Source organism: Brevundimonas sp. UYEF29, from assembly GCF_040546195.1.
Classification (GTDB): Bacteria; Pseudomonadota; Alphaproteobacteria; order Caulobacterales; family Caulobacteraceae; genus Brevundimonas; species Brevundimonas huaxiensis.
The window spans coordinates 279,898-392,414 of record NZ_JBEPNH010000003.1 but is presented as its reverse complement, the minus strand read 5'-3'; the positions used below and the strand labels follow the sequence as shown (position 1 = coordinate 392,414).

The window sequence follows — 112,517 nt, the reverse complement described above, 5'->3', positions numbered from 1 at the left end:
GCGGGCGGTGGCGCGCCCTCGAACCCGGGGCGAAGTTTTCGCTCCAGCCCCTGGCCCGGATCGACGAGGAGACCGAGCGGGCCTGGGCCTCGGAATGGATCGCCGAGACCGTCCGCCTGGCCGGTCTGGAGCCCGTACCCCGGATTCGCGAGGAGATCTGGGCGGCGCTGGGCGCGCTCGCCGATGCGCCCGTCAGCCAGCGCACCCTCACCCTGTTCTGCGCCCTGGTCCAGGACCGCGCCGTGGCGGCGGCCCTGGAGCCCCTGACGCTCAAGGGGCCTCACGGCGCCCTGCTGGACGGGGAGGGCGAAGCCCCCGCGCCCGGACGGTTCGACACCTTCGAGTTGGAGAGCCTGATGGCGACGCCGTCCGCGGTGGCTCCGGTCCTCTCGGCCCTCTTTCACCATCTGGAGAGGAGCTTCGACGGGCGGCCGACCCTGCTGATCCTCGACGAGGCCTGGCTCTTCCTCGGCGAGACCGCCTTCGCCGCCAAGATTCGTGAGTGGCTCAAGACTTTGCGCAAGAAACGGGTGGCGGTGATCTTCGCGACCCAGAGCCTGGACGATGTCGCGGCCTCGCCGATCGCCTCCACCCTCATCGAGAGCTGTCCGACCCAGGTCTTCCTGCCCAACCCGCGCGCGCTCGAGCCGTCATCCGCCCGGCTCTACGAGGGGTTCGGGCTCAACCGGCGGCAGCTGGAGCTGATCGCCTTCGCCACCCCCAAGAGGGCCTACTACTGGCGCCAGCCTCGCGGCCGCCGGCTATTTGATCTTCGTCTGACCGGCGTCGCCCTGGCCCTTTGCGGCTCCGGCGCGCCGGAAGACCAGACCCTCATCGACGACATCCTCGCGCGCTCCGGAGAGGCCGGATTCGCGCGCCAGTTCCTCACAGCCAAGGGAGTCCATCATGTCGACGCCGTCCTCGACGCCTTCGCCCCGCCGCTCGCGGCCGAGTAGTTCTCTTCGCGTCCTCGCCTCCGGGCTGGTCGCGGCCAGTTTCCTGGGCGCCGCGCCGGCCCCGGCCCCGGCCCAGCAGGTGGTGTTCGATCCCCGCAATCACATCGAGAACGCGCTGCAGGCGGCGCGTCAGCTGGAGAGCCTGGCCAATGAGGCCCGGACCCTGGCGGCATCCCCCTACAGCCACCTGACCCGGAACAGCCAGAGCCTGCGCGACATGGCGGAATTGGCCCGGACCGCCCGAGGGCTCGCGACCTCAGTCGAAGGCCTGGAACAGCAGTTCGCGGAGCTCTACCCGGACGACCTGTCCGGCGCCGACCTGGCCCGCCTGGTGGCGCAGGGCGAAGCGCGCACAGCCGCTGCCCGGCGAACGGCCGAGGATGTGGCTCGCACCGCGGCCGAACTCGAACGGCTCGGTCAGGGGCGCAACGGCCGGCTCACAGGCGCCCTGTCGGCGAGCGAGGCCGCCGTTGGGCAGACGGCGGCGATCCAGTCGTCGAACCAGATGCTGGCCGTCCTGGCCGAGGACCTCGCCGCGCTCCGGACCGTCATGCTGGCCCAATCCCGCTTGCTGGCCGAGACGACCGCCCGGGAGGCCGCCGACCGGGCCGCCGGAGACGAGGCCCGTCGCCGCCGCTGGTCCGCGCCGGTGACCACGCCGACCGCCCCGGTCTTCGATCCGCTGTCGCACGCACGGGACTGAGGAGCCCTCGAATGTCGGTCGGAACGGAAACCCCAAACGAGCTGATGGTGGTGTTCTCCAACACCATCTCGGCCGGGTTCGACGCCCTGCAGGGTTCGGTCAACGGCGTCTTCGGCCTGCTGATCGCCCTGGTCGTGGCCCTGACGGGCATCCAGTGGGCGATGTCGCCCAACCGGGAGGTGCTGGCGTCTGGGTTCGGCAAGGTCCTTCTGATCGGCGCCTTCGCCTGGCTGATCAACGACTGGCAGCGACTGTCGGAGACGATCTACGCCGGCTTCATCGAGCTCGGCCTCACCGCGGGCGGCGGCTCGCTCAGCCGTGCTGACTTCCTCAACCCCGGAGCCATCCTCGCACAGGGCTGGGAGATCGTGAAAGCGCTCGGCGAGACGCCCGCGCCCGTCGACAATCCGCTCGACGTCGTCGGCAACATGACCGACGCCCTGATCCTGGGCCTGGCCATGATCGGCATCATGCTGGCCTTCGCCGTGCTGGCCCTGCAGATCGTCGTCACCCTGCTGGAGTTCAAGATCGTCACCCTGGGCGGCTTCGTGCTCCTGCCCTTCGGCATCTGGAACAAGTCCGCCTTCCTGGCCGAACGGCCCCTCGGCTACGTCGTCTCCTCGGGTCTGAAGGTCCTGGCCCTGGCCATCGTGGTCTCGGGCGCGCGGACGATCTTCGATCAGCTACAGCCTTCGGCCAACCCCGACATCTACGAGGCCCTGAGCATCCTCGTGGCCGCCATCCTCCTGGCCATGCTGGCGCTGTTCATCCCCAACCTCGCCTCGGCCCTCGTGACCGGCGGCCCCGCGCTTGGAGCCGGCGCTGCCCTGGCCGGGACCCTGGCGGTCAGCGGCGCAGGCGCCCTGGCGGCCGGGGCCGTGGCCGGCGCCGGAGCCGCAGTCTCCGGCGGGGCGGCGCGGATGGCTGGGCCTGCGCGGGCGGCGGCGGGGGCGGGTTCCGGTCGGTCGCCGACGTCGCCGTCGGGACCCTGGTCGCCAGGTTCGGGCCCATCCGGTTCCGGGCCTTCCGGATCGGGGTCGCCGCGTCCGTCTAACGACAATCCCGCCCCCTCGGGCCCGCGCTCCGGCGGGCGAGGCCCTGGCGTCGCCGAGCCGGCGCGAGCCTGGGAGGGCGAGGTCGCATCGGCCGAGCCAGACCCTGCTGTCACCCAGGCTTCCATGTCGGGGGCGGGCGGGTCGGCCGCTGGACCCGATGGCGCGTCGTCCGGCCGGCCCTCGGCGACGATCGGACGCGAGGCCGAGGCCGCGCGCCGCGCCTTCCATCGCGCCGCGTCCGGATCCGCCCAGGCCGCACCGCGTCCGCCGGGGCGGGCTGCCGCTCTGCAGGCTTTCTTCGTCGCCAATGCCGGACGGGGCTTGCTCCCCGCCGGCGAGACCAGCGGCGTCCTGTCTCCCAACCTCCGGACAGAGGACCAGTGACCATGCATCCCTTCTTCCGCCCTCGACGCGTCCAGCCGTCCGCCCCCGAAGCGACGCCCTACCAGCGCGCGGGCCAGGTCTGGGACGACCGCATGGGTCTGTCGCTCGCCCATGCCCGCAACTGGCGGCGGATCGCGCTGGCCAACCTTGTCCTCGCCGGCTTTCTCGGCGCGGGCTGGTGGGTCCAGGCCGACCGGGCCGTGGTCAAGCCGTTCGTGGTGGAGGTCTCCGACTGGGGCGAGACCCAGAGGATCACGGCCATCGGCGGCCGCTACGATCCGACCGAGGCCCAGATCGGCCATGCCCTCGCGCGCTGGATTCGCGACGTCCGCTCCAAGTCCATCGATCCGATCGTGATCCGGCAGAACTGGCTGGCAGCCTACGATTTGCTGACGCCCCGGGCGGCGAGTTTCCTCAACGCCTGGGCCCAGTCGCATGACCCGTTCGCCGATGTCGGGCGCGAGGCGGTCAACGTCGAGATCCTCAATGTCGTGCGCCGCACCGAGCGGACCTACGACCTGCAATGGCGCGAGACCCGGTTCGTCAACGGCCAGCAGGCCGGGGTCGAGCGATGGCGCGCTCTGATCACGACCGGGCGCCAGGCGCCGCGGACCGAGGCTGAACTGATGAAAAACCCCCTTGGCATCAAAATCGAGGACATCTCATGGACCCCCGACGCCTCCTGATCCTGACCATCGCCGGGCTCGGCCTGACCGGCTGCGCCGTGCTTCGCGACCCGGCCCCGGCCCTCGGTCCCGCCATCGTCCTGTCGCCGTATCCCGTACCTCCGGCGGAGGCGCCCCACTCTCTGGAGACTGCGGCTTCCGCTGTGAGCGAGGGAGCTTTCGAGGAGACGCGCGCCGTGGATGGGGCGGAAGCCGAGCCGGCGAACAGCGGTCCTGTTCCTTATGAGACGGTCGCCGCGATCTCCTCCTCAGCGCCTGCTGCGCGTGCGGAAACCGCAACGCCGGCCGCTTCCGGACGACGCGCCATCGCGGCCGCCAACGTGGAGGCTCGGACGGCGTCGCAGTCCGACGCCTTTGTCGGCGGGGTGCAGGTGTTCGGCTGGTCCCCGGGTCGGGTCTATGAGGTCTGGACCGCGCCCCTGCGCGTCACCACCCTGACGCTCGGCGCCGGGGAGACCCTGGTCTCGAAAGCGGCGGGAGACACCGTTCGCTGGCAGATCGGCGAGACCACCTCGGGCGAGGGCGCAGGCCGGCGCATCCATGTTCTGCTCAAGCCGCTGCAACGCGGGCTGGAGACCAACCTGGTCCTCACCACCAACCGGCGTGTCTACCTGCTGGACCTGCGAAGCGGCGCGGCGGACGGGTTCAATGCGGCGATCGCCTGGGACGTCGGGGCGATGGACGAACCGGCGTCGCCCTTGGTCGAGGATGGTGTGGACCTACGCGTTCCCGACCCGGTCGCGACCCCGGAGGGCCCGCTCGACGCCCGCTACCGGATCGAGCCCCAGGGACGGCGAGCGCGGTGGACGCCGGTCTCGGTGTTCAACGACGGTCTGCGCACCTTCATCGCCTTTGATCCCGATCTGCACATCGATGAGGCGCCGGCCCTGTTCGTGATCGCGCCGGACGGCGAGGCGCAGATGGTCAACTACCGCCAGGCCGGGGGCCTCTTCATTGTCGACCGCGTGTTCGACCGCGCCGAGCTGAGACTTGGCGACCGGCGGCCCCAGGTCGTGCGCATCCGCCGTCTTCAGGGAGCCGCCCGATGACCCTTCCTCCTGACCCTCGCCCTGAGTCCGACACGGCCGAGGCCGATCAACCGGCCGCCAAGACGCCGCCGCCGGGCCTGTCGATGCGGGCGCCGCGTCCGCCAGCGACCCGCCTGCGAAAGTCCGTCGTCCAGGCGATCATGATCGGCGGGGCTGTGCTGGTCTCCGGCTCGCTGGCCTGGGCTTTCGTGATCCAGCCCGAACTGCGCGACAGCGCCCGCGCGCGGGCGGCGGAGGCCCGGGAGGACGAGGCGCGCGGCGTGGTGCGGCCGGCCGAGGCCGTGACCGAACAGCCGGCGACCTATGATCGTCTGCCCGAGCCGCGCACCGCCGCCGAGCCGGAGGCGGAACCGGGAGCGGTTGCGTCGTCCCGGACCGAGCCTGTGCGATCCTATGGCGGCGGGTCTGCGCCACGATCCGCGCCGCGAGACCAGGGGCCGGGACCGCAGGAACTGGCGGCGCGATCGGGGCTGTTCTTTGAAACGGCGCAAGGCTCGGCGACGCCGGGGGAGCGAGCGCCGGCTGGCGGGTCCCCCCGGGCCGGTGGCGCCGACGCCGCCGGCATCGGCGCCACCTACAACGGCCATGTGCTGACCGCGCCCCTCTCGCCCTACGAGTTGAAGGCGGGCGCCATCATCCCCGCCGTGCTTCTGACCGGCGTGGACACCTCGCGGGCGGGACCCGTCGTGGCGACGGTGTCCCAAAACGTCTTCGACTCGGTGAGCGGCCGCCACCTGGTTCTGCCCCAGGGAACGCGGCTGATCGGCCGGCATGAGGGTGAGAGCGCCTATGGCGACCGCCGCGCCTTCCTGGCCTGGGACCGATTGATCCTGCCCAACGGCAAGAGCCTGGTCCTGACGGAGGAGCCCGGGGTGGACGCCCAGGGCGCCGTCGGCGTGCGGGGATCGGTCGATCGTCGGCTGTTGCCGCTTTTTGTCGGGACCCTGTTCGCCGGCGCCATCACGACCCTTGGCCAGATTGCGCGGGACGGCGATGACCGCAGCTCCGGCGGCCTGCTCGGCGACGCCGGCGACGCGGCCGCCATCGAGGGGTCGCAGGTCGGCGGGCGATTGGTCGATCGCGAGCTCCAGGTCCGACCTTCGATCCGGCTCCGGCCCGGCGCCTCCGTTCGGGTGATGATCACCCGGGACCTGATCCTGGAGCCCTACCAGCCATGACTTCGCCCCTGGACAATGGAAATCGCTGGGCGGCCCTTGGAGTCACCGTCTTCGTTCTTGGCTGCGTCGCCGCGGTCGCAGACCGGACCCCGGCCCTGGCGCTCGTCAACGAAAGCCCGAGCCTGCCCAAGGGGCTCTATCTCCGTGAGATCGGCGCCGCACCCGGTCGCGGCGCCACCGTCGCCCTGCCGCAGCCGCCGGAGGCCCAGCGCTATCTCGGCGCCCTCGGGATGCCGGTCGACGTCCTGCTGATCAAGCGGGTGGCGGCGGTCGGGGGGGACCTCGTCTGCCGGGGCGAGGCCGGGGTGACGGCCGCCGGTCGGACCGCGCCAGTCCTGGAGCGCGACGGCCGTGGCGAGCCGCTGCCGCAGTGGCGAGGGTGCCGGCGGCTCGGCCCGGGCGAGCTGTTCGTCCTGGGAGACACGCCGGGCAGTTTCGACAGCCGGTATTTTGGACCCGTTGCCCTTGGCGATGTCGACGGGGTGTTCCGGGAGACCCTGACATGGTGAAGATCTGTTTGGTGGCGGCGACGGCTTTGCTCTGGCCTGCGGCGTCCCAGGCCCAGTCGATCGACTGGCGTGAGGCGGGCGGCGACCTGTTCGGACGGCCGGCGGCGGTCGAAACGGTCGAGGTCGCCGACGCCGCGGGCTTCGCGGCTCGGCTTCCGCCCCTGTCTCAGCCGTTCATGGAGGCGATCGACCGGGCGGCGGATCGGCACGGGTTCGACCCCAAGCTCCTCCACGCGCTGGTGATCACGGAGTCTGCCTATCGCGCCGACGCATGCTCGTCCGCGGGCGCCTGCGGCCTGACCCAGTTGATGCCAGGGACCGCAGCCGAATTGGGGGTAAACGATCGATTCGACGTGGAGCAGAACCTCTCCGGCGGAGCCGACTATCTGGCCCGTCAGCTGATGCGCTTCGGGGACGTCCGCCTGGCGCTCGCGGCGTACAATTCCGGGCCCGGTCGCGTCGCCCGGCTCGGCCGCATCCCCGAGATCGCCGCGACCCGCGCCTATGTCGTCAGCGTTGTAGAATGCTACCTGGCGCTCTCCGCCGGACGCGGGGCTCGGAACTCCCGGGAGTGTCGGCCGCCGGAGGGCGGGCTGTGATCGCCGGGATGCAAGCCGGGCACACGGAACCGGAGGCCGGCGATGACGACCTGCTGACACGCAAGGAAGCCTCAGCCTTCCTCGTCCAGTTCGGCATTCGCATGAAGCCCGAGACGCTCGCCCGATTGTGGTCGACGGGGGGCAATGGTCCGCCCTGCCGGCACGTTCGGCACAAGCCCTACTATCCGAGGGGCGTGCTCAGGACCTGGGCCCTGGCCCAGGTCAGCGACCTGCGCGCATCAGCCCCGCCCGCAGCACGGGGGCGTCGCCATGGCTGATCCGCAATCACAGCCGGTGTCTGATCGCAGCATGCTGACGGTGGCGGACTTGCTGGTGGATCCGGCGGTCAGCTTCGCCCTGAAGGAGGTGCTGCGCGCCTGGGAGATGCGCGACCCGGTCGACGCGGCGCTGGACGCCCGGATCCTCGCCGATCTTCTCGAGCGCCGGGCGGACGAGGCTGTGTCATGGGCGTCGTGACCGACGGGCGTCCGGGCGGCGCTGACGATCGCCTGCTCGCATGGCCGGCTGTTCACGCCGTGACTGGCCTCAGCCGCACCACCGCCTGGCGAATGCAGAAGGCGGGGGATTTTCCACTGCCGGTCCTGGTGTCGCGGGGCCGGGTGGGATGGTGGGAGAGCGAATTGGCCGCATGGAAGCTGGCGCGGGCCCCGCGTCGTCCGGCCGAGCCCCGGCTGTTCGAGGCTTCAGCCGACCCGGAACGGCAAGGCGGCAGCCGCCCCGTCGCCCCCGCGAGTAAGGCTCCTGCGACGACGACCCCTGCCGGTGAGCCGGTGCAGGAGAGCGCGGCATCCGTCGGACGCCGGGGCTCCAAGACCTCGCCTGGCCAGATCGCCTTCGACTTCGGAAGCTAGGAAATCGGCTCTTTGGACGGAAGGCGTCGGAAGCGCACGCGATCTGCGCCGACGATCAGAAAGGCGTCGAAGCCGGCGTCGCCCCAGGCCCTGCGCTGGACGTGGGTCGTATCCGGGTCGGTAACGTTGGCCCACCACTGGGGCCGCGCCGCGCTCTTGGGCAGCATATAGCCGATCTTGCGCTCCATCTCGGCGAAGGTGAGTTCGAACTCGTCGAGTTTCTGTTTGCGTAGGTAGTCGCGGAGAGGATCGTATTTGGCCATCCCTGACAGTCTATCCGGCGGGCGCTGGCCTTGAAAGGCGCGGTTGTGCTCGACGCCGCCGGACTGGCGACGCGTCTGCGATCGGCGTCCTGCTCGGCTTCGTGGCGCCGCCGGTCCCGTCGTCGCCCCAGTTGCGGACGGCAGCGACCGCCGATTTTTCGGACCGCGATCCGCCCAGGTCCTGCGCCGACGGCCACGCCGCGGCGGCTAGAACCGGGACGGAAGGCGGCGCAGACCCCATGTGCGATCCTTTCGCGGGAGCGTTCCAGGAGCGGACCGCAGACGGGCCTGCGAAACGAGGACGCGGACTAGGGCGCCGGCTTCACTGTCGTCAACCTTGGCGCTCGAGTCGCGCCTGGACGCTCCGCTCGGCGACATCGCCGGGCAGGACATAGCCGTTGAACAGGGCGAGCAGCGGAGCGACGAGCTTGGCCGCGAACGGGGCGACGGCATTCGACGCCGTCTCCAGAGGAAGCGTCGTGAAGCTCTCCACCGCGTCGTCACGTGCGCGGTTCTCACCGAAGATCATAGGCGATCCGGTGAAGGATATGAGGTTCCGGCCCTGCACTCCGGTCCACCGGCACCGTACACCCAAGGTTGTCGTGCTGGGGTCCCACCCGAGGGCCGTCATATAGATCAGAGCGGCGGCCAGGCTTTCTCCCACGCCTTGGATCGTCAGGCGCGGCTCCATGGTTGCCTGGGTCTTCGCCTTGCGCTGTCGAGCGCTCGCGTCCGTGTCGAGCAGACGGTTCTGGTAGAAGACGCCAGCTGGCTCGAATCGCATGAAGTCAAGAATGTCGAACCAGCTGTCCACGATGACACGGCATTCCAGGCCGCCGTCCTCGAAGACCGGACGCTGATCGAGGGTGCCATCGTACCACAAGGCCATGCCGCCGAAGTTCGGGTCGCTGCCTGCGAGTGCGCGTCTGTCGGTCTGATCGGCCGGTCTGGCCGTCTGGGGAGGATCGGCGACGACCGCGATCTCGAACCGACCCCAGTCAAGTCCGGCGGCAGGGACCGGCTCCTGCGCCATAGCCTTTTCGTAGCGCTTCCGGCCGCGGGCCATGGCCTTGACGGTGATTTCAGCCAGGTCGTCTGCCCGGGGCGCGGACGGAAGTAGCGCCGTCAGGGCTCCCAGGTCCGAGGAGGCGAGATGCCGCCTGATGAAGCCCGCGATGTCGGCTTCGCGGTTGTCGAAGCAGATTTGCATCAGGACCGGCCAGTCCGCAGCGCAGGCCGGGGCGGTGCTGACGACGCCGCTGCCGTGAAGGGTGCGGACGTAGACGGTGTCCTTGGGAGCAGTGCCAATGGCTTTCTTTAGAACGGCGGGCGTTCTGACCCCGGTCGGAATGATAAGGACTGGGTGGTCGATCTCGCCGTTGCGGACGAACCGGACCTCGACCGGAATGGCGGGGGTGAGATGTCGGGAAACAAGGCCCTGGATCACGTCGTCGTTGAACAGGCTGCGCGGATCACTGGGCGGGCTGTCAGCCGGCTGGCGGGTCTTGTCGTCAATCCCGATCACTAGGTAGCCGCCGCCGTGATTGTAGAGGGCGGCGACGGCGCAGATGATTTTCTGCTTTCCTGCCTCAGCCGTCGGGTCGATCCAGCGCTTAAGTTCCAGCGACAGCGATTCCGTCGGTTCCGCTATCAGCCGGGACAGGTCATCGATTCGCGTCGGGGTCATCTCGACAATCCTGAGCGGAGTGTGGTGGCAGTCCGACCATCACGCGAGGTCGTTCGGCTGGTCTCCAATCGCCGGGTCAATCGCGTCGCCTTCTTCGATTCCGGCACCGGCGCGAACCCGGATCCGGTCCGCCACGAATGCATAGGCGTCGGTGAAGCTCACGCCGTCGTGCCGCAACTGAACCGGCCCGAGCGCGATCTGAGCGCGGATCGCGTCTCTGAGCGCCGGTGTGACGACGAACTGGGTCGGCTCAATCCAGCCGAAAATTTCCGGCACGACTACAGAGTCGCCCCGAAGCTCTATCGTCTCATTGCGCTTCACGCCGATGAAGCAGTCATGCTTGTAGGGGAGGCCCTCGGCGAGACTATCGAAACTGAGGATTTTAAAGTCATCTCGCTCCTCCGCCGCGATGATGGCCCGGCGAAGGTCGTTGTCGCCATATTCTCCGCGCCGGCCGTGGACGAGAACAAACTTCGGACGGACCGGATTTCGTCGCATGACGAGGGGCAGATGGAGGGGAGCGACGGTTGTCGCCATGAAGGCGGCCACGTTTTCCGGCGATGATAACCAGGCGCGCCAGCGGTTGATCTGCTGCAGTCCGGCCTGGAAATCCGGATGCAGGGCGTTGGAGTTGTCGCGGAAGAACCGGCTTCCCGGCTTTTCGATTTCGACGAAGACGATGTTCCAGTCGTCCGAACTCTTCGACATGTAGAAGAAATCGCACGCGTACTCGGCTCGAACCGGAGTTTGCGCAGCACAGTTCCGAAATGGAGCCCGTGGTTCTGAATGAACTCTCGGGGGATCAATCGGGTGTGGCGCTCCAGAAAGGCTTGATAGACCTGCTCGCGTTCTTGAGCGTCGAGGAGCGCGAGATACTCCTCCTTCAGCCCCGGTTGTGGAACACTGGTTTGGCTATCGGTCATGACGGCGGCATAGCGGCTGTGTCTCGTCGCCGCCATAGGCAAGGTTGCGACCGGTCCTTCAGGCTTGGGCGTCCCGCTCAAGGGCGGCCGCCAGTGCCGCCTCGTAGTCCCCGATCTCGTAGCGGTCGAAGCTGTCTTCCTGGTCGAACAGGTCTGCGAGCCGCATCCTGTAGAACCTGTCCCCGCGCCCATGGTCCCCACGGAGAAGGGCCGCAATGAACCATGACCGGAAGGATTGCGCCTCGCCCGCTTCTTCGGGAAGCGCGCGCAGGGTGCGGAGTGCAACGCGGTGCAGCAGGCCGGCAACCTCCGGGTCTATTCGGGTCGAGGTGACAACGAGCTGCAACACTTCGACCAGCGCAAGGGCGGCAGTGGGGGGAATCTCGCCGGGCTCGAACTTCGTCGGGAGGCTGCGCGTCCGGGAGTCGGCAGGGAGGTGATCGAAGAGGGCCACCCATCCCGAAAGGAAGTTGACGATTTCATAGAGGAGTCGCGCACCGCGGGTCGGAAACTCCCTATCTCGATCCACGTCGTCAGAGTCGTAACCGGCCTCTAGACTACGGGCGAAAAGCGGGAGGTAGAGGAGCCACATGTGGTAGCCCACGTCCTGACGCGCCGCCGAGGTCACCATCAGGTCGAAGAAGAATAGCCCCATCCACGTCGGATCCTGCATCTTCTCGCCGTCGAAGTCAGAGCCGGGTTCGTTCAGCCAGGCAGGATAGTCGGGGCGTTCGTCTCCCTTCAGCAGGCGGTTCACATAGTCCCCCACGGGCTTCCAGACCGAAAGCCGTTCCGCCACGCGCGCGTCCGAGAAGAAGAAATACAGGAGCCGGTTTCTCGCCTCCAGCCGGTAGCCAATCAGACCGTCCGAGGCGTCGTTGGTGGAGAGTTCGTGGTAGAGAGCGCTAGACGGGTCGGCGATCATCCGCGTCAGGACCCGCGAGGTGAACTCGGTGTCGCCGAACACCGGCTCCACGACCAGACAGGCGGCGAAGTGCGGACGCCGCTCAACGACATGGTCGAGCACCCGGGGCGACGTCAGCAGGAGTCGCATCAGATCCTCGGCGGACTGTTCTGCGCGCCGGTCGGCGGGAACGAGGGCCGCCAGGGCCCGGACGGGCGTCGCGGCCCACCGGGGCCAGGTCTCGCCCAGGAACCGGCGTCGACCGTGCCGACCTGGCCGACGTACGAAGGCCTCGAACGACCCCGGCCTGGGCGGACCGAACTGCTCAAGCCAGCGGCGAAGACGCTGACGGCGGGTCGCGCGGCGGCTCGCTCGGGCGACAAGCGCGATGTTGGGCTCGAGCAGCTTGAAGGCGTCGCCGTACTGCTCGTCGTCGATCAAGGCTGTGGCGAGGCGGACGAAGGCCGGCAGCGTCCCAAGCGAAGGCCGGGTCCTCTGATGGATGATCACGGACGCGACGAGCCAGGCGAACGCCAGGAGGAAGGCGAACTTTCGGGCCGGCCCCGGGTCATCGCCGCCCAGAACCAAGGGGCCGCACAGGCCTTCGAGGCCGGGTAGGCAGGCTGGCGGGCGCCAGTCGAACAGCTCGAAGCCGAGGATCAGGCCGCAGGCCGGAAGAGCGAGCAAGACCTGGGCGCGCCACGACAGGGTCGCCCGCATGCGCTGCACCGGAGAAAGTACGGCGTAGACGGCCGCGAGCAGCGCAAGGACGGTAAGGAAACCGTCGAGCGTCACGAGGCTGCGCCCTCTGCGGCGCGGCGGCGGCCTCGGAAGCTTTCGCTCTGCTGAAGCGAGGCGGCGCGCCGGTCTCCCGCATCGACGAGAACATCGAGGATTCGCAACAGCTTGTCCTGGGTCTCAGGCGCAGGCGCTTCGTCCCTGTCGATGATGAACTGGATCAGGGAGCCGATACGAGGGTGCAGACCGGCCGCACTCAACGGGTTGCGCGGGGACTCGCGAGCGAACGCCTCGGTCAACTGGTCGGCGAACAGATCGATCGGGTAGGTGGTGCGGGCCGCTTCGACGAACCGCAGCCAGATTGCGACGAAGCCGGGAAGCTCAGCCAGGCCGTCGAACAAAGTCGTCGATACTGGCAGGACCATGGGCAGGTCGCGCCAGTCGCCATTGGCGAACCTGCGGCTGGCTGGCGCGTCAGTGACCCCGATGCACAGCAGATCCTGGATCAGGAGGTGGGCCTCGTCCGGCAGATCCCCGCGTCGGGTCTTCGTCAAACCGGCCAGCCGCGTCGCGACCGCGGACATGATCTCGATGGCGCGGGGGTCTAGGGTCTTGGCGTCGCAGACCCGGTTCCCTACGACGACGCTGACGAACGGCATCATCAACGCGCAGAAGGGCGCGTCGTTGAGGGCCGCCGCCGGCGCGACGATGTCGCCGACCGGGTCGATGTCGGGATCGCCGGCCGCGACGCGGGCCATCCAGTTCATGACGTCGAATCGCCACCGGTGCAGTCGCGAGGCATCCCGATCGCCGCGGGACAGGGTCCGTAGCTTCGCGACCGTCCAGGCGAGCAGATTCAGGGCCACGGGGCGAAGGATCGCCGCGCCCTCCGGCGTCCGGCCCAGGATCAACAGCGGCGGCAGGTGCGCCGACAGGAAGCCGGTGTCGAGCATCGTCTCCGAGGTAAGGGCTTCCTCGCCCTCGTCTCCCCAATCTTCATCTTCGGCGTCCTCAGACGCCAGCGGGATCGGAAGAACGGGGAGGGTCGGCTCCGCGTCCTCGAAGGCTACGGCGAACGCGTGCACGGTCGCGGCCTGGAGCGCCTGCTGACGGACGGCTCGCGCACCGTCGCGGTCGCCCCAATAGCGACGAGAAAGATCGGAGCGGATGGAGAGGGAGAGCGCCAGGCAGAGGGCGGCTTTGGCGAGCGCGGGATGGTGGTCGCCAAGGGCGTAAATCTCGCCGGCAGCGCTCGCCGATGCCTCGATCAGGGGATGGGTGACCAGGCCCAGCAAGTCGCGCAGGGCAGCCGGTTGATCCAGGTCCCTGCGGATCATCCCCGCCAGCGCGGCGGGCACATAGTTCAGCGGATGGAAAGAGAGGGTCGTCTCGGGAACTGTCATGCCGTCGTTTGGAAGCGGCGTGGCCGCCGCCCGGAACGTCACATCGGCGGCCCAGGCAAGAACCTCCGCCGCCTCGAAAGCGTCATCGGCCAGGACGGCGGCGGCGACGCCGGCCACCCCCGCGCGGCGGATCTCCTCCAGCGAGCCCGTTTCCCAACGGACCTCGAACAGGTCAGGGGCGTCCAGGGCGCGCGCCTCAGAGATGGCCTCGTCCAGCGTCATGTCCGGGCCGGCGGGGCGGACGCCCATGCGATCGGCCGCCCAGGTCTCAAGCCGCATCCACCGGAACATGGATCCCCGGGCCGCCTCCTGCTCAATGACGGTCTCGTCTTCGATGGGCGGCGGCTCGAACGCAATCTCGATCCCGTCCTCCGCCTCGCGCATCCTGTAGTGTGCGGGATCGCCCATCCTCGCCCAGATTTCCGCAGTGCGACGGCGATCGTCCATGAGGGCGTCGTCCTGGCGTTCCTCTTCCAGATCGAGTCCACCCTCCGCCGAGAAGGTGCTTGCGGCGGCGAGGAAGGGCCGGCGCAGGGTGTCATCGGACGACAGGGCGAACAGGATCGCGATCTGCCGGATGTCGGTCTTGCGGCAGGGTCGCTGGTTTGCCCGCTGGAGGGCTATCGCGGCTGGCGTCCCCGGCCGGGAACCCAGGATGTTGAACGAGCTGTCATGGTCGATCTTCACGAGCCGCCGCACATCCCAGTTCCAGAGCCGCTGGCTGCTGATCAGGGGCAGGGTCGTGGCCGAGGCCCGGTTCGTCGTGACCGCCAGCGCAGCCGCGATTCCGAGGAAGGCGTTATGGCGCGTCCCCTTAAGGACGTCGGACAGGATCTCGTCGACGTCGCGCCCGCCTTCCTGCTCCCGGAACGCCCAGTCCTCGAGGGCCATCAGCGCGGCCTCGAGCATCGGCGGCGCGAAGGCAGCCCGGAAGGCGACGTATTCTCGCTCGCCGCCCCAGAAGGTCTCCAAGCCCCAGGGGAACGCGAGAACGAGGGGGACGGGCGTGCCCCCGTCCTCGGGATCCAGGTCATGCAGTTCGAGCCAGGACGAAACGGCGTGATCGGCGATCGACTTGACCAGGCGGAGCGCCTCGCCCGGGGCATGTCTGAAGAGAGCATTGAAGGGCTCGGTCTGGGGCGAGGGCGGGTAGAACAGGTCTGCCCGCCGATCGAGCGACAGCTTGTCCCAGTCGTGGTGATCGACCATCCCGCCGAGGAACGAGGGCATCAGCAGGCTCCTCTCGCGCGAACCCGCCGGATGCTTCAAGGCTTCGTCCCGGCGCTGGCGGTCGCTTTCCAGCTCCAGTCGCAGTTTCTCCTTGGGCAGGGTCTCCAGCATTTCCGCGAGGAAGGCGTCGACGAGCAGGGCTGGCGCGGCCTTTGCCACCCAGGCGGCCGATTCCATGACGGACCGCCAGACATGGCGGCCGCCCCGGCGCGAGCCATCCAGCGCTCGGAGATAGCGGATCGTGGGATCGGGATAAGCCAGCGCGGCCCTGAAGATCTGGGTCCGGAGCCGATCGGCGAACTGGTCCTGCGCGTTGTGATCCATGCCGCCGAACCGTCCCGGCAAGGTGCGCGGCTCTGTCGGATTCTGGTGGGCCTCCAGCGCAAGGAGCCAATGCTCCTCAAGCGCCACAAGGCCTTCGGTGGTCGTGTTTGGAATCCTGGTAAGGGCTGACTGCCAGATCTCCGCGAGGGTAAGGACGGTTGGCCAGAGGGACACCGGAACCTGGCCCTGTTGCGCCAGCAGCCAGTCGAGCAACCGTCTCCACGCCCGATAGTCTGCGGGCTCGGCCATCATGTCGGCCAGGCGGATCCGGTCGGTCGAGGACAGGGCGTCGTAGGGCGGCAGTCCGTCGAGCCCCTTGCCGGGGCGGGTCCTCACCGCCTGGAACCACGTCAGCAGTTGTCGCAATCGGCTGGAATCGCCCAGAACGAAAAATGCTGCGGTGAAGGTCGAGGCTCTCTCCTCGAAGCGCGGCGATGACAGCGGCGCCATCATCCATGAGCGGCGCCATTGCGATCGGCTATGCGCGGCTTCCAGCCGATCGAGCTGGGCGGCCCAAGCCCGGTCGGCGTCGAAGCGGAGCTGCGAGAGCAGTTCGACCGGTCGTCCGAGCGCGGGTGGCTCGCCCGCCTCGACGACCGCCTGGAGCCAGTCGGCGCCCGCGCTGACGAGGCGATGGGTGAACGCCCATTCGAAGAAGATGTCGTGCCGGAAGGAGACGGTGTGGCCTGGCTCGGCATCCTTGAGAATATCGTCCGCCTTCAGGCTTTCGATGGCGTCATGGTCAAGCCCCCGGACCGGGGCGTCGCGACCGAGATTCGCGGCGCTGGCCGAGGCCAGGGCCAGCAGGACCTCCTGGCGGCGCGCGCGGACGGCGCCCTCCGCATCATAGCCGCCTCCACGCCACCAGGCAGACAGCAGTTCGGCTTCGCTGGACGGGATCGGGTCTCCGCCGTCCCCGATGGCAGTGGCCAGCACGTCCAGGAAGAAGGGCCGTCGCGAAATCTCCTGCACGGCGGGGGCGCCGAAGAGGAGCGGGGCAAGGCCCGGCCTGACCTCCGACAGATCGGTCGCTTCCTGATCGGTCAGGGGCGTCACCTCGACGCGGCTTGTTGCCAGAGCCCCGAGGGCGGTCGCCCATCGGCCGACGTCGCTCCAGGCGCCATCGCGCAGGGTCACCAGCACCCGCCAGGTCCTGAGCGTCGGCTCCGTCAAGACGGCGTCGAGCACCTCCTGGACGATCTGCCGATCTTCGCGACGCACGCGGTCGATGGCGTCGATCACCAGAACGCAGTCGCCTGCCGCGGCGATCTCCCGGAGGATCGGTCTGGGATCGACGCCCGTGAGACCCAGGGCCCGCGCATACGCCGGCCACCCTCCGGGGCTGAGACGGTCGGCCCGCAGGGCGAGGACTGAGCCGCGGTCCGCCGCCATTGTCGCGTAGCGCGCGAGCAGGGCGGACTTGCCCGAGCCCGGGGCGCCGACGATCTGGACCACGCGATCGGCTTGCAAACGGCGATTGATCTCGTCGACGAGATCGTCGCGATCGAGGGTGACGCCGTCGACCGTCCGGCGAATGGTCGAGAGGGCGAGCCGGGCTTCCGCGCGGACATGGTCGAGCTCTGCCGCCCAGAACCGGCCGGGCGTGAATCGGTCCCCGCGGCCGACCCTTTCGACGAGGTTGCTCCGGACGAAGCTTCCGGCCTCACCCGCGGCCTCGCGCGCGATCACCCGCAGCCCGGTCCAGACGTCGCCGCCGTCGCCGACGGCATCGGTTCTCAGGACGCCCCGAATGCGGTCCAGCACTAGGTCCGCGTCGGCCGCGCCCTCGCCCAGGAGTTCGAATCTCATGACCACGAGGTGTCGGAAGACCTGGAACACCTCCTCGTCCCCCGCAGGGGCGCCCGACGCCCTGGCGAGGGCGGATCGGATCGCGGCGACCAGCGCCCGCTTGGTCTCGGCGGCGAAACCGGGTTTGGCGACCCGGACGTGGAAATCGCGCGCGGTCGCGCTGTCCCGCGCCCAGTCGCAGAGCGTGCGGATGTGGCGGTAGGCGCCCAGATCGACCTCGTCTGTCGCGATCCCGACCCGGTCGCGTCCGTGGCGAAAGCTCGCCTTCGCGATCGTTTCAAGGATACGCGCCACGACGTCCTGAAAGACGGCGTTGGACTCCCGGTCGGCGAAGATGAAGCTTCGCTTGACCTGAATGCTCAGGGTCGAGCCCTCGCCCCCGTCCTCGCTCTCGACGATGACGTCGTCGAGCGGCTCGCCCAAGGCGCCACGCTGGACACGAACCTCCTTGACCGTAGCGGCTCCAGTTCCACGCGCGGTGTGCTCCCCGAGAAGGGAAGCGAGATAGTAGGCGACGACGGTGTCTTCGAAGGTGAAGCCGGCGCCGCCGGTGAGTTCAGGACTGGCAGGCATGGGGGGCGAGACTCAGATGAAGGCTCGACAAGCTAGGGCTGTGCGGTGCCCGGAGCCATAACCGCTGCGAGGGTTGCGCGGCGATTTCAGTGGGCAATCGCCGGTCTTTGTCGAGACCCTGGTCCTGGAAGCTTGCCACAGTCTGAAACGGCGGGGACGCGCATCGCCGTCAACATGCAAACGACCCTCCGGCCGTCTTGATTCGCCGGAGATGCGAGCCCTTCGGCGAGAGCCCCCGAAACCGGCTGAAATCCCCGGCAGCCCAGTGAAAACGACTAGGCTGAGAAGTTTTTCACGTAACGCGGTTTGCTACCCATGTGCTACCCGGAAAGCAAAAGGGGTTAGCAGTTTCCTGCTAACCCCTTGAAAAATTGGTGGAGCTTAGCGGAGTCGAACCGCTGACCTCTTGCATGCCATGCAAGCGCTCTACCAGCTGAGCTAAAGCCCCGGACCTGTCGGTCTGGATCGCCCGGTTCATCTTGCGATGGCCCCCGGCGAGGCGGCGGAAACTAGGTCAGGCTTTTTCTGCGATCAAGCCCGTTTCGAGATTTATTTTCACCGCGTTCCCAAGGGTGAAAATACGCAGGTTTTTCAAACCGGAAGGATTGAAAGGCCTGCTGTCCCGCCGCGTCTCCCTAACGGGAAATGCGGCGGGTGCAACAAGTTTCTGAGCCTATCCACAGGCCTCGATTAGGTCGGGCCTCAAGTCGCGCGAAGCGCGATAGGCCCAAAAAAGATCAGTCGTCGTCGCGCGACGGCTTGGCGATCTCGTCGTCGATCGAGTCGTCGTCTTCGTCTTCGATGAACGGCACGGAGTCGTCATCGTCGTCAGCCAGCAGATCGTCGTCGCCGTCGGTCGAGCCCATGCCGGCTTCTTCCGAGGCGTCGGCCGGGGAGTCTTCGTCCTCGTCGTCCGGCGTCAGGATCGGCTCGTGGCCTTCCTCGTCGATTTCCGGCGTCTTGACGTCGTCTTCCTCATCCTCGTCGCCGTCGACCTTCTTGTCCGTGACCTGATCGTCCGTGTCCTCATCGTCGGACGGATAACCGGGACGGGCGCGGCGGCTGCGCAGCTTCATCGCCTCTTCGGGATCGAAGTCGGTTCCGCATTTGGGGCAGTGCGCGGGGCGACGGTTCAGGTCGTAAAACTTCGCCTGGCAGTTGGGGCAGACCTGTTTGGCGCCCAGTTCGGGATTGGCCACGTTTGGATGCTTTCAACGGGTTGAATTCGGGGCGGTCCCTTGCCACCCCTTTGACCCGCTGTCAAAAGCTGTCTTTCGCGCCGCCCGCGCGGCCCTTCGCACAATACAGCCTGAAGCGGGTGATCATGCCGTCCCAACTGACTTCGCGCCGCACATCCGCCCTGACCGGAAAGGTCCGCGCGCCGGGCGACAAGTCGATGTCGCACCGGTCGATGATCCTGGGTGGAATGGCGTCCGGCGTGACCGAGGTCGAGGGTCTCCTTGAGGGCGACGACGTCCTGGCCACCGCCCGCGCGGTCGAGGCCTTCGGCGCCAAGGTCGAGCGGCTCGGTGATGGGACATGGCGGATCGAGGGGGCGGGCGGCTTTAAGACGCCTTTGTCGGTGATCGACTGCGGCAACGCCGGAACCGGGGTGCGCCTGCTGATGGGGGCGGCGGCGGGCTATCCGCTGACGGCGAGCTTCGACGGCGACGGCTCGCTGAGAAAGCGGCCGATGAAGCGGGTCACGGGACCGCTGGCCGACATGGGCGCGGCGTTCGATTGGAAGGCGGCAGAGGATCGGCTTCCGGTGGCCCTGACCGGCGGCGCGCTGAAGGCCATCGACTATGTGCAGACGGTGGCCTCGGCCCAGGTGAAGTCGGCCATCCTGCTGGCGGGGCTGAACGCCGAGGGCGTCACCTCGGTGGTCGAGCCGGAAAAGAGCCGGGACCACACCGAGCGGATGCTGCGGGCCTTCGGCGCCGAGGTGGACGTCGAGGAGAGGGGCGAGGGCTGGAAGGTGACGTTGAAGGGCGGTCAGGCCTTGACCGGGACGGTCGTCGCCGTGCCGGGCGATCCGTCCTCGGCGGCGTTTCCCCTGGCGGCGGGGCTGATCGTTCCGGGATCTGAGGTCACGGTCGAGGGGGTGATGCTGAACCCGCTTCGCACCGGCCTGTTCGACACTTGGATCGAGATGGGCGCCGACCTGACCATCACCAACCGGCGTGAGGCCGGGGGCGAAGAGGTCGGCGACATCACCGCCCGCCATTCGTCCTTGAAGGGCGTGGTCGTGCCTGAGGATCGGGCCGCCTCGATGATCGACGAATATCCGATCCTGGCGGCGACGGCGGCCTTTGCGAACGGCGTCACCGTCATGCGCGGCGTGGGCGAGATGCGGGTCAAGGAAAGCGACCGGATCTCGCTGATGGTCGAGGGGCTGCGCGCCTGCGGCGTTCAGGTCGAGGAGGAGCCGGAAGGCTTCATCGTCACCGGCGCCGGCCAGGGCAGGTCGGTGCGCGGCGGCGGCCTGGTCCACACCGCCCACGACCACCGCATCGCCATGAGCCATCTGGTCCTGGGCCTGACCGCCGAACAGCCGGTCTCGGTCGACGAGCCCGGCATGATCGCAACCAGCTTCCCCGGCTTCGTCGAGATGATCAACGGGCTGGGCGGGCGGATCGCGTGAAGTCCGCGCGCGACGTCCTCGGTCGAGGCATCGCGGTCCTCGGTCTTCTGACCTGTCTGGGCGGAGCTGGCTGGACGGCTTGGATCGTCTGGCAAGGGGTGACGACAGGCCGGGTCTCGGGCAAGCATGGCGCCGTGCATCTGAGGGCCGAGGGCGACGCCTTCTTCTATTCGACTGTGGCGCTGAACGGCGTCGCCTGTCTGGTGTGGCTGGGTCTGGCGGCCTCAGCGGTCGTGGTGCTGGCGCGTTGGAAGGCATGGTCGTGAACCGGCCGGGGCCGTCGGGCTGGATCAAGCCGATCCTGACGCTGGCGATCGCGATTCTGATCGGCTGGTTCTGCGTGATCGGCGCCCGAGAGATCGTCCAAAGCCTGGATGCCGGGGTGCTGAACAACCGAAAGGAACCGGACGTGCTGTTGGCCGACCGACCCCTGCTGTTCTGGAGCGTCTTCGGCTTCTATGTGGCGTCGGTCGTGACGGGTGTGGGGCTTGCAGTTTTGCTGGCTGGCCTTGCAATTCGTGACTTGGTCGGACGCCGGGACTGAGGGCTTCGGCTGGATTGGTCGGGCGATCCTCGCTATCAGGTTCCGCCTCCCGTGCGTTTGGGATCGAGATTGAAATGCGCCACGCGCTGCGGAGACCTGCTTGACCCTGATCATCGCCGTCGACGGACCGGCCGCCTCTGGCAAGGGGACCATCGCCGCGCGCCTGGCCCACACCTATGGCCTGCCGCATCTGGATACGGGGCTGCTGTATCGGGCCGTGGGCGCAAAGGTGCTGGCGGACGGCGGATCTCTGGATGACGAGGCTGCGGCCACGCAGGCGGCGCGAGGGCTGGATGCGGCGGGCCTGTCGGACGATCCGCGCCTGACGACGGGCGAGGCGGGCGAGGCCGCCAGCCGTGTCGCCAGCTTCGCCGGCGTGCGGGCGGCTCTGCTGGAACTGCAGCAGGCGTTCGCGGCCCAGGCGGGCGGCGCGGTTCTCGACGGACGCGACATCGGCACGGTGATTGCGCCGAACGCTCAGGCCAAATTGTTTGTCACCGCGACGCCCGAAGTGCGGGCCACGCGCCGCTGGAAGCAGCTGACGGCGCGCGGATCGGACATCGCCTTCGACGCCATGCTGGCCGACATTCAGCGCCGCGACGAGCGCGACGCCGGGCGCGGGGCGGCCCCGATGGTCCAGGCCGACGACGCGGTCTTGCTGGATACGACCGATCTGGGTATAGAGGCCGCCTTCGATGCGGCCCGCCGTATCGTCGAGGCGGCGCGCGCGAAACACGGTCTCTGACCTATCTCGCAAATCCAACGCTCCCACCCTCGGCCTCCGCGGGCGTTTTGATCGTTCTGAACGGTCTCGCATCCCGACGACCTGATTCCATCTTTTCCCATCGCCCCGCGCGCCGCCTTTCGCTGCGTCAGGGGTCCACCTCGCGCGAGATCGTCCCTCGGTCACGCGCCACAGCCCCACTGGAAACACCAGAGCTTCATGTCTGATACTCTCAACCCCACGCGCGACGACTTCTCGGCGCTGCTCGACGAACAACTGTCGGGTCGCGACTTCGGCGAAGGCCAGGTCGTCCACGGCCGCGTCGTCGGCATCGAAAAAGACATCGTCATCATCGACGTTGGTCTGAAGACCGAAGGCCGCATCGCCATGCGCGAATTCGGCCAAGGCGACGACGGCGCCCTGCCCAAGGTCGGCGACAACGTCGAGGTTTATCTGGAGCGCGTCGAGAACGCCTTGGGCGAAGCCGTCATCAGCCGCGACAAGGCCCGTCGCGAAGAAGCCTGGACCCGTCTGGAAGTCGTGTTCGCCGAAGGCCAGCCGGTCAACGGCGCCATCGTCGGTCGCGTCAAAGGCGGCTTCACCGTCGATCTGGGTGGCGCCTCGGCCTTCCTGCCCGGTTCGCAAGTCGACATCCGCCCGGTCCGCGACGTCGGCCCGCTGATGGGCAAGGAACAACCCTTCGCCATCCTGAAGATGGACCGTCCGCGCGGCAACATCGTCGTGTCGCGTCGCGCCATCCTGGAAGAAGCCCGCGCCGAACAACGCACGGAACTGGTCGGTCAGCTGGCCGAGGGTGAAGTCCGCGAAGGCGTCGTCAAGAACATCACCGACTACGGCGCGTTCGTCGACCTGGGCGGCATCGACGGCCTGCTGCACGTCACCGACATGTCGTGGAAGCGCGTTTCGCACCCGTCGCAGGTTCTGGCCGTCGGCGACACCGTCAAGGTCCAGATCGTCAAGATCAACCCGGACACCCAGCGTATCTCGCTGGGCATGAAGCAACTGCAGTCGGACCCCTGGGACGGCGTGGAAGCCAAGTATCCGGTCGGCGCCAAGTACACGGGCCGCATCACCAATATCACCGACTACGGCGCCTTCGTGGAGCTGGAAGCCGGTGTCGAGGGCCTGGTGCACGTCTCGGAAATGTCCTGGACCAAGAAGAACGTCCACCCCGGCAAGATCGTCTCGACCTCGCAGGAAGTCGACGTCGTGGTTCTGGATGTCGACGCCTCCAAGCGCCGCATCTCGCTGGGCCTGAAGCAGGCTCAGGACAATCCGTGGGACGCCTTCGTCGCCAACAACCCGATCGGTTCGACCGTCGAGGGCGAAGTCAAGAACGCCACCGAGTTCGGCCTGTTCATCGGCCTGGACAACGACATCGACGGCATGGTGCACCTGTCCGACCTCGACTGGTCGGTGTCGGGTGAAGAAGCCATCCAGCGCTACCGCAAGGGCGAGATGGTCAAGGCCAAGGTCCTGGACGTCGACGTCGAGAAGGAACGCGTCTCGCTGGGCATCAAGCAGCTGGGCGGCGATCCGATCGGCGAGGGCGACACCTATCGTCGCGGCCAGCAGATCACCGTCACCGTGACGGCGATCGAGTCGGGCGGCATCGAGGTCAAGTTCGGTGAAGACGACGCGCCGGTCACGGCCTTCGTTCGCAAGTCGGACCTGTCGCGCGACCGCAACGAGCAACGTCCGGAACGCTTCGCCGTCGGCGACCGCGTCGACGCCATGATCACCGCCGTGGACAAGGCCTCGCGCCGCGTTTCGGTGTCGATCAAGGCGCTGGAAATGAAGGACGAGCAGGAAGCCATCGAACAGTTCGGATCATCCGATTCGGGCGCTTCGCTGGGCGACATCCTGGGCGCCGCGCTGAAGAACGCCGGCACCAAGGACTAAGCGCTCATTCAAAGAGCGTCAGGCGCTTCGCTCAAGCAGCGGAGCGCTGCGCGTTCTGCGATAGCGACGAAGAATGAGGGCGGCGGGAGCAATCCCGTCGCCCTTTTCTCTGTCTGGCACAATGCTGTGTGCACTTCCGGACATATTTCTTGCGAATGGCGCGCATCATTGTCGGATAAGGGCTTTTTACAAAGCCTGTCGAAGGTTAGGGTGCGGCTCTGGATCGACGGCAGGCGAGACGGCTTGTCTAAACGAGCTGGCGGGGGCGCAGATGATCAAGTCCGAACTGATCGAGAAGCTTGCAGCGGAAAACACCCACTTGACTCACGCCGAGGTGGAACGGCTGGTCAATGTGATCCTCAACACCATGACCTCGGCCCTGTCCGAAGGCGGCAGGGTCGAGCTGCGCGGTTTCGGCGCCCTGTCGGTGCGGTCGCGCCCGGCGCGTGCGGGCCGCAATCCGCGTACCGGCGAAACCGTCGAAGTGCCTGCCAAGGCCGTCCCCTTTTTCAAGAGCGGCAAGGAACTGCGCGAGCGGCTGAACGCCTCGGGCGACGCCTGATCTCACTTTCTCTAGGAAATCTCATGAGCCTGCTGTCGGAGTTTCGCGAGTTCGCGGTCAAGGGCAACGTCGTGGACCTGGCCGTCGGCGTGATCATCGGCGCGGCCTTCAACGGCATCGTCAAAAGCCTGGTCGATCAGGTGGTGATGCCGCCCATCGGCCTGCTGACCGGCGGCATCGATTTCTCGGAACTGGAATGGGTGCTCAGGGCCGAAAACCCGGCGACGGAAGCGATCGAGAAGGTGTCGATCCAGTATGGCGCCTTCCTGAACACTGTGATCCAGTTCCTGATCGTCGCCTGGGTCGTCTTCCTTGTGGTCAAGGGCATCAACGCCCTGCGTCGTCAGGAAGCCGCCAAGCCCGATCCGGCGCCGGCTGCGCCGACGGCGACCGAAGCCCTGCTGGCTGAGATCCGCGACGAGCTGAAGGCCCGCCCGAGGGTCTGATCAGGCCTTGGATGCGCGCCCGCCCAAGGTCGGGCGCGTGATCGCGGCGGCGGCCAAGGTTTTGGGCATCGGCGGCGTGCGCGAACAGATGCCGTAGTCGCCGTCGAAAGGGGTCGGCGCCCAGGCGGCCGCCAGCGCGGGGTCGTCGATGATGGCGTGGCAATGTCCCCAGCCGCCCTCGCGCCGCGCCGTCTTCGCCAGATCGCCCAACAGCGCCAGCAGGCGCGGCGTCACCATCTGCAGCCGCACCTTGGCGGCGCCCAGCGCGCGGGCGTTGTCGATCAGCGTTTGGGTCAGAAGCGGTATCGCTTCGGGCGCCGTCTCCAGCGCAATCAGATCGAGAATGTCCAGATAGGGCGGCTCGATCAGGCTGGTCTTGGTCATCTGCGCCATCGCCATCCCGACGATGCGGTTGTCGCTTACGCAGGCCAGCATGACCGGCGGCAGGGTCAGGTCGGGGTCCGCCAACCGCCAGCGCAGGATTTCCGGACTGCGGTCCGCCAGCAGACGCTCTTCTTGCGACAGCCGGTGCCAGAAGTCCGCATAGGGTGAGGCGTCCGACAAATCGCGCAGCACCGTCACCCCAGCCGGCAGCACCATCGGCGTCTGGCGAAACACGCGCCCGTTCATCAGCCGTTCGCCCAGACGCGCGGCGGTCTCGGCGGAGGTGCGGCCCAGCAGAAGGCGCAGACCCCGACCCTGGCCGCAGGCCAGACGGTCGGTGATCCAAGACAGCTTCAGCCCGTGCGTGTCGGCCGGCCAAGGCTTCATGTCGAACAGGCCATACAGCGGCGCCGAGCGCGCATTGGCGTTGAAGGTGTAGCGGGCGAACAGGCCTCGCTGTTTCAGAAACGTGCGGATTAGCGGCCGGCTGGCGCCCTTCTGGCTGGGCGGCACGATGATCGAAAAACCGGTGGCGCCGAAGTGGTCCTGGGCGCCTTGGCGAAATCGCTGGATGAAGTTGCCCAGCATGGCGACGGCGTTGTCATCCGCGTCGGCCACGACCCATCCCGCGGGCGCGCCCAGCGCCAACCGCGCCGGATTGGCCTCCAGCCAGCGCCATCCGGCCGGCGACCGCTCGGGCCAGCCGACCTGACGATGCAGCCGGTTCAGCGCCTCATGGTCGAGAGCGGCAATCGGTCTGACAGACATCTGGCGCGCCTTCCCATTATGAAACCGTGTGCGTTTCTGACGAACGCACCAGCAGGATATGCGCCACCAGGCATTACCCAGGGTTGTTTTTCGCCTTTCTCGCGCGTCGTCCGACTGCCCCCGCGACAGCCTTAACACTTGTTCGGATTCGCCCGCTGTGCTGGGTATGCGCCTTTCGCGCGCCCGATAAGCGGCGCGGCAGTTGGGAGTGAGCCGTTGAGGACGGATTTGGGGAAGGCGCGACTTACACGACGCGTGAAGACGATTAGGGGGACGCGCGCATGAACATCGTCGTCGCCCTTGGACTGATCATCACCTTCGCCACGGGCGTGCCGGTGCTGATGCAGATCCTCAAGAACCACCCGCGCGGACTGATCATCCTGTTCTTCGCCGAGATGTGGGAGCGTTTCTCCTACTACGGCATGCGCGGCATCCTAATCTTCTTCCTGACGCAACACTTCCTGTTCGACGACGCCATGGCGGGGTCGACCTACGGCTCCTACACCTCGCTGGTCTATCTGCTGCCCCTGCTGGGCGGCATCATGGCCGACCGCTTCATCGGTACGCGTAAGGCCGTCGCCTTCGGCGCCCTGCTGCTGGTCGCCGGTCACGGCATGATGGCCTTCGAAGGTCGTCCCGCGACCGAAACCCTGACCTATGCCGGTCAGACCTATCAGATCGACGCCGAAGGCCGCGGCGCGGCGCGTGAAGTGTCGATCGTCGTCAATGGCCAGAAATACGCCTTCGAGGCAGCCGAGAACGGCCTGGCGATCGAGGGCCTGCCCGCCGCGTCGCCGCTGCCGGCCGTGCTGCCGACCGGCGAATACAAGATCGACGCGACCCGCGACATGGCGGGCGTGAACGTCTTCTATTTGGCGGTGTCCTTCATCATCATGGGCGTCGGCTTCCTGAAGCCCAACATCTCGACCATCGTCGGACAGCTCTATCCGCAGGGCGATCCGCGGCGGGATTCCGGCTTCACGCTCTACTACTACGGCATCAATCTCGGCGCCTTCTGGGCGGCGGTGCTGTGCGGCCTTTTGGGTCAGACCGTCGGCTGGTGGGCAGGCTTTGGTCTGGCCGGCGTCGGCATGGCGCTGGGCTGGATCGTGTTCGTGCTGGGCAAACCCCTGCTGCAAGGCAAGGGCGAGCCTCCGGCCGAAGCCAATCTGAGCAAGCCGATGCTGGGTCCCATCAACCGCGAGTGGTCGATCTACCTGCTCAGCATCCTGGGCGTCGGCGTCGTCTGGTTCATGGTTCAGCGCAACGCCCTGGTGGGTTGGGTCTTGGGCGCCGCCACCGTCGCGTCGCTGCTGTTCATCCTCTACGTCATCGTCAAGGTTTGCGAGAACAAGGCGCAGCGTGAGCGGATGATGCTGGCCCTGGTGCTGATCTTCGGCTCGGTCGTCTTCTTCACCCTGTTCGAACAGGCCGGCACCTCGCTGAACCTGTTCGCCGACCGCAACGTCGATCTCAGCATCACCCCGCAGGCGTTCCAGCTGCTGGGCGTCACCGTCGGCACCCCGGCCCAGATCGCCGCCGCCGGTCTCAGCACATCGGGTCCTTGGATCGACGCCACCATCACGGCGGCCCAGACCCAGTCGTTCAATGCGGGCTTCATCCTGATCTTCGCACCGATCATGGCCGCGCTCTGGTCCTTCCTGGGCAAGCGCAACCTGGACCCCAACCCCACGCTGAAGTTCGGCCTCGGCCTGCTTCAGGTCGGACTGGGCTTCATGATCGTGGTGTGGGGCGCCGGCATGGCCAACTCGGCCTTCCAGATGCCGCTGCTGCTGCTGGGTCTGCTCTATCTGTTCCACACGACCGGCGAGCTCTTCCTGTCGCCGGTGGGCCTGTCGGAAATCACCAAACTGTCCGTCGCCAAGGTGGTCAGCTTCATGATGGCCGTCTGGTTCCTGGCCAGCTCCATCGCCCAATATGTCGGCGGCTGGATCGCCGGCCTGGCGGGCACGGAAACGGTGGGTGGCCAGGTGTTGAACCCGGCCCTTGCGCTGCAGACCTCGCTTGAAGTGTTCAAGCTGCTGGGCCTGTGGGGCATGGGCATCGGCGTGGCCTTCATCGTCGTCAGCCACTTCATCAAGGGCTGGTCGCACGGCGCCAACGACGGTGATGATCACCCTGGTCCTGTGCTGAACGATCGCGGTCAGGAAGACGGCAACGTCGCCCGTCCTGCGGCCTCGACGCCCAGCCACTGATCGACGCCTGATCAAGGAAAAGCCCCGGCGGAGCGATCCGCCGGGGCTTTTTGCTGCGTGAAGCGCGACCTTAGAAGGTCTTGCGGACCCGCAGGGAGACGAAGGTGCGCGGGTCGATGGAGCGCTCCTCGACGAAGGCGACGGTGCGCGGATTGCGCGTGGCGTAAACCGTGCGCTGCTGGGTGAAGTCGTCCCACAGGTTCAACTGGGCGCGCAGCGACAGGGTCGGGCTGGGCTTGTATTCGACAAAGGCCTCCAGATAGTCCGCGCCGCGCCAGGCGAAGGTCTGGTCGGGGTCATAGGTCGCCTGGCCCAGACGCGGCAGCCAGTTGATCCCCCACTGGGTCTTCCACGAGGGGATGTCCTGCTGGAAGCCGACATTGGCCTGGCTGGGACGCACACCCGAGATGCGGCGGTCCCCGCCTGTGGTCGGGTCGGTGACGCTGGTCTTGTTCCAGTCGTTTTGGAAGGTGAAGCGGGCGCCCGAAATCCCGACCTTGTCCAGCGGCACCACCACGTTCAGCGACAGCTGATCCAGCGTTCCGTCGCCGATGTTGCCGGTCGCCGACAGGCCGCCGGGCAAGGGCAGGCGGTCGATCACATCGATGATGCGGTCGTGGCGATAGCCGATCGAGACAACGCCCTCGCCCCAAAAGCGGCGCTCATAGGACAGCTCGGAAATCCAGCGCTGTTCCGGCTCCAGATCGACGTTGCCGCCGAACACCGTGCCGTCGCTCAGTTCAGCCGAGGCGGCGAAGTCGCCGAAGTCCAGCTGACCCAGCTCCCGTTCGAAGCGGAATCGCAGCTGGTTGTTCGCCATCGGCGTCCAGGTCGCCAGCAGGCGCGGCTTGGCGAAGAAGAAGCTCTTTTCCTGGTCCGCATCGCCCGACTGGCTGATGGTGGAGGCTTCCAGCCGCACGCCGCCTTCCAGCGTCAGTTTCGGATTGATCCGCCAGGTCGCCTTGCTGAAGGCTTCACCGCGCGTCTCCTCGACCTTGACCGAGGCGCTGGGCAGGGGCACGCCGACGCCGCCGATGCTGAAGGCCTGGTTCACGTCCAGCATATTATAGGCGATCTCGGCGCCGGCCTCGATCGTCAGGGCAGGCGAGCGTTCGTGACGCACCAGGGCGCGCAGGATGGATTCCGACGAGTCGCCGTTGGATTTGAACTGCTGCTCCGGCGCCGCCGTCCCGTTGAGTGTCTCGTTGCTGCCCGACACGCTGTCGAAGCTTGAGAACTCGTGGATCAGACGCGTCTCCAGGGTCCAGCGCGGGTTCAGGGTGCGGGTCCAGGTCAGGCCCAGTTCGCCGGAATCGCCGTCTTCGGCATAGTCGCTGCGCCGCAGGGAGGTGGGCGACGAAAGCTCGGTCCAGTTCTGATAGTCGTTCAGACCATAGCGGGCGGTGCCTTCCAGCTTTCCGCCGAACACCGGGCCGGTGTAGTTGCCGCGAATGCTCTGACCGCCGCCCCAGCCGTCGTTTTCAAAACGCTCGTCGCGGATGACGTCGCCGGCGGCATTGCGACGGATCGACCGGCCGACGCCGTTGGAATCGCTGGATCCCATGCCGTCCGACAGGGTCACGCCCCAGCTGCGATCGCCCTTGGTCTGCGTGAACTGATAGGAGCCGCCATAGATGTCATGGCCGCCTTCGAACAGCATGGCGTTCCAGGTCAGGATCGACTGGCGGCTGTCGGTCGTCTTCAGGATGACGTTCACGACGACGGAATAGCCCTGCATGTCGATGCCCGGCGCGCCGCCCCGGATCAGTTCGATACGCTCGACCTGATTGGCCAGGGTCCGGCCCAGGACGTTCGAACCGGAGTCGTTCTTTGAGGCGGGGCGGTTGTTGTTGATCAGCACATTGCCGACCGCCCCTTCAAAGCCGCGCGCGCCAGATCCGTTGTCGATGGAGAAGCCGGGGACGCGGTTGACCATGTCGAGCGCCGTATTGGGGCGCTGGGCGGCGAAGAAGTCCGGCGTGAAGACCAGCACGCCGCGCTGGCTGGCGTCGGTCAGGGGCGCCTGGCTGGTCGGGCCGGTCGGCACGGGGGCCTCGGCGACTTGGGGCTTGTCGCCGGCGAAAGCGGCGCTGGCGGTGAAAAGCAGGGCGGTGCTGGCCAGCAGCAGGGTCTTTGTCATTGGTCTTCCCCTCGGGTGTTGGCGAGAGGTGTGCCGATCCGGCGCGTTCATCTCCAGTTACAAGGCCGCAAGGTGGATTAAATCGACGACATCATTACAGCGATTTCATTACACCAGCGACAGTAATGAAGTTTACAGCGATGTAATGATCAGACGCTCTTCTTCTCTATTGCTTCTACTTGCCGCGATGGCGCTGACGACCGCGCCTGCCGTCGCGCAGGATGCGCCTTCGGACGCCGTAGAGGATATCGTCGTCACCGCCCGCCGGATCGAGGCGCCGATGTGGGAGGTGCGGCGCGGCGACAGCGTCCTGATCCTGGTCGGGTCGATCGACGGTTTGCCAAGAAAGATGGAGTGGCGCACCGACGCGCTCATCTCTGCGGTTGATCGTGCGGACCGCGTTCTGTTTCCGGTCGAGGGGCGGGCGTCGCTGGCCGATGTGGGCCGGCTGATCTGGCGGTTTCGGACGCTGACCCGTTTGCCGAACGGGCGCACCAGCGCCGACTATCTGTCCCCGGACCTTGAGGCCCGGGTCGAACGCCTGACAGGCGAAGGCCCGACCCGCGACAGCATGCTGATCCTGTCGGGCGATCTGATGGAACTGGGCGGCTACAGCAGCGGAGGGCGTCCGGTGTCCGGCCTGGTCCGTCAGGCGACGCGCGCCAATCGCACGCCCGCTGAGCCCGTGGGCATCTTCAGGGGGGACGAACTGATCGAAAAGGTTCTGACGACGCCGCCGGAACGCTATCTCGACTGCATCGACGCCGCGGCGACAGCGGCGGAAGCCGGGGTCGAGGCGGGCGCGCAACGTGCGGAGAACTGGCGTCTTCGCCGGATCCCGGCGGTGTTGGACTCGCCCCTGGAAAAAGCGGCGACGGCCTGTTCCTACTGGTCGGTGATGGCCCAGGCGGACGATCTGCGTCGGATATGGAACACGGCGGCGGACAAGGCGCTGGCAGAGGACGGCGTCACCGTCGCCATCGCGCCTTTGCGGCTATTGGCCGAGCTGAACGGCGTATTGGATCGGCTGGAGGCGGAGGGGCTGGAACCGATCGGTCCCGAATGGCGCCCCTCCGCCTCCGCGCAATCGGCGCGGTAGAGCTTACTTGCGTTCCGGAACGGCGTCGCGGGCGGCTTCGCCGATGTTGTCGGCGGCGTTGCCGACGCTCTCGGCGGCGCCGGCGATGGCGTTGTCCTTCACCGCGTCGCTGCGGTTCATGTTCATCAGGAAGTAGCCGATCACCAGAACGGCCAGCAGGCCGACGATCAGGGCGACAATGGCGCCCATGCCGCTGCCGCGACGCTCGACGACGGTGGTGGGCGCCGCGCTGGTTTCAGTGATGCGTTCAACCCGGCCGTCGGGATGTTGGACTTCGCGTTCGGTAGGCATGGTGTTTCCTCTCCAGTGTGGCGGGGAAACACCCTTTGCAGCGATACGGTTCCGCTCGCTCAGACGGCGGTGCCGCCGACCGTCAGGCCGCCGATCTTGAGGCTAGGCTGGCCGATGCCGACGGGCACGCCCTGTCCGGCCTTGCCGCAGACGCCGACGCCCGGATCGAAGGCGAAGTCGTCGCCGACCATCTGGATCTTGGTCAGGGCCGTGGCCCCGTCGCCGATCAGGGTCGCGCCGCGCACCGGGGCCGTGATCACCCCGTCCTCGATCAGATAGGCCTCGTTGCACTGGAACACGAACTTGCCGTTGGTGATGTCCACCTGACCGCCCGAGAAGTTGGCGGCGTAGAGGCCGCGCTTCGTATTGGCGATCATGTCGGCCTTGGAATCCCGGCCGCCCTCCATGAAGGTGTTGGTCATGCGCGGCATGGGCATGTGGGCGAAGGACTGGCGCCGGCCATTGCCGGTCGCGGCGACGCCCAGCTGACGCGCCGACAGCCGGTCGTGCATCAACCCGACCATGATTCCGTCCTCGATCAGGACCGTGCGCGAGGTGGGCGTGCCCTCGTCATCGACCGACAGCGAACCGCGCCGTCCGGCGATCGAGCCGTCATCGACCACGGTGACGCCGGGGGCGGCGACGCGCTGGCCCATCATTCCGTTGAAGACCGACGAGCCCTTGCGGTGGAAGTCGCCCTCGAAGCCGTGGCCGATGGCCTCGTGCAGCAGCACGCCGGGCCACCCGGCGCCCAGGACCACGTCCATCTCGCCCGCCGGGCAATCGACGGCGTCCAGATTGACAAGGGCCTGACGCAAGGCCTCGTCGACCTGGGCCTGCCAGCGTTCGGGCGCGACCCAGGCCTCGAACCCTGCCCGGCCGCCGGCGCCGGACGAAGCGCTCTCGCGACGGCCGTTCTGTTCGACGGTGACCGAGACGTTCAGCCGGACGAGGGGACGGACATCGCGCACGGCCCGTTCGTCGGCGCGCAGGATTTCGATGGCCCGACGTTCGCCGATCAGAGAGGCGGACACCTGAACCACACGCGGATCACGGGCACGCGCCCAGGCGTCGATCTCGGCCAGCAAGGCGATCTTGTCGGAGAAGACGGGCGAGGCGAGGGGATCGACCTCGCCATACAGTTTCTGATTGGTGGCGCGGGGGCCTTCGGCGACCCGGGCCTCATGCCCCTGTTTGGCCAAGGCCGCGCTGTCGGCGGCGCGACGCAGGGCGGCGGTCGAGATCTCGTTGGCGTGGGCATAGCCGGCCGTCTCGCCCGCCACGACCCGCAGGCCGAAGCCCTCGGTGGCGTCATAGGCGGCGGACTTCAGCCGGCCGTCGTCGAACACCAGGCTCTCGCTCTCGGACCGCTCCAGGAACAGTTCGCCGTCGTCGGCGCCGGCCAAGGCCGTCTTCAGGATCGACAGGGCTTCATCGGTGTCGACGCCGGCGGCGTCGAGGATGGGCGGCGGGGAGGCGTGAACGGTCATGGCCTGTAGGTAGGGGCTGAAGGCCGTTTCGTCACCTGCCCCGGCGCGCGAAACCGCCGATCAGTCCAGCGGCTGAGGCCGCGTCACCACCGGACCGTCGGGATCGCTGCTCGACGGGCGTGCCGCGGTCGGGGCGGGCGTCGGGGCCGTCGGCACGATCACCAGCGGCTCGGTCGTGACCGTCGGCGCCGGCGTGGACGGCGCCGGGGTGGTGGTCGTGGGCGCACGCGTCGTCGGTTGCGGGGCGGCGGCGGGCGTCTGGGCCGGGGTGTGCGTGCGGGGGGCGGCCGTCGTTGAACGCGGCGTCGTCGTTGCCGGCGTGGAAGCGGCAGGCGCGGGGGGCGTCGTTGTGGTCGTCGAGGCGGGAGCGGGCTGTTCGGTCGCGACGACAGGGGCGGCGTCGGCAGGAATCGTATCGGCCGGCGGGGCGGTCAGAGGCGCATCAGCGGCGACGGCGGGCGTGGGTGTCGCCGGGGTCGAGGCGGGACGCATCGCGAACCACAGGCCCCCTCCGGCGATCAGCAGGGCGACCGCCCCGACCCCGACATAGAGCGGCAGGCGCGAGGCCTTGGCGGGGGCACGGGCGAAGCTGGGCGTGATCGGCGCAGCGGCAGGCGCGATGGCGGGTCTGGTCGCGACCGCTGGGGCGGCGGCGACGGGTTCGGCCGCGACAGATTTCGGCGCGGGGGCCGGCGTCGTCTCGAGCGCGGGCAGGGGGCGCACGGTCAGATCGGGTTGAACGGCCGGCGCCGGCTGCGGCCTGGGCTGCGGCGGCGTCGGAGCCTGGGGTTGGGGCTGGGCTTGGGCCGGGCGCGCCGTCGGGATCAGCGAACCGCCCAGAATGCTCGCCCCCTGCGGACGGGGCGCGGGACGCGGCGCCGGATTGGCGGGCGTCGTCTGACCCTTGGCCGGCGCGACGCCGGAGGCCAGGCTCTGGGTGTGGATTGAGGCCTGCTGCTGTTGCGCCGTGGGCTTGCGCGGCGGCGGATTGGGAATGCGGTCCAGCGGATTGGGCGCGACCGGCACCGGTCCGACGTGGAAGGTCGTCGCGGGCATACGCCCCCAGGTCACCGGCTTGCGGGCGAAGGGCTGGGGCGGGGTCTTCTGGTCGTCGGACATGGTCTTCTCAATCGCTGGCGATCTGGCCCGTTTCGTGACGGATCAGTTCTTGAGCCGGTAGCCGGTCTTGAACATCCACATGACGATGCCCAGGCAGACGGCGAAGAAGGTCAGGGTGGCGGCGACGCTGACGCCGATGGCCACATCGCCTTGACCATAGAAGGCCCAGCGGAAGCCCGAGATCAGATAGACCACCGGGTTGAACAGGGTCACCGTGCGCCAGCCGTCCGGCAGCATGTCGATGGAGTAGAAGGCGCCGCCCAGGAAGGTCAGGGGCGTCACGACAAGCATCGGGATCATCTGAAGCTGCTCGAACCCATTGGCCCAGACGCCGATGATGAAGCCGAACAGGCTGAAGGTCACCGAGATCAGGATCAGGAAGGCCATCATCCAGATCGGATGCAGGATCTGCAACGGCACGAAGAAGGCCGCCGTCGCCAGAATGATCAGCCCCAGCACCGCCGACTTGGTCGCCGCCGCGCCGACATAGGCCAGCACGATCTCCAGCGACGACACCGGCGCCGACAGGATCTCGTAGATGGTCCCCGTGAACTTGGGGAAGTAAATGCCGAACGAGGCGTTGAAGATCGACTGTGTGAACAGGCTGAGCATGATCAGTCCCGGCACGATGAAGGCGCCGTAGGCTACGCCGTCCACCTGTTGCATCCGGCTGCCGATCGCGCCGCCAAAGACGACGAAATAAAGCGCCGTGGTGATGACCGGCGTGACCACGCTCTGCCACAGGGTGCGCAGCGCACGCGCCATCTCGAAGCGATAGATGGCCCAGACGCCGTATCCGTTGAAGGTCATGCCGCGGCTCCGTTCTGGTGGACCAGGCTGACGAAGATGTCTTCCAGCGAGCTCTGGCGGGTGTTCAAGTCCTTGAAGCCGATGTTCAGCGCCTCAAGCCGGCGGATCAGCGACGGCACGCCCGTGTCGTCGGCGTTGGCGTCGAAACTGTATTCCAACTCGCCCCCCTCGTTCTTCAGCGTCAGGTCCCAGTCGGACAGGTCGGCGGGCAGGGCGGCCAACGGCTCGATCAGGTTCAGCGTCAGGGTCTTCTTGCCCAGCTTCTTCATCAGGGCCGACTTCTCCTCGACCAGGATCAGCTCGCCCTTCAGGATCACGCCCACCCTGTCGGCCATCTCCTCGGCCTCCTCGATGTAGTGGGTGGTCAGGATGATGGTGACGCCGCGCTCGCGCAGCTTCCTGACCATGGCCCACATGTCGCGGCGCAGCTCGACATCGACCCCGGCGGTCGGCTCGTCCAGGAACAGGATGTCCGGCTCGTGGCTCAGGGCCTTGGCGATCATCACCCGCCGCTTCATCCCGCCCGACAGCGTCATGATCTTGGCGTCGCGCTTGTCCCACAGCGACAGGTCCTTCAGCACGCCCTCGACGAAGGCGGGGTTCGGCGCCTTGCCGAACAGGCCCCGACTGAAGGTGACGGTGGCCAGCACGGTCTCGAAGGCGTCGGTGGTCAGCTCCTGCGGCACCAGACCGATCTTGGTGCGGGCGGCGCGGAAATCGGACTGGATGTCATGGCCGTCGGCGACCACCGTCCCGGTCGTGGGGGTGACGATGCCGCAGACGATGGAGATCAACGTGGTCTTGCCCGCGCCGTTCGGGCCCAGCAGGGCGAAAATCTCGCCCTTGTCGATCGTCAGGTCGATGCGCTTCAGCGCCTGATGCCCCGACTTGTAGGTCTTGGTCAGGCCGTCGATCTCGATTACGGGCATGGGCTTTCCTTTCCGGCGCGCGCGGCGGCGCGGGCCGGGTGTGGCGGCAATATGGCGTGGCTGACGCCTGACTCAAGTGGCGGCGCCGCTCAAGAGACGCCAAGTCGTTGTTAACCCGATTGTCGCACGGTGCTGGCTTGAGTTGAGTTTTGGCAGGAGCTTTCGTGCCGTCCCTGTCCGCCGCCCACAACGCCGCTCTGACGGCGATCGTCGAGGCCTGCCCCGACGCATCGCTGGGGATGCTGGGCGCGGCTGTGGCGGCGCTGAAGGGCGACAAGGCGCTCGAACTGTCGAACATCGTGGCCGCAGAGGCGCGCGATCGCGCCCGTCGCGGCACGGCCTTCGCGCCCCTGCTGCCGCTGTTTCAGCCGCGCGCCGACGGCGTGCCGGCCCTGGTCTTTCCGCCTCGGGTCCTGAAACGGGTCTGGCGCGAGGCGGTGCAAGGCGAGGAAGACTTCCTGCCGCTGCTGGACGGGGCCGTCGCCGTGGACGGCGAATGGACCCTGGCCGCCGATCGGCTGTGCGCCAAGGCGGCCGCCGTGCTGCGCGACCGGCCGCGCGACGTCTGGCCCGAGTTTCAGCGCCCCGCCGACGACCAGCCCCCATCCACCCCGGTCGAACTGGCCGGCTGCTTCGACCTGACGCCTCTGGCCCGCAGCGCCCTGCCGCGCCTGCCCGTCTGGCTGGAACGCCCCGACGACAACCAACTGGCGGGACTGAGGCTGCTGATCCAGGACTGTCTGGCGATGTCGCCCGACGGCGGGCGACGCATGATCGACATCCTGTTCGCCCATGTGGCGGACGCCGAGCGGATGCTGCGGGTCGTGACGCGGACCAGCCGCCTCGCCGACCGTGAAATCACCCTCAGCCATTCCGAGATGGGCGTCTTCGTCGAGCGGCTGCTCACCTCCGTTCAGGCGCGGGTGCAGAAGATCGCCGGCGTGGTCCGTTCGTCGCTGGGCGAGACCGCGATGCTGGGCGTGGTGGACGACGTCAACTGGTGCGCGGGCGTGCTGGCCGAGATGGACCTCAGCCTGCAGGTGCGGCCCGATTCCAGCTGGGGCAAGGCGGCGCGGATGGCGCGGGTCCAGGTGTCGGGCCAGCTTTCCGGCCTGATGAAGTCCGCCTCCAGCGCCGTCCACGCCGCCTTGCCGATGAAGCGTCAGGTCATCACCGGCCGCATGACGCGGATGTCGCCGTGGCTGGAGGCGCCGGCCGAGGGCGAACCGATCGAGGCGGCGGCGGCCCTGCTGGCGGCGGTGGCGGCCCTGCGCGGTGCGGCCGTCACCTTCGGCTGCGAAGCCAATCGCTCGGGATTGAGGGCCGACCTGACGGACTATCTCTCCACCTGGTCCGACGAGGCGCTGAACAGTCTGTCGGACGGCGAGGCCGAAAATCCCGACCATGTGTTGCGCCTGATCGGGGTCGCGGCGCGGTTCCTGACCGTGATCGAGGCGCTGGAGGCGGCGCGCGCGGTCCGGCGACGCGCGGCCTCGGCGGAAATGGCGCGGCTGGGCTGAAACGACGCCTCGCCCGACGTTCGCGGATGGGTTAGACGGCGAGGATGATCGTCTTCTGGATAATGACGGGACTGGCGGCGGCTCTGGCCGCCCTGCTGGTGCTGACCGGCGCGCGACGCGGCGCCGATCCGGCGGCCGGCGCCGAAACCCAGGCCGGCTCGCGCGAGATCGAGGAGCTGGATCGGCTGAAGGCGCGCGGCCTGCTGGACGAGGCGGCCTATGCGGGCGCACGCGCCGAGGCGGGGCGGCGCCTTCTCGCCGTTTCGGCGACCACGACCCCGGCAGCCGGCGCTCGCGATCGGTTCTGGGTGCTGGGCGGGATCGGCGTGACCGTCGCGGCCGCCCTGGGCCTCTATGTTTTCACCGGCTCGCCCGGCTTGCCGGATCAGGTCTATGAGCGACGCGTCGACGATTGGGCGGCCAATCTGGATCGGCTGGAGCCGGCGCAACTGGCGGCGGTGACCGCCCGGGTCGTTCAGGAACGGCCCAAGGACCGGCAGGCGCTGGCCATGCTGGGCGCGGCCCGCTTCGCCGCCGGCGATCCGCTGGGCGCCGCCTCCGCCTTTCGCCGCCTGATCGCCCTGGACCCCCGTGACGCCCAGGCCTGGGCGCGGCTGGGCGAGAGCCTTGTCGTCGCCAACGACAACCAGATCGGCGGCGACGCCGAGGCCGCCTTCCGCGAGGCCTTGAAACTGGACCCCGACCAACTCGGCGCGCGCTTCTTCCTAGGCGAGGCCGCGCTGCGGCGGGGCGACGCCGCCGGGGCGCGCACCCTGTGGACGCCCCTGATCGCCGCGCTCGACCCGGCCGATCCGCGCCGTCTGGATCTGGAACGCCGACTGCCTAAGGGCGGCGCGCAATGACGCGTTGGTCCTGCGCGACGACGGCGGTATATGCCGCGCGTCCGTCCCTGAAATCCGGAATGTCCGTCGCATGAGCTGGCTGCCCAAATCGCCTAAGGCGCGTCGCCGCCTGTGGGTCGTCGCCGCCGTGGCGCCGATCCTGGCGCTGGCGGTCGGCCTGTCGTTATGGGCGATGCAGGACAGCGTGACCTTCTTCTATTCGCCGTCCGAGGCCACCGCCGACAAGGCGCCGGAGGGCCGCAACATCCGCCTGGGCGGTCTGGTCGAGGCCGGCAGCGTGCAAAAGACCGGCGACGGCGTGGTCGCCTTCGTCGTCACCGACAACGCCGCCACGACCCGCGTCGTCTATCACGGCGACCTGCCCGACCTGTTCCGCGAAGGGCAGGGGATTGTGGCGCAAGGGGCCTTCGGCGCCGACCGCACCTTCCACGCCAGCCAGGTCCTGGCCAAGCACGACGAGAACTATATGCCCCGCGAGGTCGCCGACCGTCTGAAGGAAAAGGGCGAGTGGCGGCCTGAGACGGCGCCGGCCGCGACCAAGTCCGTTCCCCTATGATCGCCGAGCTTGGGGCCTTCGCCCTGGCGCTGGCGCTGGCGCTGTCGATCCTGCAGACGGGGCTTTCGGCGGGCGGACGCGCGCGTCGCAGCCCGGTCCTGGCCGGGGCCGCCCAGGGCGCGGCATTGGCGGCGGCGGCGGCGGTCGCGCTCAGTTTCGCAGCCCTGATCTACGCCTTCGTCGTCTCCGACTTTTCGGTCTCCAACGTCGCGGCCAACAGCCACACCGACAAGCCGATGCTCTATAAGGTCGCCGGCGCCTGGGGCAGCCACGAGGGCTCGCTTCTGCTGTGGTGTCTGGTGCTGACCGTCTTCGGCGGGGCGCTGGCGCGGGCGCGCGGCCTGCCTTTCGGGCTGAAGGCCTCGGCCGTGGCCGTGCAGGGCGCGCTGGGGTCGCTGTTCCTCGCTTTCGCCGTCTTAACCTCCAGCCCCTTCACCCGCCTGGACCCCGCGCCGTTCCAGGGCGCGTCGCTGAACCCGCTGTTGCAGGATCCGGCGTTGGCCGTGCATCCGCCGCTGCTCTACGCCGGCTATGTCGGGTTCTCGGTCTGCTTCTCCCTGGCCGTCGCGGCCTTGATCGAGGGGCGGGCGCAGACCGCCTTCTGGCCGGCCTGGGGGCGCTGGGTCCGACCCTGGGCGCTGGCCAGCTGGGCCTTCCTGACCGTCGGCATCACCCTGGGCTCCTTCTGGGCCTATTATGAACTGGGCTGGGGCGGCTGGTGGTTCTGGGACCCGGTCGAGAACGCCTCGTTCATGCCCTGGCTTGCGGGCGCGGCCCTGTTGCACAGCGCGGTCGTGACCGAGAGGCGCGGCGCGCTGGCGGGCTGGACCGTGTTTCTGGCCCTGCTGGCCTTCACCTTCTCGATGCTGGGCGCCCTTCTGGTGCGGTCGGGCGTGCTGACATCCGTCCACGCCTTCGCCGTCGATCCCCAGCGCGGGCTGATGCTGCTGGCCATTCTCGGCGTCACGGCCGGCGCCGCCTTCGCCCTGTTCGCCTGGCGCGCGCCGCAGCTGAAAGGCGGGGGCCTGTTCGCGCCGGTCAGCCGCGAGGGGGCGCTGGTCCTGAACAATCTGTTCCTGACGGCGGCGGCCGCGACCGTCTTGCTGGGCACCCTCTATCCGCTGATTTTGGAAGCGGCGTCCGGCGCGACCATCTCGGTCGGCCCGCCCTATTTCGCCGCCACCTTTACCCCGCTGATGATGGTCGCCTTCCTGATCCTGCCAGCCGGCCCGCTGCTGGCCTGGAAGCGGGGCGATCTGCCCGGCGCGATGCAGCGTCTGGCCGTCGTGGCGGGTCTGGCGATCCTCGGCGCCCTGGCGGCCTACGCCCTGTGGGAGCCCAGGAAGGCCTTCGCCGCCGCCTGCATCGGCCTGGGTCTGTGGCTGATCCTGGGATCGCTGTCGGAAGTCGCCGAACGCGCCCGCCTGTTCCGCGCCTCGATGGCCGAGACGCTGCGCCGACTGAAAGGGCTGCCGCTGGGCGCCTGGGGCATGACCCTGGCGCATCTGGGTCTGGGCGTCTTCATTCTTGGGGCGGTAGTCGAGACGGGTTTCAAAGCCGAGGCCGCCCGCGCCGTCTCGCTGGGTCAGAGCGTGTCCGCCGGCCCCTGGACGGTGACCCTGGACGACGTGCGCGTCGTCGAGGGGCCGAACTATCTGGCCGAGCAGGGCCGACTGACCGTGCGCGCCACGAACGATCAGGGCCGCGCCAGCACCGTGACGGCCGAGCGCCGCTTCTTCCCTGCCGGCGGTCAGACCACGACCGAGGTCGGGCTCGATTTCCGGGGACTGGACGACGTCTATGTCGTGATCGGCGAACGGGCGGGCAGTCCCGAACAGCCGGCCTGGGTCGTGCGTCTTTACTGGAATCCCTGGGCGCGACTGATCTTTCTGGGGCCGATGATCATGGCGCTGGGCGGGGTGCTGTCGCTGCTGGATCGTCGTCTCAGGCTCGGGATCGGCGCACGCCGGCGCAAGACCGCATGAGGCGCCTGGCGATTCTGTTGGCCGCGCCGCTCATGGCGCTGATGCTGACGGCGGCCGAGCCGCCCGCCGCACCGGACCGTCCTCTGGCCGATGCGACTCAGGAAGCCCGCGCCCAGGCCCTGTTCAAGGATGTGCGCTGCGTCGTCTGCCAGCACGAGGCCATCGCCGACAGCCCAGCGGGCGTCGCCGGCGACATGCGCCGCCTGATCCGCGAGGAGATCGCCGCCGGCGCGTCGGATCAGGCCGTGCGCGACGATCTGGTGCGGCGGTTCGGCGACTATGTGCTGTTCACGCCGCCGGTCCGAGTGGGGACCTGGTTGCTGTGGTTCGGCCCGTTCGCCCTTTTGCTGCTGGCCGTCGCCGTTTTGGCCCTGCGCGCACGCCGTCGTCCGCTCGAGGCCGTTCCCCTAACGCCCGAAGAGGAACGCCGGCTGGACGAAGTTCTACGAAACGAGAAGCTTCGCCGCGATCCTGACGCAACCTCGCCTCACGACGGGCGCTAGTCGAGATCAACGATCGGCGGTCGGGATTGGCGCAAAGCCGGTTCGGCCTATATCAATCGCGAAACCGGCGCCCGTCTGGCGCTGGACAAGAGGATCGCAAGGACCACGATGCTGAAGCGCAAGGAGTTCATTCTCGGGGCCGCGGCCGGCCTGACCCTGGCGGCGGCGGCGACCGCCGGCGGCGTCATCACCTGGCCCGGCGCGCACGCGGAACCGCAGGCGGTGAACCGGATCACCCCGGTCCCGGCCAACGGCGACGCCTTCACGCCCCCGCCGGGCGCGCCGAGCAGCTTTGCGACCATCTTCGACCAGGTCTCGCCCGCCGTCGTTCAGATCGACGTGACGGTCAAGGTGGACCAGCCCCAGGGCGGCGCCTTCCAGATCCCCGGCCTGCCGTTCCAGTTCGTGCCGCCCCAAGGCCGCGGCGGTCAGGGCGATAGCGAGCCGCAGACGACCCAGGGCGCCGGTTCGGGCTTCTTCATCTCGCAGGATGGCTTCATCGTCACCAACAACCACGTCGTCGCCGACGCGACCGAGATCAAGGTCAAGATGTCGGACGGTCGCGAGTTGCCGGCCCGCCTGATCGGCCGCGATCCCGGCACCGACCTGGCGGTGATCAAGGTCGAGGGCAACGACTTCAAATACGTCAGCTTCGAGGAAACGGCCGAGCCGCGCGTGGGCGACTGGGTCATCGCCATCGGCAACCCCTTCGGCCTGGGCGGCACCGCCACGGCGGGCATCGTCTCGGCCAAGGCCCGCGACATCGATCCGTCGGGCTACAACGACTACATCCAGATCGACGCCGCCATCAACCGGGGCAACTCGGGCGGCCCGACCTTCGACATCCACGGCCGCGTCATCGGCGTGAACTCGGCCATCTATTCGCCCACGGGCGGCTCGGTCGGCATCGGCTTCGCCATTCCGGCGGACACCGCCAAGACGATCACCGAACGCCTGATGCGCGGTCAGTCGATCGAGCGCGGCTATGTGGGCTTGGGTCTGCGCACCCTCAGCCCCGACGGTTGGGAAGCCCTGGGTCAGCCCAAGGACTTCAAGGGCGCTCTGATCGAAAGCGTGACCGAGGACGGCCCCGCCTCGCGCGCCGGCGTCCAGATCGGCGACCTTCTGGTCGGCGTGAACGGCCAGGCGGTGGCCAACAGCCAGGAAGCCACCCGTCGGGTCGGCGCTGCTAAGCCGGGCGACACCATTCGCTTGGAAGTGATCCGCGACGGTCGTCGCCAGACCCTGAACGTGCGCTCGGGCACCCGTCCTTCGGAAGAGGAACTCGCCGCATCGGAAGAGGGCGGCAGCGCCATTCCGGGACAGAGCCAGCCTGGACAGGGCGACACGATCGAAGGGCTCGCCGTCACCACGATCACGCCGGCCGCGCGTTCGCGGTTCAGCCTGCCGGCCAGCGTCAACGGCGTCGTGATCACCAACGTCGAACAGGGTTCGGCTGCGGCGCGCCTCGGCTTCCAGCCGGGCTTCGTCATCACGCGCGCCAATGATCGCAACATCACGTCCGCCGCCGATCTGCGCGCGGCGGTGGCGGCGGCCAAACAGGCGGGTCGCCCCAGCATCCTGCTGTTCGTGCGCACGCCTCAGGGCACCAGCCCGGTGCCGCTGAAGTTCGCCACCGGCGAATGATCGGCATTCTGACCAAGCCTTAACTCGTCAATCGCCGCCGATGCGCTACCATCGGCGGCGATTTTGATTCCGGGAGGGGTTTCGATGCGGATTCTGGTGGTCGAGGATGACGCCGAGGCGGCGACCGCCATGGTGCGGGGCCTGTCCGAAGCCGGACATGAGGTCACCCACGCCGTGGACGGCGCCTTTGGCCTGCTGGAGTCGCAAAAGGGCGGCTACGACGTCTATGTCGTGGACCGGATGATGCCGCGCCTGGACGGCGTCGGCATGGTCGAGACGGTGCGAAAGGGCGGCGATCAGACGCCGGTTCTGTTCCTGTCGGCCTTGGGCGAGGTCGAGGATCGGGTCACGGGCCTGAAGGCCGGCGCCGACGACTATCTGGTCAAGCCCTACGCCTTCGCCGAACTGATCGCGCGGGTCGAGGCCCTGGCGCGTCGTCGTGAGACCGGCGGGGTGCAAACCGTGCTTAAGGTCGGCGACCTGGAAATGAACCTGATCGGCCGCACCGTGCATCGCGGCACGACCGAGATCGATCTTCAGCCGCGCGAGTTCCAGCTGCTGGAGTTCCTGATGCGCCACGCCGGCCAGTCGGTGACCCGCACCATGCTGCTGGAAAAGGTCTGGGAATACCATTTCGACCCCCAGACCAACGTCATCGACGTCCACATCAGCCGCCTGCGCTCCAAGATCGACAAGGGCTTCGACCGCGCCATGCTGCAGACCGTGCGCGGGGCCGGGTATCGGTTGGAGGCGTGAGTTGAGATCCTCCCCCGCAATGCGGGGGAGGGGGACCGCCGGCACGGCGGTGGAGGGGGCGACCCCGGACACCGGCGCTGAAGCCGCCCCCTCCACCACTTCGTGGTCCCCCTCCCCCGTGAACGGGGGAGGATTTTAGGGTGCGCCTTCCCTCCCTCCTTCGCCGCACGCCTTTCCGGCTGACGCTGCTGTTCCTGGCGCTGTTCGTGGCGGCGGCGGGGGCGATCCTGGCCTATGTCTATTTCGCCTCGGCGTCGGAAGCTCAAGGCCGGGCCAGGGCGGATGTGGAGATCGAGCTGGGCGCCCTGACGGCGATCCACCGCACGCGCGGCATCGACGCCCTGAACCAGGCCCTGGTCGAACGCTCCATCCGGGGCGGGCCGTATCTGTATCTGCTGACTGACAAGGCCGGAAAGACGATCACCGGCAATATCACCGAATCCCCGATCGACATCGACCTCAGCCTGCCGGCCGGTGCCAGCGACTGGGAGACCTTCCGCCTGACCGACACGGACGCCCAGGGTAAGGTCCAGCGGCGTCGCTCCATCGGGGTGATCACCACCCTGGCCGGCGGCGAACATTTGTTCGTCGGTCAGGACATCGGCGACATCGAGGCCTATCTGGCGCGCCTGACCCAGGCCCTGTGGGGCGCCATGGCCCTGGTCATGCTGCTGGGCCTGGCGGGCGGTCTCTACATCAGTCGGCGGGTCGAAAGCGCCATGGCCGGGCTGAACCGGGTCGTGCAGTCGGTGCAGGACGGCGACCTGAAGGTCCGTGCGCCCGTGCGCCACACCGGCGACGAACTGGACGAGCTGGGCCAGGGGCTGAACACCATGCTTGATCGGCTGGAGGCGTCCATGGCCTCGATCCGCCACGCCGGCGACGCCATCGCCCACGACCTGCGCTCGCCCCTGACGCGGATGCGGGCCAAGCTCGAGGTGGCCCTGATCGACGCCGAAGCCGGCAAGATCGACGGGGTCGACGCCTTGGGCATCGCCCTTGACGAGGCCGACCATCTGCTGAAGACGTTCAACACCGTCCTGGCCATCGCGCGGCTGCAGGCCGGCGGGGCGCCCGATCCCAAGGTCATGGACGCCGCCGACCTCGCCGCCGACATGGCCGAGCTTTACGAACCGGCGGCCGAGGACAAGGACATCGACTTCTCGTCCGAGGTCGAGAAGGGGCTGATGATCGAGGGTAACCAGCCCTTCCTGGCCCAGGCCCTGGCCAACCTCATCGACAACGCCATCAAATACACCCCCGCCGGCGGTGCGGTGAAGCTGCGCGCGCGCCGCCGCTCGTCGGGCGAGATCGAGTATTCCGTCACCGACACCGGACCGGGCGTGCCCGAGGAGGACCGCGAGCGGGTGGTCCAGCGGTTCGTGCGCCTGGACAACAGCCGCACCGAACCCGGCTCGGGCCTGGGGCTGTCGTTGGTCACCGCCGTCGCCGAGGCCCACGGCGGACGGGTCGTGCTGGACGAAGGCCCCGGCGCCTACGGCGACTTTGGACCGGGGTTGCGGGTGGCGTTGGTGCTGCCGCCGGCGTCAGTTTTGCAATAGATTCCGCTCATCCCCGCGAAGGCGGGGACCCAGTTCTTTAGGCAGTCAGGCTTGTGGCGTGTGTCAGGATCGTGGTCCAACGCTTTGCCAAGCGAAAGCACTGGGTCCACGCCTTCGCGGGGATGAGCGGATGATTTAATGGTCGATACTGCAACCTCCGCACCGATCCGGTTGGGCCAGAAGATCAAGCCCGCAGGACCTGTTGCCAACACGGCCGCCGCCGACCGCCTGCACGAAACCCTGATCCAAGCCGCCGACGCCGACGGCTGGCGCGAGACGCTAGACGCCGCCTGGCCCGCCCTGGCCCCCGTCGCCGGCGCCTCGCCCTATCTCGCCGGTCTGATGCGGCGTCGCCCCGCCCATCTGCGAAGCCTGCTGGACGCCGATCCGGTCGAGGCGCTGGAGCGGATCATTCGCGACACGGACACGCTGGACGCCGAGCCGGACGCGGTGCGCGCCCCGCTGCGGGTGCTGAAGGCCGACCTGCACCTGCTGACCGCCCTGGCCGATCTGGGCGGGGTTTGGGATCTGGACCAGGTCACCGAAGCCCTGTCCCGGTTCGCCGACGCCTCTTGCCGCGCCGCCCTGCGCGCCGTCGCCGCCGAACAGAGGGCGCGCGGCCGACTGATCTCGCCGCCCGGCGATCCGCGCGGCCCCATCCCCGGCCTGTTCGGCCTGGCGATGGGCAAGCACGGCGCCAACGAACTGAACTATTCGTCCGACATCGACATCTCCCTCTTCTTCGAGCCGCGCCTGATGGGCCTGGCCCTGCGCGAGGGGGAGGAGATGCAGGACTTCGCCAATCGCGTCGGCAAGGGGATCGCCACCCTGCTGACCGAGCGGACGGGCGACGGCTATGTCTTCCGCGTCGATCTACGGCTGCGGCCCGATCCGTCCTCGACCCCGCCGGTCGTCGCCGGGCCGATGGCTCTGGCCTACTATGAGAGCGTCGGCCAGAACTGGGAGCGGGCGGCCTTCATCAAGGCGCGTCCGGTGCTCGGCGACATGCGCGCGGCGGGCCGGTTCCTGAAGGCCATGATCCCCTTCATCTGGCGGCGCAGCCTGGACTACGCGGCCGTACTCGACATCCAGTCGATCAAGAAACAGATCCACGTCCACAAGACGGGCGCGGGACTGCAGGCCGCCGGGGCCAATCTGAAGCTGGGACGCGGCGGCATCCGCGAGATCGAATTCTACGCCCAGACCCAGCAACTGATCCTGGGCGGCCGCGATCCGGCTTTGCGCAAGCCCCGCACGCTGGAGGCGTTGAAGGCCCTGGCCGACGCGCGCCACGTGCCCCAGGCGGTCTGCGAGGAACTGTCGGCCGCCTATGTCGAGCTGCGCGGGCTGGAGCACCGCGTGCAGATGCTCGACGACGAGCAGACCCACCGCCTGCCCGAGGACGCCGAGCGCCGCGTCGCCGTCGCCGCCCTGGCCGGTTCGAACGATCTGGCCGCCTTCGACGCCAAGGTCGAGGCCCTCCTGGCGCGGGTCAACGCCCGGTATGGCGAACTGTTCGAGGGCGGCGAAGATCTGGATTCCAGCTACGGCAGCCTGGTCTTCACCGGGGTCGAGAATGATCCCGAGACGCTGGAATCCCTGCGCCGCATGGGCTTTTCCGAGGCGCCGTCGGTCGCCGACACGATCCGCAGCTGGCACCACGGACGCATCCCCGCGACACGCACGGCGCGGGGGCGCGAACTGTTCACCCGCCTGGCGCCGCGCCTGCTGGAGGCCCTGGCCCGGTCCGGTGCGCCGGACGAGGCGTTCCGGCGTTTCGCGGTCTTCTTCTCCGGCCTGGCGGCGGGCGTGCAGGTCCAGGCCCTGTTCCTGAACCAGCCCAAACTGTTCGAGATGGTGCTGGGCGTCATGGCCTTCGCGCCGCGTCTCGCCCGGACGCTCGGCCGGCAACCGGCGGCGCTGGATGGCGTGCTGGACGCCCGCTTCCTGGTCGATCTGTCCGAAGAGACCGGTCTGACCGAACAGATGCTGCGTGAGGCCGGCGAGACCGAGGATTTCGAAGGGGCCATGAACGCCGTGCGCCGCCTGCATCGCGAGCAGATGTTCCGCATCGGCATCCACGCCCTGACCGGCCGGGCGGGGGCCGAGGCGGCGGGCCGCGCCTATGCCGCCCTGGCCGACGCCGCCATGCGCACCCTGTCGCCCGCCGCCCTGGCCGAGACCGAACGGCTGGGCGGCGCCTTCCCCGGCGCGGTCGCGGTGGTCGCCTTGGGCAAGGCCGGCTCGCGCGAGATGACGGCCGGATCGGACCTGGATCTGATGACCCTGTACGAGGCGCCGCCCGAGGCGACCTCCGAGATCAAGGGCTGGACCGCCGACGTCTTCTACGCCCGCTTCACGCAGCGGCTGATCGCGGCCCTGTCGGCGCATACGGCGGAAGGCGGCCTCTATGAGGTGGACATGCGCCTGCGCCCCACCGGCTCCAAGGGGCCGGTGTCGGTGCGGCTGAAGGCGTTCGACGCCTATTACGAAAAGGAGGCGGAGACGTGGGAGTTCATGGTCCTGACCCGCGCCCGCGTGGTCTGGGCCAGCGATCCCAAGTTCGGCGCTCAGGTTTCGGCGGCTATCGAGGCCGCCCTGCGTCGCCCGCGTCCCGGCGTCGATGTCGCCGCCGATGTCCGAAAGATGCGCGCCCTGATGGATCGCGAGCGTCGCCCGCACGGCTTCTGGGACTTGAAGCTGTCGCCGGGCGGGCAGGTGGACGCCGAGTTCGCCGCCCAGTTCCGCCAGCTTCAGGCCGCCGCCATCGGCGAGCCCTTGATCCTGTCGACGCTTGAGGCCCTGCACGACGACCCGGTCCTGGCCGAGGCCTGGCGTGTGCAGCAGCGGCTGGCCCACCTTCTGGCCGCCGCCTTCGAGGGGCGGGTCGATCCGGAGGGCGAACCCGGCGTCTTCCAGCTGCGCCTGGCCGAGGCCGCCGGCGCGCCGGACTTCGACACGCTGAAGACCGAGCTGACCGACCTGCGCGCGCGGGCGCGAAAGGCCTTCGAGCGTGCGGTTCCAGCAGGCCGCGACGGAGAATCTGCAACGCCGCGTTCAATCTCCTGACAGGGCAATGTCAAAGGGCGCCAAACGCGCCCGTGGAGATGATCGAGATGAGAAACACCTTTCTGACCGGCCTGGGCGTCATCGCTCTGGCCGCCGCCGCCGGCGCCGCGACCGCACAGGTTCCGCCGGCTCCCGCCCAGGGCGCTCCCGCGCCGCATCATGCGCGCGCGGATCCGAACCGCCAGATCACCCGCGCCGAGTTCGTCGATGCGCGCATCGCGCGTCTGACGGCGCTTGACACGAACCGCGACGGCGTTGTCAGCCCCGAAGAGCGCGCCGCCGCCATGCAGGCCCGTCGCGCCGAACGCGCGGGCGACCGCTTCGCCAAGCTGGATGCGAACGGCGACGGCTCCATCAGCCGGGCCGAGTTCGACGCCGGCCATGCCGCACGCCCGGATCGCGGTCCGCGCGCGGAGCGTGCCGGTCATCGTGAGGGTCGTCGCGGCGGGGCGCATCGCGCCATGCGCGGACAAGGACGCGAACGCGGGCCGGTGGTGATCGCCGAAGCCTCCGCCAAGCTGGGCGAGCGGTTCGACAAGATGGACGCTGATCGCAACGGCGTGATCTCCGCCGACGAGCGCCGGGCGGCCATGTCTGCTCAGCGTGAGCAACGGCAGGAACGCCGCGCGGCCCGCCAGGCGCAGCGTCCGGTACAACAACCCGCTTCCCCCGTCCCGGCTTCGGAGTAAGACGGTGTCGGGGTCGGCCGTCGTGAACGCACCGGTCCGTTTCGTCAGCAGCGGAAGAGGCAGGTTTGGTCGCGATCGTCGACCCCGACGAGGATCTGGTGCGACGCGTGGGTCAGGGCGACCCGGCGGCGGCGCAGACGCTCGTCTCGCGCAAGTTGCCGCGCATCCTGTCGCTGGCCCAGCGCATGCTGGGCGACGCCGTCGAGGCCGAGGACGTGGCCCAGGAGACGATGCTCAAGGCCTGGCGTCAGGCGCCCAAATGGACGCCCGGCAAGGCCCGGTTCGACACCTGGCTGCACCGGGTCGCGCTGAACCTCTGTTACGATCGGCTGAGGCGTCGGCGCGAAATCCCGACCGACACGCCGCCGGATCGTCCCGACGAAGGCCCGGCGCCGGATCGCGGTCTGTTGGCGGCCGAGACGGGCGTGCGGGTCACGGCGGCCCTGAAACGGCTGCCGGACCGACAGCGCGAGGCCATCGTCCTGTGCCATTATCAGGAGCTGTCGAATATCGAGGCGGCGGCCCTGATGGAGATCAGCGTCGAGGCGCTGGAGAGTTTGTTGTCGCGCGGTCGTCGCGCATTGCGTCTGGCCCTTTCGGACATCGGTCCGGGGTCGATTAAAGGAGACGGACGATGAAGGCGGAACGGTTGCACGAACTGGCGGACGCTTACGGCGCCGACCTGCGTCGGTGGCCCGCGTCCGAGCGCGCCTTCGCCGAAAGCCTGATCGCCGCCGATCCGTCGCTGAAGGCGGTGCTGGATCAGGCGGCCGCGCTGGACGCTCTGCTCGACGCCGCGCCCAACCCTGTCCCGTCCGCCGGCCTGACGGCGCGCATTCTTGCGGCTGGACCCCGGGCGAAAAGCCGTCTGGGCAAGGCGATCTGGTATCTGGGCGCCGGTTGGGCCGCCGCGGCCTGTGCGGGCGTGGTCGCCGGCGTCGGCCTGACCACCCATCTGACCGCCGACGCGCGCGCCGATGCGGTGCTTTATCAATCCTCGCTGACGGGCGTGGATGACACGGAATTGCTGGGATGACGTCCAAAAGCCTGAAGATCGCCCTGGCCGTCTCGGTGGCCCTGAACCTGTTCGCCGTGGCGGGCGGGGTCACCTATGTCGTCAATCGCGACCGGATCGAACGCCGGATCGAGGATCAACGTCGTCCGGGCCGCGAGGGACCGCTGGCCGAGGTGCTGGCTGATCTGGACCCGGCCGTGCGTCAGCGCGTGCGCACCGCGCTGCGAGAATCGGCCCTGGCGGCGCGTCCTGATTTCGAGGCGGCCCGCGCCGCCCGGCGCGAGGCCATCGACGTCGCCGGTCAGCCGACCCTGGACGCGACCCGCGTCGAAAGCCTGCTGGAACAGTCCAGGGCCGCCGAGATGCGGGGCCGCACGCGCCTGGAAAACGGCGCGGTCGCCGTGCTGGCGACGCTGACCCCCGAGGAGCGCAAGGCCCTGGCCCCGATCCTTCAGCGTAAGGGCAATGCTCGTCGCGCCGCAGCCCACGGGGCGGATCACCGTCAGCCGGACGACCGCGCGCCCCGCTGACGGCGCTTGGGCGCTCAGCCCTTTCTGGACGCGCGGAAGGCGGCGACGGCGTCCACCGCCGCGCGCACCGACGCCTCGATGGCGGCCCAGTCGCCCGACTTGACGGCGTCATCGGTCACCAGCTTGGAGCCCATGCCCGCCGCGACGATGCCCGCGCCGAACCATTTGGCGATCGACGCCTCGTCCGGATCGACGCCGCCGGTGGGCATGATCTTGACCCAGGGCATCGGTCCCTTGACCGCCTTGACGAAGTCCGGTCCGCCGACCGACGAGCCGGGGAACAGTTTGACGATGTCGCAGCCCAGTTCGTGCGCCTCGCCGATGTCGGTCACCGACCCGCAGCCGGGGAAATAGGCGACCATGCGACGGTTGCAGACCTTGGCCACGTCGGGGATCAGGCACGGGCTGACCACGAACCGCGCGCCCCGGTTCAGATAAAGCGAGGCCGTGCCCGCATCGACGACCGAACCGATGCCCAGCACCACGTTGGGGTCGGTCTTGATCAGTTCGCGATTGATCTCGCCGAACAGGTCGCAGGCGAAGTCGCCGCGATTGGTGAACTCGACCACCGGCGCCCCGCCGCGCGCGCAGGCGCGGATGACGTTCAGGCTGACCTCGGCGTCGGGATGATAGAAGACCGGGCACACGCCCTGGGTCTGAAGCGCCTGAAGCACGCTGACGCGATCATGGGCCATGGACGGGTTCCTCTGCGATAGGTTCGCGTCCGACCTCCGCTGTCGCGGACGCAAGGTCAAGTCAAACCGCGTTAGCAACGGCCATCGGGTTGAAGCTCGCGTGTCCGCGCCTATCTGTCAGACCGGGTGATCCGGGGGATTTCATATGACTTAGACGAATTAGACTCTATTTTTCGCCGCCGGGTCTGATTGACGCTCAGCGTCGATGGGCCAGGTCGGCCAGCCGCCTGACCAAGGCGCTCTCGGCATCGAAAAGCGGATCCAGAACCGTGAAATGGTTCAGGCCTGGCATAGCCTCGAACCGTGTCTTCGCCCCGGCGTCGCCCCAGCGTGCGGCCATGGCGCGGCTCTGATGCACGAAGGCCTCGCTTTCCGCACCGCCGACAACGCAGTCCAGAACCGCTCCGGCGGGCGCCGGCCAGTGGATCGGCGACAGGGCCTCAGCCTCGGCCGTGCTCAGGTCCAGGGCGACGTTGAGCGAGGTGGGGATCAGCGGCTCCAGATCGAACACGCCTGAGATGGCGACCGCCGCCGAGGCCCGCCCGTCCGCCAGCAGGCAGACCGCCATATGCCCGCCCGCCGAATGGCCGCTGACGACGGGCGCGGCGCCGGTGCGGTAGCGGATCAGGTCGACCGCCGCCCGCATCTGATCGACGATCCGGCTCAGCCGCACGCTGGGCGCCAGGTCATAGGTCGGGATGGCGACGCTGACGCCGTGGGCCAGCAGGGGTGGCGCGACGAAGCTGAACCAGCTCGCATCCAGCGCCTGCCAGTATCCGCCGTGCAGGAAGACCACGACCGGCGCGCCGTCTCCGGCGTCGAACCAGTCGATCCGCTCGCGCTCGCCTGGGCCGTATTTCAGGACCTGGGGCGGGTGAGCGGCGCGGGCGGTCTCCGATCCCGCCTTCCAGCGCGCCATCACGGCGGGATGGTCGGGGACCAGGGCGCGGTTGTTGTATTGCGCCTCCAGCACGGCGTCTGTGTCTTGCGGCTTACCCGTCACGTCTTCGTCCGCTAGAAGCGCCCTCGAACCAGAGGACTGATCCGCCATGATGACCGCCATCTTCGTCTTCATCAAATGCGAGCTGGGCTACGCCAACGACGTGGCGGCCGATATCGTGGACAATGTCGAGAACGTCTCGGAGGTCTATTCCACCTCGGGTCAGCACGACCTGCTGGCCAAGTTCAACCTGCCGCGCGACGCCGACATCGGAACCTTTGTGACGAAACAGGTCCAGACCCGCCCGCACGTGCGCGACACCTTCACCGTCATCACCTTCTCGCCCTTCCTGCCCTCGAAGGTCTAGGGCGCGGCCTTTCGCTTGACCTTGTCCTTGCGGTCCTCGGCCTCGTCGTCGTCGCCGACCTTTTCCTCGACCGTGGCCGACAGGCGCTGGAAGACGCCCAGGCCCACAAGCACCAGCACCGAGGCGACCACAAGGGCGGTGGGATAGAGCAGCTGCGCCACATCCTCGCGCGCCGTCTTGAACACGACAACCAGCCCTTCGAGGAATAGGGCGATGACGATGGTCGACAGGAACTTGGTCAGGCTGCGCCGGGCCTCGGCGGCGCTGCGCTTCTCGTTGCCGCGTCGCACCTCGTCCTCGAAGATGTATTTGGCCACGTCGAAGACGGCGATGGCGACGATGACATAGCCCAGCACGTCCAGAACCGCGTCGGCGCCGGACTTGTCGGGCGAGCCGATGCCCGCCAGCGCCTCCTTCACCCCGAAACCGATCAGGGCCATGGCCGCCAGCAACAGCAGCAGGCTAGCGAAGGCGAATACCGCCCGGGTCAGATAGGTCATCGAAATCCCTCCGCGAGGCCACAGCAACGCGCCAACCGCCAAGCTGTTGCCTGATGGGCAAAGGGTGACGCTGGCGCCGGGGACGGCTAAACGAGGGGCATAGGGAGACACGACATGACGCGATCCAACGCGCCCGCCTACATGACTGGTTTCGGCAATCATTTCGCGACCGAGGCCGCGCCCGGCGCCCTGCCGGTGGGTCGCAACTCGCCGCAGAAGACGCCGATGGGCCTGTATGCCGAACAGCTGTCCGGCACGGCCTTCACCGCCCCGCGCGCCGAGAACCGGCGCAGTTGGCTGTATCGCCTGCGTCCGTCGGCCCAGCATGGGCCTTACACCCCCTTCGATCAGGGGCGGGTCCGCTCCGGTCCGTTCGACGAGACGCCGCCCAATCCCAACCGGATGCGCTGGGACCCGCTGCCGATGCCGCAGGGTGCGACCGACTGGGTCGAGGGGCTGACGACCTATGGCGGCAACGGCGAACCGGACGGCGGGGCCGGGGCGGGTATTCACCTGTATGTCGCCAACCGATCGATGACCGACCGGGTCTTCTATGACGCCGACGGCGAACTGCTGATCGTGCCTCAAGAAGGCGACCATCGCTTCGTCACCGAGTTCGGCGTGATCGAGGCCCAGCCGGGCCACATCGTCCTGATCCCGCGCGGCGTGCGGTTCCGCGTCGAGGTCGAGGGGGACGTGCGCGGCTATGTCTGCGAGAACTACGGCAGCCCGTTCCGCCTGCCGGATCTTGGCCCCATCGGGTCGAACGGCCTGGCCAATCCACGCGACTTCGAGACCGCGATCGCGGCCTTTGAAGATGTGGATCGCCCGACCGAGTGCGTCCAGAAATACGGCGGGCGTCTGTGGGCCACGACCTTCGATCACAGCCCGTTGGACGTCGTCGCCTGGCACGGCAATCTGGCGCCCTGCCGCTATGACACGGCGCGCTTCAACACGATCAACACCGTCAGCTACGACCACCCTGATCCGTCGATCTTCACCGTCCTGACCAGCCCGTCCGAGACGCCCGGCACGGCCAATATCGACTTCGTCATCTTCCCGCCGCGCTGGATGGTGGCCGAGGACACCTTCCGCCCGCCGTGGTTCCACCGCAACGTGATGAGCGAGTTCATGGGTCTGGTGACCGGCGCCTATGACGCCAAGGCGGGCGGATTCGCGCCAGGCGGCGCATCGCTGCACAACCGCATGAGCGGCCACGGCCCCGATCAAGCCAGCTATGACGGCGCGATCAAGGCCGAACTCAAACCCCACAAGATCGAAAACACCCTGGCCTTCATGTTCGAGACGCGCATGCCGATCCGCGTCACGAAATGGGCGTCGGAATCACCGCAGATGCAGCTCGACTACGACGACGTCTGGTCAGGCTTCACCAAAGGACAGATGTCATGATCCGCATTTCCCTCATCGCCGCCGTCGCCCTGCTGGCCGCCGCCTGCTCGCCCCAGACCACGGGAGCGGCGTCGGATGCGCCGATGCAGAGCGCCGACGCCGCGTCCTGCGCCACGCGCGGCGGCACGATGAAACAGGTCGGGCGGATGCAATCCTGGCAGTGCGTCATCAGCTATGCCGACGCCGGCAAGCGCTGCACCGACGGCGATCAGTGCCAGGGCGACTGCCGCATCGAGGGCAACAGCGGCGTGGCGCCGGGGACGGCGGCGACCGGCGTCTGCCAGGCGACCAGCGACCGTTTCGGCTGCAATACGACGGTCGAGGACGGCAAGGCCGGCCCGACCCTGTGCATCGACTGAGGTCGCGGGCACGAAAAAGCCCCCGTCGCGAACGACGGGGGCTGATCCATCCGTAAACGGATTCAGTCGGTCGCCAGACCTTAGTGGGTCGAAGGCGTGTTGGCCGTCGTAGCGCCGCCATCAGCGTTGCCGGCTTGCTGCTCGACCATGTCGGCCTTGCGGTCGGCGTTCTTCTCGACCTGATCGGCCTGAGCGTTCAGGGCGTCGGCCTGAGCGGCGGTCGGAGCGGTCGCGGCTTGCGATTCCAGCTGGTCGGCGCGGGCTTCGCCCGTCGCTTCGATGGCGTCGGCTTGCTTTTCAGCGGCCTTGTCGGCGGCGCTTTCACCGCAGGCGGCGACGCCGGCCAGCATGAAGACCGAAGCGGCGGCGATGGCGAACTTTTTCATTTGAGTTTCCTCTCCTAGGTGGAAACTCTCAAACGCTACGGTGACGGTTCGGTTCACGCCTCCGTGAGATTTTCGTGATCGTCCGTCGCGTCAGCCCTCCGACTGGGCGAAGGCGACCCTCGCGGCGCCCAGAAGCGCGGCGTGTTTGTGCATGATCACCTTGGTCGGGATGTCCTCCATATATTCCTTGAACCGGCCCTTGCGTTCGAAGCGCTGGCGGAAGGGACTGGCCTTGATGAAGGGCAAGATGCGCGGAACAATGCCGCCGGCGATATAGACGCCGCCGCGCGCGCCGGTGGTCAGGGCGATGTCGCCGGCGACCGCACCCAGGATGGCGCAGAAGCGGGCCAGGGTCGCGCCGCACGGGCTGTTCGGATCGGCCAGGGCCGTTGCGGTGATCTGAGCCGGATCGTCGATGTGGGTCTCGCGCCCGTCGATCTCGGCCAAGGCACGGTGCATGTTCAGCAGCCCCGGCCCGCAGATCAGACGCTCGATCGACACCCGGTCATAGCGGCGACGCAGGATGCGCAGGATTTCGTCCTCGACCGGATCGCCGGGGGGGAAGCAGGCGTGCCCGCCCTCGGACGGCATGGCCATTTCCTTGCCGGCTGCATCGCGCACCAGGGCCGAGACCCCGAAACCGGTGCCGGGGCCAAGCACCGCGACGGTGCAGTGCGGATCGCCGTCGACCGGACCGCCCAGGCTTTCTAACTGGTCTTCCGGTACGACTGGCGCGCCCCAGGCCAGGGCCTCGAAGTCGTTGATCAGCTTGACGGGTTTCAGGCCCAGGGTCTGAAGCTCCGCCTCCGACACCTGCCAGGGCGAGTTGGTCAGGTCGATGGCGCCGTCCGTGACCGGGCCGGCGACGGCGATCACGCCGCCAGTCGGCTTGACCTCGCAGCCGTCGATGAAGGCGGCGACGCCTTCGAGGAAGGTCGGATAGGTCTCGGCCGGGAAGCTCTCGTGGTGGTCCAGCACGGGCTTGCCGTCCACCATTCGGGCTACGGCGAAGCGGGCGTTCGTGCCGCCGACATCGCCGACGAGAAGGGTCTTGTCATTCATTGGGGCGTTTCCTGCGCTCGGTTCGGTGGATCAGGCGTCCACGGTCCGATCGACGAAGTTGGGATTGGGCGGGGTGTCGTCGTTGCCGCGCGAGCCAGTCGGCAGGGCGAAACAGACCGTAGCTCCCTGTTCGGCCGTGGTGACCACATGGCGGAAGGCGCCGAACAGTTCACGGCCATAGCCCCAGGACGAACCCTCGGCGTTGACGGCGGATCGGGCGGCCAGCGGACGAGCGGTCAGGTCTGAAACGCCGACGGTGGTCAGAACCCCGGCCTCGGCGTCCAGGCGGATGATGTCGCCGTCCTGAACATGGGCCAGCGGACCGCCGGCCAGGGCCTCGGGCGAGACGTGGATGGCGGCCGGCGTCTTGCCGCTGGCGCCCGACATGCGGCCGTCGGTGACGAAGGCGACCTTGAACCCCTTGTCCTGGATGACCGACAGGGCCGGCGACAGGCTGTGCAGTTCGGGCATGCCGTTCGCCTTGGGTCCCTGGAAGCGCAGGACAACGACCACGTCGCGGAACAGCTTGCCGTCCCGGAAGGCCTGCAACGCATCTTCCTGGGTTTCAAACACGGCGGCGGGCGCCTCGACGATGCGGTTCTCGGGTTTGACGGCGGAGATCTTGATGACCGCACGACCCAGGTCACCCTGAACCAGACGCAACCCCCCCTCCTTGTCGAAGGGATTGGACGCCGGGCGCAGGATATCGAGATCGAGACTTTCCTGGACCCCATCGCGCCAGACCAGTTCGCCGTCCACCATCGACGGTTCCTGGAAATAGGCCTCGATTCCGCGACCCATGATAGTCGTGACGTCGGTGTGGATATTGCCCGCCATCGCCAGCTCACGCGCGATGAAGGCGACGCCGCCAGCGGCCTGGAAGGCGTTCACATCCGCCGAGCCGTTGGGATAGACCCGCGCCAGCAACGGCGTGACCGATGACAGCTCGTCCATGTCGGTCCAGTCGACCAGCACGCCCGCCGCCCGCGCCATGGCGACCAGGTGGATGGCGTGATTGGTCGAGCCGCCGGTGGCCAGCAAGGCCACGATCATGTTGACGATGGACTTCTCGTCGATGACGTCGGCCATGCGGCACTCACCGCTGCGGGACAGTTCGACCGCCCGTTTCGCCGCCGCCGCCGTCAGGGCGTCGCGGAGGCCGGTGTCGGGATGGACGAAGGCGGTGGAGGGCATGTGCAGTCCGCCCAGCTCCATCATCATCTGGTTGGAGTTGGCGGTGCCGTAGAAGGTGCAGGTGCCGGGCGAGTGATAGCTGCCGATCTCGCTTTCCAGCAGGGTCTGACGATCGACCTTGTTCTGCGCATATTCGGCCCGGACCCGGGCCTTCTCAGCGTTCGGAATGCCCGACGGCATCGGGCCGGCCGGGGCGAAGACGACGGGCAGATGGCCGAAGGCCAGGGCGCCCATGAACAGGCCCGGAACGATCTTGTCGCACACGCCCAGCATCAGACCGGCGTCGAAGGCGTCGTGGGTCAGGGCGATGCCCGCCGACATGGCGATCAGGTCGCGGCTGAACAGCGACAGCTCCATGCCGGGACGACCCTGCGTGACGCCATCGCACATGGCGGGGGTGCCGCCGGCGACCTGGGCCGTGGCGCCGACCTCGCGCACGGCCTTGCGCACCACGTCGGGGAAGCGCTCGAACGGCTGGTGGGCCGACAGCATGTCGTTATAGGCGGTGACGATGCCGAGGTTGGGCTTGGACCCGTCCATCGCCGTCAGCTTATCGGCGATCGTCTGGCCCGCGAAGGCGTGGGCCCAGTTGGCGCAGCTCAGCTTGGCGCGTCCGGCGCCGCTGTCGCGGGCGGCGTCCATGCGACGGATGTAGTCGGCGCGGGTCTCGCGGCTTTTCTCGACGATGCGGGCGGTGACCGCGGCGACCGTAGGATGAAGCGCCATTTCAGCCTTCCTCCGTCCACAGAACTTCAAGGGGAACGCCTGCGGCGATCAGGGCGGCGATGGGCTGGATATTGGGATCGCCCTGGGCCTGTTCTTCGAAGACACGACGCTTGGCGGCGCCCTTCAGGCCCAGGATCACCCGGCCCGCAGACATCAGATAGGGCAGGTTAATCGACAGCCGTTCGAGTGTCGGCGCCATGCCGTCGCGCCCATGCGGCACGCCCAGCACCGTGGGCTTCAACGTCGGCGTCAGCAGGGTCTTCAGCGTCGGGCTTTCGGGGAACATGGAGCAAATATGGCCGTCCTCGCCCATGCCCAGCAGCACCGCATCGAACCGCCCGCCGGCATCGGCCAGGGCCTTGGCCGCCACGATGGCCGCGCGGTCCACGGTGACCTCGGGCGTATAGAGCGGGATGAAGCGGGCCGTCGCCGCCTTGTCCTGAAGAAGCACGTCGCGGATCAGACGGGCGTTCGAGTCCGGCGAGGTCTCGGGCACATACCGCTCGTCCACCAGGGTCACGGCGATTTTAAACCATTTCAGATCGGTCGCCGCCAGGCGGCGATAAACGGGTGCGGGCGTCGAACCGCCGGGACCGGCGAACAGGGCCTGGCCGTGATCACGGACGGACGCGCCAAGCGTTTCGGCCAGACGCGCGGCGATGGCTTCGGCCCAAGCCTCGACGGAGGCGAAGGCTTCGATGGCGGGGGTCTCAGACATCGGTGGTATTCCAGTCGCGGCCGGTGGGGGCCATCAGCATGTCGGCGCTGTCGGGGCCCCAGGTTCCGGCGACGTAGTCGTCGGGCTTCAGACCGGATTCGGCCCAGGCCTCAGACACCTCGTCCACCCATTTCCAGGCCTGCTCGGCCTCGTCGCGCCGCACGAACAGGGTCGAGTCCCCCGCCATCGCGTCCAGCAGCAGGCGCTCATAGGCGATGCGGCGACGCGGCGGGGCGGCGGACTTGCCGTCCACCCCCCACGACAGGCTCATCTTGATCGGCTGCAATTGCATGCGCTGATCCAGGCCCGGACGCTTGTTCATCACCGTCAGAGAGATGTCTTCCTCGGGCTGCAGCTCGATGATCATCCGGTTGGCCTGAACCTCGCCGCGATCGTCGCGGTCGAAGATCGAGTGGGGCACCGGCTTGAACTGGATGACGATCTCGGTGCGCTTCTCGGGCAGGCGCTTGCCGGTCCGCATAAAGAAGGGCACGCCTGCCCAGCGCCAGTTGTCGATGTCGGCGCGAACGGCGACGAAGGTTTCGGTGTCGGACGGCTGGCCGCGTTCCTCGTCATAGCCCTTGGCCGGCTTGCCCTCCGAGACGCCCGCCACATACTGACCCCGCACGGTCACGCGCTCGGCTTCGTCAGGCGTGATCGGGCGCAGGGAGCGCAGCACCTTGACCTTCTCGTTGCGCACCGAGTCCGGGTCCAGGTCGCTGGGCGGCTCCATCGCCACCAGGCACAGCAGCTGCAGCATGTGGTTCTGCAGCATGTCGCGCAGGGCGCCGTATTCGTCATAGTAGGGCCAGCGGTCGCCGACCCCCACCGTCTCACCGATCGTGATCTGCACGTGGTCGATGGACAGGTTGTTCCACAGCGGCTCGAAGATCGTGTTGCCGAACCGCAGCGCGATCAGGTTCTGGACCGTCTCCTTGCCCAGATAGTGGTCGATGCGGAACACCTGGTTCTCGCTGAAGGCGTGGGCCACGGCGTCGTCGATTTCGAGGAAGGACTTCAGGTCGCGCCCGACCGGCTTTTCCAGCACGATGCGGCAGTTCTTTTCGGCAAGGCCCGCCGCCTTCATCGCCGTGACGATGCGGGCATAGAGCGAAGGGGATACGGCCAGGAAGGAGGTGACCTCGCCGTCGCCGACCTTGTCCTTCAGCGGCTTCAGGCTTTCGGGCGAGGTGGCGTCCACCGCCAGATAGTCCAGGCGGGCCTTCATCCGCGACCAGCTGGCTTCGTCCCAAACCTTGTCCGCCTCGGCGCGCGCCTTCACCGCCTCGTGCACCTTGGCGATATAGTCGTAGGCGCTCTCTTCCGAACGCGCGGCGCCGATGATCTTCAGTCCTTCAGGCAGAAGGCCGTCGTGTTCGAGGAAGTAGAGCGACGGCAGGAGCATGCGCATCGCCAGATCGCCGCCACCGCCAAACAGAATGAGAGCCGCCATGTCTTGTCCCTCGATGATCCCATTTGTCGGGACGCACGCCTTTACGGTCTAGCCGCTGTCTTTGGCCGCTTCCGCTCGCGAGGCCAACACGTCCAGCACGTCCTGAAACACCATGTTACGGGCATGGAGAAGAACGAGCAGGTGATAGATCAAATCCGCAGCCTCGCTGGCGAGTTCCTCGTCCGGGCCGGCGACGCCGGCCAGAGCGGTCTCCACGCCCTCTTCGCCGACCTTCTGGGCGATGCGTTTGGGCCCCTGCGCGACCAGTCGGGCGGTCCAGCTTTCGGACGGATCGGCAGCGGCCCGTTTGGCGATGGTTCGCTCCAGCCGGGCGATCCGACCCAAGCCCGGCGCGTCGGCCTCTCCGAAACAGCTCGTTCGGTTCAGGTGGCAGGCGTTTCCGACCGGCCTGACGCCCAACACGATGGCGTCGGCGTCGCAGTCGGCCGTGATGGAGACGACGTAAAGCCGGTCGCCCGAGGTCTCGCCTTTTCTCCAACGCCCCCCGCGCGAGCGTGAGAAGAAGGTAGCTTCGCCGGAGGCGATCGTCTCGTCCAGCGCCGCGCGATCCATATAGGCCAGGGTCAGGACCTGCAGCGTCGCGGAGTCCTGAACCACGACAGGGACCAGGCCGTCGCCCTTGGCGAAGTCGATGGTGTTCGGGTCGATCATGGTCGTTGTTCCTGATCCTCCACCGCGAAGCGGGGGAGGGGGACCGCGCGCAGCGCGGTGGAGGGGGCGAAATCGGGCAAGGTGCTGAATGTCGCGAGACAGTGTCTGAGGTCGCCCCCTCCACCGCTTCGCGGTCCCCCTCCCCCGTTCCGCTGCGCTTCTCGGGGGAGGATCATGTGCGCATCTCCAACCCTTGCTGCGCCAGATAGATCTTCAGGTCGGGAATGGCGATGGCGCCGGTGTGGAACACGCTGGCGGCCAGGGCGCCGGAGACGTCGGCCTGTTCGAACACAGCCTTGAAATGCTCGGGCGCGCCGGCGCCGCCCGAGGCGATCAGGGGAATGGTCAGGCGTGCTCGCGCGGCGGACAGTTGCTCGATGTCATAGCCGCGCCGAACCCCGTCCTGATCGATGCAGTTCAGCACGATCTCTCCGGCGCCCAGGCTCTGCGCCTCGTCCAGCCAGTCCAGGGTGCGTTTGCCGGCGAGGCGGCGCGCGGACGCGTCGCCGGTGTATTGGTGGACCACCCAGTCGCCGTCTTCGAACCGGCTGTCGACGCCGACGACGACGCATTGGCTGCCCAGCCGCGCAGCCATGTCGGCGATCAGTTCGGGCCGTTCCAAGGCGGGAGAGTTGATCGAGACCTTGTCCGCCCCGTGGTCCAGGCAGCGCGCCGCCTGCTCCACGGTGCGAATGCCGCCGGCGACGCAGAAAGGAATGTCCAGCAGTCGGGCGATGTCCTTGATCCAGCCGTAGTCCAGCGTCCGCCCTTCGGGACTGGCGGTGATGTCGTAGAAGACCAGTTCGTCGGCACCCGCATCGCGATAGCGGGCGGCCAGCTCGGCCGCGTCGCCCATGTCGGTGTGACCGACGAACTTCACGCCCTTGACCACCCGGCCGTCCTTTACGTCCAGGCAGGGGATGATCCGCCGAGCGGTCATCTGACCGCCCCGCTTGATGCAGGATGGACGGTCATGAGCGTTTGGCTGCCGCGATGGCTTCGGGCAGGGTGAAGCAATTCTCGTAGAGCGCGCGTCCGACAATGGCCCCGTGACAGCCCAGCGCCTTGACCGCCGCGATGTCGTCCAGCGAGGAAACGCCGCCCGAGGCCTGCAGCACCAGATCCGGCCGACGGCTGCGGATCTCGGCCAGCAGATCCAGGTTCGGCCCGGTCAGGGCGCCGTCGCGACCGACATCGGTCACCAGCAGGTGTTTGGCCGTCCCCTTGGGATACCGATCCAACGCCTCCCAAAGCGTCATGCCCGAGGACTGGGTCCAGCCCTTCAACGCGGGGACCGGCACGTCGTCCTCGATCTTGACGTCCAGGGCCAGGGTGATGCGCTCGACGCCGAAGGTCTCCAACCAAATCGCCACCGCCTCGTGTTGGGTGACCGCCAGCGATCCGACCACGACGCGTGACACGCCGGCGTCCAGCAGCTTTTTCACATCGTCGGCGCTGCGCACGCCGCCGCCCGACTGAACCTTGACGTCGATGGCCTGGGTCAGTTCGCCGATCAGGGCGTGCTGGCGCGCCTCGCCCGCCTCGGCCCCGTCCAGATCGACGACATGAATCCACTCCGCGCCCTCGGCCGCGAAGGTCGTCAGGCGCGCGGCCGGCTGCTGGTCGTAATGCGTCACCTGGGCGAAGTCGCCGTGCATCAGGCGCACGCAGACGCCGTCCTTCAGGTCGATGGCGGGGTAGATCAGCATGGCAGGCCCAGGAAGTTCTTGAGGATGGTCGCCCCGGCCTCGGCAGAGCGTTCGGGGTGGAACTGGCAGCCCCAGCGGTTGGCGGATCGAACCACAGCTGGAACGACGCCGCCATAGTCGGCGCGCGCCAGGGTCGCCGGTCCGTCGGGACAGACGAAGCCATGGACGAAATAGGCATAGGCGCCGTCGGCGACGCCCTCCAGCAAGGGGTCGTCGCGGTCGCGCGTCAACCGGCTCCAGCCCATGTGCGGCACGGGCAGATCGCCCGCAGGCGTCAGCCGGGTCACCGCGCCGGGAATGAGGCCCAGCAGATCGAAGCCGTCGCCCTCGTCGCTTGATCCGAACAGCAGTTGCTGACCCAGGCAGACACCCAGCAGCGGGCGCGTGAAGGCGCGGATCGGCGCGATCAGACCCAGGTCCGACAGGCGCTTCATGGCGTAGCCGGCGGCGCCAACACCAGGCAGGATGACCCGTTCAGCCTCGGCGATGACGGCGGGATCGTCGGTCAGGCGCACGGTCGCGCCCAGCCGCTCCAGCGCGAACTGGACCGAGGCGACATTGCCGGCGCCGTAGGCGATGATTGCGACCTCGGTCACAGAACCCCCTTGGTGGACGGCACGGCGTCGCCTTCGACGCGGATGGCCTGGCGCAGGGCGCGGCCGAAGGCCTTGTAGACGGCTTCGGTCTTGTGGTGGTCGTCCCGGCCCGTGACCTTGACGTGCACGGCCGCGCCCATGGCCTCGGCCAGCGACCGGAAGACGTGGGCGGTCAGGTCGGTGCGGTAGTCGCCGATGAACGGCGTCTCGAACGCTCCCTCGAACAGCGGATACGGGCGGCCGGAAAGATCGATCGAGACCGTGGCGTTGGCCTCATCCATCGGCAGGACGAAGCCATAGCGGGCGATGCCCTTGCGCTCGCCCAGCGCCTGTTTCAACGCCTGGCCCAGGGCGATGGCGCTGTCCTCGATCGTGTGGTGCGGATCGGTGTGAAGGTCGCCTTCGCATTGCAGGCGCAGCGAGAAGCCGCCGTGGGCCGCGATCTGCTCCAGCATGTGATCGAAAAAGCCGACGCCGGTCTCGATTTTCACCGGACCGGGCGCATCCAGATCGACGGCGCAGACGATCCGGGTTTCCTTGGTGTCGCGCACCGCCTGACCAACGCGCGCCGGGCGGCGCTTGGCGGGCGTCAGGCCGAAGGCGGCGAGCAGCCGGTCGTTGACCTCGGACTTGATCGAGATCGGCAGGCGCAGACGCTCGCCAGACAGATCGGCCTCGACGCCGTAGGCTTTCAGACCGGCCAGGGCCGCGGCGGGCTCCTCGGGGCGGGCCATGATGATGGGACCGACGCCTGGTTCGACCGGCATCTGACGACCCAGTTCGCGCACGACCCGTTCGCGCTCGCGCCGGACCGAGGCGATCCGCTCGGCGGTCTCGATCATCCGCGACGGATCGAGCGCCTGCATCGCCAGCCGCACCAGCGGTTCTGGCAGGGCATAGGGTTCCAGCACCGACGCCAGACGCGCCAGGGTCTGTGTTTGCGCGATCACCGCGCCGACGCGGGCGCCGGCGAGACCATAGGCCAGGGACAGGCTGCGCAGCACGACCAGGTTCGGCTGATCGGCGACAACGGTCACGGCCGAGACGCTGTCGGAGAACTCGATCAGTCCCTCGTCCACCACCAGCAGGGCGGGGGCGACGCGGGCGGCCATCTCGGCGACGGCTTCGGGCGAGCCCAGGGCGCGGATGACGACGATATTTTTCTCTGGGGCCGTTTCGCCCTTGGCCGGATAGATCGCGGCTAGGCTGTCATAGGGCTCGGCCTTCGGGGCCTCGACCGATCCGCCGTCGCGGGCGGCGAGGCGCCAGGTCAACTCCAGCCCGTGGGTCAGGCCGCGCACCGGCAGAACCTGTTCGGCAGGCACGCCATAGACGGCGGCCATCCGAGCGGCGAGGACGGAGGCGTCGCCGGGATAGCGATCCAGACCTTCGCCGCCGGAAACCAGCGGCGGATAGGGAGCGGGCAGGGTCATCCCTCGCTCCTCAGATCGGCGGCGCGGGCGTGGGCTTCCAGGCCCTCCATCCGGGCCAGGCGGGCGGCGATGGGCGCCAGCTGACGTGCGCCGGCCTCGGTCACCAGCTGGACCGACATGGTGGTCATGAAGCTGGCGGTGGTGACGCCGCCCAAGGTGCGGGCGCCGCCATCGGTCGGCAGGACGTGGCTGGGACCGGCGGCATAATCCCCCAGCGTCTCGGCGGCGAACCGGCCGACGAAGACGGCCCCGGCAGCCTTGATCGAATCGACCAGAGGCTCGGGATCGTCGATCTGGATCGCCAGGTGTTCGGGGCCATAGAGGTTGACGACTTCTGCGGCGGCGTCGAGGTCGCGGACCAGGATGGCGCGGGCCTCGTTCAGAGAGGCGCGGGCGATGGCTTCGCGGGGCAGGGTTGCGACCTGCACCTCGACCTCGCTCAGGATGTAGTCGATGGTGGCGCGGCTGGTGGAGACCAGCAGAACCTGCGCATCCGCATCGTGTTCGGCCTGGCTGAGCAGGTCGGCGGCGGCGATCTCGGGCGCGGCGTCGCGATCGACGATGACCATCAACTCCGACGGGCCGGCGGGCATGTCCACGGCGGGGCCGCCGGGAAGGGCCGAGGCCTGCTTCTTGGCCTCGGCCACATAGGCGTTTCCGGGTCCGAACAGCTTGTCGCAGGCGGGAATGACCCCGTCCTCCAGTTCGACGCCGAATGTCAGGGCGGCGATGGCCTGGGCCCCGCCCATCAGCCAGACGGCGTCCAACTCCGCCTCTGCGGCGGCCAGGATCATGGCGGGGTGGATGCCGCCATCCTTGTTCGGCGGCGTGACGGCGACGCGCTGGCCCACACCCGCGACCCCGGCCGGAATGGCCAGCATCAGCAGGGACGAAAACAGCGGCGCGGTGCCGCCGGGAATGTAGAGGCCGGCTGAGGCGAGGGGACGCCAAGCCAGTTTCGACCGCACGCCGGGCGTCGTCTCGACAAAGGGGGTGTCCTCGGGCCGGGTCGCCTGGTGGAAGACCCGCACATTGTCGGCCGCCATGCGCAGGGCGCGCACGTCGCCGGGCGGCAGGGCGTTGCGCGCCTCGGCCACAGTCTCGGGCGTGATGGCGATGCGACGGGGCGGCGCCTTGTCCAGCTTCAGGCACCAGTCGGTTACGGCCTCGCCGCCGCGCTGGCGCACGTCGTCCAGGATGGCGCGCACCACCTCGGTCACGTCGCCGGCGGTGCGTTGGGCCGGGCGGGCCAGGGCGGCCGTCTTGCCGGCCGCATCGAGGGAAGACCAGTCGATGCGTTTCATCACATCATCTTCTCGATCGGCAGGACCAGGATGGCCGAGGCGCCGGCGGCCTTCAGCTTTTCAAGCGTTTCCCAGAAGACCGCCTCCTGACAGACGGCGTGGACGGCGACCGCATCGTCGCGACCCATCAAGGGCATGACGGTGGGCGAGCCTGCGCCGGGCAGGATGGCGGTGATCTCGTCCAGCGCCGAGCGCGGGGCGTTCAGCATGACGTATTTTGCGCCTTGCGAGGACACCACGCCCGCCATCCGCTCGATGACGCTGTCCAACAACTGCTGCAGCGCGGGCTCGGGCGCGACGGGCGACTGGATCAGCACGGCCTGGCTTTCCAGAACCGTATCCTTGGCCCCCAGGCCGTTGGCCTCCAGCGTCGCGCCGGTCGAGACCAGGTCGCAGATGGCGGCGGCCAGCTTAAGCCGGGGCGCGACCTCGACGGCCCCGCGCATGACCACAATGTCGGCCTTGACCCCGCGTTCGTCGAGGAAGCGGCGCAGGATCTTCGGGTAAGAGGTGGCGATACGCAGACCGTCGAGCGAGGCCGGACCGTCATAGGCCAGCGTCGGAGGCGTGGCGATCTTGAGCGTGCAGCGACCAAAGCCCAGCGGCATGACGACCGAGGCGTTCGGTCCGCCGTTGCGGCCTTCCTCCAGCACATTCTCGCCGACGATGCCCAGATCGCACACGCCGTCCGCCACGAAGGTGGGGATGTCGTCGTCGCGGACGCGCAGCAGGTCGATCGGATAGTTCTCGACCCGGTACAGCAAGTCGTTGTGACCCTTGACCCATTTCAGGCCCGCGTCGCGGATCAGGTCGAGGCTGCGGTCGGCCAGACGGCCGGATTTCTGGACGGCGATGCGAAGCCGGCCCTGCACGGTGCTCATGTTCGGATACTCAGTTCTTGGTCTTCAGGCGGTCCAGGGCGAGGCGATAGCCCTGATGCGGCATGTCTTTCAGATAGCGGGCGACGCGAACGACGGTGGTGGGGCTGGCATGGGCCTCTGCGGCGATCTCGCGATAGGATTTGCCGCCGGCGTCGAGCAGGCGCGCCACCTGCCAGCGCTCGGAGAAGGCGCGCAGTTCCGCAGGCGTGCAAAGATCGGCCAGAAAGGCGTCGATCTCGGCGCGCGTCTGCATCGACAGCAGGGCGTCATGCAGGTCGTCACGGGCGGGCGGGGTCGTCATGCGCGTTCCACTATGCTGTAACGGTGGAACGGTCAAGGGGATGTCTAGTGGCGAGTGGCGAGTGGCGCGTGATGAGTGGCGATAAAATCTGGGCATCCGTCGCTTGCTCGCCACTCGTCACTCGCCACTCGCCACTCTAAATGCGTCCCATGACCAAGGTTCTCATCATCGGCGCCGGACACGCCGGCGGCTCCGTCGCGGCCTTCCTGCGGCAGTATGGGCATGAAGGCCCCATCGTGCTGGCGGGCGAGGAGGATGCGCCGCCGTATCAGCGGCCGCCGCTGTCCAAGGCTTGGCTCAAAGGAGAGGCGGATCTGGAGGCGCTGCTGCTGCGGCCTCTGAGTTTCTACGCCGAGCAGAACATCGACTTCCGACCCTCGACGGTCGCCGTGTCGGTGGATCCGGCAGCGAAGACGGTAGCCTTCCACGACGGGTCGTCGGAAACCTACGACATTCTCGTGCTGGCGACCGGATCGACGGCGCGCAAGCTGCCGGTTCCGGGCGGGGACCATCCCGATCTGCTGGAACTCCGCACGATGAAGGACGCCGAGCGACTGAAGGCTGTCCTCGGGCCCGGCAAGCGTCTGGCGGTCGTCGGCGGCGGCTATGTGGGGCTGGAGGCGGCGGCGTCGGCGCGGGCCCTGGGCGCCGAGGCGGTGGTGATCGAGCGCGCGCCGCGCGTTTTGGCCCGGGTGGCGTCCGAGACCTTATCGACCTTCTTCACGGCGCAGCACCGGGCGCACGGCGTCGAAATCCTGACCGACGCTGAGGTAGTCGCTGTGGCCCGCGACGGCGTGAGCCTGGCCGACGGATCGGTGGTGTCGGCGGATGCGGTGTTGGTGGGGGTCGGCGCCCTGGCTTGCGACGCCCTGGCGCGATCGGCCGGCCTGACCTGCGACGACGGCTTGGTGGTGGACGCTGAGGCGCGCACCAGCGACCCGGCGATCTTCGCCATCGGCGACATGACCCGACGACCCATTCCGGTCCACGGCGGCGTGCATCATCGGCTGGAAAGCGTGCCCAACGCCCTGGAGCAGGCCAAACAGGCGGCCGCGGCCATCGTCGGACGGGCCGGACCCACGCCCGAAGTGCCGTGGTTCTGGTCTGACCAGTATGACGTCAAACTTCAGATCGCCGGCCTGCCGTTTGACGCCGACCGACAGGTGGTGCGCGGCGACCCGACGGCGTCGGGCTTTGCGGTCTTCCATCTGAACGGCGACCGCATCGTCTGCGTCGAGGCCGTCAACGCGCCGCCCGAGTTCATGGCCGGCAAGCAGTTGATCGCCAAGGCGACGCCTGTGGACATGGACAAGCTGGCCGATCCGGCGGTGTCGATGAAGGCGGTGGCCGTCGGATAAGGCGTCGCCGCAGTGCAACAAAACTGTTGCGCTTTACGTTCGTGACCGTTCAAGCTGCGACTTCAACGCGGCGGGGGCGGATGACGAGAGCTTTCGACGAAATGAATGGCGGCGGATCGGGTGCGATCCGCGACAGCTACAAGACGCTGGCGGCGTGGCTGGAAAACGCGCCGGCCGATTTGCTGCAAGCGCGCTCGCGCCAGGCGGAGCTGTTCTTCCGCCGCATGGGCGTGACCTTCGCCGTCTACGGCGACGAGGAATCCAATGAACGGCTGATCCCTTTCGATGTCGTGCCGCGCATCATCGGCGCGGACGAATGGGGTGGTCTGGAAAAGGGGCTGAAGCAGCGGGTCACCGCCATCAACGCCTTCCTGAAAGACATCTATGGACCGCAGGACTGCATCAAGGCGGGCATCGTCCCGGCCGATCTGATCCTGACCAATCCGCATTATCGGCCGGAGATGCAGGGGCGTCGTCCACCGGGCGACGTCTGGTGCCATATCTCGGGCGTTGATCTGGTGCGCACGGGCGAGGACGGCTTCTATGTTCTCGAAGACAACTGCCGCACGCCGTCGGGCGTCTCCTATATGCTGGAGAACCGCGAGATGATGATGCGGCTGTTCCCCGACCTGTTCGCGGAACACGCCGTGCGTCCCGTCGAGATCTACACCGACATGCTGCTGCGCTCGCTGCAGGCTTCGGCGCCGGCGGGTGCAGGGGCGGATCCGACGATCGTCGTGCTGACGCCCGGCCCCTTCAACTCGGCCTACTACGAGCATAGCTTCCTGGCCGATAAGCTGGGCGTCGAGCTGGTTCAGGGCACGGACCTGTTCGTCAATGACGACACGGTCTTCATGCGCACGACAGAAGGGCCCAAGCGCGTCGACGTCATCTATCGCCGCATCGATGACGACTTCCTCGATCCCCTGACCTTCATGCCAAACTCCACAATCGGGGTGCCGGGGCTGATGTCGGCCTATTTCGCCGGGCGCGTGACCCTGGCTAATGCGGTCGGCACGGGCGTGGCCGACGACAAGGCCGTCTATACCTACATGCCCGAGATCATCCGCTTCTTCACGGGCGAGGACGCCATCCTGCAGAACGTGCCGACCTGGCGCTGTCGCGAGCCGGACGCCCTGAAGGAAGTGCTGGATAAGCTGCCGGAACTGGTGGTCAAGGAAGTCGGCGGATCGGGCGGCTACGGCATGCTGGTCGGGCCGACCTCGACCAAGGCCGAGATCGAGGATTTCCGCGCCAAGCTGATCGCCGATCCCGACGACTTCATCGCCCAGCCGACGCTGAGCCTGTCGACGGCCCCCACGCTGAACGGCGGCGCCCTGTCGCCCCGCCACGTCGATCTCAGGCCGTTCGTCCTGTCCAGCCCGGCCGGCGTGCGCGTCGCGCCCGGCGGCCTGACGCGAGTGGCGCTGAAGGAAGGGTCGCTGGTGGTGAACTCCAGCCAGGGCGGCGGAACCAAGGACACCTGGGTGCTGGACAACTGATGCTTTCACGCACCGCAGACAGCCTCTACTGGACCGGCCGCTACATGGAGCGGGCGGACTTTCTCGCCCGCATTCTGGAGGCGGCGATCCGTCTGGCTGCCCTGCCGGCGAAAGATCAGGCCGCCGTCACCGCCTGGGCCGGGGCCATCGCCTCGTCGGGGGTCAAGGCCGGCTTCGACGCGACCGGTCGGACCGTGTCGGAAAAGTCCGTGCGGGAATATCTGGCCTTCGGCTTCGACAATCCGACCTCGATCAAGGCCTGCATCACCAAGGCGCGGACCAATGCGCGCTCGGTGCGCACCGCCCTGACCATCGAACTGTGGGAGGCGATCAACGGCGCCTGGAACGGCCTGAACGAACTGGGCGAGCCGACTAAGCGCGACGACTTCACCAACTTCCTCGACTTCGTGAAATCGACGTCCCTGGCGGTGGAAGGCGCCTCGTCGCGGACCATGCTGCGCAATGACGCCTACTGGTTCCTGCGACTGGGCATGGCGATCGAGAGGGCCGACAATACGGCGCGTCTGCTGGACGTGAAATATCACCTGCTTCTGCCGCCCGGCGAACGGGTCGGGGGGCAGTTGGACTATTTCCAGTGGACGACCCTGCTGCGCGAGGTTTCGGCCCTGACCGCCTATCGCTGGGTCTATCGTGAAAGCGTGCGGCCCTGGCTGGTGGCGGACTTGCTGGTGCTGAACCGCCAGATGCCGCGCTCGCTGGCCTCATGCCAAGGCATGATTGTCAGCTATCTGGAGAAGCTGGCGACCGATTACGGCCGGCGCGGACCGGCGCAACGGCTGGCCTCCAATCGCCTCAGCCAGTTCAACGAGGCCAAGATCGAGGACATCTTCCAGTCCGGCCTGCACGAATACATCCAGAGCTTCCTGAACGAGAACAACGCCCTGGCCGCGGCCATCCACGAACAGTATCTGGTCTGACCATGCGGATCCGGATCGATCACTCCACCCGCTACGCCTACGCCAGGCCCGCGCGGTTCATCGTCCAGATGCTGCGCCTGACGCCCAAGTCGTGCGAAAGCCAGCAGGTCCGCGACTGGCGGATCGAAACCGATGTGGACGCCCGGCTGCGGCGCAGCGAGGACGCCTTCGGCAACATCGTTCACAGCCTCTACACCGAGCGGCCGACCGACGCCCTGACCATCCGCGTCACCGGCGAGGTCTCGACCGTCGAGACGGGCGGCGTCGTGAAGGGCCAGGCCGAGCGGCTGTCCCCCTTGGTCTATCTGCGCGAAACCCCGATGACCAAGGCCGACGCCGGGATCGTGGATTTCGCCCGCTCCATCCCCGAGGGCCCGACGCTCAATCGGATGCATCAGTTGATGGGCGCGCTGAAGGATACGGTGGCGTTCGAGGTCGGCTCGACCTCCGCCTCCCACACCGCCGCCGACGCCTTCGCCCAGAAACGCGGCGTCTGTCAGGACCATTCGCAGATCTTCATCTCGGCCGCGCGCCTGCTGGGCGTGCCGGCCCGCTATGTCTCGGGTCATCTCAGCCGTCAGGACGGACGCCACGATCAGGACGCCGCCCATGCCTGGGCCGAGGCCTGGGTCGAAGATCTGGGCTGGGTCGGGTTCGATCCCGCCAACGGCATCTGTCCGACCGAACACTATGTCCGGGTCGCGGTCGGCCTGGACGCGCGCGGCGCCACCCCGATCCGGGGCACCAGCTATGGCGGCGGCCAGGAGCAACTGACCGTCGCCCTGAATGTGCGGCCGGTGCAACAGAGCCAGCAACAACTGCAATCCAGTGGATGGCCCCGATAGGCATGACGCGCGAATCTGTTAGCGTTCAGGGATTCGCAACGCGGGGAGCGAATAGAGCGAAGTGACCTATTGCGTAGGCATGCTGGTGGACGACGGGTTGGCGATGATCGCCGACACGCGCACCAATGCGGGCGTGGACAACATCTCGTCCTATCGCAAACTCCACATCTACCAGTCGCCGGGCGAGCGGATCCTGGCGGTCGCGACGGCGGGCAATCTGTCGGTCACCCAGACGGCGCTGGCCATGGTCGCAGCCGGGGTCAAACTGCCGGACTCCACCGAGCTTGAAACCCTCCAGACCGCCCCGACCCTTTTCCGCGCCGCCCAGCTTCTGGGTCATGCGATGGCCAGCGTGCGCGCCAGCATCAATACGCCGCCGACGCCGACCGCCGATGGGCTGAACGTCACCGCCTCCATGCTGCTGGGCGGTCAGATCGCCGGCGGCAAGATGGGGCTGTATCTGATCTACGGCCAGGGCAACTTTATCGAGTGCGGGCCCGATACGCCCTATCTGCAGATCGGCGAGCTGAAATACGGCAAGCCCATTCTGGATCGCGCCCTGCACAGCTCCACCTCCCTGTCCGAGGCGGTGAAGCTTGGGCTGATCTCGTTCGATTCGACCATCCGCTCGAACATCGCCGTCGGCCCGCCGCTGGACCTGATCGTCATGCCGCGCGACCAGCTGACGGGCACGGCGCGGCGCATCGAGGCGGACGATCCCTATTTCCGCGATCTGGGTCGGCGCTGGTCCGAAGCCTTGGCCGCCGCCCACCGCGCCATGCCCGATCCGACCTGGTTGGATATCGACACGTCGGCGCCTCAGAGGAGCATCAGCGCCGTCGGCTAATTAAGATTGCGATTTGTTCGCAATTGTCTTGTGCCTTCCTGTGGAGCTGGTTATTGCGAGCGCATCGCAAAATCAGACCAAAAGGTCGCAAGAGTATGTCCGAATCCCGCGCCGCCGCGCTCCGCTCGCTTCTGTTCGCCTCCAGCGCCGCCGGCATGCTGGTCGCCGCCCCCGCCATAGCCGCTGCTGTGATCGCCGAGGACGGCGTGGTCGTCACGGCCGACCAGTCCCAGCCCGCCAATCTGGGCACGATCGACGTCAACGGTCAGTTCAAGAAGCCGGCGCCCGTCAATCCCGAGTTCGTCGCGCCCCTGGTGGATATCCCGCGCGCCGTGACGGTCATCCCCCAGGCCATCATCGAACAGACCTCGGCCTCGTCCTTGCAGGACCTGCTGTCCAACTCCCCCGGCATCACCTTCGGAGCAGGCGAGGGCGGTCAGCCCCTGGCCGATCGTCCCTTCATCCGGGGCCAGTCGTCGGGCAACAACATCTTCGTGGACGGCATTCGCGACACGGGCGGCCAGCAGCGCGAGGTCTTCAACCTGGAACAGGTCGAGGTCATCAAGGGGCCGGACGCCGTTTATTCGGGACGCGGTTCGGGCGGCGGCAGCATCAACCTGGCCTCCAAATCGCCCAAGCTGAACGCCTTCACCAATGTCAGCGCGGGCGCGGGCACCGACGGCTATTTGCGCGGCACGGTCGATGCGAACCTGCCGCTGGGCGAGACCGCCGCCCTGCGCATCAATCTGATGGGCGCCCAGGGCGACGTGCGCGGCCGCGACGCCGTCGATTACAACAGATGGGGTGCGGCCATCAGCCTGGGCGCCGGTCTGGGCACGCCGTCCTCGATGGTCTTCAGCTACTATCACCTGACCAGCGATCAGATGCCGGATTACGGCATTCCGTTGTTCACCAAGATTCAGTCACGCACGACCGACAGCGGCGTTCTGGATGTGCCCTATGACAGCTTCTATGGGCTGAAGGCGCGCGACTACCTGACCAATGAGGTGGACGCCTTCACCTTCAAGGCCGAGCATCGCCTCAACGACTACGCCACGATCCGCAACGTCAGCCGCTATTCGCAGACGCTGAACGACTACATCGTCACCAATCCCGGCGACGGCGGATATGTCGGACGCGCGGCGGACGGGACCTACTGGATGAAGCGGGGCACCAAGACCCGCTGGAACCCGGTCACCACCCTGGCCAATGTGACGGATGTCTTCGGCCAGTTCGCCACCGGTTCGATCAAACACAGCTATGACGTCGGCGTGGAGCTGTCGCGCGAGCACAACAAGAACGCCTCCTATTCGACCTACACCACTTCGGGCTCGGCCTGTCCGACGGGTCTGACCACGGTGTCGGGAACGTATCCGACTGCGTCCAGTACCCTGGGCGCCGGCGACTGCACCCCGGTCTATAATCCCAACCCCGACGACGCCTGGACCGGCGTGATCAACCGCGGCCCGACCAGTTCGAACACGACCGAGGCCATCGGAGTTTATGCGAACGACAGCATTACCCTGACCGAGCGACTGATCCTGAACCTGGGCGTTCGCTGGGACCAGTATTCGGTCAAGGGCGTGAATGCGACCGCGACCCAGTCGGCCGGCGTCTGGACCACGACGGGCTATACGGCCGTTCCGGAACAGACCTGGGAGTTCACCAACTATCAGGTCGGCCTGGTGTTCAAGCCGACGCAGAACAGCAGCGTCTATGCGTCCTGGTCCACGTCTTCGACGCCGCCGACCATTTCGGCGGGCGACCAGAACGCCTCGGGCGGCACGGGCACGGTTGATGGCGTCGCCAACACGGTTCTGGATCCGGAAGACACCGAAAGCTTCGAGATCGGCGCCAAGGCCAATGTCTTGAACGACCGTCTCGCCCTGTCGGCGGCCGCCTTCCATCTCACACGCAAGAACGCCCTGATCCTGGTTCAGCCCAACATCTTCCGTCAGGAGGGCGAGGTCGAGGTCAACGGCTTCGAGTTGGGCGTGTCAGGCAGTATCACGCCGAAGTGGACCGTATTCGGCGGCTACATCTACATGGACTCCGAACTGGTGAAGGGCGCCTGCACGGTCGATGCCACGGTAACGCCGCCGGTGTGCAGGCCCAGCGCCTTTGAAGGTGACCCGCTGGCCAACACGCCCAAGCACAGCGCCAGTCTGTTCACCACCTATCGCGTCCTGCCCCGGCTGACGGTCGGCGGCGGCGTCTACTACACGTCCAAATCTCTGGGCGGGAACCAGGGCGGCGCGGGCGGCGGGAGTAACCGCATCTATGCGCCCGAATGGACCCGCGTGGACGCTTTCGCCGCCTATGATCTGACGGATCGCGCGACGCTTCAGCTGAACGTCAAGAATGCGACGGACGAGGAGTACATCATGCGCACCAACGGTATCCACCACGCCGACGTGGCCGCAGGTCGCCAGGCAATCCTGGCCCTGAACCTGCGCTTCTAAAGGCCGTTTCCCCGGCCTAGTCTGACGGCCCCGCGATCCCCCGCGGGGCCGTTTCGTCTTTCAGCGAGAACGCCCGTGCTGTTGCAGATTCCGGAAGTCTTCTCCAAGGCCGAGGTCGCGGCTCTGCGGGCGCGGCTGGACGCCGGGCCGTGGGCGGACGGCAACGCCACCTCGGGCCATCAATCGGCGACGGCGAAAAAGAACCTGCAACTGCCCGAAGAGTCGGATGTGGCGAAGGAGGTCTCGGCTCTGGTCGTCCAGGCGCTGAACGCCAATCCGATGTTTGTGGCCGCGGCCCTGCCGCACACGATCTTTCCGCCTCTGTTCAACCGTTACGAAGGCGGGGACCAGTTCGGCCTGCACGTCGACAACGCCATCCGCCAGTCCCGCACTAGCGGGGCGATCCGCATTCGCAGCGATCTGTCGGCGACCCTGTTTCTGTCCGAACCCGAGGACTACGATGGCGGCGAACTGATCATCGAGGAGATGTACGGGGCGCAGGCGATCAAGCTGCTGGCTGGCGATCTGGTCCTCTATCCGTCCAAGAGCCTGCACCGGGTCACGCCCGTGACGCGCGGGGCGCGGGTGTCGTCCTTCATGTGGATGCAGAGCCTCGTGCGCGACGACGCCGATCGCGAGACCCTGTTCCGCTTGGATATCGCCACCCAGCGCGTAGCGTCCGAAAAGGGGCCCAAGGATCAGGCGGTGATCGAACTGACCGGCGTCTATCACAATCTCCTGCGGCGCTGGACCGAAGTCTGACGGACAAGGCTCCGCGACGTCGCTAAATGCTATTGCAACCCGTTCGCAACAATGGCACAGCGACCCCGTGACCGAACTCGCCACACAGCGTCAGGCTGAAACCGCAGCCAAGGGCCCCAAACCCAAGGCGGCGCTGAACGGCGCGCGTTCGTTCTGGCTGAAGCAGCTGCATAGCTGGCACTGGATTTCTGCGGCTGTCAGCCTGGTCGGCATGATCCTGTTCGCGGTCACCGGCATCACACTGAACCACGCGGCCTCGATCCCCGGCGATCCGGTCACGGTCGAACAGACTGCGACCTTGCCGGCGCCCCTGTTGCAGCGTCTGGCCAGATTCCCGCAGGAGACGACCGATCCCGTTCCCGACGCGGTCGCCCGCTGGGCGTCCGAGGCTCTAAAGGTCGAGATCGCCGACAAGCCGACCGAGACGACGGCGCAAGAGGTCTATGTCGCCCTAGCCATGCCCGGCGGCGACGGCTGGGTCACCATCGACCGTTCGACCGGCGAGACCCTGCACGAGAAGACGACGCGCGGCTGGATCGCCTACCTCAACGACCTGCACAAGGGCCGCAACGCCGGCGTGGTCTGGTTCTGGTACATCGACGTCTTCGCGGCGGCCTGCGTCATCTTCGCCGTCACGGGGCTGGGTCTGATGGTCCTGCACGCCAAGGGTCGGCCCTCGACCTGGCCGCTGGCGGCGCTGGGCCTGCTGATCCCCGTCGTTATCGCCCTGATTTTCATTCACTGACGAGTTTTCCGATGCGCCTGCTTCCCGTCGTCATCACCACCGTCGGCCTCGCCGCCGCTGCGCCCGCCATGGCCGCCGACCTGACGGTGTCGGTCGAGATTCCGCGCCTGAACACCGCCTCCTATCATCGCCCCTATGTCGCGGTGTGGATCGAAAAGCCGGATCAATCGGCCGAACGCACCCTGGCTGTCTGGTATCAGCAGACCCGCAATAACGAAGGCGACGGCAAGGACTGGCTGAAGGATCTGCGCACCTGGTGGCGCAAGGGCGGCCGGGCCATGAGCCTGCCGGCCGACGGCGTATCCGGCGCCACACGCGCGCCGGGTCGCCAGACCGTCACCGTACCCGCCGCCCACCTGCGCAACCTTCAGCCCGGCCAGTACAACATCGTCGTCGAGGCGGCCCGCGAACTGGGCGGACGCGAAGTCGTGCGCGTGCCCTTCCGCTGGGGCGCGGCCAACACCGGCGCCGGAACCGGCTCCACCGAACTGGGCGCCGTGCGCGTCGCCGTCTCTCGCTGAGGATCATGACCATGAAGAAGACGATCGCCCTGCTGACGCTGGCCGCAGCGCTGGCCGCCCCCATGGCCGCCCAGGCCCACCGCGCCTGGCTGGCGCCCACCGCCACGACCCTGTCGGGCACGGACGCCTGGGTCGGGTTCGACGCCGGCATGTCGAACCAGGTGTTCAACCCCGACCACGCCGCCATGCGCCTGACCGGCCTGACCATCACCGCGCCGGACGGCTCGGCGGTCCAGCCCGAGAACGCCATGCAGGGCCGCTATCGTTCGACCTTCGACGCCCATCTGACCCAGAACGGCACCTACAAGATCGCCAACGTCATGAACGGCGTGATGGCCAGCTACACCCTGAACGGCGAACAGAAGCGCTGGCGCGGCGCGGCCTCGGACTATCCGGCGGGCCTGCCCGAGGGCGCGACCAATGTTCAGGCGACCCGCACCGCCAGCCGCATCGAGACCTTCGTCACCCTGAACAACCCCACCGACACCGTCTTCAAGACGACCGGAGAGGGGCTTGAGCTGGTTCCCGTCACCCACCCGAACGACCTAGTCGTGGGCGAACCCGCCACCTTCAAACTTCTGAACAACGGCCAGCCGGCGGCGAACGTCGACGTCACCGTGGCGCGCGGCGGTCTGCGCTACCGCGACAACCCCGAAGAATCGACGCTCAAAACGAACGCCGAGGGCGCCTTCACCATCACCTGGCCGGAAGCGGGCATGTACTGGCTGAACGCCTCGGTCCGCACCGAAGGCCAAGGCGAAACGCTGGGTTCCAACGCCAGCTATGTGGCGGCGATGGAAGTCCTGCCCTAAGCGAAGGGCCATGTCCGACATTCCCCCCTCGCGCGGTTCACGCGCCGCCCCGCCCACGGTCAACATCGGCGACGCCGCCCCTCTGGGCGACCGCGCCGACAACCGCGTCCTCGTGCCGACGATCGAAGGCGCGCCGCCCCGTCCGCCCAGCGACCTGATCCGCGCGCTGGGCGGCCAGACCATGGGCACGACCTGGAGCGCGCGCGTCATCGCCCCGCCCGGCGTGGGCGAGGTCGAGATCCGGTCCGCGATCGAAGAGGAACTGGCGACCGTCGTCGGTCTGTTCAGCCCGTGGGAGCCGTCCAGCGAGATCAGCCGCTTCAACACCGCGCCCGCCGGCGTCTGGGCGGTGTCCCAGCCGTTCTGGGATCTGCTGGATTCGGCGATGACCCTGGGCGACGAAACCAACGGCGCGGTCGATCCGACCCTGGGCGCCCTGGTCGATATGTGGGGCTTCGGCCCGCCAGGACCGCGTTCGGCCTTGCTGCCCGTCCCGTCCGAAGACGAGATTGCGGCGGCTGCGGCCGTGTCGGGTTGGCAGAAGCTGCGGCTGAACGGCGATGCGCGGGCGGTCATGCAGATGGGCGGGATGAAGCTGGACTTCTCCGGCATCGCCAAGGGTCATGCGGTGGATCGCGTGTCCGACCGCCTGATGGCCATGGGCGCGACCTCGCACCTGATCGAGATCGGCGGCGAGTTGAAAGGACGCGGCGTCAAGCCGGACGCCCAGCCCTGGTGGGTCGAGATCGAGCGGGTCGAGGGTTCGCCTGCGCCCCACACCGTGGCGGCGTTGTTCGATCTGGCCGTAGCGACCAGCGGCGACTATCGCCGCGCATTCCACCATGAGGGGCGCCTTTATCCCCACACCATCGACGGATCGACCGGTCGTCCGGTCAGCAACAATCTGAGTTCGGTCACCGTCCTGCACCCCTCCGCCATGATGGCCGACGCCTACGCCACGGCCCTGACCGTCATGGGGCCGTTCGACGGACCGGACTATGCCGAGGCCGTCGGCCTGATGGCCCATTTCGTCGAGCGTACCGAGCGCGGGCCGGTCGAGCGGATGTCGCCGGCCTTCGCCGCCCTGATGGACGACGACGGAGATCGTCCGGGGTGACAGCCGATCCGCAGCGCTGGCTGTGGGCGGTCGGGGCCTTGGCGCTTTGGCTGACCCTGATCGCCGTCATCTTCTGGCGTGAACGCAGGGCCAAGGCGGCGGCCCGTGCGCGGTCTGATGCTCTGGCGGGCGCAGGCGAGGGCCGGCCGCTGCTAATCGCCTTCGCCAGCCAGACGGGCTTCGCCGAGGAACTGGCGTGGATGACGGCGCGGTCTCTGGGCGATGGCGGCGTGGGCGCGCGAGTGCTGTCCTTCGCCGATCTGGATGTGCAGACGCTCAAGTCGACGGACCGTGCATTGCTGATCGTCTCGACGACGGGCGAGGGCGATCCGCCCGACAGCGCGGCCCGGTTCGTGCGCAAGGTCATGGGCGAGACGACCGACCTGTCGGAACTCCGTTTCGGTCTTCTGGCGCTGGGCGACCGCAGCTATGATCAGTTCTGCGGCTTCGGTCACGCTGTGGACGGCTGGCTGCGACGCGCCGGCGCCAAGCCCCTGTTCGATATGGTCGAGGTCGACAACGGCGAGGCCGGCGCCCTTCGCCACTGGCAGCACCAGTTGAACCAGATCACGGGCAGCGTGACGGCCCCCGACTGGACCCCGCCCGCCTACGACCCGTGGCGGCTGGTCGAACGCACCCTGGTCAATCCGGGCAGTCCCGGCGGCGAGGCCTGGCATCTGGCGTTCGAGGCCGTGGGCGCGGCGCCCGACTGGTCGGCCGGCGACATCGCCGAGGTCGGCCTGCCTGAGCGTGACGGCGTCACGCCGGGTTCACGTGAATATTCCATCGCCTCCCTGCCGTCGGATGGCCGGGTCGAGTTTCTGATCCGCCTGATGCGCCATCCCGACGGCGCCCCGGGCCTGGCGTCGGGCTGGCTGACGCAGGATCTGGCGCGGGGCGATCAGGTCGGAATGCGCCTGCGCACCAACCGCAGCTTCCACGGCCCGGCGGACGAGACGCCGATGATCCTGATCGGCAACGGCACGGGCATCGCCGGCCTGCGCGCGCATTTGAAGGCGCGCACCGACGCGGGCGGGGCCTGGCTGCTGTTCGGAGAACGCACGCAGGCGCATGACGCCTTCTTCGATGCGGAGTTGCAGGCCTGGCTGGCGTCGGGCGTGCTGCGGCGGCTGGATCGGAGCTTCTCGCGCGATACGGGCGACGGCCGATATGTGCAGGATCTTGTCGCGGCGGCGGTTGATGACTTGCGCGACTGGGTCGCGCGCGGCGCGGCGATCTACGTCTGCGGCAGTCTGGAAGGCATGTCGCAAGGCGTGCATGCCGCGCTGGAAAGCGCGCTGGGCGCGGACGTGGTGCTGACCCTTCTGGAAGACGGGCGCTATCGGCGGGACGTTTACTGAACACCGTGCTTGCCGATGTCGGTTACCGGCCTAGACGCCCCAACAGTTCCGCCGCGAAGGTCGACAGGGTGTCGTCGCGCGCGCCCATGACGACGATCCGGTCGCCCGGCTTGGCGATCTCGACGATCCGGTCGCCGCAGGCGGCGCGCGTCGCCAGCGCATCAGCCTGACGGCCGGCGGCGCGGACGCCGGAGGCGATGTCTTCCGATCCCACGCTGCGGTCGGTGGTGCCGCCATAATAGACCGGCTCGGGCATCAGTAGCACGTCGTCCTCGCGCATCAGGCCGGCGAAACCGTCGATGAACTCCGACTTCATCAGCTTCAGCGGGCCGAACCCATGCGGCTGGAACAGGATCAGCAGCCGCCCGTCGAAGGCGTGCAGGGTCTTTAGCGTGGCGGCGATCTTGTCCGGATTATGGGCGAAGTCGTCGATGACGGTGATGTCGCCGGCCGTCCCTACCACCTCCATCCGGCGACGGATGCCGGCGAAGGTCTCCAGCGCCTTCACCGCCTCGGCCGTGGGCACGCCCAGCGCCCGGGTCGCACCCAGCGCGGCCAGGGCGTTGGCGACATTGTGGGCGCCGGGCACGTTCAGGACCACGTCGTGCTCGCTCCAGCCCTCGATCAGCCGGAACCGCATGCCTGTCGGCAGAGGCTGAAGATCATGGGCGGACAGGTCGGCCTTCTCTTCGCCCAGGCCGAAGGTGATCGCCTTGCCGAATGGCAGGGTCTGGGCCAGGGCCGCCGTCTCGGGATTGTCCAGGTTCAGCACGGCCGTCGTCGCCCGCGCGGTGAAGCCCCCGAACAGGTCGCGCAACTCTTCCATCGACTTGTGGTCCAGCGAGATGTTGGACACCACCGCCACCGTCGGGTCGTAGCGGGCGATGGAGCCGTCGCTTTCGTCCACCTCGGACACGAACAGGTCCGGCCCGCCGATCAGGGCGCTGGCGAACGGATGGTCGGCGTCGGCGAAGTTCTTCATCACCGCCCCGTTCATCACGGTCGGCTCGCGGCCCGTCTGGTTCAGGATCCAGGCGATCATGCCTGTGATGGTGGACTTGCCGCTGGTGCCCGCGACCCCGACCGAGGTCGGGGCGGTGTTGAACAGTTCACTGAGCAGTTCGGGCCGGGTCTTGATCGTCGCGCCCGCGCGCCTGGCCGCGCCGATGTCGGGCACCGTCTCCTCGATGGCGCCGGTGGCGATGACGGTCTGATCGGCGCGGGTCACGCCCGATCCGTCCTGGGGGTGCAGGGTCACGCCGTGGGCGCGCAGCCAGTCGAACTTCTCGGGCGTGCGGCCCTGGTCCAGCGCCCGGTCCGATCCTTCGATCACAGCGCCGCGCGCCTGGACGATCATGGCCAGGGGCAGCATGCCCGACCCGCCGATGCCGCAGAAGAAATAGGAGGCGTCTTGGTTCATGCCCCCTTAGAACAGGGGATCGGGCCGGTCCGCCAGTAGGGGATCGCAAAAACGACGAAGAAGACGGACGTGACCCCAAAGAGCGATAAAATGGGCAGCTTCAAGATCGGCGTCGTCTGCGCCAGTTCGCGCTTCTCCAAAGAGCGCGCCGAGGCGGTCGAGGCCTGGATGGCGCAGAACCATCCCGACCGCAATGTCGCCGTCGTTTTTCACCCCGCCTGTTTTTTGAAACACGGTCATTTCGCCGGCGATGACCGGGCGCGCGCCGACGCCTTCGTTGAGTTCGCCAACGACCCCCGCATCGACGCCATCTGGTTCGCGCGCGGCGGCTACGGCTCGTGCCGCATCGCTGATGCGGTGATCCCGCGCCTGGACGCCGTCGCCCGCAAGAAGCGCTACATGGGCTATTCCGACGCCGGCAGCCTGTTGGCCGGGATGTACAAGGCCAGGTTCCAGCATCTGGCGCATGGACCGATGGCCTCGGATTCGGTGCGCGACGACGCGACCGCGCGCGGCGCCCTGTCCTGGCTGACCACGGGACGCACCGACTGGATCGAGCCGTCGCTGGCGACCGATCCGCGCCCGGCCGTCGCCTTCAACCTGACCATCCTGAACGAACTGACCGGCACGCCGCTGGAGCCCGATCTGTCCGACCACGTCCTGATGCTGGAGGAGGTGTCCGAGGCCGCCTACCGGATCGACAGAATGATGTTTCACTTGACCAGCCAGGCCAGCATCCGTCGCGTGGCCGGGATTCGCCTGGGACGGGTCTCGGACGTCACGCCAAACGATCCCGATTTCGGTCAGACTCCGGAGGAAATCGTTCGATACTGGTGCCTGCGTTCGGGCATACCCTTTCTGGGAAGCGCCGATATCGGGCATGACGCCGCCAATAAGGTCGTCCCCTTCGGTCGCCCTTAAGGCAAACGACGCGCGACGAAAAGGACACAGTCTCGCCTCTATTCGCTATAGCCAGCTCGCCTACCTCTCGACAGAACGCCGGTCCTGACTTCAGATGCCGGTCCGCGAGGCGTTAGGACTTCGTTAGCCAAGGCGTTGGGGGACGCTGTGGTTGGCGCCTTCTGCGATGCGGCGGTTCGTTCGGATATCGGGGGATGCCCGGACGAGCCGCCTGATCGTCTTCCTGATCATCGACGTGAAGAGCCGCAGGGCTTAAGGATCGCGGGTGCGTTTCGACGAGAGATTCATCGATGAACTGAAGGCCCGCCTTCGGCCGTCCGACGTGATCGGGCGGACGGTGAAGCTGAAACGTCAGGGCCGCGAATACGTCGGTCTGTCGCCGTTCTCGAAGGAGAAGTCGCCGTCCTTTTTTGTCAACGACGACAAGGGCTTCTTCCACGACTTTTCGTCCGGCAAGCATGGCGACATCATTTCCTTCCTGCAGGAGACCGAGCGGCTGAGTTTCGTCGAGGCGGTGCAGCGCCTGGCCGGCGAGGCGGGGATGCAGCTCCCGGCCGAAGACCCCAAGGAGGCCGAGCGCGAGCAGAAGCGGGCGGGTCTGTCCGACTGGATGGACCTGGCCCAGAAATGGTTCGCCGCAAACCTGCGCCGCACGCCGGGCAAGGCGGCGCGGGAGTATCTGGACAAGCGCGGCCTGCCCGAGGATCAGTGGGAGCGGTTCGGCCTGGGCTACGCGCCCAACGATCGCGAGGGGCTGAAGCAGGCCTTGGTCCAGCGCGGCGCCAAGCCAGCCGAACTGGTCGAGGCCGGGTTGCTGATCTCGCCCGAAAGCGGCGGCCAGCCCTATGATCGATTCCGCGACCGGCTGATGTTCCCGATCCTGGATGCGCGCGGCCGGATCGTCAGCTTCGGCGGCCGGGCCATGAACCCCGACGACCGGGCGAAATATCTGAACGGCCCGGAAAGCCCGCTCTTCCACAAGGGCGCGACCCTCTACGGCCTGCCCGAGGCGCGGCGGATCCTGGGCGCGGAATCCAAGAACGACCAGGCCATCATCGTGGTCGAAGGCTATATGGACGTCATCGCCTGCCAGCGCGCGGGCCTGCCGGCCGTGGCGCCGATGGGCACGGCCCTGACCGAGGAGCAGATGGAACGGCTATGGCGTGTGTCGCACGAGCCGATCCTGTGCTTCGACGGCGATGCGGCCGGACTGCGCGCCGCCTATCGCGCCATCGAACGGTCGCTGCCGCTGCTGAAGCCAGGGCGCTCGTTCCGGTTCGCCCTGCTGGGCGCCGGTCAGGATCCCGACGACATTCTGCGCGACAGGGGCGCGCCCGCGCTGCGTCAGGCCCTGGCCGAAACCCATGGGTTCGCCGAGGTGCTGTTCCGCCGCGAACAGGATCTGGAGCCGCTGGACACGCCGGAGCGCAAGGCCGGCTTCAAAGCGCGGCTGAGAAACACCGCCTCGGCCATCCAGGACAAGGATCTGGCCGAGCAATACCGCCGCGACCTGTTCGACCGTTTCGACGCCCTGTTCCCGCGCAGCCCCCAACGCGCGCCCTGGACGCCGGGGCAGGGCAGGCGCGGTTTCGGCCCGCCGCACAAACTGGGTCAGACGGCGGAGGGCGCCCAGGCGATGCAGTCGCTGTTTCGCGCCATCGAGCCCGTGCCGGCCGCCCTGGCCCACGGCGCCATCGACGACCCCGAACGGATGGACGACCATCTGGAGGAGATCGCCGCCCACGGATTCGGCGACAAGGGGCTGGATGGACTGGCGCAGGAGCTGGTTCGCCTGCGTCTGTCGGGACATAGCCTTGACTCCGCCGCCCTGCGACGCCATCTGGCGCAATCGGGTCATGATGCCTTAGTGCGCGAGGTCGAGAAGGCGGCGGCAAAGTCCGGCGCGCCATTCCTGGCCGCAAATGCGCCCCTCGCCGAGGCAAGGGTCCGATGGTCGCAGGCGTTCGACGCTTCAACCCGCGTAGCGGCGTTGGAGGACGCCTTGGCCCATGCACGTGATGTGCCTGGGCAGGATGAGGCGTTCCGCCGGCTGAAGGCCGAGCGGGATGCGCTTCGCCGTGCGATCAAAGCCGGGACGATTTGGGAAGACAGCGCGGGCACGTAACCTTACGGCACGCCAAGCATTGTATTTTTCGCCGAGGCGGACTGATCACCCTCTCGGCTGGAGACAGACTGACTATGAACGCACAGACCGAGACGCAGGACACCGAGGTTTCGACCGATGGGCCCCTGCTCGATCTGACGGACGCCGGCGTCAAGAAGTTCATCAAGCAAGCTAAGGCGCGCGGCTATGTGACGATGGAGGAGCTGAACAAGGTCCTGCCATCCGAAGAAGTCACGCCCGACGCCATTGAAGACACCCTGGCGATGCTGTCCGAAATGGGCGTCAACGTCGTGGAGGCCGAGGAGGACGCGCAGGAGCAGCAGTCCACCGACGTCGCCGCCGCCGCCGGCACCGCCGTGGCCGAAACGCCCGCCAAGTCGGCCTATGACCGCACCGACGACCCCGTGCGCATGTATCTGCGCGAGATGGGTTCGGTCGAACTGCTGAGCCGCGAGGGCGAAATCGCCATCGCCAAGCGGATCGAGGCCGGCCGCGACGCCATGATCTCGGGTCTGTGCGAAAGCGCCCTGACCTTCGAGGCCATCATGGTGTGGCGCGACGAGCTGGAAAACAACCGCATCCTGCTGCGCGAGGTCATCGACCTGGACGCCACCTATGGCGTGCTGAACCCTTCGTCCCTGCCGGGCGCCGCCCAGCCTGAAGGCGAAGAGGAAGACGAGGCCGAGGACAAGCCGGCCGCCGAAGACAAGCCTGAATCTGACGACGAAGACGACGACGACTTCGACGACGGCGGCGGCATGTCGATCTCGGCGCTGGAAGCCGAGCTGCGCGACGGGGTGATGGAGGTTCTGAACGCCATCGCCGCCGATTTCGGCGCCTTCCGCCAGCTGCAGGACAAGCTGGTACAGACCCGTCTGAAGGGCGAGGTGCTGAGCGCCAAGGATGAAAAGGCCTATCAGGCGCTGACGACGTCCATCTCGGATCGTCTGAAGACCATGAAGCTGAACAACAACCGTATCGAGGCGCTGGTCGAGCAGCTCTATGCGATCAACAAGCGCCTGATCGGTCTGGAAGGCCGTCTTCTGCGCCTGGCCGACAGCTACGGCATTTCGCGGCCCGAGTTCCTCAAGGCCTACTTCGGCTCCGAGCTCGACCCCACCTGGACCGACCGGATCAAGGATCAGGGCGTGCGCTGGACCAAGTTCAGCGAGAACGAAGCCAGCCAGATCGCGACCATCCGTTCCGACGTCGCCGCCGTGGCGCTGGAAGCCGGTCTGCCGATCGACGACTATCGCCGCATCGTCCAGACGGTGCAGAAGGGCGAACGCGAAGCGCGTCAGGCCAAGAAGGAAATGGTCGAGGCCAACCTGCGCCTCGTGATCTCCATCGCCAAGAAATACACCAACCGCGGCCTGCAGTTCCTAGATCTGATCCAGGAGGGCAACATCGGCCTGATGAAGGCGGTCGATAAGTTCGAGTATCGTCGCGGCTACAAGTTCTCGACCTACGCCACATGGTGGATCCGTCAGGCGATCACCCGCTCGATCGCCGACCAGGCGCGCACCATCCGCATTCCGGTGCACATGATCGAGACGATCAACAAGATCGTTCGCACCAGCCGCCAGATGCTGCACGAGATCGGCCGCGAGCCGACCCCGGAAGAGCTGGCGGAAAAGCTGGCCATGCCGCTGGAGAAGGTGCGCAAGGTCCTGAAGATCGCCAAGGAGCCGATCTCGCTGGAAACCCCGATCGGGGACGAGGAAGACAGCCACCTGGGTGACTTCATCGAGGACAAGAACGCCGTCCTGCCGATCGACGCGGCCATCCAGTCGAACCTGCGCGAGACCACGACCCGCGTGCTGGCGTCGCTGACGCCGCGCGAGGAGCGGGTCCTGCGGATGCGGTTCGGCATCGGCATGAACACGGACCACACGCTGGAAGAAGTCGGCCAGCAGTTCTCGGTGACCCGCGAACGCATCCGTCAGATCGAGGCCAAGGCGCTGCGCAAGCTGAAGCACCCGTCGCGGTCGCGCAAACTGCGATCCTTCCTGGACAGCTGATACGATCAAGGGCGGCCCTGACGGGCCGCCCTTTTTCTTGGCAGGCGACATGGCCCGAAAACACGTCAATCTCGGTACGGCGCCGGCCAAGTCCGACCTGCCGCAAAAGCGCTGCGCCGCCTGCGGCCTGTCTTTCGCTTGGCGAAAAAAGTGGGCGCGGGACTGGGATCAGGTGCGGTTCTGCTCGGATCGTTGCCGGGCAAATGGCGCGTCCGAAGAGCGCCGATAGACGGCTCTCCGCCTCGTGACCACGGCGGCGGCGGGAATCAGCTAAGCGTCGCGACCATGCACTCCGTGTCGCGCGTCTCTCACATTCTCATCGGCCTTGGCGTCCTGCTGATCCTCAGCGGCTGCGTGCGGCGTCCCCCTGAGCCGCTGCGGCCGACATCGCCCTATCCGTCACGCACCGAGGCGCCGCTGGTCGGGGGGCTGGTGGATCGGATGATCGACGGCGGGACCCAGGCGCTGGTCGTGCGCGAAGGCGGCGATCTGGGCCGGTGCCTGGCCGAGTTGAACGCCGCGCGCGTGCGGTTCAGCCCCGTCCCGGATCGCCAGAACACCGCGACCTGCGGGCTGAGCAAGGGCGGGGTGCTGGGCGCCGACCTGGGGACGGTGGCGCGCATGGCGCCGGGCGATGTGGAGATGACCTGCCAGACCGCGCTGGCGCTGAGCATCTGGCGTCGTCAGTCGCTCGAGCCGGCGGCGCGAGAAATCCTGGGCTCGGACGTCGTGCAGATCGATCACATGGGGGCCTACGCCTGTCGCAACGTGAACAACGGTGTGGGCTCGAACCGCATCAGCGCCCATTCCCAGGCGGCGGCGCTGGACTTCGCCGGGGTGCGGCTGAGGGACGGGCGGCGCATCACCGTGACCAAGGACTGGAGCGGCGACACGCCCGAAGCGCGCTTTCTGAAGCGTATCCGCGACGACGCCTGCCGCATCTTCGGCACGACGCTCAGCCCCGACTACAACGCCGTCCACTACGACCACCTGCACCTCGAGGCGACCGACACGCGCTTCTGTCGCTGAGGCAACGCTTTGGCGCGGGGCGGATTACGCCCCTATGCGCGGTGAACTGAAGACCTATCAGGCCAAGCGCCGGTTCGGCGAGACGCCCGAGCCGAAGGGCGCCAAGGCCAGGCGCGCCAAGGGCGGCTTTCGCTATCTGATCCAGCGCCACGCGGCGACGCGTCTGCACTACGATTTCCGCATCGAGGCGGACGGGGTGCTGAAATCCTGGGCCGTGACCAAAGCGCCGTCGCGCGACACGGCGGTCAAGCGGCTGGCGGTCGAGGTCGAGGATCATCCGCTGGATTACGGGTCGTTCGAGGGGACGATTCCCGATGGCAACTACGGCGCCGGCACGGTGCAGATGTGGGACGTCGGCACCTGGGAGCCGCAGGAGCCGGACCTGGAGGCGGCCTGGGCCAAGGGTCAGATCAAGATGATCCTTCACGGCGAGCGGCTGAAGGGCAAATGGGCTCTGATCCGGTTGAAGCGCGATCGGGGCAAGCCCTCCAAACGCAACAACTGGCTGCTGCTGAAGGAGAAGGACGACTTCGCCGTGGCTGGAGAGGGCGATGCGCTCGCCGAAATCGACGCCTCGGTGACGACCGGCCGGTCGCTGGCCGAGATCGCGGATGGGACAAAGGAATGGACGGCGTCCAAGCCGACCGGGCGTAAAGGTCCGGCCAAGCCCAAACCCTCCAAAGCGGCGGCGAAGACCAAGAAGCCGCCGGCCTTCGTGCCGATCCAGCTGTGCAAGGTGACCGACCATCCGCCAGGTGGAACGGGCTGGGCGCACGAGATCAAGTTCGACGGCTATCGCATCCAGATCGGGGTCGGCGGCGGTCGGGCGGTCTTGCGGACGCGCAAGGGTCTGGACTGGAGCGACGAGTTTCCCGACCTCGCAGCGGATGCGGCGACCTGGCCCGACGCGGTGATCGACGGCGAGCTGTGCGCGCTGGATGACGATCACATGCCGGACTTCGGGGCGTTGCAGGCCGCCATTTCGGACGAGAAGACGGAAGGCCTGGTCTATTTCGCCTTCGACCTGTTGTTCGAGGGGGCGGAGGATCTGCGCAAACTGCCGCTGTCGCATCGCAAGGCGCGGCTGCAGGCCTATGTGAACCGGATCGGAAAGGCGGCCGCCGGGCGACTGCGCTACGTCGAGCATTTCGCCTCGACCGGCCAGGCGGTGCTGGAGAGCGCCTGCCGCATGGATCTGGAAGGGGTGATCTCCAAGAAACTGGACGCCCCCTATCATGCCGGGCGGTCGTCGACCTGGCTGAAGTCCAAATGCCGGGGGCGCGACGAAGTGGTGATCGGCGGCTGGTCGTCCGAGGGCGGGACGCGGTTCCGCTCTCTCCTGGTCGGGGTCAGGGAAAAGGGCAGCCTTCGCTATCTGGGCCGGGTCGGCACGGGCTATGGCGAGGCGGTAACGAAGACCCTTGTTCCGGCGCTTAAGGGCGTGGCGGCGGATAAATCCCCCTTTGCCGGGGCGGGCGCGCCCAAGGCGGCCAAGGACATCCATTGGGTCAAACCGGTGCTGGTCGCCGAGGTTGAGCACGGCGGCTATACCGAATCCGGATCGTTGCGGCAGGCGGCGTTCAAGGGGTTGCGCGAAGACAAGACAGCCGCCGAGGTCACCCAGGCGCCGCAAACGCCCACGGACATGGGCGAAGCCAAGAAGACCACGATGACGGTGCGACCGGCCGGAAAGCCCGGCAAGGTGGTCGTGGCGGGCGTGACCATCTCCAGCCCCGACAAGGTGCTGTGGCCCGCCGTGGGCGATCGGCCGGCGATCACCAAGGCCGATCTGGCGCGCTACTACGAGGCGGCGGCCGAGCGGATACTGCCCCATGTGACGGACCGGCCGACCTCGATCATCCGGGCGCCCGAGGGCATCGGGGGCGAGACCTTCTTCCAGCGTCATGCCATGGCAGGGTCAAACCCGCGACTGAAGCTGATCGACGTCAAGGCCCGCACCCCTTATGTCGCCGCCGTCGATGTCGGCGGCCTGGTCGCCATCGCCCAGTCGGGCGGGCTGGAATTGCACCCCTGGGGCTGTGCGCCCGGCCAGCCGGAAATCCCCGAGCAGATCACCTTCGACCTGGATCCGGACGAGGGGCTGGACTTCGCCGACGTCATTGCCGCGTCCAAGGTCGTGAAGGCGAAGATCGAGGCGCTGGGTCTGGCCGCCTTCGTCAAGACGACCGGGGGGAAGGGTTTGCACGTCGTCGTGCCGATCAAGACTGACGCCCGCTCGCGCGTGACCTGGGATCAGAACAAGGCCTTCGCCAAGGCGATGGCCGAGGCCATCCGCGCCGAGGCGCCAGACCGGTTCACCACGACCCTGGCCAAGAAGGCGCGGGGAGGAAAGATCTTCATCGACTATCTGCGCAACGGGCGGATGGCGACGGCGGTCGCGCCCTGGTCGCCGCGCGCACGGCCGGGGGCGGGGATCGCCTTCCCGCTGTCGTGGGGGCAGGTGAAGGCCGGGCTGGACCCCGCCGCATTCAACCTCTGGACCTATCCGACCTTGCTCAAGAAGCCCGATCCGTGGGCTGATTTCCGCGCCTCGGCGGTCAGCTTGAAATCGGCTCTGAAAAAGATGGGCGTCTAGGCCGCTGTCTTCTTCTTTGCCGCGGACTTCCTGGGCGCCGCCTTCTTTGCCGGGGCCCTCTTTGCAGGGGCCTTCTTGGCGGCCGGCGTCTTCGTCCCCGCCGCCGATCCTTTCAGGCTGTTCCGCAATGCGGCCATCAGGTCGATGACATTGGTGTCGTCGGGTTCGGCGACATCGACCACGCCCTTGCCACCCTTGGACTTGGCCTTGATCATCGCGCGCAGGGCGTCGTCGTAGCCGTCCTTGAAATCGGTCGGATCGAAGTCCGCCTCCTTCTGACCGATGATGCGCGCGGCGATCTCGACCATGTCGGGATCGGCCTTCACTGTCGGAATGTCGTCGAAGTAGTCGTCGGAATCGCGCACCTCGTCATGGGCGCGCAGGGTGTAGGCGATCAGCCCCTTGCCCCGCACCTCCAGCGCCAGCTGACGCTCCTTGCCGCGTAGGACCAACTGGCCCAAGGCCACCTTTCCCTGTTTCTTCATGGCGTCGCGAATGACGGCGAAGGCTTCGACGCCCGCGCCTTTTTCCGGGACCACGAAGAAGGGATCGTCCCAATACAGCCGGTCGATGTCGGCCTCGTCGACGAACTTGTCGATCGAGATGGTCTTGGTGCTTTCCAGCTTCACTTTGTCGAAGTCAGCGTCGTCGAACAGGACGTATTCGTCCTTGGACACCTCATAGCCGCGCACCAGATCGCTGCGCTCGACCGGCCCGGCGTCCGGATCGGTCGGCACCATGCGGATGCGATTGTTGGTGTCGGGATTGATCAGGTGAAACCGCACGTCGTTCGTGCTGGTCGTCGCCGTGTAGATGGCCACCGGACAGGTGACCAGCGACAGCTTCAGATGTCCTTGCCAGGTGGGGCGGGCGGCCATGTCGGTTCTCCTCGATCCCTGACAATGCGTCAGGGCGATTTGCGTTCGAACCGGGCCGCCGCCGGGGGATCAGGCCTTGCCTTCGAAGGCGACGCTGAACCCGCCCCACATCATGCGTTTGCCGTCGAAGGGCATGTCCATGTTCGCAAAGTCGGGGTCGTCCTGCATCTTGCCAAAACAGGCGTCGGCGGTGGCGCGGTCGGGCCAGGTGACCCAGGAGAAGACGACGACCTCGCCTTCCTGCAGCTTCACCGCCATGGGAAAGCTGGTCAGTTCGCCGTCCGGCACGTCCTCGCCCCAGGTCTCGACCTGCGACAGGGCGCCGTATTTCTGAAACAGGGGCCAGGACGCCTCGGCGGACTTCACGTAGCGCGCCTTGTCCTCGGTTTTTACGGGGGTCAAAAAGCCGGTCACATAGGTCATCGGTCGTCTCATCTTTCTGGATTCAAAGGTCGGCGACGGCGCGGTTCAGCGCCGCGATGTCGATCTTGATCATGCCCATCATGGCCTGCATGGCGGCCTTGGCGCGCGCGGGGTTCGGATCGGTGGTCAGTTCCATCAGGCGACGGGGCGTGATCTGCCACGACAGGCCCCAGCGATCCTTCAGCCAGCCGCAGGCGTTTTCGCTGCCGCCATCGGCGAGCAGGGCGTCCCACAGCCGGTCCGTCTCGGCCTGATCCTCGGTCATCACCATGAAGGAGACGGCCTCGGTGAAGCGAAAGTTCGGGCCGCCGTTCAGCGCCAGATACTGATGACCCGCCAGCACGAACTGCACCGTCAGCACCGATCCTTCAGGGCCGGAGGGCGTATCGACCGGCGAACGGTTGACGGCCGTGATGCGGCTGTCGGGCAGCAGGCTGACGTAGAAGGCGGTCGCGGCCTCGGCGTCGCCGTCGAACCACAGGCAGGGAATGATCTTGTCGGTCATGTCGCATCGCCTTCCGCCAACGCCGCCAGTTGATCGGCGACCGCGCCCCAGCCCTGTTCGAAGCCCATGGCCTTGTGGGCCTCGGCGGCTTTTTCGTCCCAATGCCGGGCGGTGGCGGTGTAGCGGGTTCCACCGGCCTCGGGCTCGAAGGTGTCAATGCGCACGAAGTTCATGTCGCCGGCCTGCGGAACCCAGCCCTCGGTGAAGGCGCCGGTCGAGACCAGTTTGCGGCCCGGATCCACCTCCAGAAACACGCCGGAATAGGGATGCCGCTCGCCCTCGGGCGAAGCCATTTCGACATTGGCCCGCCCGCCGATGCGCAGGTCCCAATCCACGACCGGCGTGGTCCACGGGCGGGGGCAGAACCACTCGCCGGTGCGCTCAGTGTAGATCTTCCACACCGTTTCCGGCGAGGCCTTGATCAGCCGGCTGATGCTCAGTTCGCGGATGTCGGCCATCACGACACCATGGCGTCGGCGGCGAAGGCTTCGGGACCGGCGGCGACGGCGGCCGGGTCCATCCACATGACTTCCCAGATATGGCCATCCGGATCGGCATAGCTGCGCCCGTACATGAAGCCGTAGTCCTGGGTCGCATTGGGATCGATCTCGCCGCCGGCGGCACCCGCCTGGGCCACGACGGCGTCGACCGCCTCGCGGCTGTCGCGTGACAGGCACAGCAGAACCTGGGCCGAGGCGTGGGCGTCGGGGATCGCCCGATTGGTAAAGGTGCGCCATTTGTCGTGGGTCAGCAGCATGACGTGGATCACGTCCGACACCACCATGCAGGCGGCCGTGTCGTCGCTGAACATGGGGTTCCTGGTCGCGCCGACGGCCTCATAGAAGGCGATCGATCGGGGCAGGTCGGCGACCGGCAGGTTGATGAAAATCAGCTGAGCCACGGCGTTTCCTCTCCTTGTTATTTGCGAAACCTGACTCCGATGATTACGATAGTCAACTATGAAGTTAGAAAAGATAACCGATAGGGCTGGTCGTCGATATCACGACGCCTGCGGCGCCGCGCACGGGCTGGACCTGATTGGCGAGCGCTGGGCCCTGCTGGTGATCCGCGAACTGATGATGGGCCCGCGCCGGTTCGGTGATCTGAAAAAGGATCTGCACGGCATTTCCGCGAACGTGCTGACCCAGCGACTGGAGGGGCTGGAGGCTTCGGGCATCGTCACCCGCCGCAAACTGCCGCCGCCCGCCTCTGTCCAGGTTTATGAGCTGACGCCCTGGGGATACGAGATCAAGCCGGTCTTCATGGTGCTGGGCGGCTGGGCCGCGCGCTCGCCTAGCCACGACCCGACCCTGCCGATCAGCGCGGTGTCGATCATGCAGTCGTTCGAGACGATGTTCGATCCGGCCCTGGCCGGAGACGCCGCGATGACCGTCGGTTTCGTCTTCGGCGAAGAACCTTTCGTCGTTCAGATCGAAAAGGGGACGATCACGACCCGCCGCGGCCCCACGGACGCCGCCGACGTCGTCCTGACGACCCAACCGCCGCTGGTCGCCGCCTGCGTCTACGGCAAGGTCCCGCCCGCCGCCTTCGAGGCCGACGGCCTGATGACCCTGACCGGCGACCGTGCCGTGTTCGACCGCTTCGTCGGCTTCTTCAACCTGCCGGAGAAGGCGCCGGTCTGAGGTTTCAGGCCAGCATGTCCAGCAGGGTTCCGGTCATGTCGTCGGCGGTGCGCAGAACGGCGGCGTTGGCGCTGAAGGCGGTCTTAGCCTGGATCCGCTCCACGGTTTCCTCGGCGAGATTGTCCAGCGGCGCGTTGGCGGTGCGGCGCGCGCTGTTGTCGAACCGGTTCTGCGCGGTCGTCATTCCGGCGGCGGCGATAGATAGCGCTTGCATGGCGAAGCTCCGGACGCGGTGGGTTCGATCGCCAGACTGCGTCTTTCCCGTCAACGTCGCCTGAAGGAACAGGGTGAACGGCGTTTTCCGCCCCGCTTGCGCCCTTATTGATGTATAGAGCGCCATCATTCGCCCGGCCTGAGGTCTGACCTCGGCCGGGCGCGGTCGTTTCGGCGACCGCCCTTGTCCGTTGTCCCAGGTTTCCTATGCCCTTTCCCGCCGTCCATCCCGCGCTCGATCGCGCCCTGATCAACAAGGGCTACGCCGAACCCACTCCGGTTCAGGCCGCCGTGCTGGAGGCGGAGCATGCGGATCGCGACCTGCTGGTTTCGGCCCAGACGGGGTCGGGCAAGACCGTCGCCTTTGGTCTGGCCGCTGCGCCGACCCTGCTCGGCGACAAGCCGATCTTCGGTCCGGGCGGCGCGCCCCTGTGTCTGGCCATCGCGCCCACGCGGGAACTGGCCATGCAGGTCGCGGCCGAGCTGCAATGGCTGTATGCCGACGCCGGCGCCAAGATCGCCACCTGCGTCGGCGGCATGGATGCGCGTCGCGAAGCCCGCGCGCTGGGCTTCGGCGTCCACATCGTCGTCGGCACGCCCGGCCGCCTGAAGGACCACATCGACCGGGGCAATCTGGACCTGTCCGAGCTGAAGGTCGCCGTCCTCGATGAGGCCGACGAGATGCTGGACATGGGCTTCCGCGAGGACCTGGAGCATATCCTGGACCAGGCGCCAGCCGAACGCCGCACCCTGCTGTTCTCGGCGACCATCGCGCGCGACATCGCCACCCTGGCCAAACGCTATCAGAAGGACGCGGTCCGCATCGACGCGACCGACAAGACGCGCCAGCACGCCGACATCGAATACCGCGCCTACCGCATTGCGCCCAACGAGATCGAGCACGCGGTGGTCAACACCCTGCGCTGGTTCGAGGCGCCGCGCGCCATGGTCTTCTGCTCGACCCGCGACAGCGTGCGTCACCTGCAGTCGTCGCTGCTGGAGCGCGGCTTCTCTTCCGTCAGTCTGTCGGGCGAAATGGGTCAGCGCGAGCGCACCGACGCGCTCCAGTCGCTGCGTGACGGCCGCGCCCGCGTCTGCGTCGCCACGGACGTCGCCGCGCGCGGTCTGGACCTGCCGGACCTGGGTCTGGTCATTCACGCCGAATTGCCGATGAACCGCGCCGGCCTGCTGCACCGTTCGGGCCGCACGGGCCGGGCGGGCAAGAAGGGCATCTCGGTCATGCTGGTTCCGCATTCGCGCCGTCGCAAGGCCGAGCGGCTGATGGACGAGGCCGGCATCGACGCCGTCTGGACCGGCGCCCCGACCTTCGACGAGATCCGCAAGGCCGACGAGGACCGTCTGCTGTCTCCGTCGCACTTCGAGGCCGACGTCTCCGACGAGGACATGGTCGTCGCCAAGCGGATGATCGCCGAACGCACGCCCGACGAGATCGCCGCCGCCCTGGTGCGGCTGCTGCGCAAGGAACAGCCTGCGCCGGAAGAACTGTCCGATCCGGGTTCGGATCGCGGTCCGGCCAAGCGCGACCGCATGGTCCGCAACGATGACGGCACGGCGGCCCAACCCTGGCCAGGCGAGCGCCTGGGCGCTGACGACGTGGTCTGGTTCCGTCTGGACGTGGGCCGCAACAAGAACGCCGACCCGAAATGGCTGATCCCGCTGATCTGCCGCATCGGCGGCATTTCCAAGCCCCAGATCGGCGCCATCCGCACCTTCCCCGAAGAGACGCGCTTCGAGGTGGCCAAGACCCACGAGAAGGCTTTCCGCGAAGCCGTGGCCGCCTCCAAGGACGAGGTGAAGATCACCCCGTCGGAAGCCCCGACGCCCGGCTCGATGAAGGCCAGCCGCTTCGCCGGCAAGCCGCGCGAGGATGGCGACCGTCCCTTCAAGAAGACGCCCTACAAGCGCGCCGACGGCGGCGGGGAAGACGCCCGCCCGCCGTTTAAGAAGAAGCCCTGGGCGCCGAAGAACGATGGGGGCGCCAACCCGCGCTCGAACGCCTCGGGCGACAAGCCCTATGCTAAGAAACCCTTCAAGGCCAAGCCGGGCTTTAAGAAGGACGGCTTCAAGGGCAAGCCGAAGGGCTGATCTTGCGGGCACTTGCCTGATCGCGGGCGGAGGCGCACCCTCCGCCCATGAGCACGCCGTCCGCACCTGAGGGCCGTTACGCCTCGTTCGAGGCCTTCTATCCCTATTACATCCACGAGCATTCAAACCGGACCTGTCGGCGCATCCACGTCGTCGGCACCTTTCTGGTGATCTCGGCCTTCGTCGCCTTCGTGGCGACGCGGAACGCCTGGTGGCTGCTGGCCATGCCGCTGCTGGGCTACGGCTTTGCCTGGGTCGGGCATTTCTTCTTCGAAAAGAACCGGCCCGCGACGTTCAAATATCCTTTGTGGAGCCTGATGGGCGACTTCCGCCTGTTCTTCGAGACGGTGACGGGCAAGCGCCGCTTCTAAGGCCAGCATTTCAAGCTGCACGGTTCGGCGAAACGGATTAACCTCCGCCTGCGGCATGGCGCCGCTGCTGCTGGAGGGAGCAACATGAAATCCATCGCCGTCATCGCCGCTGCGTCCGTGCTGCTCGCCCCTGGCGTCAGCCTGGCGCAGAAGAGCGGGGCCAAGCCCGACTTCACCCTGGACCCCAACTACGGTTCGGTGCGGCTGGAGACCGGTTTCACGCCCGATCCCTGGACCAAGTCCATCCTCGCGGGCGGTTCGATCGCCGCCTCGGCCGCGCAGTCGGGCTGCGAGGGTAAGGTCAGCGCCGCGCCCGACCTGCAACTGAACTTCGAAGCCGGCGATCTGGACCTGACCATCAAGGCGGTCGCCAGCGAGGACACCACGCTGCTGGTCAACAGCCCTGGCGGCCGCTGGTATTGCGACGACGACAGCGGCGGCGACCTGGATCCGATGGTGACCATCTCCAACCCCGAGAGCGGTCGCTACGACATCTGGCTGGGCACCTACAACGACAACATGGTCCAGTCGACGCTGCAGATCAGCGAACTGGGCGGCACGGACACGACGGCGGGCGCGGCGCCCAACATCGATCTTGAGCCCAACTACGGCACGGCCAATCTGCGCGGCGGCTTCACGCCCGACCCCTGGACCAAGTCGATCCTGGCCGGCGGCTCCTCGCCCGCCTCGGCCGCCAAGGCGGGCTGCGAGGGTTCGGTCAGCTCGGCCCCGGACATCCAGATCTTCTTCGAGCCAGGCGACGCCGACCTGACGTTCCGCGTGCGCGCATCGGAAGACACGACCCTGCTGATCAATACGCCCAACGGCCGCTTCTACTGCGACGACGACGGCGCGGGCGGCGTCGATCCGAAGGTGACGATCACCAACCCGCAGAGCGGCCGCTACGACATCTGGGTCGGCACCTATAACGGCTCGATGGTTCAGTCGACGCTGGAAGTGTCCGAACTGGACTGATCGGCGCAAGGCTTCAGACACGAAAACGCCGGCTGACCTTTGCGGTCAGCCGGCGTTTTTCATGATCGGCCGGATCAGTTGGAAGCCGTGGTCCAGGCCGGCGGGCAGCCGTCGAAATCGCCGGCGTCCACGATGGTCAGGGTGCGCATGTTCAGGCGCTGCGCCTGGTTCATCGAGCCGCGACCGGTGCCGGTGTAAAGGTCGATCTTCTGGCCCTTGATCGCGCCGCCGGTGTCGGAGGCGTACCAGTAGCCGTCGTGGATCGAACCGTCGGCCAGGCGCATACCGACCGTTTCGCGGATGAACAGCTTGGTGCGGCGCGGGATCACGCGAGGATCGACCGCGACGGTGCGCATGGCGATCGGACGGCAACCCAGCGAATCGTTGCCCGTCGCGCCGCCGCCGCCTGCGTGATAGAGGCGCGCCGACGCGCGCCAGTCCGGATCGGAGGCCATCAGCTCGGCCTGTTCGGCGTTCAGAGCGGTCTCGACTTCATCGGAACCGACGATGGCTGCAGGGGTTTCAGTCCTGACTTGATCCGCCGCTACGACGTCATTGTAGGGGACAGGCCCGCTCGTCACAGACGATACGGCAGCCCAAAGCATGGCGATAGCAGCGGAGGCGCCGATCATGAGTTTGGCTCAGGAGACACCGGCTCCCAACGCCGCCGGCGCTGGCCTTGTCGCGTTAACCTGTGGCGAGAAAGTGGCGAAACCCGCCTTGGCGCTGTCTGTTACGATTTGTTTCTAGGTTAATGCCTTGTTTTTCATAACCTATTTATCCCCCGTCCGCGCGTTTGGGGACGATGCCCCTGCGGGTCAAAACTTGAAGTTCAGCCCCGCCTGAAGCACCGGCAGGACCTTATAATCATCGGCCTCGGCCTGAATTTCACGCTCTTCCTGATCCAGACGCGAGCGGAAGGTAGGATCGTTCGACAAGGTCCCGCCGCGGGCGTCCAGATTTACTTGCGGCGCATCGCCAAAGGCCGCGCCGGCCAGAAGGCGGAAGCCCAGCCTGCCGCCGCGCGTGAAGGTGTTGTCATAGCCCAAGCCGACGAACGGCGCAGTGCTCTCCAGGTCGATGCGGCCGGTCAATGTCCCGACCTGGGCCGGTGTGAAGGTCGCGCCGCCGACATTGACGTTTCCGGTGGGCGTCGCATCCAGATCGACCTTGCGATCGCCGAAATAGGCCCCGCCCGAGATCAGAAAGCCGTTGCGGAACGGATGCAGGTCCACAAAGGCGCCCGGCGACTTGAAGTCGATCTTGGCGTCGTAATCGATGCCCTTGTAGGTCTGGTCCCGATCCCATTTCAGCACGTCATAGCCGCCGCGCAGCACCACGACCGGGCTGAGCGCAAACTGGGCCTGAAGGCCGGCGCCCGGCGTGCCGACCTGGGCGCCGATGGCGAAACGGCCGTCGGCCTGCGCCAGGGCCGAAGTGGCGGGCAGGGCGGTCGCGATGACGGCGGCGATCAGCAGGGTCTTCATGGCGTACAGGTCCGAAACGGAAGGGTTCTCTTAACCTTGCCGGCCAGCTTTGAAGATTGGGTTACGCCGCCCAGTCGCCGGACGCCGTGTCGCGCCTCGCCTCGGCCTCACGCACGGCCTCCACAGCGCGGTCCAGCACCTCCAGCCCGGCGCCGGGCTTGATGGCCTCGACCGTCAGAATGCGACGGAACGCCCGCGCGCCCGGCCGGCCGTGCATCAGGCCCAGCATATGCCGCGCCATGGCGGGCAGGGCGACGCCCTCCTCCAGACGCGCGGCCATATAGGGCCGATAGCGCTCCAGCGCGGCGAAGGCGTCGGTATCCTCGACCGGTTCGCCATACAGGCGACGATCCGCCTGCCCCAGAATGGCCGGCTCATGATAGGCGGCGCGGCCCAGCATGGCCCCGTCCAGCTTGACGCCGTCGACCTCGGCCAGATGCGCCTCGGCCGCGTCCATCGAGGCGATGCCGCCATTGATCGAGATGTTCAGATGCGGCCGCTCGCGCTTCAGCCGGCGCACCAGATCATAGTCCAGCGGCGGCACGTCGCGGTTCTCCTTGGGCGACAGACCCTTCAGCCAGGCCTTGCGCGCATGGACGACGAAGACCTCGATCCCGACGGCGGCGCAGGCGTCCACCGTGGCGAACAGGCTGACGACCGGATCCTGATCGTCCACGCCGATGCGGCATTTGACGGTCGCCGGCACGCTGACGGCCCCCTTGATCGCCGCCATACAGTCGGCCACCAACTCGGGCTCGCGCATCAGACAGGCGCCGAACCGACCCGACTGCACCCGGTCCGAGGGGCAGCCGACGTTCAGATTGATCTCGTCATAGCCGAACGCCTCGCCGACCTTGGCGGCCTCGGCCAGCTGGGCCGGATCCGACCCGCCCAGCTGCAAGGCCACCGGATGCTCCAGAGCATCGAATCCCAGCAGCCGCTCGCGATCCCCATGCAACACCGCCGGCGCCGTCACCATCTCGGTGTAAAGCAGCGCCTTGTTCGTCAGCGCCCTGTGGAACGCCCGGCAATGCCGATCGGTCCAGTCCATCATCGGGGCTACGGCCAATCTACGCGCTTGATTTATCGACATTTTTTCAGTAATATCAAAACGTTGGTTGGTGACGTGTGCACTCGATTTTACGCCGTGTTGCGACGTTTTTTCCGGCTTTTCGACATCTCAGTGCACACAGAGCGCACACGAAAATGGCGACATATTCGAAACTCCCGTCCGGAACTTGGCGGGTCCAGGTCAGACGGAAGGGCCGCTATATAAGCGAGACCTTCCTCAAACGCGATGATGCGCGCCGCTGGGCCACCGAGAGCGAGGGCCGGATCGATCGTGGTGAGGTTCCGACGCCTGAGCGCGCTGCGCGTCTTCGCACCTTCGGCGAGCTTATCGACCTGCACATCGACGACATGAAATCGGTCGGTAAGGCGCCGCGGCGATCGAAAGCCGCGACGCTGAGAATGCTTAAGGCGCGTCTCGGGCGGAAAAAGCTCGGTCAACTCGATCGGCAGTTATTCATCGACTTCGGCAAAGAGCGTGCGAAGGAGGGGGCTGGGCCGATGACTTTGAGCATCGACATCGGCGCCATCAAGCTAGTCATCACACACGCGATCGCAGTCCACGGACTGACAATCTCCGCCGAGCCGGTGAACATGGCTCGTCTGGCGCTTAAGCGCCTAGGGCTTGTCGGCAAGGGCGTTGAGCGTGATCGGAGACCGACTGAGGAAGAGCTGCAGAAGCTCATCGGCCACTTCGAAGGCAATCCACGCCAAATCATTCCGATGGCAAGAGTCATCCGTTTCGCAGTCGCCACAGCCATGCGCCAGGAAGAGATTTTCCGGGTCGTGTGGTCAGACTACTCGGCGCGGACGAAGATGCTGACGATCCGTGATCGGAAAGACCCGCGCGAGAAGGCCGGTAATGATCAGAAAATCCCGCTCCTGAAGGTGTCAGGCTATGATCCGGTTGCCTTGATTGAGGAGCAGGGGCCACCTCGGTCGAACCGGGACCTGCGTATTTTTCCATTCAACCATCGGTCTGCTGGCACGGCGTTTACCCGCGCCTGCAAAGACCTCGGAATCGCGGATCTTCACTTTCACGACCTACGACATGAGGGGACGAGCCGGCTGTTTGAGGCGGGTTTCCAAATCCCGCAGGTGGCGTTGGTGACCGGCCACAAGGACTGGAAGATGCTCCGCCGCTACACGCACCTTCGGCCGGAGTCCCTGCACGTGTACGCGGCGACACTGGCTGCTTGAGCGGATTACCGGATTTGACTTACCGCGGCTGTTGGCGGGGTCCGCTTTCGGGCAAGGCGTTGACCAACTGCCTTATGCGCCAGCCTGGTACTTAGCTTACTTTCAGAAGGTCCACTCCCCGGTGCCAGAGTATAGGGGCGGGGACATTCGAGCGGTCGGCCTTTTGCTGGAGACACAGCTTGGAGTTCTCGTACGCCTGTTGAACCTGCCGAATTTCGCCAGAGGCGGTTAGTCTCGTCCGGGAACCATTGCGGCTGGAGAAGTCAAACGCCCTTGATCAACTCCCCTCCAACGACCGAGGCCGTCGAGGATATGGGGAACAGCGACGCTGGGACGATGCGCTATCTCGTGCCCTAGTCGGTTCGCCAATCCACACCGGGCATAAGCTTGAGCGCGGCACGGCGGAGGACCGCTGGTCAAATTGCGTCAGTCTTCGTCGAACAATGCCACCGTGTGGGCCTGACGAACCCGATCAAGGGTCGCATCGAAATCTTCGTCGTTGTTACCCGCGGGAAGGTACTTCCGAACGCTATCAAATGCGCTTCGCGCGCCGACGCGCGAAACCTCGCGACCCTGGTGAACCGCGCTGGCAAGCACCTCAGGACTGTCGCAGCCCCTGCGCACAGCGCCAGCCAAGGTTGCGATTGTGGTCGATATCACGACGTCGTCGTCTTCCACCGCACGGGCCGCGAGAATGCGGGCGGGCAACCCCGCCACAAACGCGATGTCGGGAACGACACGGTTGGCGAAATGGCGAGCAATCTCGCAGCTGCGCAGGCTCGCAGCTGGCGTCCCGGCCGCAAGCTCGAGTTTGCAGAGCGGTTCTGCGGCCATCCACTTCTCGGTCAACGCGCGCAGGACCGGCAGCGCGAAGCGCGCTTGCTCAACCGTGTTGGCAAGCGCCCTGTAGTCCTTGCCAAAAAGGCCTTCGACATCGCTCGGCCGCATTAGTTGAAGCACGAAGCTGGGATTTTTCTCCAGCCACTGGAACAGCGCCGCGACGCAGGAAACCGTGTCGCCTGTGAACTTCCCCTTGTCGATGCGCTTGGCGAGGCTAACGACGATCTCCACCGGCAGTCCTACCGACGAAGCGACCTGCGCGAGCCCCGATGTTTCCTCTTGGGGGGCCAGCTCGGCCCGCCGTGCCAGCGACGCGTCGATCCGGCTTTCAATCCACTTCACCTTGCCTTCCTGGCGCTTGCGATAGGCTGCGAACGAACGCCGGAGCATCTCGCGGGCGGGTTCATCGGCGTCGCCGCCGGCGCCCGCGGGGAGGCGCGCCAGGAGATAGTCTTCGTTGTCCCCGACTTCTAAGCCGTTGTGGATGCGGTCGAGTAGTGCGGTTAGCGGATCGTCAATCGTGAGGCACTGGTCCGACTGGGCGAAGATGCCCTGCAGCGACATCCAGTGTTGGTCGATCTGGTTGGCGTCATCATCAAGGTCGATGACCCGGCTAGGCACGATCAGGACAAAGCCCTGGCCACTCTCGCCGGCGCGGCCGGCGCGGCCGGCCGCGTTGAGCAGCTCGTGCGCGGCAAGCTGCTGCATCTTGTCTTGGCTATCATCCCACCGGCTGTCACCGGCAATGAGCACGATATCGCTTGGCAAGTTCATGCCCTGGGCGACGGTCGATGTCGCGAACAGTGCGTCGAGCCCGTCGCGACGCTCAAACAACGACTTGTGAAGATCGCGCTCGTCCTTGAGTAGTTGCGCATGATGGCTCGTCGCGCCGCCAACCACGTGGCCGGCATCGTCGAGCATGAGGTAGCAATATTGCGCGCCGCCCATCTCCTCCTCGATCCGCCTGCGCATCGCCGCTTCGGCCTCGGTTAGCTCGATGCGCCGATCGGGAAGAAGCGCGCGGAAAGTCTTGACGGAACCCTCAGCGGCGACCGTGCTCTGGACGAAGACCAACGTCTTGAGACCGTCACCAGCCGCAGCCGCGGCGATCTCGGCCGCGACGCGGTTTCCGTTAGGAGTCAGATACCAATCACCGGAGCGCGACGTGCCGGTGTTGAATGCGACCGACTTATCGAGCAGCGGCATCAGCGCATAGTCATTGCGGTCTACGGTCGCCCAAGTCTGTTTGAGGCAGAAGAAGGCAAACGGCTTAGCGCTAAGCTGATCCTTGACGGCCTTGGGCGTGGTCTTGGTGGTCGCGGTCCGTTTGGCGCGCGTCAGGAGTTGTTCAAGCGCCTTGATGCGGCTTGCCTCATACGTCACGCAGCCGCGCGCCTGCCGGGTCGGTTTCCAGGCCAGATCGAGCGCGAGCGCGGTGCGGCCAGTCAACTCTTGGAGCCAGCCGGCCATTTCTTGAGCGTTCTGCATCATTGCCGAGATCATCAGCAAATCCGCGTCCGGCGCGGTGTGGGTCAGATTGAGGACGCAGAGCATTGCATCTACGCCGCGCCGACTACGGTCGGCGTCGCGTGGGTGAATGAGGTGGCATTCGTCGAACACGATCAACCCGACGTCGGCGAAGGCGTCAGCTTGGAGCGCCTGCAGCATTAGACAGCGCTCGGGAGTGGTGACGATGATCTCCGGCAGCTCGACGATGTCGCTGAAGCTAATCTCCTCGTCGAGGTCGCCGAGAACCTCATAATCCTTGAAGGCGTTGCCAAGTGTGAAGGCTGTTTGGTCGACAAGCGCCAAAGTCGGCGCAAGCACGACCACCTTCTTGTCGCTGAGCAGCGCCGCCGCGATCTTCAACTCGGCGAGCGTGGACTTGCCGCCGCCGGTCGGGAAACTCACTGCCGCAGAGACACCCGGCATCAGGTATCCTTTGTTGATCGCTTCGCGGTGGTTCCGCCAGAGATAGGGCCGCTTGCGCGCCGCCCGCCGAAGCGTTTTCCACCACGCGTTGGCATCGACGCCGGAGGGAGCCGGTACGTGGCACAGCGCGGACTCGGCGAGATCACCCGCGACAACAATCAATAGGTTGGCCAGGTGGAGCGGGCCGGGGAAGACGCTGACCGCAATCGGCCCACCCTCGTCGAACACGTCGTCAAGGCGGGCGAACGCCAAGCCCTTCACCTCAAGGAAAATCTCGCGTGCACGTGATGGCGCGGCGGTATCGGAAGGTCGCGCGAAGATCTCTGCGGCCAGCATGCGGATTCCGGCATGAAGCCGCCGCAGCAGCGCGTCGGTGGCCAGACCCGCCGGTGACCGGTCGGCCGAGCGCGCGTAGGGGGGAGGCTCCTGCGGGTTGATCGCACCGAGCCTGCCGGCCGCTAGGTCAGCGATAGCGCGGATCAGCTGCGCCTCCCCCGTCATCCCTTCGGGTGGGTGAATTCGCTTCGCCATTTCGGCGGCGTCGGGTTGGGCGTTGGCGATCAGGAACAGCAGCGTCGCACAGACTTCAGGTGCCGCCCGGACGGCATCGACATAGGTCAGCCGCGGAAGTTCGTCGCTCAAACCGTCGGCATCCTCCGCGTTCGCGTCCTCCCCGTCGTCCGCGACATCGTCGTCGTCATCTGCACCACCGTCGGTCTTCACGATCTCAGCCATGAGGCAGAGCTGGTGGGCGGCTCCGGCGACAAAGGCCGCGGCCGCACGGGTGTCCCGCGCGGGATCGGCGGCGACAAACGCCTCCTGTGCCGCTGCAAGCCGCCGCATCTCATCGATAAGCTCAGAAAGCGCCTCGGTTCGTGAGTTGGCGTCGACCAGGCCACGCATGCGTACCCGGGCGGCGACGATCTCGGCATAGGCGTTGGTGAACCGCTTGGGCAGCTCAGCCAAATCCAGCGACGCGAGCGGCGGCGCGTGGCCGATCAGATCGACGGTGACGGGATCAAACATCGTCCCGCCAAGCCTTGATCTGGGCGATCGTCGCCACGCAAAAATCGTCCATCCAGGTGCGAAGATCGTCGAAATGCATGGTGTCCGCCCGACGGCGTGATGCCTTGCCCGGTGCAGCCGTGTCGAAGCCTTTAAACAGCTTCTTGCGCGCGGCATCCTTAATGTGGGTGTCCGACGTGGTTATGCTGACGCGGTAGTGCCGGACCTCCTCCCAGAGGATTTTCTCGATCGCCTGGTCGATGTCGAGCCCTGGAAAGACGCTCTGCTGCGCCTCGAGGATGGTGGTCGCGTCATGAATCAACTCGGGCATACGCTCGCCCTTCTCCAGAGATCGAATACCGTCCCAGACGTCTGCCCGAATGGTCTTGCGCGGGGAGTCGGTCGCCTTGTCCTCAAAGATCACGATCGCGGTGACGAGATGGCCCTTTTTGTCGAGCCGCAGTTGGATGCCGTCGAACCCCTTATGCGCCTCGATGGCATGCGGCGCGCGCGCGACCACACCCTTTTCGGTGCGGTGCGCGGCGATCCAGGAGATGGTCTGGAAAACCCAGCCGTCACGGTGCCAGGGATCGCTATCGTCGGGGACAGTCAGCCGCTTTATTGCCGCCGCGGCGGCCTCCTTGCGGGTTGGGGGTGACTTCTTGTCGATGCCGGCGAGGATCTGGGCCACGTGCCGGTACTGTCCAAGCGCCACCATTGCGACCTTGCGCGCAAGGTCGGCTTCGTTGGCGATTTCCCACCGCCATCCATGGCAAAGGTCATCATGATCGATAGGGGTGAGCGTCAGGGGCATCTGATCGTTGTAAGCTCTTGAGTTCTAATCTGCAGCGCAATCCATATCGCCGGTTCTCCAGTATCCTGGTCGCTAGTCAAGTTAACGGTAGGCCTTCGAACCCCTGCACACCGACGCGGGTTACATAATGCCGCCACAGTTCGTCGACTCCTCGAACACTTCTAAGCCTGTGCGCCGTCGGCCCTTCGCCGCGGTAGATGAGAACATATTTGCGAGGCGTGCCTGAGAAGCCGGGCGTGTGGACGAGTTCGACGGTTCACCTAGCCAGTATTGATCGCGATGGTCTCCGTGCTTGGCGGTATTGGCGATGTCCCTGAAGGCGGCCTGCATGGGCACGGCCTCCGCGATCGCCTTTCGGTAGGCCGCCGCGTTAAGACCGTTTCGCCGATCGCGTTGAACCAGCGCCTTCGCCGTCCAGTTTTCGAGCGATTGAGCGGTGATCGCGAAATCTATGGTGGGCGAGTCGCCGATGCTCACGTCGATGTGCCAGCCATCGTCCCCAGCCGACTGCAGAGATGGAAAGCGTATCGGAAAGATTCCAAGACCGGGTGGGGCCAGCAAGCGCCCATTGCCCTCAAACTGCGTCCACCTGGACGTCCGGTTCTCGGCAGCAGGTCGATGCCCGCCCTGGCGCATCGAAGACCGCTGACTGCACTCCCATGACCGTTAGCGCCGTCAGCCGTTGCGGTTCCACCACTCAATCGGAACCCACTCCCCTCCAACTACGCGTAGTCGCAACGCCTCAGCTTCCTGCTGAGTGAGCGTTTCATCCCAACTTCGATCAAACTTCGAGTTTTGAACCTTAGTGGCCTTATACCCTGCTAGCGCATACAGACGCCGGCCACCCCCAACTCGCGATGCCACCAGCTGATATGCAGCGCGGCCCAATTCGTCGTTGATAAGCTTCATGGACAGTCGGCCATGTTGAGCAAGTAAAGCTCGAAGGCACAGCACAACGCCTTCAGCACCGAGCGCCTCTACAGTGTGCGATGCGGATTTCCGCCTGCGGTTCGCCTGAAGGCTTCTCGATGATGCCGTTTGACGGGCGCTTGGTTCATAGCCGACAAGCTCGTAGGCTCGGTTCATGGATCCGAACCGTCGAACGAACCGGTGTGCATTCGGTATCTCGCGCGCGGAATTGATGATGTCAGCGTTGAGCGTTCCGTGACGCTTAAAGACCCGAGTCAGGCCGTCGAGCATCTGTCGATCCGTGAGCGGCGTCCTGTTCCGCTCAAGGCGTGCCTGGGCCGCGTCGAAAGTCCGCTGATCAATCAGAGCATCAAACGCTCCATGCACGCAGACCCACTCGGACTTGGGCAGATACTCAGCGTTCGTCGCTTTCATCCGACGCCGGGATTTTCGCACCACGTTGGTCCCCGCGTATCGGGGGCTCGTGAGCACATGATGCACATAGTGCGCGTTCCAAGGACCACGTCCGGCCCGGCGATCGCCTGACTCGTTCAAGCGGCGTGCGATAGTGTTGATGCCCAGTTTCCTGTCCACGAACATGCGGAATATGTCGCGAATAACCGCAACTTCATCGGGAGGGCCGAGCACAAGCCGCGTACGACCATTTTGCGGGCCCTTTCGCTCACCGCTCTCCATGACCCGGCCCAAAGTGCCGTCCGGCATGATGTGCTGTCGGCGAAGGCCATATCCGGGCGGACCTCCCTGCCAAAAGCCGGCTGCTCCGAGTTGATCCTTGGCTTGGACCACCTTCGCGGAGAGCTCGCTGCTATACTCAGCTGCCATCATGCGCTTGAGATTTTTCAGCAGGCTCGCGGTGAAGCTGCCGTCATTCTCGAATTGCTCCGCGCAGTATTCGACCGCGACCCCGGCCTCGACGCAAACGAACTCGTAGTGGGCTGCCTGATCCGGGTTTTGGAACCGGCCCCATCGACTGACGTCATAGACGAGGATTACGTCGAAGCCGGGCGCTCCATTGAGTACGTCTGCCAGCATGGCTTTAAGGCCGGTGCGCTGGTCGATGAGCAAGCCGCTCACGCCCTCGTCCGCGTAGGTGCGCACGACCTCGTACCCGCGTGAGTCCGCATATCTGGCGATCGCCGCCTTCTGCTGCAGGATTGAGCTGTCTTGTCGCTCTGTCGACATCCGAACGTACTGAGCGGCACGCTTTGGAGAAGCATCTGATTGCATCGAGCACTCCTTCGAGGGTTCGACGCGACACTAGAATTAGAAGGTCGTCTCTAGCGACATTGTTGCAATGTGCTTACAGAGGCCGCCCGCTAAGGTTTCCGCCTAGCCAGCGGGCCGAAAAGCGACTGAGGCGCCCTTAAGTGGTGGCCGAAAAATATCGTGGCCGATCAAGCGGAAGTTGAGCCAGCCTTAAGTGGTCCCGACAAATGTGTCGAGACCACTTAGAAGTGGCTCAAAACACCCAAGAATGGCGCAGCAGCTGGATTCATCTCTCCACTAACCAGCTGAGTGTCCGCGTGTGACTCAAAGCGGCGGTTGGGGACGTCGGCTTTCGGTCAGGGAAATTATGAAAACAGCGGTGGCGTCCTCAGCACTGTTTGCCAAGGTGTGGCTTGCAGCTATGGACGGGCGGAATGAACTTTTCGGGTTGGAGAGCGAGCTTGGCTCAGACGCAGCATGGCGTTGGACGCATTCGATCGAAGGTCGAAATTTGGGTCGGAGTGGGCGTCGTGCTCGTTCTCGCCTTCTTCCTGATTAGCGGCGTCGTCGCCTACCTCAACGTCCAGGGCCTGCGCGCCAATAGTCAGAAGGTGGTTGGAACCCATACGACACTGGTGGCCATAGACCAGGTCCTGTCGACCGTGCAGGACGCTGAAACGGGACAGCGCGGTTACCTTCTCACGGGCCAAGACCGTTATCTTGAGCCCTACGAAGACGCCGTGGCCGCAATGGACCGTGACCTTGCGATCCTCACCGAAGTGACCTCGCGCGACCCAGCGCAGCAGGCCAACCTCAAAGAGGTCAAGCGCCATGTCGGCGTCAAGATGGAGCAGTTGACCCGGGGAATCGAAGCGCGGCGTACGGGCGGCCTCGCGGCGGCCGTCGCGATGATCGAAACTGACCGCGGCAGGACGGCGATGAATGCGATCCGGGAACGCTTGGCCATCATGCGCGCCGACGTCGCGCAGCAGCGGCGACAGTGGCTGTCTGAGATGGAGGTCGCTTACCGGACCGCCCTGCTGACCGGAATCCTGTCCGCCCTGCTCGGCGCCGCCCTCACCGTCGGGGTGTTCCTGCTCATCCGCAACAGCACGCGGGAACGCGCCCGGCGGGAGTGGCTTCAGGCCGGACAGGTCGGGCTCGCCGAAGCAATGAGCGGCGACAAGACCATCGAGGCGCTGGCCGACAGCATCTTGGGCTTCCTGGCTCGATATGTCGACTTTCAAGCCGCAGCGATCTTCAAGGGCGAAGGCGGCGTTTTCCGCCGCGCCGCCACCCTGGGCGTTCCATCAGACGCGCCCGTGCCTATGGAGTTCCGACTTAAGGAGGGCCTTCTGGGCCAGGTCGCCGCTGATGGGGCGTCAGTGCTGCTGACGGATGTCCCTCAAGGCTATCTGACTATTGGATCCGCGCTGGGACGGGATGACCCGCGTCATCTCGTCATCGCCCCTGCGAACGCTGATGGCGTCATCAACGCCGTGATCGAGTTGGGCTTTATCCATGCCCCGGGACCGCAGGTCCTTCGGCTGCTGGACGAAAGTGCGGCTGCGATAGGCGTCGCCCTCAGGTCGGCGCGCTATCGTCTGGATCTTCAGAACGCCCTCGAAGAGACCCAGCGCCAGTCCGAGGAACTACAGGTGCAGAGCGAAGAGCTTCGGGTTTCCAACGAGGAGTTGGAGGAGCAGGGGCGCGCGCTCAAGGAATCCCAGGTGCGGCTGGAGCAGCAGCAGGTGGAGCTTGAACAGACCAACAGCCAGCTGGAAGAGCAAGCACAGGTTCTGGAGGGACAGCGCGACGACCTGGAACGGACCGGCGCCGATCTGGCCCTCAAGGCCCGGGAGCTCGAAGCGGCCAGCCAGTACAAGTCCGACTTCCTCGCCAACATGTCCCACGAACTCCGGACGCCTCTTAACTCCCTGCTGATCCTGTCGAAGCTTCTCGGCGACAACAGCGACGGAAACCTGTCCGAAGAGCAGGTTCGCTACGCCCGGACCATTCAGTCCTCGGGCGACGATCTGTTGACGTTGATCAACGACATTCTCGACCTCTCCAAGATCGAGGCCGGGCACGTCCAGATCCGTCCCGAAGCTGTTTCGGTCCAGAGACTGGCCGGCGACTTGCGCCAGCTGTTCGATCCGATTGCAGACCAGCGGGGGCTGAACTTCACGATCGACGTCGCCAAGGGGACGCCCGATCTGGTTGAGACGGACCGTCAACGTCTGGAACAGATCCTTAAGAACCTGCTTTCGAACGCCTTCAAGTTCACAGAGAAGGGGAGCGTAAAGCTGAGGATCGCGCCCGGCGACCGGGGCTTGGTTTTTTCGGTGAAAGACACCGGAATCGGTATTTCGCGCGAACAGCAGAACAGCATCTTCGAAGCCTTCCAGCAGGCCGACGGCACGATCAGCCGCAAGTACGGCGGGACGGGGCTCGGACTTTCGATCTCCAGGGAACTGGCTCGGTTGCTCGGAGGCGCGATCACTCTGGAAAGCAAGCCCGGCAAAGGCAGCACCTTCACCCTCAGCGCGCCCCTCGCCTACGACGCCGCTCAGGTTGCGTCGCGCGCGCCCTTTGCTCCGCAACCCGCGGCGTCCTCAGTCACGCAGGCCGCCCCGAAATCGTCGCCCGCTGTCCTGCCCCGCGCGATTGAGGATGATCGGGACGCGCTGGCCGTGAACCGGCGCACGTTGCTGGTCGTTGAAGACGACGATCGTTTCGCCGCCATCGTCCGGGACCTGTCGCGCGAAATGGCGTTCCAGTGTCTTGTGGCCAGTAATGGCGAGGACGCGATCAAGCTGGCCAAACAGTACCGGCCGAGCGCCATCGTCCTTGACGTCGGCCTTCCTGACCAGTCCGGTCTGACGGTCCTGGACACGCTGAAGCGCGACGACCAGACCCGCCATATACCGATCCATGTGGTGTCCGCTGGAGACCATGCCACGACCGCGCGCGCGCTTGGCGCGATGGGGTATCTCACCAAGCCGGTCAAACGTGAGGCGCTGGCGGATGTCCTTCGGGCCCTGGAGGAGGACCTCACCCGGACCGTTCGACGAGTCCTGATCGTGGAGGATGACGCCGTCCAGCGCGAGGCCATGAGAGCCCTTCTGTCGAGCGGCGGGGTCGAGACGGTCGGGGTGGGCACGGCGGCGGAATGCCTTCAAACCCTCGAACAGCAGACCTTCGACTGCATGGTTGTGGACCTGTCCCTGCCCGACGCCTCCGGCTTCTCGCTGCTGGAGACGCTCAGTCTGGACGGTCAGCAGGCCTATCCGCCGGTGATCGTCTATACCGGCCAGGATCTGACGGCGGACCACGAGCAACAACTGCGCCGCTACTCCAGCTCAATCATCATCAAGGGCGCCAAGTCGCCGGAACGCCTGCTGGATGAGGTCTCGCTGTTCCTCCACCAGGTGGTCGCCGACATGCCGCCCGAACAGCAGCGCATGATCCAGAAGGCGCGAAATCGAGATGCCGTGCTGGAAGGCCGGCGCATCCTCGTCGTCGAGGATGATGTCCGAAACATCTATTCCCTCACCAGCGTGCTCGAACCTCGCGGCGCCGTCGTGCAGATCGCGCGCAACGGGCAGGAAGCGCTCGACGCGCTCGATGCGTCCGCCGCCTCTGCACCCGCCATAGACCTCGTTCTGATGGATGTGATGATGCCGGTCATGGACGGGCTCACCGCGACACAGCGCATCCGGAGCGATGGACGCTGGGGCGGCCTGCCGATCCTGATGCTGACCGCCAAAGCCATGCCGGACGACCAGGAACGCTGTCTCGCAGCAGGGGCCAACGACTACATGGCCAAGCCCCTGGATGTCGATAAGTTGCTCTCTCTGGTCCGCGTGTGGATGCCGCGCTGATCCATGGCCGACGCTCTCGAAGACCTCGAAATCCAACTGCTGCTGGAGGCGCTGTTCCAGCGCTATCATTTCGACTTCCGTCACTATGCCCGTGCGTCGATCAAGCGGAGGCTAGTGCAGGCCCGCGACCAGATGGGCTATCCGACGCTGACCGCGCTGCAGGACGCTGTCCTGCACGACCCGACGATGCTGCCTCGGCTGCTGGGCTATCTGACGGTGCAGGTCAGCGAAATGTTCCGCGACCCGACCTATTTCAAAGCCTTGCGCGAGACGGTGCTTCCCCATTTGCGCACCTATCCGTCGCTCAAGGTTTGGATTGC

General features: G+C 67.0%; 105 protein-coding genes and 1 tRNA gene (2 of these 106 only partly in view). 62 read left to right on the top strand and 44 right to left on the bottom strand.

What is annotated here, in order from left to right:
- The 11 genes in view from trbE to ABIB58_RS07440 are tightly spaced (at most 11 nt apart) and all read left to right on the top strand, a layout consistent with a single transcriptional unit that may run on beyond the window.
- A protein-coding gene (trbE, locus tag ABIB58_RS07490) for a conjugal transfer protein TrbE (protein ID WP_191554987.1) crosses the window boundary here: on the top strand, positions 1 to 956 show its 3' portion. Its footprint begins 1,468 nt before the window's first position; the window shows 956 of its 2,424 coding nt (coding positions 1,469-2,424); the start codon falls outside the window, past its left edge; the stop codon is at positions 954 to 956.
- Positions 907 to 1,659, top strand: coding sequence for a TrbJ/VirB5 family protein (locus ABIB58_RS07485; RefSeq protein ID WP_354040054.1), 753 nt, complete (start codon positions 907 to 909; stop codon positions 1,657 to 1,659). The genes trbE and ABIB58_RS07485 overlap by 50 nt, the downstream gene beginning before the upstream one ends.
- 11 nt (positions 1,660 to 1,670) lie before the next feature.
- Positions 1,671 to 3,098 carry a P-type conjugative transfer protein TrbL gene (gene trbL, locus ABIB58_RS07480; protein WP_354040052.1) on the top strand — a complete coding sequence of 476 codons (1,428 nt, stop codon included), beginning with the start codon at positions 1,671 to 1,673 and terminating at the stop codon, positions 3,096 to 3,098.
- A gap of 2 nt (positions 3,099 to 3,100) precedes the next feature.
- A complete protein-coding gene (trbF, locus tag ABIB58_RS07475; protein ID WP_354040050.1) occupies positions 3,101 to 3,784 on the top strand; it encodes a conjugal transfer protein TrbF in 684 nt (227 codons plus the stop codon).
- Complete coding sequence (locus tag ABIB58_RS07470; protein ID WP_191554989.1) at positions 3,763 to 4,833, top strand: TrbG/VirB9 family P-type conjugative transfer protein; 1,071 nt, start codon at positions 3,763 to 3,765, stop codon at positions 4,831 to 4,833. Before trbF ends, ABIB58_RS07470 begins: the two co-directional genes overlap by 22 nt.
- Positions 4,830 to 6,011 (top strand): TraB/TrbI/VirB10 family type IV secretion system protein, encoded by a 1,182-nt coding sequence (locus ABIB58_RS07465; RefSeq protein ID WP_354040047.1) that lies wholly within the window; start codon positions 4,830 to 4,832, stop codon positions 6,009 to 6,011. Before ABIB58_RS07470 ends, ABIB58_RS07465 begins: the two co-directional genes overlap by 4 nt.
- Complete coding sequence (locus tag ABIB58_RS07460) at positions 6,008 to 6,520, top strand: S26 family signal peptidase (protein WP_354040045.1); 513 nt, start codon at positions 6,008 to 6,010, stop codon at positions 6,518 to 6,520. Before ABIB58_RS07465 ends, ABIB58_RS07460 begins: the two co-directional genes overlap by 4 nt.
- Positions 6,514 to 7,119 carry a lytic transglycosylase domain-containing protein gene (locus tag ABIB58_RS07455; RefSeq protein ID WP_354040043.1) on the top strand — a complete coding sequence of 202 codons (606 nt, stop codon included), beginning with the start codon at positions 6,514 to 6,516 and terminating at the stop codon, positions 7,117 to 7,119. The genes ABIB58_RS07460 and ABIB58_RS07455 overlap by 7 nt, the downstream gene beginning before the upstream one ends.
- 8 nt (positions 7,120 to 7,127) lie before the next feature.
- Positions 7,128 to 7,397: a hypothetical protein gene (locus tag ABIB58_RS07450; protein ID WP_354040041.1), complete on the top strand. Its 270-nt coding sequence runs from the start codon at positions 7,128 to 7,130 to the stop codon at positions 7,395 to 7,397.
- Positions 7,390 to 7,596 carry a hypothetical protein gene (locus ABIB58_RS07445; protein ID WP_354040039.1) on the top strand — a complete coding sequence of 69 codons (207 nt, stop codon included), beginning with the start codon at positions 7,390 to 7,392 and terminating at the stop codon, positions 7,594 to 7,596. Before ABIB58_RS07450 ends, ABIB58_RS07445 begins: the two co-directional genes overlap by 8 nt.
- On the top strand, positions 7,584 to 7,991 hold the full coding sequence (locus ABIB58_RS07440; protein WP_354040037.1) for a helix-turn-helix transcriptional regulator: 408 nt from the start codon (positions 7,584 to 7,586) through the stop codon (positions 7,989 to 7,991). The genes ABIB58_RS07445 and ABIB58_RS07440 overlap by 13 nt, the downstream gene beginning before the upstream one ends.
- Here the strand turns inward: ABIB58_RS07440 and ABIB58_RS07435 are convergent.
- From ABIB58_RS07435 to ABIB58_RS07415, 5 genes are all read right to left on the bottom strand, one after another.
- The gene (locus ABIB58_RS07435; protein ID WP_354040035.1) at positions 7,988 to 8,254 is read right to left on the bottom strand and encodes a DUF7662 domain-containing protein; all 267 of its coding nucleotides are present in this window, start codon (positions 8,252 to 8,254) and stop codon (positions 7,988 to 7,990) included. The two genes, ABIB58_RS07440 and ABIB58_RS07435, sit on opposite strands and share 4 nt — an antisense overlap.
- 331 nt (positions 8,255 to 8,585) lie before the next feature.
- Complete coding sequence (locus tag ABIB58_RS07430) at positions 8,586 to 9,941, bottom strand: AlbA family DNA-binding domain-containing protein (RefSeq protein ID WP_354040033.1); 1,356 nt, start codon at positions 9,939 to 9,941, stop codon at positions 8,586 to 8,588.
- A 39-nt stretch (positions 9,942 to 9,980) separates the two neighbouring features.
- Positions 9,981 to 10,748, bottom strand: a complete 768-nt coding sequence (locus ABIB58_RS07425; protein ID WP_354040148.1) for a Shedu anti-phage system protein SduA domain-containing protein — start codon at positions 10,746 to 10,748, stop codon at positions 9,981 to 9,983.
- A gap of 174 nt (positions 10,749 to 10,922) precedes the next feature.
- The gene (locus ABIB58_RS07420) at positions 10,923 to 12,563 is read right to left on the bottom strand and encodes a hypothetical protein (RefSeq protein WP_354040031.1); all 1,641 of its coding nucleotides are present in this window, start codon (positions 12,561 to 12,563) and stop codon (positions 10,923 to 10,925) included.
- Positions 12,560 to 17,152 (bottom strand): NACHT domain-containing protein, encoded by a 4,593-nt coding sequence (locus tag ABIB58_RS07415; protein WP_354040029.1) that lies wholly within the window; start codon positions 17,150 to 17,152, stop codon positions 12,560 to 12,562. The genes ABIB58_RS07420 and ABIB58_RS07415 overlap by 4 nt, the downstream gene beginning before the upstream one ends.
- Positions 17,153 to 17,281: 129 nt before the next feature.
- Here ABIB58_RS07415 and ABIB58_RS07410 point away from each other — a divergent pair, with 129 nt between their 5' ends.
- On the top strand, positions 17,282 to 17,881 hold the full coding sequence (locus ABIB58_RS07410) for a hypothetical protein (RefSeq protein ID WP_354040027.1): 600 nt from the start codon (positions 17,282 to 17,284) through the stop codon (positions 17,879 to 17,881).
- Between the two features lie 336 nt (positions 17,882 to 18,217).
- Here ABIB58_RS07410 and ABIB58_RS07405 read toward each other — a convergent pair.
- Together ABIB58_RS07405 and ABIB58_RS07400 are read right to left on the bottom strand one after the other, a co-directional pair.
- Positions 18,218 to 18,293, bottom strand: a tRNA-Ala gene (locus ABIB58_RS07405).
- Between the two features lie 289 nt (positions 18,294 to 18,582).
- Positions 18,583 to 19,044 carry a TIGR02300 family protein gene (locus ABIB58_RS07400; protein WP_017504360.1) on the bottom strand — a complete coding sequence of 154 codons (462 nt, stop codon included), beginning with the start codon at positions 19,042 to 19,044 and terminating at the stop codon, positions 18,583 to 18,585.
- A 122-nt stretch (positions 19,045 to 19,166) separates the two neighbouring features.
- Here ABIB58_RS07400 and aroA point away from each other — a divergent pair, with 122 nt between their 5' ends.
- From aroA to mscL, 7 genes are all read left to right on the top strand, one after another.
- Entirely contained in the window at positions 19,167 to 20,489 is a 1,323-nt protein-coding gene (gene aroA / locus ABIB58_RS07395) for a 3-phosphoshikimate 1-carboxyvinyltransferase (RefSeq protein ID WP_369796228.1), read from the top strand.
- Positions 20,486 to 20,755 carry a hypothetical protein gene (locus tag ABIB58_RS07390; RefSeq protein WP_045809449.1) on the top strand — a complete coding sequence of 90 codons (270 nt, stop codon included), beginning with the start codon at positions 20,486 to 20,488 and terminating at the stop codon, positions 20,753 to 20,755. The genes aroA and ABIB58_RS07390 overlap by 4 nt, the downstream gene beginning before the upstream one ends.
- Positions 20,746 to 21,033: a hypothetical protein gene (locus ABIB58_RS07385; protein WP_045809448.1), complete on the top strand. Its 288-nt coding sequence runs from the start codon at positions 20,746 to 20,748 to the stop codon at positions 21,031 to 21,033. Before ABIB58_RS07390 ends, ABIB58_RS07385 begins: the two co-directional genes overlap by 10 nt.
- 100 nt (positions 21,034 to 21,133) lie before the next feature.
- Positions 21,134 to 21,778 carry a (d)CMP kinase gene (gene cmk, locus ABIB58_RS07380; protein ID WP_045809447.1) on the top strand — a complete coding sequence of 215 codons (645 nt, stop codon included), beginning with the start codon at positions 21,134 to 21,136 and terminating at the stop codon, positions 21,776 to 21,778.
- Between the two features lie 198 nt (positions 21,779 to 21,976).
- Entirely contained in the window at positions 21,977 to 23,680 is a 1,704-nt protein-coding gene (gene rpsA / locus ABIB58_RS07375) for a 30S ribosomal protein S1 (protein ID WP_017504363.1), read from the top strand.
- A 271-nt stretch (positions 23,681 to 23,951) separates the two neighbouring features.
- A complete protein-coding gene (locus tag ABIB58_RS07370) occupies positions 23,952 to 24,242 on the top strand; it encodes an integration host factor subunit beta (RefSeq protein ID WP_039244165.1) in 291 nt (96 codons plus the stop codon).
- Between the two features lie 23 nt (positions 24,243 to 24,265).
- Complete coding sequence (gene mscL / locus ABIB58_RS07365; protein ID WP_039244166.1) at positions 24,266 to 24,688, top strand: large-conductance mechanosensitive channel protein MscL; 423 nt, start codon at positions 24,266 to 24,268, stop codon at positions 24,686 to 24,688.
- Here mscL and ABIB58_RS07360 read toward each other — a convergent pair whose 3' ends face one another.
- Positions 24,689 to 25,840: a hypothetical protein gene (locus tag ABIB58_RS07360; RefSeq protein WP_045809444.1), complete on the bottom strand. Its 1,152-nt coding sequence runs from the start codon at positions 25,838 to 25,840 to the stop codon at positions 24,689 to 24,691.
- 281 nt (positions 25,841 to 26,121) lie between these two features.
- Here ABIB58_RS07360 and ABIB58_RS07355 point away from each other — a divergent pair, with 281 nt between their 5' ends.
- The gene (locus ABIB58_RS07355) at positions 26,122 to 28,056 is read left to right on the top strand and encodes a peptide MFS transporter (RefSeq protein ID WP_045809443.1); all 1,935 of its coding nucleotides are present in this window, start codon (positions 26,122 to 26,124) and stop codon (positions 28,054 to 28,056) included.
- Between the two features lie 70 nt (positions 28,057 to 28,126).
- On the opposite strand, the gene ABIB58_RS07350 is transcribed toward ABIB58_RS07355, so the two are convergent.
- Positions 28,127 to 30,196 carry a TonB-dependent receptor plug domain-containing protein gene (locus tag ABIB58_RS07350; protein WP_354040021.1) on the bottom strand — a complete coding sequence of 690 codons (2,070 nt, stop codon included), beginning with the start codon at positions 30,194 to 30,196 and terminating at the stop codon, positions 28,127 to 28,129.
- A gap of 187 nt (positions 30,197 to 30,383) precedes the next feature.
- Here ABIB58_RS07350 and ABIB58_RS07345 point away from each other — a divergent pair, with 187 nt between their 5' ends.
- On the top strand, positions 30,384 to 31,295 hold the full coding sequence (locus ABIB58_RS07345; protein WP_045809441.1) for a TraB/GumN family protein: 912 nt from the start codon (positions 30,384 to 30,386) through the stop codon (positions 31,293 to 31,295).
- Between the two features lie 3 nt (positions 31,296 to 31,298).
- Here ABIB58_RS07345 and ABIB58_RS07340 read toward each other — a convergent pair whose 3' ends face one another.
- From ABIB58_RS07340 to ABIB58_RS07320, 5 genes are read right to left on the bottom strand one after another with little or no spacing between them, the layout of a single operon-like run.
- Positions 31,299 to 31,586 (bottom strand): hypothetical protein, encoded by a 288-nt coding sequence (locus ABIB58_RS07340; protein WP_045809440.1) that lies wholly within the window; start codon positions 31,584 to 31,586, stop codon positions 31,299 to 31,301.
- Positions 31,587 to 31,645: 59 nt separating this feature from the next.
- Complete coding sequence (tldD, locus tag ABIB58_RS07335; protein ID WP_045809439.1) at positions 31,646 to 33,076, bottom strand: metalloprotease TldD; 1,431 nt, start codon at positions 33,074 to 33,076, stop codon at positions 31,646 to 31,648.
- A 60-nt stretch (positions 33,077 to 33,136) separates the two neighbouring features.
- Positions 33,137 to 34,195 carry a flagellar basal body-associated FliL family protein gene (locus ABIB58_RS07330; RefSeq protein WP_354040018.1) on the bottom strand — a complete coding sequence of 353 codons (1,059 nt, stop codon included), beginning with the start codon at positions 34,193 to 34,195 and terminating at the stop codon, positions 33,137 to 33,139.
- 42 nt (positions 34,196 to 34,237) lie between these two features.
- A complete protein-coding gene (locus ABIB58_RS07325) occupies positions 34,238 to 35,005 on the bottom strand; it encodes an ABC transporter permease (RefSeq protein ID WP_354040016.1) in 768 nt (255 codons plus the stop codon).
- Positions 35,002 to 35,934: an ABC transporter ATP-binding protein gene (locus tag ABIB58_RS07320; protein ID WP_354040014.1), complete on the bottom strand. Its 933-nt coding sequence runs from the start codon at positions 35,932 to 35,934 to the stop codon at positions 35,002 to 35,004. The genes ABIB58_RS07325 and ABIB58_RS07320 overlap by 4 nt, the downstream gene beginning before the upstream one ends.
- Positions 35,935 to 36,098: 164 nt before the next feature.
- Between ABIB58_RS07320 and ABIB58_RS07315 the strand changes: the two genes are divergently transcribed.
- From ABIB58_RS07315 to ABIB58_RS07255, 13 genes are all read left to right on the top strand, one after another.
- Positions 36,099 to 37,454, top strand: coding sequence for a hypothetical protein (locus tag ABIB58_RS07315; RefSeq protein ID WP_354040012.1), 1,356 nt, complete (start codon positions 36,099 to 36,101; stop codon positions 37,452 to 37,454).
- Between the two features lie 44 nt (positions 37,455 to 37,498).
- Complete coding sequence (gene ccmI / locus ABIB58_RS07310) at positions 37,499 to 38,317, top strand: c-type cytochrome biogenesis protein CcmI (protein ID WP_354040010.1); 819 nt, start codon at positions 37,499 to 37,501, stop codon at positions 38,315 to 38,317.
- Positions 38,318 to 38,387: 70 nt separating this feature from the next.
- Positions 38,388 to 38,873 carry a cytochrome c maturation protein CcmE gene (gene ccmE / locus ABIB58_RS07305; protein WP_066552566.1) on the top strand — a complete coding sequence of 162 codons (486 nt, stop codon included), beginning with the start codon at positions 38,388 to 38,390 and terminating at the stop codon, positions 38,871 to 38,873.
- Complete coding sequence (locus ABIB58_RS07300; protein ID WP_354040007.1) at positions 38,870 to 40,858, top strand: heme lyase CcmF/NrfE family subunit; 1,989 nt, start codon at positions 38,870 to 38,872, stop codon at positions 40,856 to 40,858. Before ccmE ends, ABIB58_RS07300 begins: the two co-directional genes overlap by 4 nt.
- A 17-nt stretch (positions 40,859 to 40,875) precedes the next feature.
- Positions 40,876 to 41,361, top strand: a complete 486-nt coding sequence (locus ABIB58_RS07295; protein ID WP_354040005.1) for a cytochrome c-type biogenesis protein — start codon at positions 40,876 to 40,878, stop codon at positions 41,359 to 41,361.
- A 108-nt stretch (positions 41,362 to 41,469) separates the two neighbouring features.
- Positions 41,470 to 43,008 carry a Do family serine endopeptidase gene (locus ABIB58_RS07290; protein WP_017504380.1) on the top strand — a complete coding sequence of 513 codons (1,539 nt, stop codon included), beginning with the start codon at positions 41,470 to 41,472 and terminating at the stop codon, positions 43,006 to 43,008.
- A gap of 84 nt (positions 43,009 to 43,092) precedes the next feature.
- Positions 43,093 to 43,764, top strand: a complete 672-nt coding sequence (locus ABIB58_RS07285) for a response regulator transcription factor (RefSeq protein WP_017504381.1) — start codon at positions 43,093 to 43,095, stop codon at positions 43,762 to 43,764.
- A gap of 140 nt (positions 43,765 to 43,904) precedes the next feature.
- Positions 43,905 to 45,326, top strand: a complete 1,422-nt coding sequence (locus ABIB58_RS07280) for a sensor histidine kinase (protein WP_354040002.1) — start codon at positions 43,905 to 43,907, stop codon at positions 45,324 to 45,326.
- A 138-nt stretch (positions 45,327 to 45,464) separates the two neighbouring features.
- Entirely contained in the window at positions 45,465 to 48,395 is a 2,931-nt protein-coding gene (locus ABIB58_RS07275) for a bifunctional [glutamine synthetase] adenylyltransferase/[glutamine synthetase]-adenylyl-L-tyrosine phosphorylase (protein WP_354040000.1), read from the top strand.
- 47 nt (positions 48,396 to 48,442) lie between these two features.
- Positions 48,443 to 49,084: an EF-hand domain-containing protein gene (locus tag ABIB58_RS07270; RefSeq protein WP_354039998.1), complete on the top strand. Its 642-nt coding sequence runs from the start codon at positions 48,443 to 48,445 to the stop codon at positions 49,082 to 49,084.
- Positions 49,085 to 49,149: 65 nt separating this feature from the next.
- A complete protein-coding gene (locus ABIB58_RS07265) occupies positions 49,150 to 49,722 on the top strand; it encodes an RNA polymerase sigma factor (protein WP_354039996.1) in 573 nt (190 codons plus the stop codon).
- Positions 49,719 to 50,120, top strand: a complete 402-nt coding sequence (locus tag ABIB58_RS07260) for a hypothetical protein (RefSeq protein ID WP_354039994.1) — start codon at positions 49,719 to 49,721, stop codon at positions 50,118 to 50,120. Before ABIB58_RS07265 ends, ABIB58_RS07260 begins: the two co-directional genes overlap by 4 nt.
- Positions 50,117 to 50,629, top strand: coding sequence for a periplasmic heavy metal sensor (locus ABIB58_RS07255; RefSeq protein WP_354039992.1), 513 nt, complete (start codon positions 50,117 to 50,119; stop codon positions 50,627 to 50,629). Before ABIB58_RS07260 ends, ABIB58_RS07255 begins: the two co-directional genes overlap by 4 nt.
- Before the next feature lie 14 nt (positions 50,630 to 50,643).
- On the opposite strand, the gene ABIB58_RS07250 is transcribed toward ABIB58_RS07255, so the two are convergent.
- The gene (locus ABIB58_RS07250) at positions 50,644 to 51,324 is read right to left on the bottom strand and encodes a bifunctional 4-hydroxy-2-oxoglutarate aldolase/2-dehydro-3-deoxy-phosphogluconate aldolase (protein WP_354039990.1); all 681 of its coding nucleotides are present in this window, start codon (positions 51,322 to 51,324) and stop codon (positions 50,644 to 50,646) included.
- Between the two features lie 196 nt (positions 51,325 to 51,520).
- Positions 51,521 to 52,387, bottom strand: coding sequence for an alpha/beta hydrolase (locus tag ABIB58_RS07245; RefSeq protein ID WP_354039988.1), 867 nt, complete (start codon positions 52,385 to 52,387; stop codon positions 51,521 to 51,523).
- Here ABIB58_RS07245 and ABIB58_RS07240 point away from each other — a divergent pair.
- Positions 52,374 to 52,631: an Lrp/AsnC ligand binding domain-containing protein gene (locus ABIB58_RS07240; protein WP_045811868.1), complete on the top strand. Its 258-nt coding sequence runs from the start codon at positions 52,374 to 52,376 to the stop codon at positions 52,629 to 52,631. The genes ABIB58_RS07245 and ABIB58_RS07240 overlap by 14 nt on opposite strands.
- Here the strand turns inward: ABIB58_RS07240 and ABIB58_RS07235 are convergent.
- The gene (locus ABIB58_RS07235) at positions 52,628 to 53,131 is read right to left on the bottom strand and encodes a GNAT family acetyltransferase (protein ID WP_354039985.1); all 504 of its coding nucleotides are present in this window, start codon (positions 53,129 to 53,131) and stop codon (positions 52,628 to 52,630) included. The two genes, ABIB58_RS07240 and ABIB58_RS07235, sit on opposite strands and share 4 nt — an antisense overlap.
- Positions 53,132 to 53,245: 114 nt before the next feature.
- Here ABIB58_RS07235 and hmgA point away from each other — a divergent pair, with 114 nt between their 5' ends.
- Together hmgA and ABIB58_RS07225 are read left to right on the top strand one after the other, a co-directional pair.
- Positions 53,246 to 54,541 (top strand): homogentisate 1,2-dioxygenase, encoded by a 1,296-nt coding sequence (gene hmgA / locus ABIB58_RS07230; protein ID WP_354039983.1) that lies wholly within the window; start codon positions 53,246 to 53,248, stop codon positions 54,539 to 54,541.
- Positions 54,538 to 54,900, top strand: coding sequence for a hypothetical protein (locus ABIB58_RS07225; RefSeq protein WP_055803365.1), 363 nt, complete (start codon positions 54,538 to 54,540; stop codon positions 54,898 to 54,900). Before hmgA ends, ABIB58_RS07225 begins: the two co-directional genes overlap by 4 nt.
- An 80-nt stretch (positions 54,901 to 54,980) precedes the next feature.
- On the opposite strand, the gene ABIB58_RS07220 is transcribed toward ABIB58_RS07225, so the two are convergent.
- The 13 genes from ABIB58_RS07220 to ABIB58_RS07160 all read right to left on the bottom strand — a co-directional run bounded on the left by ABIB58_RS07220 (position 54,981) and on the right by ABIB58_RS07160 (position 67,335).
- Complete coding sequence (locus ABIB58_RS07220; protein WP_055752822.1) at positions 54,981 to 55,286, bottom strand: hypothetical protein; 306 nt, start codon at positions 55,284 to 55,286, stop codon at positions 54,981 to 54,983.
- Between the two features lie 90 nt (positions 55,287 to 55,376).
- Positions 55,377 to 56,348, bottom strand: coding sequence for a glucokinase (gene glk, locus ABIB58_RS07215; protein WP_354039980.1), 972 nt, complete (start codon positions 56,346 to 56,348; stop codon positions 55,377 to 55,379).
- Positions 56,349 to 56,378: 30 nt separating this feature from the next.
- Positions 56,379 to 58,268, bottom strand: coding sequence for a phosphogluconate dehydratase (edd, locus tag ABIB58_RS07210; protein WP_354039978.1), 1,890 nt, complete (start codon positions 58,266 to 58,268; stop codon positions 56,379 to 56,381).
- A gap of 1 nt (position 58,269) precedes the next feature.
- Complete coding sequence (gene pgl, locus ABIB58_RS07205) at positions 58,270 to 58,986, bottom strand: 6-phosphogluconolactonase (protein ID WP_045811873.1); 717 nt, start codon at positions 58,984 to 58,986, stop codon at positions 58,270 to 58,272.
- The gene (gene zwf, locus ABIB58_RS07200) at positions 58,979 to 60,439 is read right to left on the bottom strand and encodes a glucose-6-phosphate dehydrogenase (protein WP_354039976.1); all 1,461 of its coding nucleotides are present in this window, start codon (positions 60,437 to 60,439) and stop codon (positions 58,979 to 58,981) included. The genes pgl and zwf overlap by 8 nt, the downstream gene beginning before the upstream one ends.
- A 48-nt stretch (positions 60,440 to 60,487) precedes the next feature.
- Positions 60,488 to 61,111: a bifunctional phosphoribosyl-AMP cyclohydrolase/phosphoribosyl-ATP diphosphatase HisIE gene (hisIE, locus tag ABIB58_RS07195; RefSeq protein WP_045811875.1), complete on the bottom strand. Its 624-nt coding sequence runs from the start codon at positions 61,109 to 61,111 to the stop codon at positions 60,488 to 60,490.
- Between the two features lie 172 nt (positions 61,112 to 61,283).
- Positions 61,284 to 62,051, bottom strand: a complete 768-nt coding sequence (gene hisF, locus ABIB58_RS07190; RefSeq protein ID WP_045811876.1) for an imidazole glycerol phosphate synthase subunit HisF — start codon at positions 62,049 to 62,051, stop codon at positions 61,284 to 61,286.
- A 31-nt stretch (positions 62,052 to 62,082) separates the two neighbouring features.
- Positions 62,083 to 62,820, bottom strand: a complete 738-nt coding sequence (gene hisA / locus ABIB58_RS07185; RefSeq protein ID WP_354039973.1) for a 1-(5-phosphoribosyl)-5-[(5-phosphoribosylamino)methylideneamino]imidazole-4-carboxamide isomerase — start codon at positions 62,818 to 62,820, stop codon at positions 62,083 to 62,085.
- Positions 62,814 to 63,416, bottom strand: coding sequence for an imidazole glycerol phosphate synthase subunit HisH (gene hisH, locus ABIB58_RS07180; RefSeq protein ID WP_185225094.1), 603 nt, complete (start codon positions 63,414 to 63,416; stop codon positions 62,814 to 62,816). Before hisH ends, hisA begins: the two co-directional genes overlap by 7 nt.
- On the bottom strand, positions 63,413 to 64,849 hold the full coding sequence (gene hisB, locus ABIB58_RS07175) for an imidazoleglycerol-phosphate dehydratase HisB (RefSeq protein ID WP_185225093.1): 1,437 nt from the start codon (positions 64,847 to 64,849) through the stop codon (positions 63,413 to 63,415). The genes hisH and hisB overlap by 4 nt, the downstream gene beginning before the upstream one ends.
- A complete protein-coding gene (gene hisD, locus ABIB58_RS07170) occupies positions 64,846 to 66,153 on the bottom strand; it encodes a histidinol dehydrogenase (RefSeq protein ID WP_185225092.1) in 1,308 nt (435 codons plus the stop codon). Before hisD ends, hisB begins: the two co-directional genes overlap by 4 nt.
- The gene (hisG, locus tag ABIB58_RS07165) at positions 66,153 to 67,034 is read right to left on the bottom strand and encodes an ATP phosphoribosyltransferase (RefSeq protein WP_045811881.1); all 882 of its coding nucleotides are present in this window, start codon (positions 67,032 to 67,034) and stop codon (positions 66,153 to 66,155) included. The genes hisD and hisG overlap by 1 nt, the downstream gene beginning before the upstream one ends.
- A gap of 10 nt (positions 67,035 to 67,044) precedes the next feature.
- Positions 67,045 to 67,335, bottom strand: a complete 291-nt coding sequence (locus tag ABIB58_RS07160) for a YerC/YecD family TrpR-related protein (RefSeq protein WP_045811882.1) — start codon at positions 67,333 to 67,335, stop codon at positions 67,045 to 67,047.
- A gap of 149 nt (positions 67,336 to 67,484) precedes the next feature.
- On the opposite strand from ABIB58_RS07160, the gene ABIB58_RS07155 reads away from it, so the two are divergent.
- The 12 genes from ABIB58_RS07155 to ABIB58_RS07100 all read left to right on the top strand — a co-directional run bounded on the left by ABIB58_RS07155 (position 67,485) and on the right by ABIB58_RS07100 (position 80,605).
- Positions 67,485 to 68,693: an NAD(P)/FAD-dependent oxidoreductase gene (locus tag ABIB58_RS07155; RefSeq protein WP_082064528.1), complete on the top strand. Its 1,209-nt coding sequence runs from the start codon at positions 67,485 to 67,487 to the stop codon at positions 68,691 to 68,693.
- Between the two features lie 80 nt (positions 68,694 to 68,773).
- A complete protein-coding gene (locus ABIB58_RS07150) occupies positions 68,774 to 70,195 on the top strand; it encodes a circularly permuted type 2 ATP-grasp protein (RefSeq protein ID WP_017504409.1) in 1,422 nt (473 codons plus the stop codon).
- Positions 70,195 to 71,133 (top strand): alpha-E domain-containing protein, encoded by a 939-nt coding sequence (locus ABIB58_RS07145; RefSeq protein ID WP_045811884.1) that lies wholly within the window; start codon positions 70,195 to 70,197, stop codon positions 71,131 to 71,133. Before ABIB58_RS07150 ends, ABIB58_RS07145 begins: the two co-directional genes overlap by 1 nt.
- A 2-nt stretch (positions 71,134 to 71,135) precedes the next feature.
- Positions 71,136 to 71,978 carry a transglutaminase family protein gene (locus ABIB58_RS07140; RefSeq protein ID WP_045811885.1) on the top strand — a complete coding sequence of 281 codons (843 nt, stop codon included), beginning with the start codon at positions 71,136 to 71,138 and terminating at the stop codon, positions 71,976 to 71,978.
- Between the two features lie 61 nt (positions 71,979 to 72,039).
- Positions 72,040 to 72,825 carry a proteasome-type protease gene (locus ABIB58_RS07135; RefSeq protein ID WP_045811886.1) on the top strand — a complete coding sequence of 262 codons (786 nt, stop codon included), beginning with the start codon at positions 72,040 to 72,042 and terminating at the stop codon, positions 72,823 to 72,825.
- Between the two features lie 95 nt (positions 72,826 to 72,920).
- The gene (locus ABIB58_RS07130) at positions 72,921 to 75,287 is read left to right on the top strand and encodes a TonB-dependent receptor (protein WP_354039967.1); all 2,367 of its coding nucleotides are present in this window, start codon (positions 72,921 to 72,923) and stop codon (positions 75,285 to 75,287) included.
- A gap of 75 nt (positions 75,288 to 75,362) precedes the next feature.
- On the top strand, positions 75,363 to 76,049 hold the full coding sequence (locus ABIB58_RS07125; RefSeq protein WP_354039965.1) for a Fe2+-dependent dioxygenase: 687 nt from the start codon (positions 75,363 to 75,365) through the stop codon (positions 76,047 to 76,049).
- Between the two features lie 67 nt (positions 76,050 to 76,116).
- A complete protein-coding gene (locus ABIB58_RS07120) occupies positions 76,117 to 76,794 on the top strand; it encodes a PepSY-associated TM helix domain-containing protein (protein WP_082064529.1) in 678 nt (225 codons plus the stop codon).
- 11 nt (positions 76,795 to 76,805) lie between these two features.
- On the top strand, positions 76,806 to 77,315 hold the full coding sequence (locus ABIB58_RS07115; protein ID WP_045811889.1) for a DUF2271 domain-containing protein: 510 nt from the start codon (positions 76,806 to 76,808) through the stop codon (positions 77,313 to 77,315).
- Between the two features lie 11 nt (positions 77,316 to 77,326).
- Complete coding sequence (locus ABIB58_RS07110; RefSeq protein WP_045811916.1) at positions 77,327 to 78,127, top strand: DUF4198 domain-containing protein; 801 nt, start codon at positions 77,327 to 77,329, stop codon at positions 78,125 to 78,127.
- Between the two features lie 10 nt (positions 78,128 to 78,137).
- Positions 78,138 to 79,244, top strand: coding sequence for an FAD:protein FMN transferase (locus tag ABIB58_RS07105; RefSeq protein WP_082064530.1), 1,107 nt, complete (start codon positions 78,138 to 78,140; stop codon positions 79,242 to 79,244).
- Positions 79,241 to 80,605 (top strand): sulfite reductase subunit alpha, encoded by a 1,365-nt coding sequence (locus tag ABIB58_RS07100; RefSeq protein WP_185225086.1) that lies wholly within the window; start codon positions 79,241 to 79,243, stop codon positions 80,603 to 80,605. Before ABIB58_RS07105 ends, ABIB58_RS07100 begins: the two co-directional genes overlap by 4 nt.
- 22 nt (positions 80,606 to 80,627) lie before the next feature.
- Here the strand turns inward: ABIB58_RS07100 and ABIB58_RS07095 are convergent, their stop codons facing one another.
- Positions 80,628 to 82,025 carry a UDP-N-acetylmuramate--L-alanine ligase gene (locus tag ABIB58_RS07095; protein WP_185225085.1) on the bottom strand — a complete coding sequence of 466 codons (1,398 nt, stop codon included), beginning with the start codon at positions 82,023 to 82,025 and terminating at the stop codon, positions 80,628 to 80,630.
- A 90-nt stretch (positions 82,026 to 82,115) separates the two neighbouring features.
- On the opposite strand from ABIB58_RS07095, the gene ABIB58_RS07090 reads away from it, so the two are divergent.
- The 6 genes from ABIB58_RS07090 (at position 82,116) to ligD (ending at position 90,717) form a co-directional block, all read left to right on the top strand.
- Positions 82,116 to 82,946 carry an LD-carboxypeptidase gene (locus tag ABIB58_RS07090; protein ID WP_185225084.1) on the top strand — a complete coding sequence of 277 codons (831 nt, stop codon included), beginning with the start codon at positions 82,116 to 82,118 and terminating at the stop codon, positions 82,944 to 82,946.
- 265 nt (positions 82,947 to 83,211) lie between these two features.
- The gene (dnaG, locus tag ABIB58_RS07085; RefSeq protein ID WP_185225083.1) at positions 83,212 to 85,071 is read left to right on the top strand and encodes a DNA primase; all 1,860 of its coding nucleotides are present in this window, start codon (positions 83,212 to 83,214) and stop codon (positions 85,069 to 85,071) included.
- A 74-nt stretch (positions 85,072 to 85,145) separates the two neighbouring features.
- Complete coding sequence (rpoD, locus tag ABIB58_RS07080; RefSeq protein ID WP_045811892.1) at positions 85,146 to 87,092, top strand: RNA polymerase sigma factor RpoD; 1,947 nt, start codon at positions 85,146 to 85,148, stop codon at positions 87,090 to 87,092.
- Between the two features lie 49 nt (positions 87,093 to 87,141).
- Positions 87,142 to 87,321, top strand: a complete 180-nt coding sequence (locus ABIB58_RS07075; RefSeq protein ID WP_082064531.1) for a DUF2256 domain-containing protein — start codon at positions 87,142 to 87,144, stop codon at positions 87,319 to 87,321.
- A 56-nt stretch (positions 87,322 to 87,377) separates the two neighbouring features.
- Entirely contained in the window at positions 87,378 to 88,121 is a 744-nt protein-coding gene (locus ABIB58_RS07070; RefSeq protein WP_045811893.1) for an extensin-like domain-containing protein, read from the top strand.
- 34 nt (positions 88,122 to 88,155) lie between these two features.
- The gene (gene ligD, locus ABIB58_RS07065) at positions 88,156 to 90,717 is read left to right on the top strand and encodes a DNA ligase D (protein ID WP_045811894.1); all 2,562 of its coding nucleotides are present in this window, start codon (positions 88,156 to 88,158) and stop codon (positions 90,715 to 90,717) included.
- On the opposite strand, the gene ku is transcribed toward ligD, so the two are convergent.
- From ku to ABIB58_RS07040, 5 genes are all read right to left on the bottom strand, one after another.
- Entirely contained in the window at positions 90,714 to 91,595 is an 882-nt protein-coding gene (ku, locus tag ABIB58_RS07060; RefSeq protein WP_045811895.1) for a non-homologous end joining protein Ku, read from the bottom strand. The two genes, ligD and ku, sit on opposite strands and share 4 nt — an antisense overlap.
- A 69-nt stretch (positions 91,596 to 91,664) precedes the next feature.
- Complete coding sequence (locus tag ABIB58_RS07055; protein WP_045811896.1) at positions 91,665 to 92,018, bottom strand: DUF1428 domain-containing protein; 354 nt, start codon at positions 92,016 to 92,018, stop codon at positions 91,665 to 91,667.
- A 22-nt stretch (positions 92,019 to 92,040) separates the two neighbouring features.
- Positions 92,041 to 92,523: a VOC family protein gene (locus ABIB58_RS07050; RefSeq protein WP_045811897.1), complete on the bottom strand. Its 483-nt coding sequence runs from the start codon at positions 92,521 to 92,523 to the stop codon at positions 92,041 to 92,043.
- Positions 92,520 to 92,981, bottom strand: coding sequence for an SRPBCC family protein (locus ABIB58_RS07045; RefSeq protein ID WP_082064532.1), 462 nt, complete (start codon positions 92,979 to 92,981; stop codon positions 92,520 to 92,522). The genes ABIB58_RS07050 and ABIB58_RS07045 overlap by 4 nt, the downstream gene beginning before the upstream one ends.
- Positions 92,981 to 93,424, bottom strand: coding sequence for a VOC family protein (locus ABIB58_RS07040; RefSeq protein WP_045811899.1), 444 nt, complete (start codon positions 93,422 to 93,424; stop codon positions 92,981 to 92,983). The genes ABIB58_RS07045 and ABIB58_RS07040 overlap by 1 nt, the downstream gene beginning before the upstream one ends.
- Before the next feature lie 58 nt (positions 93,425 to 93,482).
- Between ABIB58_RS07040 and ABIB58_RS07035 the strand changes: the two genes are divergently transcribed.
- Entirely contained in the window at positions 93,483 to 94,166 is a 684-nt protein-coding gene (locus ABIB58_RS07035; RefSeq protein WP_045811900.1) for a winged helix-turn-helix transcriptional regulator, read from the top strand.
- 4 nt (positions 94,167 to 94,170) lie between these two features.
- Here the strand turns inward: ABIB58_RS07035 and ABIB58_RS07030 are convergent, their stop codons facing one another.
- Entirely contained in the window at positions 94,171 to 94,380 is a 210-nt protein-coding gene (locus ABIB58_RS07030) for a flagellar basal body rod C-terminal domain-containing protein (protein ID WP_045811901.1), read from the bottom strand.
- Between the two features lie 206 nt (positions 94,381 to 94,586).
- Here ABIB58_RS07030 and ABIB58_RS07025 point away from each other — a divergent pair, with 206 nt between their 5' ends.
- The 3 genes from ABIB58_RS07025 (at position 94,587) to ABIB58_RS07015 (ending at position 97,831) form a co-directional block, all read left to right on the top strand.
- Positions 94,587 to 96,485, top strand: coding sequence for a DEAD/DEAH box helicase (locus ABIB58_RS07025; protein ID WP_045811902.1), 1,899 nt, complete (start codon positions 94,587 to 94,589; stop codon positions 96,483 to 96,485).
- A 47-nt stretch (positions 96,486 to 96,532) separates the two neighbouring features.
- Complete coding sequence (locus ABIB58_RS07020; protein ID WP_026108600.1) at positions 96,533 to 96,856, top strand: Mpo1-like protein; 324 nt, start codon at positions 96,533 to 96,535, stop codon at positions 96,854 to 96,856.
- 84 nt (positions 96,857 to 96,940) lie between these two features.
- Positions 96,941 to 97,831 (top strand): hypothetical protein, encoded by an 891-nt coding sequence (locus ABIB58_RS07015; protein WP_045811903.1) that lies wholly within the window; start codon positions 96,941 to 96,943, stop codon positions 97,829 to 97,831.
- Positions 97,832 to 97,905: 74 nt separating this feature from the next.
- On the opposite strand, the gene ABIB58_RS07010 is transcribed toward ABIB58_RS07015, so the two are convergent.
- The 3 genes from ABIB58_RS07010 to dusA form a co-directional block, all read right to left on the bottom strand.
- Complete coding sequence (locus tag ABIB58_RS07010; protein WP_039244236.1) at positions 97,906 to 98,463, bottom strand: 3D domain-containing protein; 558 nt, start codon at positions 98,461 to 98,463, stop codon at positions 97,906 to 97,908.
- 186 nt (positions 98,464 to 98,649) lie between these two features.
- Positions 98,650 to 99,318 carry a membrane protein gene (locus ABIB58_RS07005; RefSeq protein WP_045811904.1) on the bottom strand — a complete coding sequence of 223 codons (669 nt, stop codon included), beginning with the start codon at positions 99,316 to 99,318 and terminating at the stop codon, positions 98,650 to 98,652.
- Positions 99,319 to 99,379: 61 nt separating this feature from the next.
- Positions 99,380 to 100,411 carry a tRNA dihydrouridine(20/20a) synthase DusA gene (gene dusA, locus ABIB58_RS07000; RefSeq protein WP_354039953.1) on the bottom strand — a complete coding sequence of 344 codons (1,032 nt, stop codon included), beginning with the start codon at positions 100,409 to 100,411 and terminating at the stop codon, positions 99,380 to 99,382.
- Positions 100,412 to 100,524: 113 nt separating this feature from the next.
- Here dusA and ABIB58_RS06995 point away from each other — a divergent pair, with 113 nt between their 5' ends.
- Entirely contained in the window at positions 100,525 to 101,586 is a 1,062-nt protein-coding gene (locus ABIB58_RS06995; RefSeq protein ID WP_354039951.1) for a site-specific integrase, read from the top strand.
- A 426-nt stretch (positions 101,587 to 102,012) separates the two neighbouring features.
- Here ABIB58_RS06995 and ABIB58_RS06990 read toward each other — a convergent pair whose 3' ends face one another.
- From ABIB58_RS06990 to ABIB58_RS06975, 4 genes are all read right to left on the bottom strand, one after another.
- Positions 102,013 to 105,384 carry a DEAD/DEAH box helicase gene (locus ABIB58_RS06990; RefSeq protein ID WP_354039949.1) on the bottom strand — a complete coding sequence of 1,124 codons (3,372 nt, stop codon included), beginning with the start codon at positions 105,382 to 105,384 and terminating at the stop codon, positions 102,013 to 102,015.
- On the bottom strand, positions 105,377 to 106,177 hold the full coding sequence (locus tag ABIB58_RS06985; RefSeq protein WP_354039947.1) for a hypothetical protein: 801 nt from the start codon (positions 106,175 to 106,177) through the stop codon (positions 105,377 to 105,379). The genes ABIB58_RS06990 and ABIB58_RS06985 overlap by 8 nt, the downstream gene beginning before the upstream one ends.
- Before the next feature lie 120 nt (positions 106,178 to 106,297).
- A complete protein-coding gene (locus ABIB58_RS06980; protein WP_354039945.1) occupies positions 106,298 to 106,654 on the bottom strand; it encodes a hypothetical protein in 357 nt (118 codons plus the stop codon).
- Positions 106,655 to 106,852: 198 nt separating this feature from the next.
- A complete protein-coding gene (locus tag ABIB58_RS06975) occupies positions 106,853 to 108,334 on the bottom strand; it encodes a recombinase family protein (protein WP_354039943.1) in 1,482 nt (493 codons plus the stop codon).
- A gap of 509 nt (positions 108,335 to 108,843) precedes the next feature.
- On the opposite strand from ABIB58_RS06975, the gene ABIB58_RS06970 reads away from it, so the two are divergent.
- Together ABIB58_RS06970 and ABIB58_RS06965 are read left to right on the top strand one after the other, a co-directional pair.
- A complete protein-coding gene (locus tag ABIB58_RS06970) occupies positions 108,844 to 112,197 on the top strand; it encodes a response regulator (RefSeq protein ID WP_354039941.1) in 3,354 nt (1,117 codons plus the stop codon).
- 3 nt (positions 112,198 to 112,200) lie between these two features.
- A protein-coding gene (locus ABIB58_RS06965; protein ID WP_152950508.1) for a CheR family methyltransferase crosses the window boundary here: on the top strand, positions 112,201 to 112,517 show its 5' portion. It continues 508 nt past the right edge of the window; only the first 317 of its 825 coding nucleotides appear in the window; the start codon lies at positions 112,201 to 112,203; its stop codon lies beyond the right edge, outside the window.

What these genes read in the sequence shown, in the direction of transcription:
- dusA (WP_354039953.1), bottom strand. Translation starts at nt 100,411, where the DNA reads ATGTCGATAAATCAAGCGCGTAGATTGGCCGTAGCCCCGATGATGGAC.
- ABIB58_RS07050 (WP_045811897.1), bottom strand. Translation starts at nt 92,523, where the DNA reads ATGACCGACAAGATCATTCCCTGCCTGTGGTTCGACGGCGACGCCGAG.
- ABIB58_RS07330 (WP_354040018.1), bottom strand. Translation starts at nt 34,195, where the DNA reads ATGTCCGACGACCAGAAGACCCCGCCCCAGCCCTTCGCCCGCAAGCCG.
- ABIB58_RS07115 (WP_045811889.1), top strand. Translation starts at nt 76,806, where the DNA reads ATGCGCCTGCTTCCCGTCGTCATCACCACCGTCGGCCTCGCCGCCGCT.
- ABIB58_RS07325 (WP_354040016.1), bottom strand. Translation starts at nt 35,005, where the DNA reads ATGACCTTCAACGGATACGGCGTCTGGGCCATCTATCGCTTCGAGATG.
- ccmI (WP_354040010.1), top strand. Translation starts at nt 37,499, where the DNA reads ATGATCGTCTTCTGGATAATGACGGGACTGGCGGCGGCTCTGGCCGCC.
- hisF (WP_045811876.1), bottom strand. Translation starts at nt 62,051, where the DNA reads ATGACCGCTCGGCGGATCATCCCCTGCCTGGACGTAAAGGACGGCCGG.
- edd (WP_354039978.1), bottom strand. Translation starts at nt 58,268, where the DNA reads ATGGCGCTTCATCCTACGGTCGCCGCGGTCACCGCCCGCATCGTCGAG.
- ABIB58_RS07445 (WP_354040039.1), top strand. Translation starts at nt 7,390, where the DNA reads ATGGCTGATCCGCAATCACAGCCGGTGTCTGATCGCAGCATGCTGACG.
- ABIB58_RS07360 (WP_045809444.1), bottom strand. Translation starts at nt 25,840, where the DNA reads ATGTCTGTCAGACCGATTGCCGCTCTCGACCATGAGGCGCTGAACCGG.
- ABIB58_RS07275 (WP_354040000.1), top strand. Translation starts at nt 45,465, where the DNA reads ATGGTCGATACTGCAACCTCCGCACCGATCCGGTTGGGCCAGAAGATC.
- tldD (WP_045809439.1), bottom strand. Translation starts at nt 33,076, where the DNA reads ATGACCGTTCACGCCTCCCCGCCGCCCATCCTCGACGCCGCCGGCGTC.
- ABIB58_RS06985 (WP_354039947.1), bottom strand. Translation starts at nt 106,177, where the DNA reads ATGCCCCTGACGCTCACCCCTATCGATCATGATGACCTTTGCCATGGA.
- ABIB58_RS07430 (WP_354040033.1), bottom strand. Translation starts at nt 9,941, where the DNA reads ATGACCCCGACGCGAATCGATGACCTGTCCCGGCTGATAGCGGAACCG.
- hmgA (WP_354039983.1), top strand. Translation starts at nt 53,246, where the DNA reads ATGACGCGATCCAACGCGCCCGCCTACATGACTGGTTTCGGCAATCAT.
- ABIB58_RS07240 (WP_045811868.1), top strand. Translation starts at nt 52,374, where the DNA reads ATGATGACCGCCATCTTCGTCTTCATCAAATGCGAGCTGGGCTACGCC.
- ABIB58_RS07440 (WP_354040037.1), top strand. Translation starts at nt 7,584, where the DNA reads ATGGGCGTCGTGACCGACGGGCGTCCGGGCGGCGCTGACGATCGCCTG.
- hisG (WP_045811881.1), bottom strand. Translation starts at nt 67,034, where the DNA reads ATGAGCACCGTGCAGGGCCGGCTTCGCATCGCCGTCCAGAAATCCGGC.
- ABIB58_RS07385 (WP_045809448.1), top strand. Translation starts at nt 20,746, where the DNA reads ATGGTCGTGAACCGGCCGGGGCCGTCGGGCTGGATCAAGCCGATCCTG.
- ABIB58_RS07285 (WP_017504381.1), top strand. Translation starts at nt 43,093, where the DNA reads ATGCGGATTCTGGTGGTCGAGGATGACGCCGAGGCGGCGACCGCCATG.
- ABIB58_RS06975 (WP_354039943.1), bottom strand. Translation starts at nt 108,334, where the DNA reads ATGCAATCAGATGCTTCTCCAAAGCGTGCCGCTCAGTACGTTCGGATG.
- ABIB58_RS07470 (WP_191554989.1), top strand. Translation starts at nt 3,763, where the DNA reads ATGGACCCCCGACGCCTCCTGATCCTGACCATCGCCGGGCTCGGCCTG.
- ABIB58_RS07320 (WP_354040014.1), bottom strand. Translation starts at nt 35,934, where the DNA reads ATGCCCGTAATCGAGATCGACGGCCTGACCAAGACCTACAAGTCGGGG.
- ABIB58_RS07455 (WP_354040043.1), top strand. Translation starts at nt 6,514, where the DNA reads ATGGTGAAGATCTGTTTGGTGGCGGCGACGGCTTTGCTCTGGCCTGCG.
- ABIB58_RS07340 (WP_045809440.1), bottom strand. Translation starts at nt 31,586, where the DNA reads ATGCCTACCGAACGCGAAGTCCAACATCCCGACGGCCGGGTTGAACGC.
- ligD (WP_045811894.1), top strand. Translation starts at nt 88,156, where the DNA reads ATGCGCGGTGAACTGAAGACCTATCAGGCCAAGCGCCGGTTCGGCGAG.
- ABIB58_RS07090 (WP_185225084.1), top strand. Translation starts at nt 82,116, where the DNA reads ATGGGCAGCTTCAAGATCGGCGTCGTCTGCGCCAGTTCGCGCTTCTCC.
- ABIB58_RS07290 (WP_017504380.1), top strand. Translation starts at nt 41,470, where the DNA reads ATGCTGAAGCGCAAGGAGTTCATTCTCGGGGCCGCGGCCGGCCTGACC.
- ABIB58_RS07245 (WP_354039988.1), bottom strand. Translation starts at nt 52,387, where the DNA reads ATGGCGGTCATCATGGCGGATCAGTCCTCTGGTTCGAGGGCGCTTCTA.
- rpsA (WP_017504363.1), top strand. Translation starts at nt 21,977, where the DNA reads ATGTCTGATACTCTCAACCCCACGCGCGACGACTTCTCGGCGCTGCTC.
- ABIB58_RS07015 (WP_045811903.1), top strand. Translation starts at nt 96,941, where the DNA reads ATGAAATCCATCGCCGTCATCGCCGCTGCGTCCGTGCTGCTCGCCCCT.
- pgl (WP_045811873.1), bottom strand. Translation starts at nt 58,986, where the DNA reads ATGTCTGAGACCCCCGCCATCGAAGCCTTCGCCTCCGTCGAGGCTTGG.
- hisIE (WP_045811875.1), bottom strand. Translation starts at nt 61,111, where the DNA reads ATGATCGACCCGAACACCATCGACTTCGCCAAGGGCGACGGCCTGGTC.
- ABIB58_RS07095 (WP_185225085.1), bottom strand. Translation starts at nt 82,025, where the DNA reads ATGAACCAAGACGCCTCCTATTTCTTCTGCGGCATCGGCGGGTCGGGC.
- ABIB58_RS07035 (WP_045811900.1), top strand. Translation starts at nt 93,483, where the DNA reads ATGAAGTTAGAAAAGATAACCGATAGGGCTGGTCGTCGATATCACGAC.
- glk (WP_354039980.1), bottom strand. Translation starts at nt 56,348, where the DNA reads ATGAATGACAAGACCCTTCTCGTCGGCGATGTCGGCGGCACGAACGCC.
- hisB (WP_185225093.1), bottom strand. Translation starts at nt 64,849, where the DNA reads ATGACCCTGCCCGCTCCCTATCCGCCGCTGGTTTCCGGCGGCGAAGGT.
- ABIB58_RS07345 (WP_045809441.1), top strand. Translation starts at nt 30,384, where the DNA reads ATGGCGCTGACGACCGCGCCTGCCGTCGCGCAGGATGCGCCTTCGGAC.
- ABIB58_RS07055 (WP_045811896.1), bottom strand. Translation starts at nt 92,018, where the DNA reads ATGACCTATGTGACCGGCTTTTTGACCCCCGTAAAAACCGAGGACAAG.
- ABIB58_RS07140 (WP_045811885.1), top strand. Translation starts at nt 71,136, where the DNA reads ATGCGGATCCGGATCGATCACTCCACCCGCTACGCCTACGCCAGGCCC.
- ABIB58_RS07030 (WP_045811901.1), bottom strand. Translation starts at nt 94,380, where the DNA reads ATGCAAGCGCTATCTATCGCCGCCGCCGGAATGACGACCGCGCAGAAC.
- rpoD (WP_045811892.1), top strand. Translation starts at nt 85,146, where the DNA reads ATGAACGCACAGACCGAGACGCAGGACACCGAGGTTTCGACCGATGGG.
- ABIB58_RS07485 (WP_354040054.1), top strand. Translation starts at nt 907, where the DNA reads ATGTCGACGCCGTCCTCGACGCCTTCGCCCCGCCGCTCGCGGCCGAGT.
- ABIB58_RS07250 (WP_354039990.1), bottom strand. Translation starts at nt 51,324, where the DNA reads ATGGCCCATGATCGCGTCAGCGTGCTTCAGGCGCTTCAGACCCAGGGC.
- hisA (WP_354039973.1), bottom strand. Translation starts at nt 62,820, where the DNA reads ATGCTGATCTACCCCGCCATCGACCTGAAGGACGGCGTCTGCGTGCGC.
- ccmE (WP_066552566.1), top strand. Translation starts at nt 38,388, where the DNA reads ATGAGCTGGCTGCCCAAATCGCCTAAGGCGCGTCGCCGCCTGTGGGTC.
- ABIB58_RS07450 (WP_354040041.1), top strand. Translation starts at nt 7,128, where the DNA reads ATGCAAGCCGGGCACACGGAACCGGAGGCCGGCGATGACGACCTGCTG.
- ABIB58_RS07255 (WP_354039992.1), top strand. Translation starts at nt 50,117, where the DNA reads ATGACGTCCAAAAGCCTGAAGATCGCCCTGGCCGTCTCGGTGGCCCTG.
- ABIB58_RS07010 (WP_039244236.1), bottom strand. Translation starts at nt 98,463, where the DNA reads ATGATCGGCGCCTCCGCTGCTATCGCCATGCTTTGGGCTGCCGTATCG.
- ABIB58_RS06995 (WP_354039951.1), top strand. Translation starts at nt 100,525, where the DNA reads ATGGCGACATATTCGAAACTCCCGTCCGGAACTTGGCGGGTCCAGGTC.
- ABIB58_RS07045 (WP_082064532.1), bottom strand. Translation starts at nt 92,981, where the DNA reads ATGGCCGACATCCGCGAACTGAGCATCAGCCGGCTGATCAAGGCCTCG.
- ABIB58_RS07105 (WP_082064530.1), top strand. Translation starts at nt 78,138, where the DNA reads ATGTCCGACATTCCCCCCTCGCGCGGTTCACGCGCCGCCCCGCCCACG.
- ku (WP_045811895.1), bottom strand. Translation starts at nt 91,595, where the DNA reads ATGGCCGCCCGCCCCACCTGGCAAGGACATCTGAAGCTGTCGCTGGTC.
- ABIB58_RS07235 (WP_354039985.1), bottom strand. Translation starts at nt 53,131, where the DNA reads ATGACCTATCTGACCCGGGCGGTATTCGCCTTCGCTAGCCTGCTGCTG.
- mscL (WP_039244166.1), top strand. Translation starts at nt 24,266, where the DNA reads ATGAGCCTGCTGTCGGAGTTTCGCGAGTTCGCGGTCAAGGGCAACGTC.
- trbL (WP_354040052.1), top strand. Translation starts at nt 1,671, where the DNA reads ATGTCGGTCGGAACGGAAACCCCAAACGAGCTGATGGTGGTGTTCTCC.
- zwf (WP_354039976.1), bottom strand. Translation starts at nt 60,439, where the DNA reads ATGGCGGCTCTCATTCTGTTTGGCGGTGGCGGCGATCTGGCGATGCGC.
- ABIB58_RS07150 (WP_017504409.1), top strand. Translation starts at nt 68,774, where the DNA reads ATGACGAGAGCTTTCGACGAAATGAATGGCGGCGGATCGGGTGCGATC.
- ABIB58_RS07460 (WP_354040045.1), top strand. Translation starts at nt 6,008, where the DNA reads ATGACTTCGCCCCTGGACAATGGAAATCGCTGGGCGGCCCTTGGAGTC.
- ABIB58_RS07225 (WP_055803365.1), top strand. Translation starts at nt 54,538, where the DNA reads ATGATCCGCATTTCCCTCATCGCCGCCGTCGCCCTGCTGGCCGCCGCC.
- ABIB58_RS07220 (WP_055752822.1), bottom strand. Translation starts at nt 55,286, where the DNA reads ATGAAAAAGTTCGCCATCGCCGCCGCTTCGGTCTTCATGCTGGCCGGC.
- ABIB58_RS07005 (WP_045811904.1), bottom strand. Translation starts at nt 99,318, where the DNA reads ATGAAGACCCTGCTGATCGCCGCCGTCATCGCGACCGCCCTGCCCGCC.
- ABIB58_RS07465 (WP_354040047.1), top strand. Translation starts at nt 4,830, where the DNA reads ATGACCCTTCCTCCTGACCCTCGCCCTGAGTCCGACACGGCCGAGGCC.
- ABIB58_RS07260 (WP_354039994.1), top strand. Translation starts at nt 49,719, where the DNA reads ATGAAGGCGGAACGGTTGCACGAACTGGCGGACGCTTACGGCGCCGAC.
- ABIB58_RS07020 (WP_026108600.1), top strand. Translation starts at nt 96,533, where the DNA reads ATGAGCACGCCGTCCGCACCTGAGGGCCGTTACGCCTCGTTCGAGGCC.
- ABIB58_RS07155 (WP_082064528.1), top strand. Translation starts at nt 67,485, where the DNA reads ATGACCAAGGTTCTCATCATCGGCGCCGGACACGCCGGCGGCTCCGTC.
- hisD (WP_185225092.1), bottom strand. Translation starts at nt 66,153, where the DNA reads ATGAAACGCATCGACTGGTCTTCCCTCGATGCGGCCGGCAAGACGGCC.
- ABIB58_RS07355 (WP_045809443.1), top strand. Translation starts at nt 26,122, where the DNA reads ATGAACATCGTCGTCGCCCTTGGACTGATCATCACCTTCGCCACGGGC.
- ABIB58_RS07075 (WP_082064531.1), top strand. Translation starts at nt 87,142, where the DNA reads ATGGCCCGAAAACACGTCAATCTCGGTACGGCGCCGGCCAAGTCCGAC.
- ABIB58_RS07110 (WP_045811916.1), top strand. Translation starts at nt 77,327, where the DNA reads ATGAAGAAGACGATCGCCCTGCTGACGCTGGCCGCAGCGCTGGCCGCC.
- ABIB58_RS07370 (WP_039244165.1), top strand. Translation starts at nt 23,952, where the DNA reads ATGATCAAGTCCGAACTGATCGAGAAGCTTGCAGCGGAAAACACCCAC.
- ABIB58_RS07145 (WP_045811884.1), top strand. Translation starts at nt 70,195, where the DNA reads ATGCTTTCACGCACCGCAGACAGCCTCTACTGGACCGGCCGCTACATG.
- ABIB58_RS07300 (WP_354040007.1), top strand. Translation starts at nt 38,870, where the DNA reads ATGATCGCCGAGCTTGGGGCCTTCGCCCTGGCGCTGGCGCTGGCGCTG.
- ABIB58_RS06990 (WP_354039949.1), bottom strand. Translation starts at nt 105,384, where the DNA reads ATGTTTGATCCCGTCACCGTCGATCTGATCGGCCACGCGCCGCCGCTC.
- ABIB58_RS07270 (WP_354039998.1), top strand. Translation starts at nt 48,443, where the DNA reads ATGAGAAACACCTTTCTGACCGGCCTGGGCGTCATCGCTCTGGCCGCC.
- ABIB58_RS07435 (WP_354040035.1), bottom strand. Translation starts at nt 8,254, where the DNA reads ATGGCCAAATACGATCCTCTCCGCGACTACCTACGCAAACAGAAACTC.
- ABIB58_RS07160 (WP_045811882.1), bottom strand. Translation starts at nt 67,335, where the DNA reads ATGACGACCCCGCCCGCCCGTGACGACCTGCATGACGCCCTGCTGTCG.
- ABIB58_RS07025 (WP_045811902.1), top strand. Translation starts at nt 94,587, where the DNA reads ATGCCCTTTCCCGCCGTCCATCCCGCGCTCGATCGCGCCCTGATCAAC.
- ABIB58_RS07350 (WP_354040021.1), bottom strand. Translation starts at nt 30,196, where the DNA reads ATGACAAAGACCCTGCTGCTGGCCAGCACCGCCCTGCTTTTCACCGCC.
- trbF (WP_354040050.1), top strand. Translation starts at nt 3,101, where the DNA reads ATGCATCCCTTCTTCCGCCCTCGACGCGTCCAGCCGTCCGCCCCCGAA.
- ABIB58_RS07070 (WP_045811893.1), top strand. Translation starts at nt 87,378, where the DNA reads ATGCACTCCGTGTCGCGCGTCTCTCACATTCTCATCGGCCTTGGCGTC.
- ABIB58_RS07130 (WP_354039967.1), top strand. Translation starts at nt 72,921, where the DNA reads ATGTCCGAATCCCGCGCCGCCGCGCTCCGCTCGCTTCTGTTCGCCTCC.